This is a genomic window from Polaribacter sp. (genome assembly GCF_051251875.1).
Taxonomy (GTDB): Bacteria; Bacteroidota; Bacteroidia; order Flavobacteriales; family Flavobacteriaceae; genus Polaribacter.
Window position 1 is genome coordinate 1 of record NZ_JBPOGL010000001.1, and the last position, 115,343, is coordinate 115,343.

The 115,343-nt window shown below is 30.2% G+C and carries 95 protein-coding genes and 1 other RNA gene (1 of these 96 running past the window's edge); 31 read left to right on the forward strand and 65 right to left on the reverse strand.

Features of this window, described 5'->3' with window-relative positions; all coding sequences use genetic code 11:
* Positions 1-398 precede the first annotated feature (398 nt).
* The 6 genes from ACSHW5_RS00005 to ACSHW5_RS00030 form a co-directional block, all read right to left on the reverse strand.
* Entirely contained in the window at positions 399-866 is a 468-nt protein-coding gene (locus tag ACSHW5_RS00005) for a type II secretion system protein GspG (protein WP_435674043.1), read from the reverse strand.
* Positions 867-1,135: 269 nt separating this feature from the next.
* On the reverse strand, positions 1,136-1,702 hold the full coding sequence (locus ACSHW5_RS00010) for a phosphatase PAP2 family protein (protein WP_435674044.1): 567 nt from the start codon (positions 1,700-1,702) through the stop codon (positions 1,136-1,138).
* Between the two features lies 1 nt (position 1,703).
* Positions 1,704-2,861, reverse strand: coding sequence for a peptidylprolyl isomerase (locus tag ACSHW5_RS00015; RefSeq protein WP_435674045.1), 1,158 nt, complete (start codon positions 2,859-2,861; stop codon positions 1,704-1,706).
* Between the two features lie 9 nt (positions 2,862-2,870).
* Positions 2,871-3,575: an FKBP-type peptidyl-prolyl cis-trans isomerase gene (locus tag ACSHW5_RS00020; RefSeq protein WP_435674046.1), complete on the reverse strand. Its 705-nt coding sequence runs from the start codon at positions 3,573-3,575 to the stop codon at positions 2,871-2,873.
* A gap of 17 nt (positions 3,576-3,592) precedes the next feature.
* The gene (gldI, locus tag ACSHW5_RS00025) at positions 3,593-4,123 is read right to left on the reverse strand and encodes a gliding motility-associated peptidyl-prolyl isomerase GldI (RefSeq protein WP_435674047.1); all 531 of its coding nucleotides are present in this window, start codon (positions 4,121-4,123) and stop codon (positions 3,593-3,595) included.
* The gene (locus ACSHW5_RS00030) at positions 4,113-5,141 is read right to left on the reverse strand and encodes a DHH family phosphoesterase (RefSeq protein WP_435674048.1); all 1,029 of its coding nucleotides are present in this window, start codon (positions 5,139-5,141) and stop codon (positions 4,113-4,115) included. Before ACSHW5_RS00030 ends, gldI begins: the two co-directional genes overlap by 11 nt.
* Before the next feature lie 120 nt (positions 5,142-5,261).
* On the opposite strand from ACSHW5_RS00030, the gene ACSHW5_RS00035 reads away from it, so the two are divergent.
* The 5 genes from ACSHW5_RS00035 to ACSHW5_RS00055 all read left to right on the forward strand — a co-directional run bounded on the left by ACSHW5_RS00035 (position 5,262) and on the right by ACSHW5_RS00055 (position 8,745).
* Entirely contained in the window at positions 5,262-5,678 is a 417-nt protein-coding gene (locus ACSHW5_RS00035; protein WP_435674049.1) for a nucleoside-diphosphate kinase, read from the forward strand.
* Between the two features lie 87 nt (positions 5,679-5,765).
* A complete protein-coding gene (gene mnmE / locus ACSHW5_RS00040) occupies positions 5,766-7,160 on the forward strand; it encodes a tRNA uridine-5-carboxymethylaminomethyl(34) synthesis GTPase MnmE (protein WP_435674050.1) in 1,395 nt (464 codons plus the stop codon).
* 106 nt (positions 7,161-7,266) lie between these two features.
* Positions 7,267-7,509, forward strand: coding sequence for a helix-turn-helix transcriptional regulator (locus tag ACSHW5_RS00045; protein WP_435674051.1), 243 nt, complete (start codon positions 7,267-7,269; stop codon positions 7,507-7,509).
* Complete coding sequence (locus ACSHW5_RS00050) at positions 7,481-7,798, forward strand: HipA N-terminal domain-containing protein (RefSeq protein WP_435674052.1); 318 nt, start codon at positions 7,481-7,483, stop codon at positions 7,796-7,798. The genes ACSHW5_RS00045 and ACSHW5_RS00050 overlap by 29 nt, the downstream gene beginning before the upstream one ends.
* Entirely contained in the window at positions 7,795-8,745 is a 951-nt protein-coding gene (locus tag ACSHW5_RS00055; RefSeq protein ID WP_435674053.1) for a HipA domain-containing protein, read from the forward strand. The genes ACSHW5_RS00050 and ACSHW5_RS00055 overlap by 4 nt, the downstream gene beginning before the upstream one ends.
* 49 nt (positions 8,746-8,794) lie before the next feature.
* Here ACSHW5_RS00055 and ACSHW5_RS00060 read toward each other — a convergent pair whose 3' ends face one another.
* Positions 8,795-9,382, reverse strand: coding sequence for an HNH endonuclease (locus ACSHW5_RS00060; RefSeq protein ID WP_435674054.1), 588 nt, complete (start codon positions 9,380-9,382; stop codon positions 8,795-8,797).
* Positions 9,383-10,563: 1,181 nt separating this feature from the next.
* On the opposite strand from ACSHW5_RS00060, the gene ACSHW5_RS00065 reads away from it, so the two are divergent.
* Positions 10,564-15,222 (forward strand): LamG-like jellyroll fold domain-containing protein, encoded by a 4,659-nt coding sequence (locus ACSHW5_RS00065; protein WP_435674055.1) that lies wholly within the window; start codon positions 10,564-10,566, stop codon positions 15,220-15,222.
* Positions 15,223-15,438: 216 nt separating this feature from the next.
* Here the strand turns inward: ACSHW5_RS00065 and ACSHW5_RS00070 are convergent, their stop codons facing one another.
* The 5 genes from ACSHW5_RS00070 to ACSHW5_RS00090 form a co-directional block, all read right to left on the reverse strand.
* On the reverse strand, positions 15,439-16,860 hold the full coding sequence (locus ACSHW5_RS00070; RefSeq protein ID WP_435674056.1) for a 7TM diverse intracellular signaling domain-containing protein: 1,422 nt from the start codon (positions 16,858-16,860) through the stop codon (positions 15,439-15,441).
* Positions 16,861-16,994: 134 nt separating this feature from the next.
* A complete protein-coding gene (locus tag ACSHW5_RS00075) occupies positions 16,995-19,529 on the reverse strand; it encodes a DEAD/DEAH box helicase (protein ID WP_435674273.1) in 2,535 nt (844 codons plus the stop codon).
* A gap of 308 nt (positions 19,530-19,837) precedes the next feature.
* Positions 19,838-21,085 (reverse strand): aminotransferase class I/II-fold pyridoxal phosphate-dependent enzyme, encoded by a 1,248-nt coding sequence (locus ACSHW5_RS00080; protein ID WP_435674057.1) that lies wholly within the window; start codon positions 21,083-21,085, stop codon positions 19,838-19,840.
* Between the two features lie 74 nt (positions 21,086-21,159).
* Positions 21,160-22,158, reverse strand: a complete 999-nt coding sequence (locus ACSHW5_RS00085; protein ID WP_435674058.1) for a PLP-dependent cysteine synthase family protein — start codon at positions 22,156-22,158, stop codon at positions 21,160-21,162.
* A 169-nt stretch (positions 22,159-22,327) separates the two neighbouring features.
* Positions 22,328-24,424, reverse strand: a complete 2,097-nt coding sequence (locus ACSHW5_RS00090; protein WP_435674059.1) for a S9 family peptidase — start codon at positions 24,422-24,424, stop codon at positions 22,328-22,330.
* Between the two features lie 141 nt (positions 24,425-24,565).
* Between ACSHW5_RS00090 and ACSHW5_RS00095 the strand changes: the two genes are divergently transcribed.
* The 3 genes from ACSHW5_RS00095 (at position 24,566) to ACSHW5_RS00105 (ending at position 28,354) form a co-directional block, all read left to right on the forward strand.
* On the forward strand, positions 24,566-24,889 hold the full coding sequence (locus ACSHW5_RS00095; protein WP_435674060.1) for a YbaB/EbfC family nucleoid-associated protein: 324 nt from the start codon (positions 24,566-24,568) through the stop codon (positions 24,887-24,889).
* Positions 24,890-25,033: 144 nt separating this feature from the next.
* The gene (locus ACSHW5_RS00100) at positions 25,034-27,649 is read left to right on the forward strand and encodes an AsmA family protein (protein ID WP_435674061.1); all 2,616 of its coding nucleotides are present in this window, start codon (positions 25,034-25,036) and stop codon (positions 27,647-27,649) included.
* 102 nt (positions 27,650-27,751) lie between these two features.
* Positions 27,752-28,354, forward strand: a complete 603-nt coding sequence (locus tag ACSHW5_RS00105; protein ID WP_435674062.1) for a hypothetical protein — start codon at positions 27,752-27,754, stop codon at positions 28,352-28,354.
* 342 nt (positions 28,355-28,696) lie between these two features.
* Here the strand turns inward: ACSHW5_RS00105 and ACSHW5_RS00110 are convergent, their stop codons facing one another.
* From ACSHW5_RS00110 to ACSHW5_RS00125, 4 genes are all read right to left on the reverse strand, one after another.
* The gene (locus tag ACSHW5_RS00110; protein ID WP_435674063.1) at positions 28,697-28,849 is read right to left on the reverse strand and encodes a DUF4295 domain-containing protein; all 153 of its coding nucleotides are present in this window, start codon (positions 28,847-28,849) and stop codon (positions 28,697-28,699) included.
* A 51-nt stretch (positions 28,850-28,900) separates the two neighbouring features.
* A complete protein-coding gene (gene rpmG, locus ACSHW5_RS00115) occupies positions 28,901-29,083 on the reverse strand; it encodes a 50S ribosomal protein L33 (protein ID WP_026775116.1) in 183 nt (60 codons plus the stop codon).
* Between the two features lie 27 nt (positions 29,084-29,110).
* Positions 29,111-29,350, reverse strand: a complete 240-nt coding sequence (gene rpmB, locus ACSHW5_RS00120; protein ID WP_077809621.1) for a 50S ribosomal protein L28 — start codon at positions 29,348-29,350, stop codon at positions 29,111-29,113.
* Between the two features lie 88 nt (positions 29,351-29,438).
* Positions 29,439-30,680 (reverse strand): competence/damage-inducible protein A, encoded by a 1,242-nt coding sequence (locus ACSHW5_RS00125; RefSeq protein ID WP_435674064.1) that lies wholly within the window; start codon positions 30,678-30,680, stop codon positions 29,439-29,441.
* A gap of 238 nt (positions 30,681-30,918) precedes the next feature.
* Between ACSHW5_RS00125 and ACSHW5_RS00130 the strand changes: the two genes are divergently transcribed.
* Positions 30,919-31,686: a hypothetical protein gene (locus ACSHW5_RS00130; RefSeq protein WP_435674065.1), complete on the forward strand. Its 768-nt coding sequence runs from the start codon at positions 30,919-30,921 to the stop codon at positions 31,684-31,686.
* A gap of 22 nt (positions 31,687-31,708) precedes the next feature.
* Here the strand turns inward: ACSHW5_RS00130 and ACSHW5_RS00135 are convergent, their stop codons facing one another.
* The 3 genes from ACSHW5_RS00135 to ACSHW5_RS00145 all read right to left on the reverse strand — a co-directional run bounded on the left by ACSHW5_RS00135 (position 31,709) and on the right by ACSHW5_RS00145 (position 34,399).
* Positions 31,709-32,317 carry a fumarylacetoacetate hydrolase family protein gene (locus ACSHW5_RS00135; RefSeq protein ID WP_435674066.1) on the reverse strand — a complete coding sequence of 203 codons (609 nt, stop codon included), beginning with the start codon at positions 32,315-32,317 and terminating at the stop codon, positions 31,709-31,711.
* A 130-nt stretch (positions 32,318-32,447) separates the two neighbouring features.
* Entirely contained in the window at positions 32,448-33,317 is an 870-nt protein-coding gene (purU, locus tag ACSHW5_RS00140; RefSeq protein ID WP_435674067.1) for a formyltetrahydrofolate deformylase, read from the reverse strand.
* A gap of 242 nt (positions 33,318-33,559) precedes the next feature.
* Positions 33,560-34,399, reverse strand: a complete 840-nt coding sequence (locus ACSHW5_RS00145; protein WP_435674068.1) for a 1,4-dihydroxy-2-naphthoyl-CoA synthase — start codon at positions 34,397-34,399, stop codon at positions 33,560-33,562.
* Between the two features lie 70 nt (positions 34,400-34,469).
* Here ACSHW5_RS00145 and ACSHW5_RS00150 point away from each other — a divergent pair, with 70 nt between their 5' ends.
* Positions 34,470-35,627 (forward strand): alpha/beta hydrolase-fold protein, encoded by a 1,158-nt coding sequence (locus ACSHW5_RS00150; RefSeq protein WP_435674069.1) that lies wholly within the window; start codon positions 34,470-34,472, stop codon positions 35,625-35,627.
* A 192-nt stretch (positions 35,628-35,819) separates the two neighbouring features.
* On the opposite strand, the gene ACSHW5_RS00155 is transcribed toward ACSHW5_RS00150, so the two are convergent.
* From ACSHW5_RS00155 to ffs, 5 genes are all read right to left on the reverse strand, one after another.
* A complete protein-coding gene (locus tag ACSHW5_RS00155; protein ID WP_435674070.1) occupies positions 35,820-36,311 on the reverse strand; it encodes a DNA-binding protein in 492 nt (163 codons plus the stop codon).
* Positions 36,311-37,981, reverse strand: coding sequence for a 2-succinyl-5-enolpyruvyl-6-hydroxy-3-cyclohexene-1-carboxylic-acid synthase (gene menD / locus ACSHW5_RS00160; RefSeq protein WP_435674071.1), 1,671 nt, complete (start codon positions 37,979-37,981; stop codon positions 36,311-36,313). Before menD ends, ACSHW5_RS00155 begins: the two co-directional genes overlap by 1 nt.
* 123 nt (positions 37,982-38,104) lie before the next feature.
* The gene (gene fsa / locus ACSHW5_RS00165; protein WP_435674072.1) at positions 38,105-38,758 is read right to left on the reverse strand and encodes a fructose-6-phosphate aldolase; all 654 of its coding nucleotides are present in this window, start codon (positions 38,756-38,758) and stop codon (positions 38,105-38,107) included.
* Positions 38,759-39,213: 455 nt separating this feature from the next.
* Entirely contained in the window at positions 39,214-40,017 is an 804-nt protein-coding gene (locus ACSHW5_RS00170) for an SDR family oxidoreductase (RefSeq protein ID WP_435674073.1), read from the reverse strand.
* Between the two features lie 208 nt (positions 40,018-40,225).
* Positions 40,226-40,324, reverse strand: an RNA gene (gene ffs / locus ACSHW5_RS00175) — signal recognition particle sRNA small type.
* A gap of 176 nt (positions 40,325-40,500) precedes the next feature.
* Between ffs and ACSHW5_RS00180 the strand changes: the two genes are divergently transcribed.
* The 4 genes from ACSHW5_RS00180 to ACSHW5_RS00195 all read left to right on the forward strand — a co-directional run bounded on the left by ACSHW5_RS00180 (position 40,501) and on the right by ACSHW5_RS00195 (position 45,645).
* Complete coding sequence (locus ACSHW5_RS00180) at positions 40,501-41,022, forward strand: DUF4199 domain-containing protein (protein WP_435674074.1); 522 nt, start codon at positions 40,501-40,503, stop codon at positions 41,020-41,022.
* Between the two features lie 76 nt (positions 41,023-41,098).
* Positions 41,099-42,055: a glycosyltransferase family 2 protein gene (locus tag ACSHW5_RS00185; protein ID WP_435674075.1), complete on the forward strand. Its 957-nt coding sequence runs from the start codon at positions 41,099-41,101 to the stop codon at positions 42,053-42,055.
* A gap of 45 nt (positions 42,056-42,100) precedes the next feature.
* Positions 42,101-43,816, forward strand: a complete 1,716-nt coding sequence (locus ACSHW5_RS00190; protein WP_435674076.1) for a phospho-sugar mutase — start codon at positions 42,101-42,103, stop codon at positions 43,814-43,816.
* Positions 43,816-45,645, forward strand: a complete 1,830-nt coding sequence (locus ACSHW5_RS00195) for an ABC transporter ATP-binding protein (protein WP_435674077.1) — start codon at positions 43,816-43,818, stop codon at positions 45,643-45,645. Before ACSHW5_RS00190 ends, ACSHW5_RS00195 begins: the two co-directional genes overlap by 1 nt.
* A 93-nt stretch (positions 45,646-45,738) precedes the next feature.
* Here ACSHW5_RS00195 and ACSHW5_RS00200 read toward each other — a convergent pair whose 3' ends face one another.
* The 15 genes from ACSHW5_RS00200 to ACSHW5_RS00270 all read right to left on the reverse strand — a co-directional run bounded on the left by ACSHW5_RS00200 (position 45,739) and on the right by ACSHW5_RS00270 (position 61,032).
* Positions 45,739-47,151: a CCA tRNA nucleotidyltransferase gene (locus tag ACSHW5_RS00200; protein WP_435674078.1), complete on the reverse strand. Its 1,413-nt coding sequence runs from the start codon at positions 47,149-47,151 to the stop codon at positions 45,739-45,741.
* A gap of 163 nt (positions 47,152-47,314) precedes the next feature.
* Positions 47,315-48,169, reverse strand: coding sequence for a 23S rRNA (adenine(1618)-N(6))-methyltransferase RlmF (gene rlmF / locus ACSHW5_RS00205; protein ID WP_435674079.1), 855 nt, complete (start codon positions 48,167-48,169; stop codon positions 47,315-47,317).
* Between the two features lie 33 nt (positions 48,170-48,202).
* On the reverse strand, positions 48,203-49,795 hold the full coding sequence (gene bshC, locus ACSHW5_RS00210; RefSeq protein WP_435674080.1) for a bacillithiol biosynthesis cysteine-adding enzyme BshC: 1,593 nt from the start codon (positions 49,793-49,795) through the stop codon (positions 48,203-48,205).
* Between the two features lie 108 nt (positions 49,796-49,903).
* Complete coding sequence (locus ACSHW5_RS00215) at positions 49,904-50,866, reverse strand: glycosyltransferase (RefSeq protein ID WP_435674081.1); 963 nt, start codon at positions 50,864-50,866, stop codon at positions 49,904-49,906.
* Between the two features lie 3 nt (positions 50,867-50,869).
* On the reverse strand, positions 50,870-51,262 hold the full coding sequence (locus ACSHW5_RS00220; protein ID WP_435674082.1) for a hypothetical protein: 393 nt from the start codon (positions 51,260-51,262) through the stop codon (positions 50,870-50,872).
* A gap of 343 nt (positions 51,263-51,605) precedes the next feature.
* Positions 51,606-52,412 carry an enoyl-ACP reductase FabI gene (locus tag ACSHW5_RS00225; RefSeq protein ID WP_435674083.1) on the reverse strand — a complete coding sequence of 269 codons (807 nt, stop codon included), beginning with the start codon at positions 52,410-52,412 and terminating at the stop codon, positions 51,606-51,608.
* Between the two features lie 56 nt (positions 52,413-52,468).
* Entirely contained in the window at positions 52,469-54,121 is a 1,653-nt protein-coding gene (gene recN / locus ACSHW5_RS00230; protein WP_435674084.1) for a DNA repair protein RecN, read from the reverse strand.
* A 78-nt stretch (positions 54,122-54,199) separates the two neighbouring features.
* Positions 54,200-55,090: a DUF4835 family protein gene (locus ACSHW5_RS00235; protein WP_435674085.1), complete on the reverse strand. Its 891-nt coding sequence runs from the start codon at positions 55,088-55,090 to the stop codon at positions 54,200-54,202.
* A 136-nt stretch (positions 55,091-55,226) separates the two neighbouring features.
* Positions 55,227-56,438, reverse strand: coding sequence for a bifunctional phosphopantothenoylcysteine decarboxylase/phosphopantothenate--cysteine ligase CoaBC (gene coaBC / locus ACSHW5_RS00240; protein ID WP_435674086.1), 1,212 nt, complete (start codon positions 56,436-56,438; stop codon positions 55,227-55,229).
* Positions 56,438-56,758, reverse strand: a complete 321-nt coding sequence (locus ACSHW5_RS00245; protein ID WP_435674087.1) for a DNA-directed RNA polymerase subunit omega — start codon at positions 56,756-56,758, stop codon at positions 56,438-56,440. Before ACSHW5_RS00245 ends, coaBC begins: the two co-directional genes overlap by 1 nt.
* 6 nt (positions 56,759-56,764) lie before the next feature.
* Complete coding sequence (locus ACSHW5_RS00250) at positions 56,765-57,628, reverse strand: outer membrane protein assembly factor BamD (protein WP_435674088.1); 864 nt, start codon at positions 57,626-57,628, stop codon at positions 56,765-56,767.
* Positions 57,629-57,889: 261 nt separating this feature from the next.
* Positions 57,890-58,399, reverse strand: coding sequence for a ferritin (locus ACSHW5_RS00255; protein ID WP_435674089.1), 510 nt, complete (start codon positions 58,397-58,399; stop codon positions 57,890-57,892).
* A gap of 9 nt (positions 58,400-58,408) precedes the next feature.
* Positions 58,409-59,284: a 4-hydroxy-tetrahydrodipicolinate synthase gene (dapA, locus tag ACSHW5_RS00260; RefSeq protein ID WP_435674090.1), complete on the reverse strand. Its 876-nt coding sequence runs from the start codon at positions 59,282-59,284 to the stop codon at positions 58,409-58,411.
* A gap of 102 nt (positions 59,285-59,386) precedes the next feature.
* On the reverse strand, positions 59,387-59,905 hold the full coding sequence (locus ACSHW5_RS00265) for a DUF6913 domain-containing protein (RefSeq protein WP_435674091.1): 519 nt from the start codon (positions 59,903-59,905) through the stop codon (positions 59,387-59,389).
* A gap of 38 nt (positions 59,906-59,943) precedes the next feature.
* A complete protein-coding gene (locus ACSHW5_RS00270) occupies positions 59,944-61,032 on the reverse strand; it encodes an esterase-like activity of phytase family protein (RefSeq protein WP_435674092.1) in 1,089 nt (362 codons plus the stop codon).
* An 86-nt stretch (positions 61,033-61,118) separates the two neighbouring features.
* On the opposite strand from ACSHW5_RS00270, the gene ACSHW5_RS00275 reads away from it, so the two are divergent.
* On the forward strand, positions 61,119-61,508 hold the full coding sequence (locus ACSHW5_RS00275) for a DoxX family protein (protein ID WP_435674093.1): 390 nt from the start codon (positions 61,119-61,121) through the stop codon (positions 61,506-61,508).
* Here ACSHW5_RS00275 and ACSHW5_RS00280 read toward each other — a convergent pair.
* From ACSHW5_RS00280 to ACSHW5_RS00290, 3 genes are all read right to left on the reverse strand, one after another.
* Positions 61,486-62,148 (reverse strand): lysoplasmalogenase, encoded by a 663-nt coding sequence (locus tag ACSHW5_RS00280; RefSeq protein ID WP_435674094.1) that lies wholly within the window; start codon positions 62,146-62,148, stop codon positions 61,486-61,488. The two genes, ACSHW5_RS00275 and ACSHW5_RS00280, sit on opposite strands and share 23 nt — an antisense overlap.
* Before the next feature lie 48 nt (positions 62,149-62,196).
* Entirely contained in the window at positions 62,197-65,850 is a 3,654-nt protein-coding gene (locus tag ACSHW5_RS00285; protein WP_435674095.1) for an ABC transporter permease/M1 family aminopeptidase, read from the reverse strand.
* Positions 65,851-65,928: 78 nt separating this feature from the next.
* Positions 65,929-66,816 (reverse strand): ABC transporter ATP-binding protein, encoded by an 888-nt coding sequence (locus ACSHW5_RS00290; RefSeq protein WP_435674096.1) that lies wholly within the window; start codon positions 66,814-66,816, stop codon positions 65,929-65,931.
* 597 nt (positions 66,817-67,413) lie between these two features.
* Here ACSHW5_RS00290 and ACSHW5_RS00295 point away from each other — a divergent pair.
* The 4 genes from ACSHW5_RS00295 to ACSHW5_RS00310 all read left to right on the forward strand — a co-directional run bounded on the left by ACSHW5_RS00295 (position 67,414) and on the right by ACSHW5_RS00310 (position 73,269).
* Positions 67,414-70,464: a choice-of-anchor I domain-containing protein gene (locus ACSHW5_RS00295; protein ID WP_435674097.1), complete on the forward strand. Its 3,051-nt coding sequence runs from the start codon at positions 67,414-67,416 to the stop codon at positions 70,462-70,464.
* Positions 70,465-70,785: 321 nt separating this feature from the next.
* Positions 70,786-71,874 carry a M42 family metallopeptidase gene (locus ACSHW5_RS00300; RefSeq protein WP_435674098.1) on the forward strand — a complete coding sequence of 363 codons (1,089 nt, stop codon included), beginning with the start codon at positions 70,786-70,788 and terminating at the stop codon, positions 71,872-71,874.
* A 68-nt stretch (positions 71,875-71,942) separates the two neighbouring features.
* On the forward strand, positions 71,943-72,482 hold the full coding sequence (locus ACSHW5_RS00305; RefSeq protein ID WP_435674099.1) for an NUDIX hydrolase: 540 nt from the start codon (positions 71,943-71,945) through the stop codon (positions 72,480-72,482).
* A gap of 13 nt (positions 72,483-72,495) precedes the next feature.
* Positions 72,496-73,269 (forward strand): hypothetical protein, encoded by a 774-nt coding sequence (locus ACSHW5_RS00310; RefSeq protein ID WP_435674100.1) that lies wholly within the window; start codon positions 72,496-72,498, stop codon positions 73,267-73,269.
* Between the two features lie 157 nt (positions 73,270-73,426).
* Here ACSHW5_RS00310 and ACSHW5_RS00315 read toward each other — a convergent pair whose 3' ends face one another.
* The 3 genes from ACSHW5_RS00315 to ACSHW5_RS00325 form a co-directional block, all read right to left on the reverse strand.
* Positions 73,427-74,191 (reverse strand): DUF6503 family protein, encoded by a 765-nt coding sequence (locus ACSHW5_RS00315; protein ID WP_435674101.1) that lies wholly within the window; start codon positions 74,189-74,191, stop codon positions 73,427-73,429.
* Between the two features lie 44 nt (positions 74,192-74,235).
* Positions 74,236-75,003, reverse strand: coding sequence for a DUF6503 family protein (locus ACSHW5_RS00320; RefSeq protein ID WP_435674102.1), 768 nt, complete (start codon positions 75,001-75,003; stop codon positions 74,236-74,238).
* Positions 75,004-75,324: 321 nt separating this feature from the next.
* Positions 75,325-77,091, reverse strand: a complete 1,767-nt coding sequence (locus tag ACSHW5_RS00325) for an ABC transporter ATP-binding protein (protein WP_435674103.1) — start codon at positions 77,089-77,091, stop codon at positions 75,325-75,327.
* Positions 77,092-77,440: 349 nt separating this feature from the next.
* Between ACSHW5_RS00325 and ACSHW5_RS00330 the strand changes: the two genes are divergently transcribed.
* The 5 genes from ACSHW5_RS00330 to ACSHW5_RS00350 all read left to right on the forward strand — a co-directional run bounded on the left by ACSHW5_RS00330 (position 77,441) and on the right by ACSHW5_RS00350 (position 83,762).
* Positions 77,441-77,926, forward strand: a complete 486-nt coding sequence (locus ACSHW5_RS00330; RefSeq protein WP_435674104.1) for an acetyl-CoA carboxylase biotin carboxyl carrier protein subunit — start codon at positions 77,441-77,443, stop codon at positions 77,924-77,926.
* A gap of 90 nt (positions 77,927-78,016) precedes the next feature.
* Positions 78,017-79,471, forward strand: coding sequence for an acetyl-CoA carboxylase biotin carboxylase subunit (accC, locus tag ACSHW5_RS00335; RefSeq protein ID WP_435674105.1), 1,455 nt, complete (start codon positions 78,017-78,019; stop codon positions 79,469-79,471).
* Positions 79,472-79,599: 128 nt separating this feature from the next.
* Positions 79,600-81,141 (forward strand): acyl-CoA carboxylase subunit beta, encoded by a 1,542-nt coding sequence (locus tag ACSHW5_RS00340; protein ID WP_435674106.1) that lies wholly within the window; start codon positions 79,600-79,602, stop codon positions 81,139-81,141.
* A 67-nt stretch (positions 81,142-81,208) separates the two neighbouring features.
* Positions 81,209-83,095: a DUF294 nucleotidyltransferase-like domain-containing protein gene (locus tag ACSHW5_RS00345; RefSeq protein WP_435674107.1), complete on the forward strand. Its 1,887-nt coding sequence runs from the start codon at positions 81,209-81,211 to the stop codon at positions 83,093-83,095.
* A gap of 1 nt (position 83,096) precedes the next feature.
* Complete coding sequence (locus tag ACSHW5_RS00350) at positions 83,097-83,762, forward strand: 3'-5' exonuclease (protein WP_435674108.1); 666 nt, start codon at positions 83,097-83,099, stop codon at positions 83,760-83,762.
* 124 nt (positions 83,763-83,886) lie between these two features.
* Here ACSHW5_RS00350 and ACSHW5_RS00355 read toward each other — a convergent pair whose 3' ends face one another.
* The 12 genes from ACSHW5_RS00355 to ACSHW5_RS00410 form a co-directional block, all read right to left on the reverse strand.
* Positions 83,887-84,231, reverse strand: a complete 345-nt coding sequence (locus tag ACSHW5_RS00355; RefSeq protein WP_435674109.1) for a hypothetical protein — start codon at positions 84,229-84,231, stop codon at positions 83,887-83,889.
* 2 nt (positions 84,232-84,233) lie between these two features.
* Positions 84,234-86,141 carry an acetate--CoA ligase gene (acs, locus tag ACSHW5_RS00360; protein WP_435674110.1) on the reverse strand — a complete coding sequence of 636 codons (1,908 nt, stop codon included), beginning with the start codon at positions 86,139-86,141 and terminating at the stop codon, positions 84,234-84,236.
* 74 nt (positions 86,142-86,215) lie between these two features.
* Entirely contained in the window at positions 86,216-88,111 is a 1,896-nt protein-coding gene (locus ACSHW5_RS00365) for an acetate--CoA ligase (RefSeq protein ID WP_435674111.1), read from the reverse strand.
* Positions 88,108-88,332, reverse strand: coding sequence for a hypothetical protein (locus tag ACSHW5_RS00370; RefSeq protein WP_435674112.1), 225 nt, complete (start codon positions 88,330-88,332; stop codon positions 88,108-88,110). Before ACSHW5_RS00370 ends, ACSHW5_RS00365 begins: the two co-directional genes overlap by 4 nt.
* 72 nt (positions 88,333-88,404) lie before the next feature.
* A complete protein-coding gene (locus tag ACSHW5_RS00375) occupies positions 88,405-88,770 on the reverse strand; it encodes a response regulator transcription factor (RefSeq protein WP_435674113.1) in 366 nt (121 codons plus the stop codon).
* A 16-nt stretch (positions 88,771-88,786) separates the two neighbouring features.
* Positions 88,787-91,477 (reverse strand): sodium:solute symporter family transporter, encoded by a 2,691-nt coding sequence (locus ACSHW5_RS00380; RefSeq protein WP_435674114.1) that lies wholly within the window; start codon positions 91,475-91,477, stop codon positions 88,787-88,789.
* A gap of 306 nt (positions 91,478-91,783) precedes the next feature.
* A complete protein-coding gene (locus tag ACSHW5_RS00385; RefSeq protein WP_435674115.1) occupies positions 91,784-93,553 on the reverse strand; it encodes a sodium:solute symporter family protein in 1,770 nt (589 codons plus the stop codon).
* Positions 93,554-93,595: 42 nt separating this feature from the next.
* A complete protein-coding gene (locus tag ACSHW5_RS00390; RefSeq protein WP_435674116.1) occupies positions 93,596-93,856 on the reverse strand; it encodes a DUF4212 domain-containing protein in 261 nt (86 codons plus the stop codon).
* Between the two features lie 11 nt (positions 93,857-93,867).
* Positions 93,868-95,082, reverse strand: a complete 1,215-nt coding sequence (locus tag ACSHW5_RS00395; protein ID WP_435674117.1) for a hypothetical protein — start codon at positions 95,080-95,082, stop codon at positions 93,868-93,870.
* Between the two features lie 107 nt (positions 95,083-95,189).
* Complete coding sequence (locus tag ACSHW5_RS00400) at positions 95,190-95,609, reverse strand: transposase (protein ID WP_435674118.1); 420 nt, start codon at positions 95,607-95,609, stop codon at positions 95,190-95,192.
* Positions 95,610-95,765: 156 nt separating this feature from the next.
* A complete protein-coding gene (locus tag ACSHW5_RS00405; protein WP_435674119.1) occupies positions 95,766-96,119 on the reverse strand; it encodes a DUF779 domain-containing protein in 354 nt (117 codons plus the stop codon).
* Positions 96,120-96,184: 65 nt separating this feature from the next.
* Positions 96,185-97,684, reverse strand: a complete 1,500-nt coding sequence (locus tag ACSHW5_RS00410; protein ID WP_435674120.1) for an aldehyde dehydrogenase family protein — start codon at positions 97,682-97,684, stop codon at positions 96,185-96,187.
* Between the two features lie 209 nt (positions 97,685-97,893).
* Between ACSHW5_RS00410 and ACSHW5_RS00415 the strand changes: the two genes are divergently transcribed.
* The 3 genes from ACSHW5_RS00415 (at position 97,894) to ACSHW5_RS00425 (ending at position 100,556) form a co-directional block, all read left to right on the forward strand.
* Positions 97,894-98,811, forward strand: a complete 918-nt coding sequence (locus tag ACSHW5_RS00415; RefSeq protein ID WP_435674121.1) for an AraC family transcriptional regulator — start codon at positions 97,894-97,896, stop codon at positions 98,809-98,811.
* Positions 98,812-98,889: 78 nt separating this feature from the next.
* Positions 98,890-99,660 carry a sulfite exporter TauE/SafE family protein gene (locus tag ACSHW5_RS00420; RefSeq protein WP_435674122.1) on the forward strand — a complete coding sequence of 257 codons (771 nt, stop codon included), beginning with the start codon at positions 98,890-98,892 and terminating at the stop codon, positions 99,658-99,660.
* A gap of 101 nt (positions 99,661-99,761) precedes the next feature.
* The gene (locus ACSHW5_RS00425) at positions 99,762-100,556 is read left to right on the forward strand and encodes a TerC family protein (RefSeq protein ID WP_435674123.1); all 795 of its coding nucleotides are present in this window, start codon (positions 99,762-99,764) and stop codon (positions 100,554-100,556) included.
* A 237-nt stretch (positions 100,557-100,793) separates the two neighbouring features.
* Here ACSHW5_RS00425 and ACSHW5_RS00430 read toward each other — a convergent pair whose 3' ends face one another.
* From ACSHW5_RS00430 to ACSHW5_RS00455, 6 genes are all read right to left on the reverse strand, one after another.
* A complete protein-coding gene (locus ACSHW5_RS00430; protein ID WP_435674124.1) occupies positions 100,794-101,162 on the reverse strand; it encodes a glyoxalase in 369 nt (122 codons plus the stop codon).
* On the reverse strand, positions 101,155-101,634 hold the full coding sequence (locus tag ACSHW5_RS00435) for a hypothetical protein (RefSeq protein ID WP_435674125.1): 480 nt from the start codon (positions 101,632-101,634) through the stop codon (positions 101,155-101,157). The genes ACSHW5_RS00430 and ACSHW5_RS00435 overlap by 8 nt, the downstream gene beginning before the upstream one ends.
* A gap of 87 nt (positions 101,635-101,721) precedes the next feature.
* Positions 101,722-102,723 (reverse strand): type I glyceraldehyde-3-phosphate dehydrogenase, encoded by a 1,002-nt coding sequence (gene gap, locus ACSHW5_RS00440; RefSeq protein WP_435674126.1) that lies wholly within the window; start codon positions 102,721-102,723, stop codon positions 101,722-101,724.
* Between the two features lie 29 nt (positions 102,724-102,752).
* Positions 102,753-103,736 carry a 6-phosphofructokinase gene (gene pfkA, locus ACSHW5_RS00445; protein WP_435674127.1) on the reverse strand — a complete coding sequence of 328 codons (984 nt, stop codon included), beginning with the start codon at positions 103,734-103,736 and terminating at the stop codon, positions 102,753-102,755.
* 398 nt (positions 103,737-104,134) lie between these two features.
* A complete protein-coding gene (locus ACSHW5_RS00450; protein WP_435674128.1) occupies positions 104,135-104,815 on the reverse strand; it encodes a 2'-5' RNA ligase family protein in 681 nt (226 codons plus the stop codon).
* A 49-nt stretch (positions 104,816-104,864) separates the two neighbouring features.
* Complete coding sequence (locus ACSHW5_RS00455) at positions 104,865-109,265, reverse strand: translocation/assembly module TamB domain-containing protein (protein WP_435674129.1); 4,401 nt, start codon at positions 109,263-109,265, stop codon at positions 104,865-104,867.
* Positions 109,266-109,492: 227 nt separating this feature from the next.
* On the opposite strand from ACSHW5_RS00455, the gene tsaD reads away from it, so the two are divergent.
* Together tsaD and ACSHW5_RS00465 are read left to right on the forward strand one after the other, a co-directional pair.
* Complete coding sequence (gene tsaD / locus ACSHW5_RS00460) at positions 109,493-110,518, forward strand: tRNA (adenosine(37)-N6)-threonylcarbamoyltransferase complex transferase subunit TsaD (protein ID WP_435674130.1); 1,026 nt, start codon at positions 109,493-109,495, stop codon at positions 110,516-110,518.
* 115 nt (positions 110,519-110,633) lie between these two features.
* On the forward strand, positions 110,634-112,490 hold the full coding sequence (locus ACSHW5_RS00465) for an LTA synthase family protein (RefSeq protein ID WP_435674131.1): 1,857 nt from the start codon (positions 110,634-110,636) through the stop codon (positions 112,488-112,490).
* A gap of 139 nt (positions 112,491-112,629) precedes the next feature.
* Here the strand turns inward: ACSHW5_RS00465 and ACSHW5_RS00470 are convergent, their stop codons facing one another.
* Positions 112,630-113,802, reverse strand: coding sequence for a GlmU family protein (locus ACSHW5_RS00470; RefSeq protein WP_435674132.1), 1,173 nt, complete (start codon positions 113,800-113,802; stop codon positions 112,630-112,632).
* A gap of 69 nt (positions 113,803-113,871) precedes the next feature.
* Between ACSHW5_RS00470 and ACSHW5_RS00475 the strand changes: the two genes are divergently transcribed.
* Entirely contained in the window at positions 113,872-114,435 is a 564-nt protein-coding gene (locus ACSHW5_RS00475) for an acyl-CoA thioesterase (protein ID WP_435674133.1), read from the forward strand.
* A 142-nt stretch (positions 114,436-114,577) separates the two neighbouring features.
* On the opposite strand, the gene carB is transcribed toward ACSHW5_RS00475, so the two are convergent.
* Positions 114,578-115,343, reverse strand: the 3' portion of a protein-coding gene (gene carB, locus ACSHW5_RS00480; protein WP_435674134.1) for a carbamoyl-phosphate synthase large subunit. Its footprint extends 2,090 nt past the window's final position; only the last 766 of its 2,856 coding nucleotides appear in the window; the start codon falls outside the window, past its right edge; the stop codon is at positions 114,578-114,580.

The window sequence follows — 115,343 nt, forward strand, 5'->3', positions numbered from 1 at the left end:
GATTTATTTACAAATAACTCTTTGTTTTTCACGCGGATAACGCAGATTTACGCGGATGCTTTTGATATTAAAATATAATTGTTATTTTTATAAACTGATTCTTGTGGATTTCTTTACAAATAACTCTTTGTTTTTCACGCGGATAACGCAGATTTACGCGGATGCTTTTGATATTAAAATATAGGTGTTATTTTTATAAACTGATTCTTATTGAAAAAAATCTAAAAAGGTTTCATGTTAATCGGTTTTATATATGATTAGTTCCATGTTCATAAAAACCAATTTCGCCACATAATATTTGTGTATTGATATTTGTAATAAAGTACATCATTTCATACGTCAAGTAAACAGATAATGCTATTGAATTCGGCTTAAAACTACATTAATTTAGTTTTCTTTTAGTTAGATTTAATATCATCTTCAGTTCCAAATTTTCCATCAGATCCAGCGGAAGTGATTAAAAACACATTTCCATTTTCTATAATCTTAAATTCATATTCTCGATTCCAAGCGTCTTTTTTCCACGCTTGTCTTAAAGGACTATTTCCGATTAATTCATTTAGTTCCGTTGGATATTTTCCTGAATTTTTATTCCAAATTTCCATTCTGTCACTCATCTCCGATATTTCTATTTTCGTTTTTTTAGGAAATATAGATTTTCTTTGATACGTAAAAAACAGAATAGCACTTAAATTACCAATCACTAAAACAGCAATAAACATTAATGCACTTGGTTGTATAAAATATTTTTGAATCGGTCTTTTTTTTCCGTCTTCTTTTTCCTTTTTGGTTATTCGTTTTTGATGTTTATAATCTTCACGAATGAGTCCGAATTCTGCTAAAGTCGAAAGTATGAATTCTATCATTTGGTTTATTTCTATTTACAAATAACTCTTTGTTTTTCCCGCGGATAACGCAAATTTACGCGGATGCTTTTGATATTAAATTATAGGTGTTATTTTTATAAACTGATTCTTGTGGATTTATTTACAAATAACTCTTTGTTTTTCACGCGGATAACGCAAATTTACGCGGATGCTTTTGATATTAAAATATAGCATGATATTTATAAACTGATTCTTGTTGAAAAAAAATCTAAAAACAATGAATATTTAACTGAGTATTAGAAAAAAAATTAAGCAGTCTTAAAAACTTTCTTCTCTACTTTCTTAAAAAAGAAATAATAAATATTTGCCAACGTAACGCCAACAATCATTCCTACAATAATATCTATAGGAAAATGAACTCCTAAATACAATCTACTGTAAGCAAAAATTAATGGCCAAAACAATACAAAATAAATGTATTTGTATCTATCTTTTAAAAGTAACACAACAAAAACAGAAAAGAATGTGGATGTTGTTGCATGACCAGATGTAAAGCTAAAACTCTGCGGATTTATTAAAGTTCTTAGTAAATGTTTAATTTCTGGATCATTATTTGGCCGCAATCGTGCTACAGAATTTTTTATCAAATTTGTAAACTGATCTGAAAAAGCCACCAGTAAAATCATAGATAAAATCATAAAGCCACCTTGTTTCCATCCGAAGGCTTTAATTACCAAATAAAAAATAAAAATAAACAAAGGACTCCAATAAATTTGATTGGTAATTACCAACCATAAAGGATCCCATTGTTCGCTACCCAAACTGTTTAAAAAAACTAGGAGTTGCTTATCTTTTAAAAGAATAGTGTCTAACAAATTAATCTTCTATTTTTAAAATTTCTACTTCAAAAACTAAGTCTGCTTTTGCAGGAAAAGGTCCAAATTTAGCTTCTCCATAACCAATATAATATGGAATAAACAAACGAGCTCTTTCTCCTTCTTTCATGGTTAAAACCCCCTCTTTAAAACCAGCTATCATTGGTCTTTGTGCATTATTTAATTGAAAAGTAAAAGGTTTTGCTCCATTTTCAAATGTAGATTGAATTAGTTTTCCATTGGCTAGATACAACTTATAATTAGCCGTTATTGGCTTATGAGCTACCACTTTTTTACCCTTGGTATTTTTAATCCTTAAAATTCGCAAACCAGAAGCTGTTTTTTCTGCTTTCCCTTCATCCATTTTTAATAAAAATTCCTTTTTATCTTTTAAATAGGCTTCATATCTAGCTTTGTCTGCAGCTATACTTGCTGCTTCTCTTTCTTCTACAGTTTGATGAAATTTTGTAAATTCTGCATCAAAAGTAGCACCTGCCTTATAATTTTTAGCCTCGTTGCCAAATCTTAGAATTTTAACAGCAATAATCGTATCGTTTTTAACAATAGAATTGGCTACTACCATTCTTGTAGAATCTATAGATTTTAATAATTGTATAGAATCTTTATGTGTCTTTTTTAATTGTTCTAAGAGAATTGGACTTATAATAGTTTTTCCAAAAACAGAATGTTTTCCGTCTAAATGAGGAATGGGTTTATGGGCAATAAAAAACTGGCTTCCATTAGAATCTGGACCAGAATTTGCCATTGAAAAAACACCTGCATCATCATGTTTAAATAATAACTGTCCATCTTCATTTTTAGGAAACTCATCACCAAACTTATATCCAGGACCTCCTGTTCCGGTTTCTGTAAGATCTCCTCCCTGAATTATAAAATTAGGAACAACTCTATGAAAACGATTCCCATCAAAATACGGTTTTCCTTTTAAGGAATCTGTTACTTTGTTATTTGTTCCCTCGGCTAAAGAAACAAAGTTTGCCACTGTCATAGGAACAGCATCTACATATAATTCTAAAAGAATATTGCCTTTATTAGTTTGTATTTCTGCATACACCCCATCTTTTAAAACATTTTGTTTAGACGTTTTACATGCACTAATTGACAACAACAGAATAAATATATAGATGCTATTTCTCATTTAAAAAAATTATTTTTTTACTTCTAATAATTCAACTTCAAAAATTAAAGCCATGTTCCCTTTAATAACTCCTCCTGGTCTTGGGTTTGCACCATAAGCTAATTCTTGTGGAATAAAGAATTTATATTTTGCACCAGTTTTCATTAATTGTAAACCTTCTGTCCAACCTTTTATAACCTGCGATACTCCAAATTCTGCAGGAGTTCCTCTATCTACGGAGCTATCAAAAACGGTTCCGTCTATTAAAGTTCCGTGGTAATGTACTTTTACCTTATCTTCTGGTGTTGGCTTGTCTCCATTACCTTCTTCTAAAACAATATATTGCAAACCACTTTCTGTAGTTTTAACACCTTCTTTGCTTTTATTAGCTTCTAAAAAATCTACACCTTCTTTTAAATAAACTGCAGCTTTAGCCAAGTCTTCTTTTTGTTGAATTTCTTGCTTTTTCTTAAAATAATTTTGAATTATTGATTGAATATCTTTATCTTCAATTAAAACATTTGCAGAATCTAATCCGTTTCTAAAACCTTGTGCAAATAAATCTTTATTTACCTCGCCAAAACTTGGTTTCATTTGCTTAGACAAATTTAATCCAACAGCATAACTTACAGAATCTAATTCTGATGATAAAGATTTAACATCTCCCTTTTGATTTCCACAAGAAACCATTGTTGCTATAACGGCAACTGTACCCAAACTTTTTAAAATTCTCATTTTTGTTATTTATTTATTTATTTAATACTAATTAATGTTACTGTACTTATTATTGATTGATTTAGTCCTATTTTATTACCATCACCTGCAATACCAAAAGCATTATAAGAAGGAATTACAAAAGTAATTGTTTCTCCAATTTTCATCAACTTTATACCAACTTGCAGCGCAGGAATAAAATCTTCTTTATCAATTTTATACTTTTTAACACCCAAAGCTGCTTTTGAATACAGTATGGTCTCTTTTAAATTTTTAATATTATAGGTAATTTCTACTTCGTTTCCAGCAATAGGTGTTGCGTTATCTTCCTCTATTTTAGTATTGTATGTGTACCAAAATCCGTGAGGCGAAACGTTGTATGTATTTAAAGTATCCTTTTTAATAAACCTACTAATTTTTGCATCTTCAACTTTATTTAACGCCTTAGATTCTTCTACAATTTCTTTAAAAAGTGTGGTAGAAGGTTTTGGATTAATCGGTTTTCTTGGTTCATTTTTAGAGCAAGCAAAACAGCATAAAATCATAAAAAAATAAGCACTAATCTTCATACGATTCTTCTAATTCTTGTTTATATGTTGGCAATAACGTTGTAAATTTAGTTACTGTTTCTGCCATTGATAGTAAAGACTTTCCTCCTGCGGCATTGTCATGACCACCACCTTCAAAATGTTTTCTTGAAAACTGATTCACAGAAAATTTCCCTTTAGATCTAAATGATATTTTAATAAGGTTTTGTTCATTATCCTCTATAAAAATGGCAGCGAAAATAATACCTTTTAATGAAAGCGCATAATTTACAACGCCTTCTGTATCACCTTTTTTAAAATCGAATCGTTTTTTTTCTTCCGTAGTTAAGGTAATATATGCTGTTTTATAGCTTGGTAAAATCTGTAAATTACTCAAAGCTGTTCCTAATAATAATAGTCTATTATAAGAATTAGCATCATAAACATTGTTATGAATTTTATCGTTTTTAGCGCCTTTATCTATTAATTCTGCAATAATTCTATGCGTAGTACTTGTAGTAGAACGAAATCTAAAAGACCCAGTATCTGTCATAATACCTGTATACAAACAAGTTGCAATATCCGCATCAATTAAAACTAAATCCTTGTTCATTTCTATAAATTGATACACCATTTGACAGGTAGAACAAATAGTTACATCAGAATACATATAGGTTACATCATCTGGTTGTTGATGATGATCTATCAAGGCAAAATCATTCGGATATTTTTCTAAGGTATTTTGCATGTCATGCCCTACTCTATGCAAGGTATTAAAATCTAACAAAAAGATAATTTCTGATGCATTAATTGCTTTTTGCGATTGAGAATTCTGCCAATCGAAACGATAGGTTGTATCAGAACCTGGCAACCAATGTAAAAACTCTGGATACTCATTTGGCACCACCACAGTTGCGTTGTGTCCTTTTTTATCTAAATAATGTTTTAAAGCTAGCGTAGCACCCATAGCGTCTCCATCGGGATTTCTATGCCCAATAACTACAATATTTCTTGGTTTTTCAAGAAAGCTTTTTAATGCTGTAAATCCTTTTAAAATCATAATGGGCGAAGATACAATTTTAAAAAAAAAATTACGTAATTTTGCGCCGATTTTATAAAATGATTAACGCTATACGTATCGTTAATTATTTTGAACCTAAATATTAAAAAAACAAATACAATGGGTACTAGAACATTTACAATGATTAAACCAGATGGCGTTGAAAACGGACATACAGGTGCAATTTTAGAGAAAATTAACGCTGCAGGTTTTAGAATTGTTGCTTTAAAGAAAACTCAAATGACAAAAGCAGATGCTGAAACTTTTTATGCTGTGCATAATGAGCGTCCGTTTTTTGGAGAATTAGTAACTTTTATGACAAGAGGGCCAATAATTGCTGCCATCTTAGAAAAAGAAAATGCGGTTGATGATTTTAGAACCTTAATTGGCGCTACAAATCCTGCTGATGCTGCTGAAGGAACTATTAGAAAACTGTATGCAACTTCTTTGGGAGAAAATGCTGTACATGGTTCAGATTCTGATGAAAATGCAACTATTGAAGGAAATTTTCATTTTTCTGGAAGAGAGCAGTTTTAGTAACAAACAAATACTATAAACATTTACAAGGGACTTACTCCTAATTTTAAAGGAGCATAAGTCCCTTGTTTTCTTTATTTTTGTAGCATGATGCAACAAGATACAATTATCGCTTTAGCTACACCCTCTGGTGTTGGCGCAATTTCTGTTATTAGGCTTTCCGGAGAAAATGCCATTACTATTGTTGATGCTTTCTTTACATCTATTAAAAAAGGCAAAACACTAAAAAATCAGAAAACACATACCATTCATTTGGGGCATATTGTGCATCAAAACACTATTATTGATGAAGTATTAGTGTCGGTTTTTAAAAACCCCAATTCATACACAGGAGAAAATGTAGTAGAAATTTCTTGTCACGGTTCTAGCTTTATTCAGCAAGAAATTATTCAGTTATTTTTACAAAATGGTTGTAGAATGGCAGATAACGGAGAGTTTACCATGCGTGCTTTTCTAAACGGAAAAATGGATTTATCTCAGGCAGAAGCGGTTGCCGATGTTATTGCTTCTAATTCGGCTGCAAGTCATCAAATGGCAATACAGCAAATGCGCGGCGGAATTACAAATGAGCTAAAAGAACTACGTGCTCAATTATTAGATTTTGCTGCTTTAATTGAATTAGAATTAGATTTTTCTGGTGAAGATGTTGAGTTTGCCGATAGAACAAAATTTAAAGAATTGGTTGCAAAAATTACCTTTGTTCTAAAACGTTTAATTGATAGTTTTTCATTTGGAAATGCCATGAAAAACGGAATTCCGGTTGCTATTATTGGCGAACCAAATGTTGGAAAATCTACCTTACTAAATACACTTTTAAACGAAGAAAAAGCCATTGTTTCTGATATTGCTGGTACCACAAGAGATGCTATTGAAGACGAATTAATTATTGATGGTGTTGCTTTTAGATTTATTGATACAGCAGGAATTAGAGATACTAAAGATGTTGTAGAAAGTATCGGAATTAAAAAAACGTATGAAAAAGCAGAAAATGCCCAGTTGATTATTTTCTTGATAGATTCTAATAAATATGCCTATTCTAGAGAAGAATTTTTAGCTGAAATTGAAACCATAAAAACCCGTTTTCCTACCAAACGTTTGTTAGTGATTGCAAATAAAATTGATACTTTATCTTGTCATGATTCGGCTATTTTACAATCTGAAATTGAGAATTTAATTTTACTTTCTGCCAAAAATAAAACTGGTATTGAAGAACTAAAAAACGAATTGACTTCTTTAGTTAATATTGGTGCTTTAAGTAATAATGAAACCATTGTTACAAATTCCCGTCATTTTGAAGCTTTAAACAATGCTTTAATTGCTATTTCTTCTGTGCAAGAAGGTATCGACTTAGAAATTTCTACAGATTTATTTTCTATAGACATTCGAGAATGTTTGCGCCATCTTGGTAATATTACCGGCGAATACGATGTTGACAAAGACATACTTGGACATATTTTTGGGAATTTTTGTATCGGGAAGTAATAAAATTACACCTTAAAAGGTATAAAAAACACACAAAAACATAATATACACCCTTAAAGGTATAATATTAATATATTTTATTATATTGTACCCATAAAGGTATATTATGAATAACTGGGATAGAGAGAACCCTATTGCCCAATTTGTAAGGGATAGGCGTAAAAAAGCAAAACTAACACAGGTAGAGTTATCAGACTTTACGGGAGTTGGATTGCGTTTTGTACGTGAACTTGAACAAGGAAAACCAAATCTAATGTCAGATAAAGTAAATCAAGTACTTTTATTTTTCGGATATACATTAACTCCAACACCTATAAGCGATGAGACAAGGCGAAATATGGGTAAATAATAGACTAGCAGGTATTTTAACTGAAGGTGACAATGATTATAATTTTGAGTATGAAAAAACATACTTAGAAGACAAAAACGCTGTACCAATTAGCGTAACACTACCATTACAAAAAGAACTTTTTAAATCTGAACAATTATTTCCTTTCTTTGATGGTTTAATTCCTGAAGGTTGGTTATTAGACATTGCACACAAAAACTGGAAAATAAACCCAAGGGATAGGATGGGATTATTATTAACTACATGCAGAGATTGTATTGGTAATATTAACATTATAGAAAAAGTATGAAGTATTGCTTAGCCTGTCATAAAGAACTAAATAAAGGTGATAATAAATATCACCAAAATTGCCTTGCAGATTTTTGGCAAGAAGACACACCTGTATTAGAACTAGATTTTGAATTATCTCAAATAGAAGATTTAGCAAAAGAAAACGTAGCACAACGTATTATTGTTACAGGTGTACAACCCAAATTATCATTAGGATTTACAGAAGAAAACGCTCAAAATAGACTAACTATTGTAGGAGCATTAAACGGAAGATATATTTTAAAACCACCGTTTCAATTATATCCACAAATGCCAGAGATTGAGGCGTTGTCTATGCTACTCACACAATCTTGTGGTATAGCAACAGTACCTTTTTTATTAATTCCTTTAAAAGATGGATCATTAGCTTATTTAACCAAACGTATAGATCGTAATTCTAATGGCGAAAAATATCCAATGGAAGATGCCTGTCAATTTACAGAACGCCTAACAGAACATAAATATCGTGGTTCTTATGAGCAAACAGCAAAAGGAATTTTTAGATACACTCAAAACACTTTACTGGAAACCGTAAAGTTTTATCAGCAAGTGATTGTATCTTTCCTAATTGGAAATAATGATATGCATCTAAAGAACTTTTCAATAATAGCAAACGATCATAAAAATTATTCATTGGCTCCTGCTTATGATATGGTCGCAGTAAAATTATTGATTCCAGAAGATCAAGAAGAATTGGCTTTAAATCTTAATGGAAAAAAACGAAAACTAAATCGTGAAGATTTTAACGAAGCCATGTTAAAAGCTCACATACCAGAAAAAGCAATTGAAAACCTTTGGAAACGAATTGAAAAAGGAATGAAAAATTGGGGAGTGTTAATTGACAATAGTTTTTTAACAGAAGAAAATAAAAGTATGTTAAGTACATTAATAAAAAAAAGAGCTCAACAAATAGATCTTAATATTTAAAGGAACTTTATTATTCAATTAAATAAAAGGCAGGAAAACAAAATAAATTTTAAATTTTGTAAATTTCTTTATTATGCCATTCTAATGATTTTGGAGAAGGATACCAATTATAATTTTCTGGAAGAATAATTTGCTTTCCTTCAAATTGTGAAATTGAATATGTAGTATCATTTTCGATAACAATTGGAGAAACTCTTACGATATAATCTTGATTAATTGTAATAAGTCCCCTATCAAAAGCTCTGTGTAAATTTGGAGATAATGATAAACCATTTGGTATTGTATCATCATTTGAAACACTAAAAGGAATAATATGACAAGCGTCAACCATTTGTATATTAACAAATGTCTCTATTTTCATTTCAGAAATGCAACAAGAATAATTATATATTTTAGGAATAGTCCTTTTAAATAAACCACTTCTTATGAATATTTCCTCTTCATATTCATCATCATTAAGTTTTGATTTTAAGCCAATAATTAAATTTTGATAATCTTCTCTTTCTTCTTTTAAAATTTGATTTTCTATTTTATTCTCTCTACTATCATAAGTTTCATTATAAAAATTGGCTCTACTATTTTTAAAATACTCATCAAGTAGAATTTCGATAAATAACGATGAATTATTTTTATACATTAAAGTAGTATATAACTCTTTGTCTATCTCTGCAAAAGCTACTGTTTCATTAAGACTATTAAAGCTTTTAATACTTTTCGAACTTGTTAATTCAAGTGATTTTCCATTTTTTGAAACTAAAACCCAAAAGGGTTCGCTTCTCAAATGAAAAAAAGGAAGATAAAATTTTGGAAAATGATTTGTTTCGACCAGTTTATCCCAGTTATTTTTAAATGCTAAAACAAGTTCTGTTGTTATATAAATTCTATTAGATGTTATTCAACCTTTCTTAATGAGTTCAATAATTGATAACAATAATATAGGCTTGTGAGGAGCTTTGCCTAGACTTTTATTATATCCTCTTTTTAATTTTCTTAAATAATTAATGTATGTATTATTAGTTTTTTCAATCATAAAACATTTTTAATTAAGCAATTTTATTTCTGTAATTATGTAACTAAATTAAGCTTTTAATTATTTTGTCTTGTTCTATTTGAAGATTTTTATTAATTACAGTTTGTATTTCAAATCTACGAGTTTTCCTTAATTTAACAGAAAAAACATATTATAAATAAACACTTCAAAAATAATTGTACATTTATCTACTAAACAACAGCTAAAAGAAAAGAAATGTGTACAGCTTTAGCACACAAAAACTACTAAAATACCAATAGAATAAACAAATATTACATTTTGTATCGGGAAGTAACGAGGGCTAACAAAGGAAAACATAAGACTATAAAGAGCTAATAAACAGCGTTTTTATTAAAAGTAATTTCGTTTTCTTTCCTTTCAAAACACTTTATTGGTAGTTTTGGTACTTCTAAAGTACAGCTACATACTTTTATTTTTCACAGATCTACACCTAACTATTACACTATGTTTAATTCGAAAACTAACTCGATTAATTCTTACAAACCTATTGCAATAAAACACTTATCTAATTGTCCAGTATTTTATTACAAGTCCTTATAAAAAATTTTACCTAGTTTTAGACAGATTAATAGCCTAAAATTAATTTTATAGATACCTTATGTAAATACAATTATAGGTATAAAACGCTCTAAATTGATTGACGTTATAAGAAAACCTATACTAAAGTATAGTCGTTTTACTAAAAAAGCACAAAATCTTAAACTTAAGTTTAATGATGCTCTCTTAAAGGTTTCATAAAATTGCAATACAACAAAAAATCTATTTTTATGAAACTCAAAAAACAACTATTCTTTATTTATAGTTTTATGATATCGGTTTTGTCTTTTGGACAAAATACATTTAACTCTTTTAACAACCAAAGTGTATGCAGTGGCACCACATTAAACTACAATGTAAAAACTTCTGCCACAGCAATAATTCAATTTAACAAAGCAAACAAACATTATGTAGAATTAAACTCATTATCAGACGATTTAGCTGGTACCAACCGTTCTATTTTTATGTGGGTAAAATCACCAGTAAATGTAGCTAGTAGTTCTCAAATGCTATTTTCTATAAATTCGGCTAGTGGTGGTAATGTTTGTTTATTACAGATAGCTACTAACGAATATTTAGAAGTTTATGATGGAGCAAATGCAAAAGATTCTGGCATAGATATAGGAGATGATGCGTGGCATTATGTTGGGTACACATATAATGACACAACAAACGACACTAAAATATATGTAGATGGCGTATTGGTAAAAGAATTTACAAACGAACAAACTATGGCAGCGGATGCTCAAATTTCTTTAGGACAAGAGTTTGATGGTGGTAGTACAGGAAACTTCTTTGACGGACAAATGACAGAAATTTCTGTTTGGAATGAAGTTTTAGATGCAACTGACATAGCTACTGCAATGCAAAGTAAAATTATAGCAAGCCATAGTAAGTATGCCAATTTGGTTGGGTATTATAATGGTTTTGGAGCAACAGCACAAGACACAGCTATTCTAGAAGATAAATCTGGCAAAGGAAACAATGGTAATGCAATGGCATTTACATTAGATTATAGTGTAACTGCAGACATATCTAATTACAACGCTACAGATTGGTACACATCGCAAGAATGGTATAAAAACGGAACTTTACAAACCACAGCAACCACTTTTTCTACCCCAGCAGCTACAGATAATTTTGAGCTAAAAGTGTTGAGAGATAACATAACTGCTTCAGATACCTGGACAACAACAATTGTTGCTATTTCTGAAACAATAGACGATGTGTCTGATACCAATATTTGTTCTAACAATCAAATTACCTATAACGCCACTACACATAAAGTGGCGCCTTTTACTTTTTCTAAAGCAGACCAACGTTCTGTAAACTTAAAGGTGCTACAAGACGATTTATCAGCATCAGATCGTTCTGTATTTATGTGGATAAAATCAGCTACAGATGTAGTGAGTGAAGCACAAATGTTGTTCTCTATTAATTCTAACACTGGAGGTAATGTTTCAAATTTACAAATTGGTACAGATGAACATTTAGAATTGTTTGATGGTAGTTCAACACACGATTCTGGTATAGATTTAGGCGATAACGCTTGGCATTATGTGGGTTATACTTATGATGATTCTGAAAACGAAGCAAAAGTATATGTTGATGGTGCTTTGGTAAAAACCATAAGTAATAACCAAGATGCGGCAGATACAGATGTGTATTCTTTAGGACAAGAATTTGATGCAGGCTTAAACAAAGGGAACTTTTATAATGGATTAATGACAGAAGTTTCTATATGGAAATCTGTTTTAAGTGAAAGTGATATTGAGGCTGCTATGAAAGCTAAAATAGAAAATACACACGCACAATATGCTAATTTAGTAGCCTACTATAGTTTTCCAGATTGTGGTCAAGACACAGCAGTACTAAAAGACTGGTCTGGTAATGCTAACGATGGTACAGTAATAGGCACAGTTATTAACACTGCTATTTTTGATGAAATCACAGATTTTAATGCAGAAGCTTGGTATACCAAGTCGTGGCAAAAAAATGATGTAGAATTCAATACAGCTAGCAGTGTGAATATAACACCAAGTTTAGGAACAGATACTTATAAGGTAGTATTCTCAAGAGATTATATTACAAGTACAGACACTTGGGATATAACAAATAATGAAATTACTATAGTTACACAACCAATAGATGTAACAGTAGCTCCAAACACTAATGCAACCTTTACAAGTGATGGCGGAACAGGAGTAACTTACCAATGGTTTAATACAGAACTAGGTTCTGCTGTAAATAAAACCACAGCAGATGGTCTAGGGAGTAATAATTGTTATGGTGTTTTAGAATCTAATGGTATTATTTACGTTGCAAATGAAGGTGGTTTATCAATCTCAACAGATGGTGGTGTAACTTTTACAAACAGAACAACTGCAGATGGTTTAGGAAATAACTCTACGAGAAAGGTTTATGAATCTAACGGAACACTATATGTCGCAACCGCTAGTGGTTTATCAATCTCAACAGATAGTGGTACAACGTTTACAAACAAAACAAATGCAGATGGTTTAGGAACTAGCTCCACTTTAGATGTTTATGAATCTAATGGCACAATATATGTCGCAACTTTTGGTGGCTTATCTATTTCAACAAATGGTGGGATAAGTTTTATTAATAAAACAACTGCAGATGGTTTAGGAAATAATACTTGTAATAGTGTTTATGAATCTAATGGTACATTGTACGTTGGAACTAGTGGTGGATTATCTATATCAACAGATGGTGGTAATACATATACAAATAATAGTAGTCTAGGTAATTGTAAAGGTGTTTACACGTCTAATGGTACTTTATATGTAGCATCTTTAGGTGGTTTGTTTATTTCAACAAATGGAGGAAGTAGTTTTGAACACAAAACAGAAACCGATGGATTAAGTATAACTTATTGCAATGATGTTTACGAGTCTAGTGGTACTATTTATGTTGCAAATGATGCAGGAATAGATATCTCAACAGATGGAGGAACAAGTTTTACAAATATTATGACAGCTAATGGTTTTAGTGAAGACACCTATGGTGTTTTAGAATCTAATGGTACTGTTTATGGAGCATCAACACAATTAGGTTTATCTATAATAACCTCAAAATCTATTTTAAATGGTGAAACAAATGCAAACTTAACTTTAAACAACGTACAATTAAGCGATGATGGTAATGAGTATTTTGTAGAAATAAGCAATGCAAGTTGTACTACAGTAAGTGATATAGCAACTTTAACGGTAAGCACTGTAGTTTTAAAAAATTGGACAGGAACTACAGATACCAGTTGGGCAACTAACTCTAACTGGGATACTAATACAACACCTACAGCAACAGACAATGTTATCATACCAAATGTTATGAACAAGCCTGTAATTGGTGCTTCTACAACTGCTTTAAGCAAAAACTTAACTATAGAAACATCATCAACCTTAACATTAGCAGGTGGTGGTGCTTTAACTGTCAGTGGTAATTTCTCCACTGCAGATGCAAATGCTCTGGTTGCTAATTCTGGTAGCTCTGTAATAGTTACAGGTACAGCAACAGGAGACGTTTTATATAAAAGAAATTTACCTTCAACCAATTGGTACTTAATAGCATCTCCTGTAAACGGAGAAAGTGTAAAAGATTTCTTAACTGCTCATACTTTTGTGTATGGAGCAGGAACAACGCCTAGTAGAAATACAAGTTTTGCACAATATAAAAATGATGGTTCTGCTTGGAATTATTACCTAGATGGAAATTTTGATGGATTAAATGGAGATGACACCACAGATATGATGGCACAAGGACAAGGTTTTACAACCAAATTTGCAGCTTCTGGTGACGCCTCTTTTTCAGGAACTATAAATACAGCAAGTATTAATAACCGCACAATAACGCAGGCAACCAGTAATTTTAATGCTGTTGGAAATCCGTTTACGGCATATTTAAATTTAGGAGATTTCTTTACGGATAACCCAGTTCCAAGTATTTTATCAGAATCATCAGCTTGGTTTTGGGATGGTAGTGCTTACCAAACTAAAACAGCTAATATAGATGGTACTTTTGAAATTGCTCCAGCACAAGGGTTTTTTGTAAGTGCAGGTGCAGCATCTGTTAACACAACTTTTGATATTGCAGATATTTCACATAAAAGTACAGATGTGTTTTTAAGAAGTTCAGATACAAGACCACAGATAAAACTATTTATATCTGATGGTACAAACTCTAGATATTCACGATTGTTCTATATAGATAATACAACTACAGGTTTTGACAATGGTTATGATGGAACTTTGTTTGGAGGTACAACAGAGTCTTTTTCTCTTTACACCAATTTGGTTACTGATAGTCAAGGACAAAAATTAGCTGTACAAGTCTTGCCTCCAAACAATTACGAAAATATGATTATTCCTATTGGTGTAAACGCTGCTAGTGGTCTTGAAATTAAATTTACAACAGAATCTCTTAACTTACCAACAGGAATTAAAGTATTTATTGAAGACAAAAAAACCAATACGTTTATTCAAATTGATGAAGTAAACACAAACTATACAGTTCATTTATCAGAAGATCTAAATGATATTGGTAGATTCTATTTGCACACCACTTCTAGCACCCTAAATATTAATACTGATTTATTAGAAAATGTTAGCATCTACAAATCAGATAAATCAACTTTAAGAATCGTTGGTTTAACAGAAGGAAAGACGCAAATTAAAATATTCTCAGTTTTAGGAAAAGAAGTATTAAAAACAAACTTCCAATCTTCAGGAAATGTAAAAGACATTGCATTATCCAAAATAGCTCCTGGTATTTATATTGTTGATTTAAAAACAGCAACAGGTAAATTTGCACAAAAAATTATAATAGAAAAAGTGAGAATTTTTAAAAGAAACACAATGAAAAATAGATAAAAGAAAATCCTCGTAAAGATGCAATTAAGAAAATAGGAAACTATTGTAAATATGTAGCTTAAACTGCTTTAAGGCCTATCTAATTGTAAAACCACAAAAAATACAAGCAGCCTCACCAGAAGCACCTAGAGCAGACTTTTTCTAATTGGTAAAACAAAAATCAATTGTAAAAAGAGTTTCAACAAATTGTTGAAACTCTTTTTTATTAACCAATATTTAATTGTTGTAAGAAGCAAAAATAGCAGCCAATTGACTTCTATTTTTAACATTCGTTTTGTTGTATAATTTAGAACAATGGTACTTAATTGTGGCTTCTGTTAAATGAAGTCTAATAGCAATTTCTTTATTTCCTTTACCCTCTACAATATAATTTAGAACTTCTATTTCTCTTAATGTTAAATTAAATTCTCTACTAAAATTATCTGTTTTTTGCTGGATATTAATTTCTGTATCTTTATTCTTTTCTATAAGTTGCTCTTTATGAGATTCTAATTCTTGTTCTATATTTTCCTTTTCTACATATAGAGATTTATGTCTATAGGAAATTGCATAAAGAAAAATGAGCATTTCAATTACACTTCCTATTTTAAAAGCTGTAGGAGTAAATCCTATATCTTTCATTCCAAACTCTGATGGTAAAACATAAACTATATTAGAAGTAATAATCACAAAAAAACCTATAAATAAAAAACGAGCAAATACCATTTTTTTTAAAAAACGTATAGATACAAACCAATATGTTAATAAGCCAATTAGGTTAAATAATTCACCTAAAGAATACCAAGAAAGGCTATTGGTTAATAAATAAATTAAAAACGAAATTGTATTTAATAAAATTATAACAGCTCCAAACCATTTTAGTTTAGGTATATGTTTATTTAACTGTAAAGCTTCACTAGTAAAAAGCAAAAAACTAACTAGCAAAAAAGTATGTAAAAAGACATCAATAAATAAAATCCAAGTTGCATTACCGAACAAAAAATATATTAAACCATCTAATTCAAATAAAATTAGTGAGATACTGAAGGCTAATAATAAATAATATAAGAAAAAACGTTCTTTAGTCTGTATGTAAAAAAACAGGTTTATTAATATTACTAATAATGCAAAACCATAATAAAAACCATATATAACTAAATTGGATTTATTAAAGTTGTTAAGGCTTTGTGTATTTTCTATTGTAATTGGAAAATAAATACTCTTTCCAAAAGATACCTCAAATAAAAAACTACTATTCTCTATAACATTAAAAGGAATTTCTATATCTTTTTTTCCATTTTTTTGAAACTCATACAGTTTATTATATCCAGAATTACTATCCTGGTAGACAACAATTTTATTAATAGAAACTGTATTTATTAAAAAGAAATAATCTTCTAGGTCTTTTTCTGATTCTATAAGCTTTAGTTTAAACCAAAATTTTTCTTCTTGCTCTCCTGGAAAAATTTTATTCCCGTAAAAAGAAAATTCTTTTTTTTGAACTGTTTCTAGAGTTTCGTTTTTGGATGTATCTTGATAATATTCTAAATAAGATGTAACTTTTTTTATTTTTAATAGTGAGTCAAGCTCAAGTTGATTTTGAGAAAATAAAACAAGATTACAAAAAAGGAAAAAGATTATTATTATTTTTATACGCATACTTATTTGAGAACAAAGGTTGGATACAAATATATATCAAAAAAAAAAACTTTATTAAATTGCTATTTAAATGAATTAGTATTAAAAATCAATAAATAAGAAAACTATTTAAAGATGCTTAAAGCAACATAGAACTAACTAATATTTGACCAAATTTTAGAATTTTTAGACAGTGTTACATACGTTTTTTTAATATTTTTATTTTCTTCATCAGACAAATTAGAATCCTCTTGTAACACAGCAATTGCCGTATTTCTTGCGGCCACCAAAATTTTGGTATCTTTTACAACATCAGCAATTCGTAAATTTAAAACACCACTTTGCTGCGTTCCCATTAAGTTTCCTGGACCACGCAATTTTAAATCTACTTCAGCAATTTTAAAACCGTCGGTAGTTTCTACCATGGTTTTTAAGCGTGTTTTTGCCTCGGCAGAAAGTTTAAAACTAGACAATAAAATACAATAACTTTGGTCTGCACCTCTCCCAACTCTACCTCTTAATTGGTGTAATTGAGAAAGTCCGAAACGTTCAGAACTCTCTATAATCATCACACTTGCATTGGGTACATTTACCCCAACTTCAATCACTGTTGTGGCCACCATAATTTGCGTTTCTTGATTTACAAAACGCTGCATTTCATACTCTTTATCGGCAGGTTTCATTTTACCATGTACAATACTAATTTGATATTTTGGCGTAGGAAATTCTCTTGAAATACTTTCAAAACCATCCATTAAATCTTTATAATCCATGGTTTCAGATTCCTGAATTAACGGATACACAACATATACTTGTCTACCTTTGGCTATTTCATCTTTCATAAATTTAAAAACCGACAAACGGTTGCTATCAAATCTATGCACCGTTTTTACTTCTTTTCTTCCCGGAGGTAATTCATCAATTACAGAAATATCTAAATCACCATAGACAGACATGGCCAAGGTTCTTGGTATTGGGGTTGCCGTCATTACCAAAATATGTGGCGGCAAAGCTGTTTCTTCAACATTTTCAGAAGGCAGTATTTCTAATTCCTGTAAAATGGTTGTTGTTACTTGTATTTTATTTCTTAAAACCGCTTCATTTGTAAAGCGGAGTACTTTAAACCCTAATTCTTCAAGAATTTTAGTCCTTAATGCACTCGCTTCTATCTGTTCTGCATTCTTCTCATCATCTACATCTATTTCAACAATTAAACGTTTGGCAATACAAATAAAATCTACTGTAAAAGCATCTACAATATGCAGTTTTCTAAATTTATTAGAACCGCTCTTACTTCTCAAAAACTCCCAAATAACTTGTTCCGCTTGAATTGTTTGTAGCCTTCTTTCTTTTTGAAACCTCTTCATCAATTTAAAAACATCTACATTTTCGGTTTCATACCGTTTACGAATTTCTGCTCCTTTCCCTTTTGGTAAATTTAATGAAGGACTATTTTTTGCCCATAATTTTGCTCTTTGCGCCACTCCAAATCGATGTTGCTCATCTATAATTGCAATGCCTAGTTTTTTAAATTTTACCTTATCTTCTATTAAAGCATGCGTACCTATAAGAATATGTAATGTTCCGTTTTCTAAATTTTTATGAATCTCTCTACGCTTTTTTGTTCTTACAGAACCTGTTAAAAGATCAACATTAATGTCCATATCTTTTAAAAGATCTGAAACAGCAATATAATGTTGATTGGCCAAAATTTCTGTGGGCGCCATAATAGTAGCTTGAAATCCATTATCAATAGCCAAGAGCATAGATAATAACCCCACAATTGTTTTTCCAGAACCAACATCACCTTGTAATAAACGGTTCATGTGTGCTCCAGAGGCTACATCTTTTCTTATTTCTCTGAGTACTCTTTTTTGAGCATTTGTTAAATTGAAAGGTAAATAATCTGTATAAAAAGTATTAAAATTCTCGCCAACGTTTTCAAAATCAAAACCTTTTATTTTAGTTTTGTTGATGAGTTTCTTACGCAATAATTGCAGTTGAATAAAAAATAATTCTTCAAATTTTAATCGGTATTCTGCCTTGGCTAAATTTTCTTGACTTTTTGGAAAATGAACATTTAATAAAGCGGTTCTTTTTGGCATCAATTTAAAATCACCTATAATTTTTTCTGACAAACTTTCTTCAATTCCATCAAACACTTGTTCTAAAACAAACTGTACATAAGAACCCATTATTTTATTAGTAACCCCTGCATTGGTAAGCTTTTCTGTAGATGGATACACAGGTTGCATAGTAGATTGTAACTTCTTTTTGTATGCTGTAACCAACTCCATCTCTGGATGTGGAATGCTAAAATTTCCATTATAATGGTTTAATTTACCGTAAACCACATAAGGCTCATTAATTTTAATGGCATCTTTTATCCATTTTTGACCTTTAAACCAAACCAGTTCCATAATGCCTGTAGCATCTTGAAAAGTAGCTACTAACCTACTTCCTCTTTTTTGTGCTACAGATTTTAACCGTGTAATTTTCCCTACTATTTGAACTTCCGAAGAATTAGGCTGCAACTCTCTTATGGTATAAAAAGCGGTTTTATCTATATATCTAAAAGGAAAAAAATGAAGGATATCATTACACGTTTTAATCCCCAATTCTTGGGATAAAAGCATGGCTCTTTGGGAAGTTACCCCTTTAATATATGTTACTGGATTATTTAAATTCACTTTTAACGTATCTACAGAACGAAAATACGTTTTTTCAATCAAAAATAAATGGTTTTTGAAATCTACTATTTTGTAAAAAGAGTACTAGAAACATTTTACTTGTTATCTATATTCTTATACCTCTAAAACTAAAAATACCACTTGAAATTTAGGAATTCACAAACAGTAAACGAGGTTATAAAAGAATCTAAAATAACTGTTCTGAAAATAATTTTTAATCATAAAATTTCAATTATAAAAAAACCTATTGTGTACAAAAAAACCAAGCAAATGCCTGGTTTTTATATTTTAAAATTAGCTAAGAAAAATTACACCATTGCTGCTGCAATTTTTTTATAAGTACCATTTTCTAGCAATTCTCTTATCGCAGAAAAAGCCGTAATAGTTTCGTCAATATCATCTTGATTATGAGTAGCTGTAGGAATTAAACGTAAAATTATTAATCCTTTAGGAATTACCGGATATACTACAATAGAACAAAAAATTTGATGATTTTCTCTTAAATCATTTACCATAGCCATAGCTTCTGGAATTTCACCTTTAAGATACACCGGTGTTATACAGGTTTGTGTAGTTCCTAAATCGAAACCAGCATTGCGCAAACCAGACTGTAAGTTTCTGGTATTTTCCCATAACTTCTCTTTTAATTCTGGCATTGTACGTATCATATCTAAACGTTTTAATGCTCCTTTTACCATAGCCATTGGCAATGATTTTGCAAACATTTGAGAACGCATATTGTATTGTAAATACTGAATAATATCTTTATTTGCTGCAAAAAAGGCACCAATTCCTGCCATAGATTTTGCAAAAGTAGCAAAATAAACATCTATTTCATCTTGTACACCTTGCTCAAAACCTGTTCCTTTCCCATGTTCTCCAAGAGTTCCAAAACCGTGAGCATCATCTACTAACAATCTAAAATTATATTCTTTTTTAAAGGAAACAATTTCTTTTAAACGCCCTTGTTCTCCACGCATACCAAAAACTCCTTCAGAAATTACTAAAATTCCTCCGCCAGTTTTTTCTGCCATTCTTTTGGCACGTTTAATGTTTTTCTCAAAACTTTCCATGTCATTGTGTTTATACACAAAACGTTTTCCGGCATGCAAACGTACTCCATCTATAATACAAGCATGTGTATCCATATCATACACAATAATGTCATTTTTAGTTACCAAAGCATCAATAGCAGAAACCATACCTTGATACCCAAAATTAACCAAATATGCTGCTTCTTTATCTACAAACTCTGCACATTCACGTTCTAATTGTTCATGGTAAGGCGTGTGTCCAGACATCATTCTAGCGCCCATTGGGTAAGCCATTCCATGTTCTGTGGCAGCTGCTCCATCGGCTTTTAAAACTTCTGGGTGATTTGCCAATCCTAAGTAATCATTTATACTCCAAGTAACTACTTTTTTACCATTAAAGGACATTCTATTAGAGATTGGACCTTCTAACTTAGGAAAAACATAATACCCTTCTGCTTGTTCTGCCCATTTTCCTAAAGGACCCTTGTCCTTAATAATTCTATCAAATAAATCTGTCGTCATTTTGTTTTTGTTTATGCAAGGCTGCAAAGTTAACTAAATATAATAGGTATTCAAAGATTGTATAAAATTGAATGTTACTCAAAGAATCCCTGGGATTTCATCCATTTATCATTATAAATTTTATTCATATAACGAGATCCATGGTCAGGAAAAATAAGCACCACTACACTTTCATCAGAAAACATATCTAATGCGGCATATTGTCTTGTTGCTTGTAGTACTGCGCCACTTGTATACCCTGGAAAAATACCTTCGGTTTTTACTATTTCTCTAGCCGCAAAAGCAGCATCTTTATCTGTTACTTTCTCATAAATATCTATTACATCAAAATCTGTGGCTGTAGGAATTAAATTTTTTCCCAAACCTTCAATTTTATATGGTTTTATTTCATTCTGATCTAATTCACCTGTTTCGTGGTATCTTTTTAAAACAGAACCAACAGCATCAACTCCTAAAATTTTAATATTCGGATTTTGTTCTTTTAAATACTTCCCTGTTCCAGAAATTGTACCTCCTGTACCACTTGCCACTACTAAATGTGTAATTTTACCATCTGTTTGTTTCCATATTTCTGGTCCAGTTGTTTTATAATGTGCTTCTATATTAAGCTCATTAAAATACTGGTTAATATAAACAGAATTTTTGGTTTTTCTGTGAATTGTTTTTGCTACTTCATAATAAGATCTAGGATCATCTGGAGCAACGTTGGCAGGGCAAATATGTACTTCTGCTCCCATAGATTTTAGCAAATCTATTTTATCTTGTGATGATTTATCACTCACCGCCAAAATACATTTATACCCTTTTACAATACTAATCATTGCCAAACTAAAACCGGTATTACCAGAAGTAGTTTCTACAATTGTAGCACCTTTTTTTAGGATTCCTTTTTTTTCAGCATCATTAACAATGTGCAACGCAATTCTGTCTTTTGCTGAATGGCCAGGATTAAAAGCTTCTATTTTTGCAAAATAAGAGCCTTTTAAGCTTTTTGTAACTTTATGAAGTCGAATTAGTGGAGTTTCTCCCACTAAATCCAATATTGAATTCGTAATTCCTTGATTTCTAGTCATTCTATCTACTTTAAAAAGAAAACCTCTTTACATTGAAGGACGCAATATTCTTTTTATTTATCGTTAGATTGCCTCATTACTTAAAATGATGCTCACTTTTTTTCAAACTTTGGCTAAAGTACATCTAGTTCTTGAGATATAAAAATTGATTGTTATACATAATAGCTAATTAGACTAATTTCTGCTCTAATGCTAATAAAAATGTATAATCTTTAGCTGTTTCTTTTAATGCATTAAATCTACCAGAAGCACCACCATGACCTGCTTCCATATTGGTATTTAACAATAATATATTTGAATCTGTTTTTAAATCTCGCAATTTTGCAACCCATTTTGCGGGTTCCCAATATTGTACTTGAGAATCATGAAAACCTGTTGTAACTAACATGTTAGGATATGCCCTTTCTGTTACTTGATCATAAGGCGAATAGGTTTTAATATATTCATAATTTTCTAATTCATTAGGGTTTCCCCATTCATCATATTCTCCTGTAGTTAACGGAATACTATCATCTAACATGGTAGAAATAACATCTACAAACGGCACTGCTGCAATAACTCCGTTGTACAATTCTGGGTTCATATTTATAATTGCCCCCATTAACAAACCTCCTGCAGAACCACCCATTGCATACAGATGTTTTGCTGATGTATATTTGTTATCTATTAAATATTTTGAACAATCTATAAAATCTGTAAACGTATTTTTTTTGCGTAACATTTTTCCATCTTCATACCAATCTCTACCCAAATATTGACCGCCTCTAATATGCGTTAATGCAAATACAAAGCCTCTGTCTAACAAACTTAATCTTGTAGATGAAAAACCGTCTGAAACCGTATGTCCGTAAGAACCATACGCATATTGTAATAAAGGTGTGTTTTTATTGAGTTCAGTATTTTTATGATGCACCAAAGAAATAGCTACTTTTTTACCATCGTTGGCTGTTGCCCAAACTCGTTTACTTATGTAATTATCTTTATTAAATTTACCGCCTAAAACTTCTTGCTCTTTTTTAACTTCTTTGGTTTTATTGCGCATGTTAAAATCGATAACAGATGCTGGAGTAGTCATAGAATTATATGAATACCGAATGATTTCTGTATCAAATTCTGGGTTTCCAAAAACTCCTGCAGAATATGTTTCTTCTTGAAACGGTAAAAAATAATCATCCGTATTATCCCAACGTTTTATGCGAATTTTATTCAAACCATTGGTACGTTCTTCTAATACTAAATAGTCTTTAAAAATAGAAAAATCTTCTAATAAAGTATCTTTTCTGTGAGGTATAACATCAACCCAATGTTCTTTAGTTGCGTTATTCACCTCAGTTTTCATCAACTTAAAATTAGAAGCATTGTCCTTATTTGTTAAAATATAAAAATCATTTTCATAATGCGAAATAGAATATTCTAAATCTCTTTCTCTTGGTTGAATCATTTTAAATTCTCCCGTAGGATTATTTGCATCTAAAAATTGCGACTCTGTAGAAACACTATTGTAAGAACCTATAATAATATATTTGTCAGATTTTGTTTTAGATACATAAGTACCAAAAGTTTCATCTTTTTCATGATACACCACTACGTCTTCTGAAGTGGGTGTTCCTAAAACATGTCTATAAATAGTAACACTACGCAATGTTACAGGGTCTTTTTTAGTGTAAAAAATGGTTTTATTATCATTTGCCCAAACGGAACCACCTGTTGTATTTTCTATAATATCCTTATAAATTTGACCTGTTTCTAAGTTTTTTATTCTTAAAAAATACTGTCTTCTACTTACGGTATCTGTTGCAAAAACAGCCAATTTATTATCAGGAGAAATATTTAATCCTCCTAATTGAAAATAATCGAAATCTTTTGCCTCGTCATTTACATTAAATAAAATTTCTTCTTTAGCGTCTAAAGTTTCTTTTTTTCTACTATAAATAGGATATTGATTTCCGGTTTCATAACGAGTTATATAAAAATAACCATTGTCTTTATAAGGCACAGAAGCATCATCTTCTTTAATTCTACCTTTCATTTCTTGAAACAATTCTTCTTCAAAAACTTTGGTATACCCTGTTACTTCTTCATAATAATTGTTCTCTGCATTCAAATAATCAACTACTTTAGAAGTATGCTCGTCTTTTATTTCAGATAATTTTTGCTCATCAGACAAACGCATCCAAAAATAATTATCAATTCTTACATCATTATGTTTTTCTAACTTTGTAGGTATCTTCTCTGCAATTGGTGCTTTTTTATCTGTAGGTATCATTACTATAACTTATTTTGAAAACGTTTGCAAAAATAAGACATAAATATCTGTAAGCTTGTACTATTATTGTCCTTTTTTGTTTCCTTTTTATCGCCATTTAATTATTAAATTTGTGCTTTTATAATTTTAAATTAAAAACACATGTTTGGAGACGTATCTGGAATGATGAATAAATTAAAAGAAGCACAAAAAAAAGTAGAAGAAACTAAAAACAGATTAGATTCGGTTTTGGTTGATGAAACTGCTGCCAATGAAAAAATTAAAATTACCATTACTGCCAACAGAAAAATTAAAAACATTTCTATAGATGAATCTCTACTTACAAATGGAGAAGAATTAGAAGATTACCTAATTATAACATTAAACAAAGCCATAGAAAAAGCGACTAAGATTAATGAGCATGAAATGGCCATTGCAGCTAAAAGCGGCATGCCAAATATTCCTGGAATGGATATGTTTAAATAAAAAAACAAATCCTTTTTTTATTTAAAATATACTTGTAATTAGGGTCTAGACTTTATACTTTTTATCATTCATTTAACGTTCTGTAAACAGCATTAATTTTAATATAATGTACTTTTGCAGCAATAGGTTTAATCTATATTTTATATGAATAATAAGAAGAAAAATTCTCCACTAAAAAAAATCTTAAAATGGTTTTTTATACTTGTTTTAGTAGTCTTAATTGCCTTAGTTTCTATTCCTTTTTTGTTTAAAGACAAAATTAAAGAAATAGTAGCCAGAACCATTAATGAAAACGTAAATGCAACCGTAACTTTTAAAGACATAGATTTAAGTCTTTTAAAAAGTTTTCCGCTTGCAAATTTAACTATAGAAGATATTAGCATTGCTAATAAAGCACCTTTTTTAGGAGACACCTTGTACGTTTCTAAGGAGTTAAGCGTAAACATGAATATTAAAGAGCTTTTTAAAACGGCTGATGAAACCATCAATTTAAAAAGTATTTCTACCAGAAATGGAAAAATAAATATTATTGTAAACGATAAAAATATTGGCAATTATGATATTGCAATTCCTAATGAAAAAGTAGTAAATGACACCTCAACTAACGATCCTTTTTCTTTTAACATCTCTAATTATGAAGTAGAAAACATAGACTTTTTATATGTTGATGAAATTTCGAAAATGAAGGTAGGTTTATCAAAAATAAATCATTCAGGAAATGGAAATTTTGCCAATGATATTTTAGATTTAGACACCAATTCTGAAACCTTTCTTTCTTTTGAAATGGACGGTGTAAATTATATGAATAATCTTAAAATTACTTTAGATGCTATTATAGGAATTGATTTAAAAAACAGCAAATACACCTTTAAAGAAAATACTGGTTATATAAATCAATTGCCTTTAGAATTTAATGGTTTTATTCAATTATTTGAAGAAAGTCAATTGTACGATATCAATTTTAAAACACCTACTTCTACTTTTAAAAATGCCCTAGCACTAATTCCAGAACAGTATTCTGGAAACTTAAACTCAATTAAAACTGAAGGTAATTTTGATTTAAATGGTGTTGTAAAAGGAACATTATCAGAAAAAACAATACCAACATTTAACATATCATTGCTATCTAAAAATGCCATGTTTAAATATGCCGATTTACCAAAATCTGTTGAAAATATTAATATTGATACTAAAGTTATAAACACAACAGGAGCCGTAAAAGATACCTATGTAAATCTAAATAATTTAACGTTTACCATTGATGAAGATGAGTTTACAGCCAAAGGAAATGTAGCAAATATTACTACAAATCCGAAAATAAATATGGCGGCAAAAGGTGTTGTGAACCTAGCAAATATTGGAAAAGTATATCCTTTAGCTTTAACAAATGAGTTAGCAGGAATCTTAAAAGCAGATATTACAACCAATTTTGACATGAATTCTGTTGAAAAAGGAACATATCAAAATATAAAAAATGAAGGAAATATAGCTGTCACTAACTTTAAATATGAAGGTGAAGATGTTGCAAAACCTTTTATTATTGATAAAACGTCTATCACTTTTAACACAAACACCATTAAATTAAATGAGTTTAAAGCAAAAACAGGTACTTCTGATCTTTCTATAAACGGAAGTCTAGATAATTTTTACGGATTTATTTTTAAAAATCAAATTTTAAAAGGAAATTTTAACTTAAATTCTACCAACTTAAATGTTTCAGATTTCATTTCTAAAACAAGTACCGAAACAACAAAAAAAGAGGAAACAACGGCTTCGACTGTAAAAATACCTGCTTTTATTGATGCTACTTTTAATGCAAATGCAAAAAACGTAGTTTATGACAACATTATTCTAAAAAATGTTTCAGGAAATCTTTACATAAAGGATGAAAACATCAATCTAAAAAATGTGAAATCAGACGTTTTTGGAGGAAATATAGCTTTTAATGGTAATGTTTCTACCAAAGAGAATATTTCTAATTTTAATATGGATTTAAATTTTAATGAGTTAAATATTGCTGATTCTTTTAGCACTGTAGAAATGTTAAAATCTATTGCTCCTATTGCTAAAACAATAGAAGGAAAAATTAATTCTACCATCAATGTTTCGGGAAATTTAAATGATGACATGACGCCTAATTTAAAAACTATTTCAGGGAATTTATTAGGACAATTGTTAAACACAAAACTAAAAGCTAGCAATTCTAAAGTGTTAAGTGCCTTAGGAAACAAAGTAGCATTTTTAGATGTAAGTAAGTTAAATTTAGATAAAATTCAAACCTATATCGCTTTCAAAGACGGCGCTGCAAGCATTAAACCTTTTCAATTAAATTATAAAGATATTGGCATTACAATTGGTGGTAAACATGGTTTTGACCAATCTATAAATTATGATCTTACATTTGATGTTCCTGTAAAATATTTAGGTACAGAAGTTACTAACTTAATAACTAAATTAGCGCCTAAAGACGCAGAAACTGTAAAAAGTATTCCTGTAAAAGGATCACTTTCTGGTAGTTTTTCTAGTCCTAGTTTTACCACAAACCTTAAAGACGCTACTACTAGTTTAGTAAATGATTTGATAGAAAAACAAAAACAGAGCCTTATTAATAAAGGAAAAGATGCTCTTACGGATTTAATAAACAAAAATAAAACCACTACAGATAAAGATTCTACCAAGACAAAAACCAAAACAGAAGAAAAAGTAAGAGGACTTTTAAATGGTTTATTTAAAAAGAAAACAGATACTACAAACAAGTAGTTTTTTTTTCAGTAATATTCTAGAATAAACATTGTAAGATTTTGTTTCAACTTTTGAATACTCTGAGATTAAATTTGTCTCTTTGCTTTTTAATATTTATGTATGATTTCTAATAAAAAATTATTTTTTACGGCAATTTTAAAAGCGATTATAAAACTTATTATTGCAGGTATTCTTATTGGATACTTAAAAGAATATGATGGCATTATTGCCCTTATTTTAATACTTAAAATTATACACAATATTTACAAAGAAATTTTAAAACCTAAAACCAATAAAAACTATATTCTCTTAATAGGAATGATTTTAACGGGGTTTGGAGGTATTGTTGGCGAAACTTGGGGCGTGCATAATGGCTATTGGGAATACCATAAGGTAACAAGAGAATTACCGCTTTGGCTGCCATTTGCTTGGATGTTGGCATTCCATTATTTGTATAAATTAGAGAGAGCTTTAATTCCGTTAATCACCAATCAATCACAAAAAAATAAAATTATACTTGCTATTATTTTAGCATTAATTCTACCAGCTTTTGGAGAAGTAATTACTATTTATTTGGGTGTTTGGACCTATTATTGGCCATATCAAATTTTAGGAGTTCCCTTGTACGCCTTTATTTGCTTGGTTTTTGTACACATGTTGGTATATACAATTTTACACGTTGTTTGTAAAAAGTATAAAATTAATGATGTCGTTTTTAATTGATCATTATTTTTTAATCTTACACAAACTACTCCTGGTAACTTTGTATTTGTACTGTACAAAACTACTTTGTACGAAACAACTTTACCATTTCAACCTTAGAAGAAATCTCATAAAATAATATACAAATAAGTTGATACTAAGTTTTATTTTTTTTTAGTAATCGGAAATAAAAAGAAGATAAAAACAGCTTTAATCTTAGTTTTTTGAAGTTTATTTAGAATTCTAAAAACACTCCTATTAAAACCATTTCAAGAATATTATTAAAAACAAAAAACGAAACTGTATTCCATAAAAAAAACTACTCTCTGTTAAGAAAGTAGTTTTTTAAATAGCGATATGTAATTATTTTTTCGCTAAAAAAGCATCAACTTTAGAGGGATCTAATATTGATTCTACAAATGTATAAGCTCCTGTTTTTGGAGATTTCACCATTTTAATCGCTTTACTTAATCTTTTTGAAGATGTTTGTAACGATGCTACTGTTTTTTTTGCCATTGCTTAATGTTTTACATCTATGTGCTCTATTCTGAGTTCTAGATAGTTAAATTATTTAATTTCTTTGTGAACAGTCATTTTCTTTAAGATAGGATTGAATTTTTTAATTTCCATTCTATCTGGAGTGTTCTTTTTGTTTTTTGTTGTAATGTATCTAGATGTACCTCTTTCTCCTGAAGCTTTATGCTCTGTACATTCTAAAATTACCTGAACTCTGTTTCCTTTTTTTGCCATCTGTATAAAATTTTAAATCGCTTGAGCTTATTTAGTTAAAAATCCGTTAGCTCTCGCTTCTTTTATAACTGCAGAAATTCCTTTCTTGTTAATATTCTTTAAAGCAGACGCAGATACTTTTAAAGTAATCCATTTATCTTCTTCTGGAATGTAAAAACGCTTGGTCATTAGATTAGCGTCAAACTTTCTCTTTGTTCTATTTAAGGCGTGAGAAACATTGTTCCCAACCATTGCTTTTTTTCCTGTTAATTCACAAACTCTAGACATCTTTTCGACAGTATTTATAGTGTTATCTCTAAACGAGGTGCAAATATACAAATAAACACAATTATGAGCAAAACTATTTTGCAATTTTTTATAGAATTTGTTTCTGTAAAATTTCTAACGCTTTACTTACTGTTCTATTGATTACTTTTTCTCTTGGTTGCCCAAAATCAAACTCACCTACAAAAACCTCATTATCAGCTACTAACGCAATATAAACAATTCCTACACTTTTATCCGTATCATCCGTTGTTGGACCTGCATTTCCAGTAACCGCAATAGCATAATTGGTTTTAAGTCTTTCTTTTGCTCCTTTTGCCATTTCTATAGCAACTTCTTTGCTAACAACGGTATGTTTTTTTATGGTTTCTGGGCAAACTCCTAACAAATTAATTTTTGTTTCTGCTGAATAGGCTACAAAACCTCCTTTATAATAAGATGACGAACCTGCAACAGAAACTAACGTTGCAGCAATTTTACCTCCCGTTACACTTTCCGCTGTACAGATAGTTTTACTGTTTTTTTTCAGCAACTCTCCTACTCTTTTTTCTAAAGAACTATCATCGTCTAAACCCGTAATAATTTCTGGAAGTAATTCATAAACTTCGCTAACTTTATCGTTTAATGCTTTTTCTAGGACTTCTTTATTTTCGCCTTTGGCGGATAAACGCAATCTAACTTTACCAAATGATGGCAAATACGCTAATTTTATATGAGAAGGCAAATTATTTTCGAAATCTTCAATTCTTTCTGCAATGGTACTTTCTCCCGCACCATAAGTCATAATTGTTTTATGGATAATAAAAGGCAACTTAAATTGTTGTTGAATTTTAGGTAAAACTTGACTGGTTATCAACCCTTTCATTTCATACGGAACTCCCGGTAGCGAGACAAAAACGGTATTGTTTTCATAAAACCACATGCCAGGTGCTGTTCCAAAATCATTTTGTAATAATGTAGCTTTTGATGGCAATTGTGCTTGATATCTTTGAATCTCTTTAAATGGATGATTTATTTTTTGAAACAATCCTTTAATATGTTCAATAACTTCTGGGTATTCTATTAATTTATCATCATTAAAAAACTCAGCAATTGTTTTTTTAGTAATATCATCTTTTGTTGGTCCTAAACCTCCTGTAATAATTACAATATCTACCCTTTCTTGCGCTTCTTTTAAAGCGTTTAAAATATGTTGTTTATCATCTTGAATCGAAGTTATTTGATATACCGAAACCCCAATTTTATTTAATTGTTGACCAATAAATTGCGAATTAGTATCTACAATCTGACCGATTAAAATTTCATCTCCAATTGTTATAATCTCTGCGTTCATAAATTTTATTATAAAGAACAAAAATACATCGATTAATGAAAGAAAATGATAAACTATTCAACATTTTAAAATAGTGTATATCGTATTTTATTTCAACAAAAAAAACACAAAACCACCTCAAACTACTAACATATAGCACATTAAAAGATGAATAAAGATTTAAAAAACGTTTTTTTAATAAAATTTTTACTAAATTTAGCTAGTTTATATTTTTTCTACTAACAAAACCCGCACTGCTATGGATTCACTTGACGAAATTATAAATGCCATTTATAATAATGACGCTGACCTTTTAAAGAATTTAAAAAGTGCACATGTTTCTGAATCTTCTATTAAAAAAATTCTAGCCATTACCAATCAACAAGATATAGATTCTTTAAAAAATAAGGAATTACTAGAGAGACATAAATCTGGTGTAGAAACTTTTATTGTTATTAAAGAATTAAAAAAAACACTTATTAACACTTTAAAGGAAAGTAAAAGTTCTCAATTTATCATCAAGTTAATGTACGTTTCAACTTTTCTCTTAGGACTAATTTTGATAGGTATTGCTGTGTATTTTGGTGTAAAAGGACAAGAAATTTTATCTATAGCTTTTGGTAGTTTTGGTATGTTAAGTATTATTACGTTTTTAATAAAAGATCCTCCTATTAAAATTCAAGACAGTCGTTCTAACTACACGCAATTAACCACCGGCGTTCTTGCTTGGTTTTCAGATTTAGTGGATAAAAGTGGTATGGAAGGTATAAATAATGAATTTCATAAATATATTTTAAGCGATAAAAATCTTACTGCAAATGACAGATTAATAATTCATCAGCAAACTATAGACAACTATTTAAAACTTTCTAACACACAAATTAACAACACCATAAAACTATTAAAAATAATTGATGAAGTTGCTGAACCAGGAAATATTAAAAATAAAAAGAATAAAAAAGGATCAGAAGGATTAAAAAATGGAGAAAAAAACACGCAAGAAATAAACAATGAAAATCTTCAGTAATTCCGCTTAATTCCTCATTTTCTTACTTTACTCGAATATTAAAAGCTTCTTTTCCTTGAATAACACCTTTTAAAACATCATTCTCTAATACTTTACCAACACCAGCAGGCGTTCCTGTAAAAATAATGTCTCCTTTTTTCAAGGTGAAATATTGAGAAACATAAGAAATCAATTCATCCGTTTTCCACAACATAGCGTTTGTGTTGCCATCTTGTACAATTTCATCATTTTTATACAATTGAAATTGTAAATTTTCTAAATCGAATTCTTCTTTAGCATAAAATTCACCTACAACAGCACTTCCGTCAAATGCTTTTGCTTTTTCCCAAGGCAAGCCCTTTTCTTTGCATTTTGCTTGTACATCACGGGCTGTAAAATCGATTCCAAGTCCTATTTCATCATAATATTTATGCGCAAATTTGGCATCAATATGTTTACCTACTTTATTAATTTTTACCAAAACTTCTACTTCATAATGAACATCATTAGAAAAAGGTGGAATAAAAAATGGGTTTTTTCTTGGTAAAATAGCAGAATCTGGCTTTAAAAAAACAACAGGATTTTCTGGTCTTTCATTTGCTAACTCTTCAATATGCTTTGCGTAATTGCGCCCAATACAAATTATTTTCATAAAAAAGCCCATCTTAATCTTCCCGAAAGGAAGAAACACTCTTGTGTTAATTTTATACTCTTAAAATTAATTAACTTAAAATCATATTATATGTTATCGGATTACTGTTAACTGAAAACTGCCAACTGATTTATTCTCCCGCTTCTGGAAAAACAACCGCTCTATTTCCCGAAACAATTATTTGATGATTCAAGTGATTTTTAACAGCTCTGGCCAATACTAGTTTTTCTATATCTGCACCAATTCTTTTTAAAGTTGTTGGCGTACTTTCATGCGTTACAGGTTTTACATCTTGCTCTATAATTGGTCCTTCATCTAAATCTACAGTTGCATAATGTGCGGTTGCACCAATTAATTTTACGCCTCTTTCGTATGCTTTCTTATACGGATTAGCACCTTGAAAAGCAGGTAAAAAAGAATGATGAATATTGATGATTTTCTCTGGATAATGATTGATAAAATCCGAAGATAAAATTTGCATATACCTTGCCATTACTACCAAATCTATTTCATGAACATCTAAAAGCTGAATAACTTGAGCCTCTTGGTCTAATTTAGTTTCTTTTGTTACTGGTAAATGATAAAAAGGAATTGCAAACATATCTGCAATGTGTCTTAATTTATTATGATTACTAATAATCATTTTCACATCACAATCTAAACGCCCTTCTTTAGAACGCTCTAACAAATCATATAAATTATGACTTGTATGAGAAACCATAATGGCAACATTTGCTTTTTTATCGCCATAATTTACAGACCAATTAAAATGCAATGGAGCTGCTAATTTTGAAAAACTTTGCTCTAATTCTTCCTTAGAAATATTGGTTCCATCTGCATTTAATCGAACTCTCATAAAATATTTGTCTTCAATAGAATTTACATATTGCTGACAACTTAAAATATTGAATCCTTTTTCATAAAAGAAACTGGTAATTTTTGCCACCAATCCTTTTTGATCTGGACATTTTATTAAAAAAGTAACTACTTGTGATTTCATATTTTTTATTAAAAAATTGAAAGATTAAAAAATTGAAAAATTCGGTTTCAACTACAATCAAAGATATTGTTGTTTACTGATAACTACCAACTGATAACTAATAATTGATAACTAATAATTGATAATTGATAACTGATAATTGATCACTACCAACTGATAACTGATAATTGATCACTGATAATTGATAATTGATCACTGCCAACTGATAACTGATAATTGATAACTGATAATTGATAACTGATTTATGGTATCCATTTTTTAGGAAAGTTAGGTTTTCTCTTTTCAAGAAAAGCATCTCTTCCTTCTTTTGCTTCCTCTGTCATGTACGCCAAACGTGTTGCTTCACCTGCAAAAACTTGTTGTCCTACCATGCCATCATCTGTTAAATTCATAGCGAACTTTAACATTTTTATAGATGTTGGAGATTTTGCTAAAATTTCTTGCGCCCATTCATATGCAGTAGACTCTAATTCATCATGCGGAATAACAGCATTTACCATTCCCATTTCATACGCTTCTTGTGCAGAATAATTTCTTCCTAAGAAAAAGATTTCTCTTGCTCTTTTTTGTCCCACCATTTTTGCCAAATACGCAGAACCATAACCACCATCAAAAGAAGTTACATCTGCATCTGTTTGTTTAAAAATAGCATGTTCTTTAGAAGCCAAAGTTAAATCGCACACCACGTGTAAACTATGTCCGCCACCAACGGCCCAACCAGGAACCACGGCAATTACAGCTTTTGGCATAAACCTTATTAAACGCTGAACTTCTAAAATATTTAACCTATGATATCCATCTTCACCCACATAACCTTGATGCCCACGTGCTTTTTGATCTCCTCCTGAACAGAAAGAATACACGCCGTCTTTTGTACTTGGACCTTCAGCAGAAAGCAAAACAACGCCAATATTTACATCTTCGCCAGCATCATAGAAAGCATCATACAATTCTTTTGTTGTTTTTGGTCTAAACGCATTTCTTACGTTGGGTCTGTTAAATGCTATTCTTGCAACGCCATTACATTTTTTATAGGTAATATCTTCATATTCTTTAACAGTTTTCCATTCCGGTTGTATCATAAATTTGTATTTTGGACGTTCTTAACTTAAAGAACAAAATATTTCCGTGCAAAAATAAACATTCTATATGATGATTAAGAAATCGATAACAATAATATGTATACTTTTTTCTTTTTGTGGATTTTCTCAAGAATTTCTTACAAAAGAAATTAAATCAGATTTTCTAGAAACCACAAGAAATATAAAAATTTATTTACCGAAAGGATACGAAAAAGATAGCCTTACAAATTATCCGTTGGCGGTAGTTTTTGATGCCGAATATTTATTTGATGCTTATGTGGGCAATGCTGCTCTTTTTGCTGCAAAAGACAAAGCACCAAAGCAAATTGTTGTAGGTATTTCTATGGAAAAAACAAGAGTAGAAGACACTTATTTTGATTTAAATACAGGAAACTTTACAAAAAGCAATGTTGCTTTTTACGATTTTGTAAAAGATGAAGTTATTTTTTACATGGAAACAAATTACAGAACTTCTCCTTTTATTTCTTTAATAGGCGAAGGAACTTCAGCAAACTTAGTTTCACATTATTTAAAAGAAAACAAGCCTTTTATCAATTCATATATTTGTATAAACCCTGTTTTTTCTGATTATATTGGAAATCAATTTCAATCTTATAATCTTCTTAAGTTTACAAAAGAAGACAACACTTTTTACTTTTACTCTAACAATTCTACCTCTTTTTCAAATAACAAACAAATTAAAATTAGCGAGTTTCAAAAAGGACTTTCTACTTTTAAGCCTAAAAATTTTCATGTTATAAATGATACAATTGTTACTGCTAGCAGTATTTCTGCTATGAGCGAAGCAATTCCTAGAGCACTTACAAAAATGTTTGAAATTTACGCTCCTATTACAAAAGAAGAATTTGAAAAAAACATTAAAAACTTATCACCTACAGATGCTATTGCTTATTTAGAGAATAAATATGTAGAAATTGAATTTCTTTTTGGAAGCAATACAGGTCTAAGGGAGCAAGATATTTATGCTATAGAAAAAATTGTCATTGAAAAAGAAAACGGAGATCAATTAAAAGAATTTGGAAAAATGATTTTGAAATTATATCCTTCCTCTCCGATTGGTGATTATTATATGGGAAGATATTATGAAGCAGGAAAACAGCATAAAAAAGCCTTAAAATATTATAAAGTGGGTTACGGTAAAATGGATCCTTCAGACCCAAATGCCGATAAATTTTATGAAAATATTTTAAGAATTGGTGGTATGTAAAATAGTTAGGAGTTAGCAGTAAGCAGTTAGGAGTTAGGAGTTAGGAGTTAGGAAAAATGAAAAACTCCTAGTCTGATCTAAAAATAGAACAAATAATCTTAACTAAAAAGCAATATTACTACCTATTGTTAACTGATACTGATAACTGATAACTGATAACTGATAACTGATAACTGATAACCGATAACCATGCTACACCAACTCTATTCTATCTTCTTTAATTACAATTAGTTTTTGTTTGTACAAATTACCAACTGCTTTTTTAAATGCTTTTTTACTCATTTTCATATGAAATCGAATAGAATCTGGAGAGCTTTTATCTGTTAACAATAAAAAACCTTCTTTGCTATTTTTTAATTTTTCCAATACTTTTTCAACATCAGAATCTATAACATTTCTAAACCCTTGTGGTCTTAAAGAAACATCTATTTTTCCATCTTCACGAATTTGTTTGATATACCCAACAACCTCCATGTTTTCTTCTAATTCCTGAAAAACTTCGCTTCTAAAAAGTAAACCGTCAAACTCTTCATTAATTAAAACGGTATAACCCAAACCTGTTTCAGTTTCAATTACCAAGTTTACTTTATCTCCTTCTTTCAAGTACATTTCTTGCTCTTCAGAATTATTTTCGTTGTCTTGTAAGTTCTCTTCTTCTTCGTAAAAATCTTCTTGTGAATCCATTATTGTATATATTTAAAATATGCTTTTAAAATTAAATCATTTTCTTCACTTGGCGTGAAAATTTCTAATATTTTTGGTTTTTCAGATAAATCATAAAAACCTTCTAGTTGTTCATTTACTTTTTCTGTAGTAACTGCTTTTAAATAATCAAAACCATACATTTTACACAAATGTTCTGCGGTTAAGGTATGCGGAGTTTCAAAATACTTAGTGGCATTGGTAGTTTTTGGTCCTGGAATAATTTTAAAAATTCCGCCACCTGAATTATTAATTAAAATAATTCTAAAATCCTTCGGAATATTTGCATTCCACAACGCATTACTATCATAAAAAAAACTAATATCTCCGGTAATAAAAACCGTTTGATTTTTAGTTGCAAAAGCAGCACCAATTGCCGTTGAAGTACTACCGTCAATACCGCTTGTTCCCCTATTACAAAACACATTATTTGTTATATCTAAAGAAAACAATTGTGCGTATCTAATAATAGAACTGTTGCTAATTTGTAAGTGACTTTTTGCAGGAATACTTTCTATAATTTGCTCAAAAACTTTAAAATCTGAATGTGGAGCTTTCGATAAATATTGCTGATGCTTTACACGTTTTTCATCACGTAATTGCAACCATTTTTGCTGATAATTACTTGCTGTGTTTTCAATTAATTTACCAAATTCTGTAAAAAAAACAACAGGTTTTGTTTTAATAAATTCTGACAAACAAAAAAACGTATCCATTTTTTTAAACTCATCAACATTCCAATGCTGTTTTGGTGGATATTTTCTTAAAAACTGCTTAATTTTCTTAGAAACTATCATTCCTCCAAAAGTGATTAATACTTCTGGCTGCAATTCTTGAAACTGATTTTCATCCAAAGAAAAAATGAGCTGATCTATAGAGTTTATTCCTTTATCTAGATGTAAATTAGATGTAGTTTCTGTTAAAATTAAAACAGATGCATCATTTGCAAACTCATTCATTAATACCTGTACATCAGCATCAGGATAATTTACACCAACAAGAATCATTTTTTTTGTTGATGAATTCCAGATTTGAGACAGGTTGTTATAACGAACAGCTTGCTTCGTTTCACTCGTAATAACAGCATCAGCTTTCAACTTTAAAAATTTAAAAGTGTCTAACTCATTTACTGTTTCATACAGCGGTTCATCAAACGGAACATTTATATGCACAGGCCCTTTTTGCGTCTCTGAAATTTGAAAAACTTTACTTAATAGTTTTATATTCTCATTTTTAAACTCAGCATCATCTATTAAATTTGCAGAAAATAAAATATGATTTTCAAACACATTTTCTTGACGAATGGTTTGTCCGTCTCCAATATCTATTAAATGTTTTGGTCTGTCTGCAGAAATTACCACCAACGGAATATTGCTATAAAAAGCCTCTGCAATTGCCGGATAATAGTTTAACAATGCAGAACCAGAAGTACAAACAATGGCAACCGGTTTTTGCTTTTGTTGTGCAATTCCCAATGCAAAAAAAGCGGCACAACGTTCGTCTACCACACTTATTGCTTCTATTGTTGGGTGATTAGAAAAACCAACTGTTAAAGGTGCATTTCTAGATCCTGGAGAAATAACAACGGTATCAATATTAAATTGACTACAAGCTGAAATAACAATTTGTGCGAGTTCTTTTTTGGGATACATTACTATAAGTTACAAAGTGGCAAAGTTACAAAGTCAAAAAGTTATTGAAGACAAAAAAGTCAGAAAGTAAAAAAGAACTCTTCTACTTTCTGACCAATTTTATACAAAAACCAACTGCGTTGGTTAGTTTCCTTTTTGGTAATCTGCTAAAAACTGAGCCAAACCACTATCTGTTAAAGGGTGTTTTAACAAACCTTCAATAGCGCTTAAAGGTCCAGTCATAACGTCAGATCCTAATTTTGCACAATTAACAACATGCATGGTATTACGCACAGAAGCTGCTAAAATTTGAGTTTTAAAATTGTAATTATCAAAAACAAGTCTTATTTCAGAAATTAAATTCATTCCGTCTGTAGAAATATCATCTAAACGACCCAAAAACGGAGACACATACGTTGCACCTGCTTTTGCCGCCAATAAAGCTTGACCTACTGAAAACACTAAGGTTACGTTTGTTTTAATTCCTTTAGAAGAAAAATATTTACACGCTTTTACCCCATCTTTAATCATTGGTAATTTTACAACAATTTGCGGATTTAAAGCAGCCAAAGCTTCACCTTCTCTTACCATTCCGTCAAAATCTGTAGAAATTACTTCTGCAGAAACATCACCATCTACCAACTCACAAATTTCTTTGTAATGGTTAATAATATTCGCTTCACCCGTAATTCCTTCTTTAGCCATTAAAGATGGGTTTGTAGTAACTCCATCTAAAATCCCTAAAGCTTGTGCTTCTTTAATTTGCTCTAAATTTGCTGTGTCAATAAAAAATTTCATTTGTATATATTTAGTTGTAATTGATTTGTTTTTGGGCGTTCGAGCGGGCTTTTCGCACTCGCTTTTTTTGTTGAAAAAACAAAAAAGAGCTCAAACAATTGCTTCAATCCCTAACGCAAAGATAGTTACTTGATTGCAAGTTTAAGAAGTTAAATAAAAATATTTTCAGAACACTTCTTTTTTTAAAAAAATTACTATTCAGAATACTTTTTTAAATACTAATTGTTTTTATTAACCCCTCTAAAGTTTGGCTAAAGCCATTATACCACTCATTACATTAACACAGGCTAAAGCCAGTAACAATTAAAAATCATAACAAACTCTATATTATTCAATTTTTAAATTACCTATAGATTTATCCATAGGTAATTAAAATATTTCAACATAAGAGCTTTAGCAAAATCGCATTATTTGTTTTTTAAACACATATTTTTAAAAACAATAGAGCATAATTGCTACAATTTATAATGATTCATTAACATTTTCTCATACATTCTATCTGGTAAAATTCTTTTTAAAACAATAGAGAATTTCTCTAAAAAGCCACCAACTTTATAATGAATTTTAGGGTTTTTAGATTCTATAATTTTATGCACACCTTTTGCCATTTCTATCGGATCCATACCACCACTTACATGTGCATCCATCAAATTTAAATTCATTTGATAATTATCTTTGTATGCAGAGTTTTCAAAAACAGGTGTATGATATCTTCCTGCAGCAATATTGGTAGCAAAATCTCCAGGCGCAACACAGGCAACTTTAATTCCGAAAGGTTTTACTTCCATACTAATGGCTTCTGTAATGGTTTCTAAAGCGCCTTTTGTAGCAGAATATAATCCCCTGAAAGGCAAGCCCATATAACCGGCAATAGAAGTTACATTGATAATAGTACCAGATTTCTGTGTACGCATTTGTGGTAAAACAGCTTTCATTACATCTACAGCCCCAAAAAGATTGGTGTTAAAAACAGCACGCATTTCATCAGTGGGTGTATCTTCAATAGGTCCTGTAATTCCCATTCCTGCATTATTTACCAAAATATCTAATCTTCCTTCTTTTTTAATAATAAAGTCAATTGCTGTATTTATAGTTGCTACTTTTAAAACATCTAAGGCAATTAATTCAAAAGAAAAATTATTGGTGTTTTTAGGGTTTCTACTTGTTCCGTATACTTTGTATCCTTTTTCGGTTAAAAAGGTTGCAATAGATTTTCCTATTCCAGAAGAAGCTCCTGTAATTAATACAACTTTAGCCATTTATTATTAAAAGATTTAAGAATTAAAAGATTCAACATTAAACTTTTAATCATTTAATTTTTGAATTCTTTAATAAGTAAGCAAATATCTAAAAAGTAAATTAAAGGAAGTTAAATAATGAAAGAAAAAATTGAAAGAATATTATTTTTCGAAGTACTTTCCTTAGGAAAGAATTTAATGAGATACCGAAACAACTTTAGCGCATAAAAAAAGGCAAGCTACCTACATCACACCGCTACAACCTAATACCTTTGCTGCGTTCCCGCCCTGGAGGATTCAAAGGGAGCTAGTTGTGTAGGACTTGCCGGTTGCAAATTTACAAGCTTTTTTTGTTCTGACAATTAAAAAAAGTAATATTTTTTTGTAACAATTTCAACCTCCTGAATACTAATGAATTGTTATGATAGCATACAAACTTTTATAAAAAATTAAAAACTATCATCAATGAAAACAATATATTTGTATAACTAAACTTTAAAAAAAATGGAAAATCAAACAAATAGTAAAAATTTTATAGTAAAAAATGGCGTAATGCTGGGAGTTGCTAGCATTATATTATCTCTTGTAATGTTTGCAACAGGTACTCATTTAGATCCTCATTGGTCTAATTCTTTAATTTCTGCGGCTTTGTTTATTGGATTAATATTTCTTGGTACAAAACAATTTAAAGAAGCTAATAATGGTTTTATGTCTTGGGGAGAAGGTGTGAAAGTTGGAGTAGGAATTGCTATTGTTGCAGGCTTAATTGTGGTTGTTTACAACTATATTTTTATGAATTTCATATCGCCAGATTTTATGTCTCAAATGATGGAAATTCAAAATCAAAAATTACTTGAAAGCGGAATGACAGAAGAACAAATTGAAGCTACTAATGAAATGGGGAAAAAGTTTCAATCTCCAGCAATTATGGCAGCTATGGGAATAATTGGTTATGCTATTGGTGGTTTTATTATAGCTGCAATAACTTCTGCAATTATGAAAAAATCTGAAGAAGAAACATACTAAAAATTTAGAATTCAAGATGCAAAGTTTAATAAAACACAACTTTGAATTTTAAATCTTAAACTTTGAACTTAAATTTATGGATATTTCGGTAGTAATACCACTTCTTAACGAAGATGAATCTTTACAAGAATTATATGATTGGATTGCAAACGTTATGCAATCCAATCATTATTTATATGAAGTTATTTTTATTGATGACGGTAGCACAGACAACTCTTGGAGTGTTATTGAACAATTATCTACCGAAAATAATACCGTAAAAGGAATACGATTTCAAAAAAACTATGGTAAATCTCAAGCCTTAGACGCAGGTTTTGAACTAGCTAAAGGAAACGTAGTTATTACCATGGACGCCGATTTACAAGACAATCCAGAAGAAATTCCTGAATTGTACAATTTAATTATTAAGGAAAATTTCGATTTAATTTCTGGTTGGAAAAAGAAACGATATGACAATGTAATCACCAAAAATATTCCTTCAAAATTATTTAATGCTGCCGCTAGAAGAACTTCTGGTTTAAAATTACACGACTTTAATTGCGGTCTAAAAGCTTACAAAAATGAAGTGATAAAAGCGGTAAAAGTTAGCGGAGAAATGCACAGATACATTCCTGTTTTAGCTAAAAACGAAGGTTTTACTAAAATTGGTGAAAAAGTAGTACAACATCAGGCCAGAAAATACGGGGAAACTAAATTTGGTATGGACAGATTTGTTAATGGTTTTTTAGATTTAATTACCATTTCATTTTTATCAAAATTTGGTAAAAGACCCATGCATATTTTTGGACTTTGGGGTACATTTATGTTTTTATTCGGAACAACTTCTGCTTTCTATATTGGCGCTTACAAACTTTACAAGGTTTTTAACGGCATTAAAACAATCTTAATAACAGACAATCCGTGGTTCTTTATTGCATTAACTTCTATGATATTAGGAACTTTATTATTTTTAGCCGGATTTATTGGCGAACTTATTATAAAAACGAAAAACAACGAAAAACACTATAAAATTAGAGAAAAACTCAATTTCTAAACTGTATATTTGTATTTTTAGCAACAATTAAAACAACAACAAAAAATGAGCGAAATTTTAGACAAAGCAAAAAAGTGGTTAACTGCTACTTTTGATGAAGAAACTCAAAGCGAAATTAAAAATTTAATTTCCAATAACCCCGATGATTTGGCAGACAGATTCTATAAAGACATGGAATTTGGTACAGGTGGAATGCGTGGAGTTATGGGTGCTGGAACAAATAGAATTAACAAATATACCTTAGGTAGAGCCACTCAAGGTTTGTCTAATTACTTAATAGAAAACATAAAGAAAAAGCAACCTAGTGTTGTAATTGCTTATGATTGTAGACATAATAGTAAAAAGTTTGCTAAAGTTGTAGCAGATGTTTTATCTGCAAATAATATAAAAGTATTTCTTTTTGAAGATTTACGTGCAACTCCAGAATTGTCTTTTGCAGTACGCCATTTAGGCTGTGATTCAGGTATCGTTTTAACGGCTTCTCACAATCCGCCAGAATATAACGGTTATAAAGTATATTGGGCAGATGGCGGACAAATTGTGCCTCCGCATGATGGTGGAATTATTGGAAAAGTAAATGCTCTAGATTTTTCTGAAATCAACTTTAATGCAAACGAAAGTTTAATTGAAGTTATTGGTAAAGATGTAGATGATGCTTTTATTGAAGCGTCTGTAAATAATGGTTGTTTGTCTGATAAAGTTGATAGAAAAAACTTAAAAATTGTATTTACTTCATTACACGGTACTTCTATTGTTTCTGTTCCTGATGCTTTAGCAAAAGCAGGGTATACAGATGTTCATATTGTTGAAGAACAGAGAGAACCTAATGGAGATTTCCCAACAGTAAAATCTCCAAACCCAGAAGAACCAGAAGCTCTAAAAATAGCAACTGATTTAGCCAATAAAATTGGTGCTGATATTGTTATTGGTACAGATCCTGATTGTGATAGATTAGGTGTTGCTGTTAGAGATTTAGAGGGGAATATGAAGTTGATGAATGGAAACCAAACCATGGTTGTAATGACTGAATTCTTACTTAAAAAATGGAAAGAAGAAGGTAAAATAAATGGCAAACAATTTGTTGGATCTACAATTGTTTCTACAGAATTAGTAAATGATGTTGCTGCAACTTATGGCGTTGAAACCAATGTTGCTTTAACTGGTTTTAAATGGATTGCTAAAATGATTCGCGATAATCCTAATAAAGACTTTATTGGCGGTGGAGAAGAAAGTTTTGGATATATGGTTGGCGATTTTGTTAGAGATAAAGATGCGGTTACAGCTACTTTATTAGCTTGTGAAGTTGCTGCTTTAGCAAAACAAAACGGAAGCTCTTTTTATGAAGAATTATTAGCTGTTTATGTTAGAAATAGTTTCTATAAAGAACATTTAATTTCTATTACTAAAAAAGGAATGGATGGTGCTGCAGAAATTCAACAAATGTTGAGTGATATGCGTAATAATCCTATTACGGAAATAGATGGAGAGCAAATAGAATCGCTTTCAGATTATGAAGCTTCTACTAAAAAGAACTTAATTACCGGAGAAGTAACTACAATTGATTTACCAAAATCAAACGTGTTAATTTATCAAACCGCAAGCGGAACAAGAATTGCGGCAAGACCAAGTGGTACAGAACCAAAAATAAAATTCTACTTTAGTGTTAATACGGCTTTAGATACTGCACTAAATTCAGATGCAACAGAAGCGAAATTGAATGCTAAAATTCAACGAATTATTAAAGAAATGAAATTGAATTAATGGGGTATTTTAAGGACATTTTAAAATATGAGAAAAAGTATCGAAAATTTACTATTCTAAACATACTATTTAATATACTTTACGCAGTTTTTAATGTGCTTTCCGTATTGGCTTTTATTCCTGTTTTAGGAATCTTATTTGGTACAGATAAAAAAGTTACCGTGAAACCTACTTATGATGGAATTACCAGTATTGGTAACTATTTAAAGGAAAGTTTTTATCATTTCATTTCTAATAAAATAGAGACAGAAGGCAATATAAAAACACTTGTTTTTATTTGCCTTTTGGCTATTTCATTATTTTTTCTAAAAAACTTATTTAGATATTTAGCTTCTTATGTAATTACCTTTTTAAGAACAGGAATTGTAAAAGATTTAAGAGATAAGTTATATCATAAAATTGTAGAACTACCTATTGCCTACTTTTCAGAAAAAAGAAAAGGAGACATTATTGCGCGTATGACTTCTGATGTGCAAGAAGTAGAAAACTCAATTTTAACCTCTATAGAAACTATTGTTAGAGAACCTTTAACGGTAATTATAGCAATTTCTATTATGCTCTTTATGAGCTTAAAATTAACACTTTTTGTGTTTGTTTTATTGCCTGTATCTGGATTTATCATTTCATCTATCAGTAAAAAATTAAAAGCAAACTCTGTTAAAGCTCAAAAAGAAACTGGAAACTTTTTATCTTTTATTGAAGAAACCTTAACTGGTTTAAGAATTATTAAAGGTTTTAATGCTGAACATGTAATTGCTAATAAATTTAACAATTCTACACTTAATTTTAAACAATTAATGACCAGTGTAATTCACAGACAAACATTGGCTTCACCAATGAGTGAATTTTTAGGTTCTGCAACAATTATTGCTATTCTTTGGTATGGAGGAACTGAAGTTTTATCAAATACTAGTTCGCTTGACCCTGATGAATTTTTAGGGTATATTGTATTGTTTTATACGGTTTTAAATCCTATTAAATTAATTACAACAACATTTTATAATATTCAGAAAGGAGAAGCTTCCGCAGAACGAATTATGACCGTTCTAAATACTGAAAACAGCATTAAAGACAAACCAAACGCACTTATAAAGGAAGACTTCAACCGTAAAATTGAGTTTAAAAACATCTCTTTTAAATATAAAAAAGACTTTGTATTAAAAGACTTTTCATTAACCATCAATAAGGGTGAAACAGTTGCTTTGGTTGGTCAATCTGGAAGTGGAAAATCTACATTGGCAAACCTTATTACTCGTTTCTATGATGTTAATAAAGGTGAAGTATTTATTGATGACAACAATATTAAGGACATTACTAAAAAATCTTTACGGGATTTAATGGGAATTGTATCTCAAGATTCTATTTTATTTAATGATACCATTTCTAACAACATAAAATTAGGAACTCAAAATGCAACAGATACAGCTATTTTAGAAGCAGCAAAAATTGCAAATGCTGATGAATTTATTCAAAATTTACCAGAAAAATACAATACAAATATTGGCGATAGCGGAAACACGCTTTCTGGCGGACAAAAACAACGTTTGTCTATTGCGAGAGCAGTTTTAAAAAATCCGCCAATTATGATTTTAGACGAAGCTACTTCTGCACTAGATACAGAATCTGAACAATTGGTACAGCTTGCATTAGAAAAGATGATGCAAAACAGAACTTCTTTAGTAATTGCTCATCGATTATCTACCATTCAAAAAGCAGATAAAATTGTAGTATTACAAAAAGGAAAAATTGTAGAGCAAGGAAAACACGACGAATTATTGGCTAAAAAAGGCGAATATTTTAAGTTGGTTACAATGCAAAGTTTGAGTTAAAAGCATTTTAGCTCTATTATATACAACATAAAAAAGACCATTACTTGCTTAGTAATGGTCTTTTAATATTATAAAACTTACAGGTATGTATTTCTAATTCTGAATTAAACCAAGTTGTAAACCTTTTTCTATCATAAAGTCATAAGAAGCTTTGTGTTCATTAGGAATTTCACCTTCTAAAATAGCTTCTTTAATAGCCTCTTTTATTTGGCCTATTTCTCTACAAGGCTTTAAATTAAAAGCTTCCATAATCTCTTCACCCGTAACTGGCGGCTGAAAATTACGTACTTTATCTCGTTCTTCTACTTCCTTTATTTTAATTCGTACCAACTCAAAATTTTGATGATAACGTTTAAATTTCTTAGGATTTTTAGTAGTAATATCCGCCTCACACAAGGTCATTAAGGAATTAATATCATCACCAGCATCAAAAACCAAACGCCTTACTGCAGAATCTGTTACTTCTGTAGCCAACACAATAGGTCTAGAACTTAATAGTACCATTTTTTGTACAAACTTCATTTTGTTATTCAATGGCAATTTCAAACGTTTAAATAGTCTGTACACCATTTTAGAACCTACAAATTCATGTGCATGAAATGTCCAACCCACTTTTTTACTAAACTTTTTAGTTGGTGCTTTTCCAATATCATGCAATAAAGCTGCCCAACGCAACCAAACATCTTCTGTATTTTCCGAAATATTATCTACCACTTCTAAAGTGTGATAAAAATTATCTTTATGTTTTTGCCCTTCTACTTCCTCTACTCCTTTTAACGCAATTAATTCTGGCAGAATTTGCTTTAACAAACCTGTTTTTTCTAACAACAGAAAACCGACAGAAGGTTTTGGAGATGATAAAATTTTATTCAACTCATCAACAATTCTTTCTTTGGTAATAATTTTTAATCGATACGCATTTCTAGTAATTGCCGCTAGCGATTCAGCATCAATATTAAAATTTAATTGTGTTGTAAAACGAATGGCACGCATCATTCTAAGAGGATCATCTGAATAGGTGATATCCGGATTTAACGGTGTTTTAATTACTTTATTTTCCAAATCTTCAATTCCGTTGAATGGATCTAATAAAGCACCAAAATTGTCTTCATTTAAACTTAATGCCAATGCATTAATGGTTAAATCTCTTCTATTTTGATCGTCTTGTAAGGTTCCTTCAGTAACTTCAGGATTTCTACTATTTTCAGAATAGGATTCTTTTCTTGCACCTACAAACTCAATATCAACATCTTTAAAACACAACATTGCTGTACCGTAGGTTTTAAAAACTTGTACTTTAGGTTTGCCAGGCAAAAGGCTTGCAACTTTTTCTGCAAGTGCAATACCACTACCAACAGCCACCACATCAATATCTTTTGCATTTCCCCTTTTCAATAAAAAATCACGCACAAAACCACCAATTACATAACTTTTTACGTTTAATTCTTTGGATGCTTTTGTAATGACACTAAATATTTCTGATGAAATGGCTTCTTTATAATTCATGAGGTGTACTGCACTAAAATGATGCTAATTTAATTGTAATAGAAACAACGAAAATAGCAAGAATATCTAAAAACTATAATAAAAAAGTACAGATTTTTTCAGAAATCTGTACTCAATATTTAAAAGTAAAACTCTTTTAAACTAAATTAAGACTTCAAAATGATTAAAATCTCCAAGCAACAATTCTTGTAACTTTGTTTCCTTGACTCATTGGTATTACTTTAAACTCTTTAGCTCCTAATTTTTTTGATGACTTTTCTAAGCTTACTACATTTTCTTTTTTAGAAACTAAACTCGTAAACCACTTACTAGCCGTTTTATACACAGAACTTTCATACAAATAATTGTGTAAAAATGCTTTTTCTCCTCCAATATACCAAAGTTCATTATTATTTCCGGCAAAATTACGAACGGCATTATTTCCTAAATTTCTAGATTTTCTGCTATTTGCACCTTGTGCTTCTTCTGCAGATTTGTAAAATGGCGGATTGCACATTGTTGCAGAAAAAGAATCTCCATCTTCTAAAATTCCTTTTAATATCTGACTTTCATCACGTTGTTGACGTAACTTAATTTTAGCTTCTAAATGATTATCATCTATGATATCTTGGGCAGAATCTAAAGAATCTATATCAATATCTGTGGCTACAAAATTCCAATTATAGGCAGCAACACCCAATAAAGGGTAAATACATGTTGCACCAGTACCAATGTCTAAAATTTTTACATTTTCTGTGGATGGAAGCAAATCTGCCAAATAATGTATATAATCTAAACGCCCAGGAATTGGAGGACATAAATTAGTATCTGGAAAATTCCAAACCTTAATGCTATCAAAAGTAGAAATCAACGCTTTATTTAGCTCTTTTACTCCTTTCGGATTTGAAAAATCAATAGTAATAATTCCGAATTCGTTTTTGAAAACAAATTCTTTTAACAAAGGATTTTTTAAGGTTAATTCATCAAAATTATAACCTTTATTAAATTTATTTTTAGGATGTAAATTCTTTTCTTTCAAGTTGTTGTGTGTTTATACTGTTATGTACGTTATTTACAATTCTAACACTGTAAATTCTAACGCCAAAGGTTGCAATACTTCTTTTAAAGTATCTATAAAGGAAATTCCATATTCTAAGTAATATTCAGAAAAATTGCGTTGTCTTTCTTCTAAACTTTGATTAGGGAAAATTTCATTTTGTAATAAAGTAATTCTATCTACTACATCTTTTTGCCTTCTTTTTTCGGCTTTTATCAATCGTTTCTTTAAATTTATTAAACCTTTAATTTGTTTTTTTTCTTGTGCATTTACGGCATTTACAAAAGAAACATCCGTTTTCTTTGCTACTACTTTTAATTCTGAAAACTGTTTTTGTAAAAAGGCTATTTTATCATTAAAATCAATTTCAATGGCAGAATTTTCTATCACTTTTTTAGTCAATAGCACCTCTTGCGACAAGAAAATTTCTTCTAAAGTTATCTCTAATTTATTTAATTTTTTTTGTTGTTTTTCCGAAATTACTTGTACAGAATTCCGCAATAATAATATAGGAAAAGGAATGTTTACACTGTTAAAATACTGCTTTAATTCTAACCAATACGCCAATTCTCCTCCGCCGCCAACATAACAAAGATTGGGCAAAATTACTTCTTGATATAAAGGACGCATGATAACATTGGGAGAAAAAGCCTTTGGATTATTATCTACTTCTTGTAAAATTTCTTCTAAAGAAAACTGTATTTCTGTATTGTTTACTTTGTAAATTCCTTTTTCTAAAACAATACGTTCTCTTAGCTCATTTTGTATATAAAACAAGTTAATTTCTCTAGGATTTACTTGAATTTTATAATTTTTTTCTAATTCAGAAATTGTTTTTGAAACTGCGGTAAAAGAAGTTTCATTTTGTAGTTCGTCTTTAATAATTGGTGCAAAAAGTTGTTTTAAACCTGCATCATCTCCATCAACAATTACCAAACCATATTTGGCAAACAAACTATCTGCTAAAAAACGTGTTGCCTCTGCTAAATTATCATGTTTTAAATAGGCTTCTTCGAATAATTCTTTTATAAATGTTGCATTTTTAGAGTTTCCTAAATGCTCAGAAAAAACCTCATAAACATCTTGTAAACCTTCGGTTGAAAATCTACCAACAGGACCGCCGTCTTCTCTATTCCACTGTACTTTTTTACCTTGAAAATTAAAATAATTTATTTCATCAAAATCATGATCTTCTGTTGCCATCCAATAAATAGGCACAAAATTTTTATTGGAAAACTTTTCTGACAACTCTTCACATAAATTAATAACAGAAATTATTTTATATAAAAAATATAAAGGTCCGGTAAACAGATTTAATTGATGTCCGGTGGTAATTGTAAACGTATTTTTCTCTTGTAATAACGCAATATTATTCCTTGTTTTTTCTGAAATCGTAAAAGATTTGTATTGCTCATTTAAAGCGTTTACTAACGTTTTTCTAGTTTCTAAAGAAAAGCTTTCTTGTTTTGTTTCAATCTGATTTTGAAATCCTTCTATGGATGGAAACTGGTTATAAAAAGGTTGTATATCTTTATTTTGATCTAAATAATGAGACATTATTTTAGAGAAAAAACCCGTATTCTGAAATGGAATTTGTGTTACGTTCATAAAATTACAACACTTTTTGGCAACAATTTAAAAGTTGAAATTGAGTTATTTAATTTTTGATAAAAATACAACTATTTTAAAGGACGAAACTGTTAAAAATAGCAAGAATTAAAGTTCTTTTTTGGGATAAAATTGTGATTCTAAAAATCCTAATCCGTATCCTAAAAATTGTGTGAGCGATGTAAAAATACTTAAGAAAGCTACATACATGTTTTTATTCTGAAACAACGCATCTAAAAAGATACATAGAAAATAAAATGCATAGAAATATACAAACTGATTGTAACCAAAAATAGCCAAAATAATACTGATATCTAAGCCAATAATAAACAGGCTTGGAAACCAATAAGTAATTTTTGTTGTAGACGGAAAACGTTCATTTAGTTTGGGTCTTGCGCTACCAAAAGCAAACGTCTGCTTAAAAAATTGTTGCAAAGTACTTCTTCTTTTATGATAAACAAATGCAGTTGCAATCAATTGGGTTTTTAAATTATTTTCCCAAAGTCTAAAGGTTAAATCAATGTCTTCACCAACTTTTAAATTTGCAAAACCGTTTGTTTTTTCAAAGGCTTTTTTTGACAAACCCAAATTAAAACTTCTAGGTTGAAATTTACCAACCGCTTGCTTTTTACCTCTAATTCCGCCTGTTGTTAACACAGAGGTCATAGAATAATTAACAGCTTTTTGTAATAAAGTAAAACTTTTATGTGCTGCATCCGGACCTCCAAAAGCATCGGTAAAGTTGCTTTCTAATGTTTTTTTTACTTCCGATAAATATTGATTTGGCACAAGAACATCTGAATCTAAAATGATAAAATAATTACCCGTTGCATGTTGCATTCCAAAATTACGGCTTGCTCCTGCTCCACTGTTTTCTTTAAAAAAGTATTTTACATTCAGTTGTTGAGTATAATTCTCTACAATAGTTTCGCTTTTTTGGGTTGAACCATCTTCTATGATTAATACTTCAAAATCATCAGAAAAATCTTGTTTTGTAAGACTTTCTAACAATTCTGCTATTTCATTAGGACGATTGTAAACGGGTACAATAATGGAGAATGATAACTTCAATAGTTAAGATATTAAATGAGAAAAAATAATTTCTTTTCCGTTTATTTCAAAACTAACTTTATCATATATGTTTTCTTTAAAACTTTCCGCTTCTTCACTAGTAATGTTGTAATCTATTTTAGTAATCGACTTTTTTGCTGCATTTGAAAAATCTGATTCAATTATATTTTCATCAGAGGTTAGTTTTAAGAGTTCATTTTGCTGACCAAAAGTAAGTATACTTCCTTTTTTACTTTTTAGATTGGTAGCACTTACTATAATTGTTTCTAAAATTAAAAAGCCTCCTAATTCATTAATACCTAAGTACAAATCGCCATAATCAGATTCGGCAAACTTGTGTAAACCTACATTATTAATAGTATCTTCAATTTGAATATCAACCTCGGTTCTTTTCATCAAATTAAAATTTTCTGATGATTTAAATACTTTGTCAATCTTCTTAAAAAAACTCATGTGTAAAAATTAAATGTGCTAGTAAAAATAGTATAAAAAAAACAAACGTTTGAATTTTCCATTTTATAAAATTTATGCTTCATTTTAAAAAATTTACAAAAATGGATAAAAAAAATAAATACAAACCTTTTCGGATTTGCATTTAATCTATGTAAATAATTGAGTACTTTTTAGCCACTCTATAAGTTGGCAAACATGTCTAGCCCTGATTGAGCGGTTTGTTTGAGCTCTTTTTGAGGAACGAAAAAAAGCGAGTAGCGAAAGCAGGAAATGGCTTCAAATTATACTACTCAAACTTTTCCATAACCGCGTCACTTACTCCCATATTTGAGAATCCGCCATCATGAAATAGGTTTTGCAAGGTTACTTTTTTAGTTAAATCTGAAAACATAGAAATGGTATAATCTGCACATTCTAAAGCTGTTGCATTACCTAACGGACTCATTTTTTCTGCGTACGCAATAAAACCATCGAAACCTTTTACGCCATTTCCGGCAGTTGTTGGCGTTGGCGATTGCGAAATTGTGTTTACACGCACCTTATGATCTCTACCAAAAAAGTAGCCAAAACTACGCGCAATAGACTCTAAATATGCTTTATTATCTGCCATATCATTGTAATCTGGAAAGACTCTTTGCGCCGCCATATATGTTAGTGCAACAATGCTTCCCCACTCATTCATGGCATTTTTGTTGTATAAAATATTCATTGTTTTATGAAAAGAAACAGCGGAAACATCCCAACCTTTTGTGGTAAAATCGTATTTTGGATCTGTATAATGTTTGCCTTTACGTACGTTTACAGACATGCCAATAGAGTGTAAAACAAAGTCTATTTTTCCTCCCAAAATCTCCATAGATTTTTCTACCAAGTTTTCTAAATCTTCTATAGAAGTTGCATCTGCAGGAATAATTTGCGAACCCGTTTTTGCTGCCAAAGCATCTAACTCTCCCATTCTCATTGCAATTGGCGCATTTGTTAATACAAATTCTGCTCCTTCTTCATGTGCTCTTTCTGCAACTTTCCAAGCAATTGAATGCTCATTTAATGCTCCAAAAATGATTCCTTTTTTCCCTTTTAATAAGTTATACATGTTGTAAAGTGTTTATGGTTGATGGGTTGTGGTTGGTTCTTACTCGTAACCCTAAGCTAATTTAATAATTCTTTTGCGTGTGTAAGAGCAGATTCTGAGATATCTTTACCGCTTAACATTTCTGCAATTTCTTTAACCCTTTCTTCTGCAGATAATTGTTTTAAATTGGTAGTGGTAACACCTTTTACTTCTTCTTTATATACTTTATAATGACTGCTTCCTTTTGCTGCAATTTGCGGTAAATGTGTAATGGCAATTACTTGCATATTGTTACTCATTTGTTGCATTATGGCTGCAATTTTATTAGAAACTTCACCAGAAACTCCGGTATCTATTTCATCAAAAATAATAGTTGGCAATTGTGTATTTTCTGATAATACTTTTTTAACCGAAAGCATAATTCTAGACAATTCTCCACCAGAAGCTACTTTTTTAAGTTCACCAAAATTACCTCCTTTATTTGCTGAAAACAGGAATTCTAACTCGTCCTTTCCGTTGGTAAAATAGTTTTTTGTAGCTTTAATTTTGATAGAAAATCGTGCGTTTTGCATTCCTAAATCTGTTAATAAAACTTGTAATTCTTTTGTTAACTTAGGAATAGCAGCTGTTCTTGCATTTGAAATTAAACCTGCTACTTTATCTAGCTTTTCTGAAACAGAAGCTATTTCTTGTTGTTTTTGATTGATTACTTCGTCTGCAGATTCTACTTGAGCTACTTTGTTAGATAAATCTTCGAAAACCGCCAGCAATTCTTCATTTGAACTTACTGCATGTTTTTTTTGTAGATTGTACAATAGTTGCAGTCTATCATTAATTTCTTCGGCTTCATTTGGGTTAAAATCTACATGCTCATTGGCATCTTCTAACTCTGAAACAACATCATCAATTTCTATTTTTACAGATGTAATTCTTTCTGCAAGTTCTTGATATTCTTTAGAAAATGATGCAATTTTGGTCAACCTATTTTCTAAGGTGTTTAGCAAATTCTGAATGCCTATTTCTTCATTTACAGTTATTTCTAAAGCTTCTGATAAATTGCCCTTAATCTCTTCTATATTATTTAGTTTCTCTAGATTCTCTTCTAGTATTAGTTGCTCATCAACTTTAATACTTGCCTCTTCTATCTCCTTAAACAAGTGCAAGTTATAATCATATTGCTGATTTGCTTCACGCTGTTGCGACTCTAATTTAACAAGTTCTTTTTTTAATTGGTTTAATTGAATAAAACCACGTTTGTAAGAAGCAATTCTTGCTTGATTTTTTGCTAAAGCATCTAAAATAGAAAACTGAAAATTAGTATCTGATAATTGCATTGTTTGATGCTGAGAATGCACATCAATCAATTTTACTCTTAATTTGTTTAAAACCGTTAAAGTTACGGGCGTGTCATTTACAAAAGCTCTCGATTTTCCTGAAGGTAAAATTTCTCTTCTAATAATAGTTTCAGATTCATAATCTAAATCTACTTCTTTAAAAAAATCTTCTAAATTATAGTTTGTAATGGCAACTCTAGCTTCAACAATACATTTGTTTGAAGTGTCTTTTAGTGAAGACAAATCTGCTCTGTTTCCTAAAACTAATCCTAATGCACCTAAAAGTATAGACTTACCTGCACCAGTTTCACCTGTAATAATAGATAAACCTGAAGAAAAATCAATGGTTAACTTATTGATTAACGCGTAGTTATTAATAGAAAGTTGTGTTAGCAAATTGTTTAAATTTTGAAGAATAAAAATAGCTATTTTAATTCAGAAACTATGCAAAAATTACATGTAGAAATTTAAATTCTACTCAATATTTTTCCATTTGCTATTATTGTTCGGAGAAATTTTTCTTAAAACTTGATTCATTCTTGTAGCATTTCTAGTTTTAGGATTGTCTGAATACACATTTACAATTTCATCTGCTTTTGCATCAAAAAATAACCGTATTAAATAATTACTAACCGTTTGATTGTAAACACCTTCTAAAGAAAGCACTGTATTTTCTAAACTTTGCTTTGCTGTATTTAAGTTGGTAGAAAAATTATCTAATGCTCCTCTGTGGTAATCATACAAAACAGTTCTAAATTTTTGTAATTTCGGAGACAATAAATTATCTATTAACAAATATCTATTCTGTTTACCAACCACATTTTGCCAAGCTCCTAAACCACTTTGTTGAGCTTGTAACATAACGTTTTGCGCTTCTTTTAGTGACGCTTCTCCACCAAACTTTTTAAATGTATCTCCATCTAAACCTAAAATAACATGCACATAAAATACCACTGTAGAAATTAAGTTACTATCAAAAGCATTTTTGTTATAAATTAAAGGGTCAAACTCATTATATTTAAAAGTAAAATCGTTGTCTTTTAAATTTAAAACAGGTGTTGCGTAGCTAGAACCAAAAACAGGTCTTGTAGATTGTACTTGTAGTGTTGCCGTAAACGTATTTGCATCTCTTGATGTAACAATTATGGTCATTGCACAATCTATCCTTTCTTCCGTTTTTACAATTCTATTTGTCCATTTTGTTTGGTTTACATACTCATTTAAAGATTGCTCTAATGTAGAAAACACTTGTTTATTAGAACCATTAATTTGTTCTGAATTTACTGTTATTAAACAATTTAATTCTTGCGCTTTTAATGTAGAAATAGTGCAAAGCAATATAAAAAGTAGAAGAATTTTACGCATAATTTTGTTTGATAAATTTAGTTAGGTCGAGCGCAGTCGAGACCTAATTATAACCTCTCGAGAACTGCGTTCAATACTTCCAATCAAAAAATATTTTGATTTTGTAATGCTCGAGAAAACATTTTATTTATAAATCTTATTTATTCATTCTTTCAACAATCTCCCTCATAATATCTTTAGCAACAGCAACTTTAGATTTTAATTCAAATTCCGTTTCATTCAAATTTTTATCAATAATAGTAATTTTATTTGTGTCCGTTGCAAAACCAGCCCCTTTATCTTGTAACGAATTTAATACAATTGCATCTAAATTCTTACGTTTTAGTTTATTTTTAGCATTTTCTAGCTCATTATTTGTTTCTAAAGCAAAGCCAACCAAAAATTGATTTTTCTTAATTTCTCCTAAAGAAGCTAAAATATCTTTAGTAGGTGTTAACTCTATTTGTAACGCTGCATCTGTCTTTTTTATTTTCTGATGAACAACATTTTTTGGTTTATAATCTGCCACAGCTGCAGAAAGAATTGCAATGTCTACAGAATTAAAATAAGTATGTGCTGCGTTGTACATTTCTTCCGCAGAAATCACATTAATTCTCTGCACAAAAGAATGATTAATTTGTTGGTTACTTGGTCCTGAAATTAAATAAACTTGAGCTCCTAAATTTGCAGCAGCTTTTGCAATGGCAAATCCCATTTTACCTGAAGAATGATTTCCAATAAAACGTACAGGATCTATAGCTTCATAGGTTGGGCCTGCTGTAATGAGTACTTTTTTTCCTTTTAAGGGTAATTTTGATAAAATATCATTTTCAATAAAAGAAACAATATCTTGTGGCTCTGCCATTCTGCCTTCGCCCACTAAACCACTAGCCAATTCACCAGAAGTTGCAGGTATAATGGTATTACCAAAACTATGTAATTTTTCTAAACTTTCTTTGGTTGAAGGATGGATGTACATATCTAAATCCATGGCTGGAGCAAAATAAACCGGACATTTGGAAGATAAATAGGTTGCCAACAACAAATTATCACAGGTACCATTTGCCATTTTAGACATGGTATTTGCTGTTGCAGGTGCAATTAGCATATAATCTGCCCAAAGACCTAAATCTACATGATTGTTCCACATTTCATTTTCCTCTTCTTTGTCATAAAAAGTAGAATGAACCGGATTTTTAGAAAGTGTAGATAATGTAAGAGGTGTTATAAAATCTTTAGACGCAGGAGTCATAACAACCTTGACTTCTGCGTCTAATTTTATAAATAAACGAACTAAACTTGCCGTTTTGTAAGCAGCAATTCCGGCAGTTACGCCCAGTAAAATTTTTTTACCGCTTAAAACAGACATTATTCCTTTTCTGGAGTTCTAAAATATACTTTGCCTTTTAACCATTCATCTACAGCAATAGCTGTTGGTTTTGGCAATCTTTCATAAAATTTAGAAACTTCAATTTGTTCTTTATTTTCAAAAACTTCTTCTAAACTATCGTTATAAGTAGCAAACTCTTCTAATTTATCAACCAATTCTTTCTTTAAATCTTCATTGATTTGAGTAGCTCTTTTAGCTATAATTGAAATTGCTTCATAGATATTTTCTGTAGGAGCTTGAATTTCATTCTTGTCATAAGTAATTGTACTTAATGCTGCTGTGGTATCTTTATAGTCCATAATTTATTATGATTTATTTTTTGAAGCTAATAGCTCTTTTTGTTTTTCTATTAATTCTTGTATTCTTAATTCCTCTTGTTTTAAAGTTGCCAACATTTTATCTGAATCTTCCATAAATTGAGATTCTGGAAAGTTTCTTTTTAGCTTTTCATAAGCTTCAATAGCATCTTTAATACGTTCTTCTTTTCTTCTGTCAAAACTTTTTAAAACAAAATCATGAGCAGCTTTTAATCTATAATATAAAGCTTCTTCTTTAAATTCAGATCCTAAATAGTCTGACAATAAATTATCAAAAGCCTGAATAGCCGCTTTATAATTTCTTAAATCATAGCCCGCTGTTCTATAATATGTTTTTGCAATTTCAAAATATTTCTTTTGCAATTTGTAACGTAACTCTTTATAATGCTGATTTGCTTCAACAATTTTATCCGAATCTGGATAGGTATTTATAAAATCTTGAAAAGAAGCCAACGCCTTATTTGTGTCTGTTGGATCTTTACTAAATACAGGTGAAGCTAATTTATAACTATAGGCTGATAAATAAGCTGCTTCTTCTTTTTTAGAACTTTTAGGATAATTCTTAGCAAAACGATCAAAATAATAACCAGAAAGACTATAGTTTTTTTCGTTAAAATTAGATTGAGCAATCATAAAAGAAATACGTTCCATTTGAGGTTTCCCTCTATAAGAAGGAGTAATTTTTTCAAATAAACGCAAGGCTTTACTGTACTTTTTTGTTTCGTACATTTTTACTGCCATTTTGTATTGGTCTTCAACAGCACCTTTATTTAATACTTTTTGATATTCTCCACACGAAAATAACAATAGGCTACATACCAATAAATACGCTAAATTTTTAATTTTTTGCATCGGGCAAAATTAGTGATTAATAATGGATAATAAAAGAATTTATTTTTTCTAAAATAATTCTTACTTTTTAGCTCCCGAAATTCTGAAAACGAGTTCAGTACAAACATGTTCGGGGTAACAATTTTAAAGAATATTTTACTATTTTTCAATACATAAAACGTTCTTACATCTAAACATTTTTTTACACCTTAAATGATCTTGTGTAATTATTTACAAAAGACGCAAAAAAACTGATTGATTGTTACTAAAAGTATGTTAATATTATTGCTGCGGATCTACAGGAGTAATTAATTGTTTAATATCATTATCAAAAAGATAAAAACCACTTTTATCATCGCCTATTAAACTAATTTTATCTAAAATATTTCTTGCCAAGGCTTCTTCTTCTATTTGTTCTGAAACATACCATTGTAAGAAATTATGTGTTGCATAATCTTTTTCTTTCAACGAAATATCTACCAAATCATTTATAGATTCAGATACGGCTACTTCATGATTAAATAATTCTTGAAACATTTCTTTAAAAGATCCAAAAGAAACCGGCGGCGCGGATAATGGAGAAATTATTGCATGTCCTCCTCTTTCATTTATAAATTTCACTAATTTTAGCATGTGCATTCTTTCTTCATCTGAATGAGCATACATAAATTGAGAAACTCCTTCAAAACCTTGTGTTTCTGCCCAAGAAGCCATTGCTAAATATACTTGAGAAGATTCTGCTTCTATAACTACTTGTTTATTTAATGCTTCTTGAATTTTTGCTGATAACATACGTTGGATTTAAAAATTTTTTACAAATTTAGCAATTTTAGATTGAAGTTCTGCACTTGCATTCACTAAAGGTAAACGAACTGCATTGCCACAAATACCCAATTCTTGTAAAACTGATTTTATTCCTGCCGGATTATTTTCTTCAAAAATATAATCTACAACATCCATCATTCTATAATGTATCACATACCCTTCATTATTATTTCCGTGTAAACCATGGTTTATCATGGTAGAAAATTGTTTTGGAAAAGCCTGTCCTATTACAGAAATTACACCAGAACCACCTGCTAAAGTAACACCTAATGCCAAATCATCATCACCAGAAATTACTAAAAACCCTGCTGGTTTGTCTCTTAATAAAGTATAATATTGTTGTTGGTTGTTTCCTGCTTCTTTAACAGCTACTACATTCTCAAAATCATTTGCTAAACGAATAGTTGTTGCAGGTTCCATATTTTTAGCGGTTCTACCGGGTACATTGTACAATATAATTGGTAAATCAGTAGCCTCTGCAATGGCTTTAAAATGCTGATAAAATCCTTCTTGAGTAGGTTTGCTATAATAAGGTGCAACAGACAAAATTCCGTCTAATCCTGTAAAATCTCTGGTTTTTAATTCTTCAACAACCAACGCAGTATTATTACCACCCACACCTAAAACCAAAGGCAAACGCTTGTTATTTGTTTTTATAATAACGTTAATTATTTCTAGCTTTTCTTCTTTGGTAATTGTAGCGCTTTCCGCAGTTGTACCATTAATTACTAAATAATCTGTTCCGTTTTCTATATTGTAGTTCACCAATTTAATTAGTGCATCAAAATCTACACTTAAATCTTCTTTAAAAGGTGTTATTAACGCAACTCCCGTTCCAATAAATTTCTGCATTTTATCTGTTGTTTTTAGATGGTGTAAAATTACACTATTCAAACTTATTTAAAAGAGAAAAATTGATTTCTTAAAAAGAAAACACAATTTTACACAAAAAGTTTAATTTTTCAACTTTTTAAGGATCTGAAGATATTTTTTCACTTCTTGAGAAAATTGAGGTAGATTTTCTATACGTTCTGCTATTTCTAACTCATATAATGCCATGTTAACATCAGAAAATCCTACTTTAAACGTAGCTTTAGACTGCAAAATGGCTGTTTCTAAATATAAATTATTTGTATTAAAATAACCAATTAACAAATCATAAGGATGTTGTAAAAAGTGTTTCAAATTTTCCTGCTTAATTTCACCTTTCCAATTAATGTCTTTTTTAGAAAAATGATTCATAGTAGTTTCATTCATTGTATTAAATTCTCCAAAACAAAACACTTTTACATTCGCAACCTTAAGCGTAGTTTCTAGTACTTTTTGAATGTTTACTTGTGAAAAAATTTCTACTGTTGTGATTACACCAACAGTTTTAATTTTTTTTTGAGAAATTACCCTGTTTTCTTCTTGTTGAAGTAACAATTTATCGAACCTTTTTTTTAAGAGAGAATATTTTAAATTTTGTAACATTATAGATTGAGATCACTTTTACAATGTAAAAATACTGATTATTTCTGAGCAATTTCTAGGATTATAAATTGATTTAGTTGTGGTCCGTACATTTGAAAATTATCATCAGAAACCAGCAGCAAAGATTGATTTCCATTTGGCAGTTTTGGTCCAAAAGTAATGCCCTCTATATTATCTACAATTTCTTCCGTGAGATGGCCTTTTATAGCTTCAAAATTAAGCAACAACCTTTTTTTAAGCGGAACAAATGGAGTTTCTTTTAACGATTTTACGTCTAAAGTATTGGTGGTGTTGGTATCTGCAAAGGCTTCAAAAATTCTAACAATATTTCCCTTAGAACCATAGTTACTTTGATACGTTCTCTCTACAATAAAAAAATGATTTTCTTTGTATTCTAAAATTGCGGTAACGCCGTTTAGGTTGATGTTTCCCTTTGCCGGTTTTGTAATATGCTCTAGTTGATACGCAAATTGTTTTGTGGCTTTTTTTGTAGTTTTATCAAAATACGTAATTCTTACTGGCGATGATTTTTTAGTAAAAGTAGGTTCTTCTCCGTCTATTTTTAAAGGCGCTTCCATTGCCACCCAAAAACCTTTAGAATTTATACTTTTAGATGAACCTTCAAAAGTTCCATTCTCTTTTGGTTTTGAGATGGAATTTGCTTTAAAATAAGAAGGAATTTCAAAATTATAAAGGTCATTATTTAAAACATCCATAGAAAACACCAACGGATTTTTACCTTTATTGATAGCACCTTCACTTACAAAATAAACCTCTTTAGTTTCTTCATCAACAAAAATAGATTCTAAATCAAAAGCATTTTCTGTGTAAAAAGATTTTGTAGCATCTTTTAATAAAAAAACATTCTTAAAATCTATATGTTCAATTTTATTATTATTGATGTTTATTTCCGCAGTTAAAAAACGAGGATTTTTAAGATCATCTACCGCAAAATAATAGGTTCCGTTTACATAATCTACTCCAGAAAGTCCGCCAATAATAGTATTTTTAAAGGAAATGGAATCTGCCAAAACATATTCATCTAAAAAGTGTAAAGTTGTTCTCTTTTCATTTTTACACGAAAAAAAAAGACAAGCAATTAGAAAATAAAAACAATAATTTTTCATCAAAAAGTTTTTCGCAAAGTTATTGTATTATTTCTGATGTAAGTTAAAAATAAAGTGAACGTCTAAAAACAAAAAAAATAACGAATATGAAAAAGTACTATATCCTAGTGTTAAAAATTATTATTGCCTTTATTTTAATACAAACACTCTTTTTTAAGTTTACTGGCGCACAAGAAAGCATCGATTTATTTACTAAATTAGTAGGAAAAAACGAAGCTTACTTAAGAATTGGTACAGGAATTTTAGAGCTCATAACTTCAATTTTATTATTTATTCCGAATAAAACTTGGCTAGGCGCATTGCTAACCGTTGGTTTAATGGGCGGCGCAATTATGTCTCATTTAACAATATTAGGCATTGTGCATAACTATGATTCTGGTGCGCTTTTTACGGGTGCTATAATTTCTTTGATATCGGGTAGCATAATTCTTTTCTCTCATAAAAAAGACATTCCTATTCTTGGTAAAAACTTTTAACAATCATTGCTTTACAAATTAAATATTGCGCAACAATATAGGTAAGCATAATAGAAATTCCGTACATTTCTTTTGGTTCATAAAACCTATTGATGGCTATTAAACTATCAGAAAAAACAAATAAAATGGCACCTAAAAACATCCATAGGTTTTCTGTGTTTTTTGCTTGACGATATTTTAACAAAGTAAGTGTACCAAAAGTGCAAATAACCAATCCGTAAATTAGGATTGGTAGTAGCATTTCTCCTAAACCATCAATGATAAAAAAAACAATGCTTGTAAAAAAAAGTACAAAAGGCATTGCTGCTAAAACTACTTTAATGAGACTTGTTTTTTCTAAACAGCCCAATAAAATTTTAATGTATAAGATATGAGCTATTAAAAAAGAAACTAAGCCAAACAAGAAAAATTCTTCTTTAAAAAGTAAAAATACATCGCCCCAAAAAGAGAAAAACAAGGCAGAAACTAGCCAAAAATTAGCTTTCTTTACAGAAGTTAAATACACAACCACTAAAGAAATCATGATAAATGGTTTTGTAAAAAACGCCAAGGTATCATCAAATAAAAGTCCTAAAATATGCAAGACAACAATACTTAAAAATAAGCTTGAGGCTGTAAGTATTTTTGTTTTATTTCTCATTTTACAAGTTTAACGCCTTTAATAAAGCTGTACTAATTGTATAGATTTCTACAATTTCCTTCTGTTGTCTTCAGACTGTGTGTCTATTAATTTATTGTACGGATCTACACCTACTTCAACAGGTTTTTTATCAACAATTATGGTAATTTTATTATTGATTTCTGTAATCTTATATTTTTGTAAATACAATTCTTTTTCGTTCTTTTCTCCATCAATTTCTTCTTCTGCAAAAACACCAATATCTATATAATCTGCTAACGGAACCGATAAAATTGGCTTTTTCATTTCAGGAGTTTTATAGGTCAAAGTATCTCCTACTTTTTCTCCGTAATAACGTTTTCCTTTTTCATCGTTTCTATATTTAGAAACTTCAAACTCTATTTCTACTTCGTATTTACCGTTCTCTAACTCGGTATATTTTGCGTCTAAAATTCTGTTTCTATATAAAGTAATGGTTTCAAACATATCTTTAATTACATATTGCAAAGAATCTGGAGTGGCTTCTTTAATATAATTCACCATTTCTACAGAAGTTGTATACGGCGATTCTTGAAATTTGACTTTTTCTACATACTTTTTTAAAGCGCCATTTAAGTTTTCTTCTCCAATATAATCACTCAAAGCATAAAACACTAATGAGCCTTTTTGATACCGAATATACCCTTGTCCGTCATTATACATCAATGCATTTTCACGTTTTCTTTCCATGGTTCTTTGCATTAAATAATCATCTAGAGCCTTCTTTAAAAAGGTACGCATTTTCTCTTTTCCTTGTTGATGTTCTAAGACTTTTAAAGCCACGTATTCAGACAAACTTTCAGACAACATAGTTGCTCCTAAAACATCAGCTCCAATTACCTGATGTGCCCACCATTGATGCGCAACTTCATGCACCGTAATGGCAAACGGATAATCTACACCATCTTCATTTTTATCGTCTACATCTGCAATAAAACCAACGCCTTCTGAAAACGGAATGGTATTCGGAAAAGATTGTGCAAAGCTACCGTCTGTTCTTGGAAACTCTACAATTCTTAATTGTTTATGTTGATAAGGACTAAAGTTTTTAGCATTATAATCTAAAGAAGCTTTCATCCCTTTTAACATTCTATCTAAATTAAAATTATGTGGTTTGTGATAATAAATTTCTAAAGAAATGCCTTTCCACATTTCTTTTTTCACGGTATATCTTGCAGAATTAAAAGCATAGAAATTCAATATTTTACTATCCATTTTATAATGGAAGTATTTTCTGTTATTTTCTGTCCATTCTTTTTGCAAATATCCGGGTGCAATGGCAATTTGATCTTTTGATGTAGAAACGGTTGCTTCAAAATCTATCCAATCAGAATCTTTAGAAATATACGTATCTCCTAAAGCGGTAGAATCTGTTGGATTTGGACGTAAATCATTTTCTGGTAAATTGTATTTTTTACGTGTTTTGTTGTCTGTTAATTCTCCTTGAGAAGAGTATCCTAAAGAAGGAAATATTGAAAAATTATTGATAAATGTTCCGTTTTCTTTTACGCTAGAATTATTTCTATAACTAGTATTTTGTTTACTTTTTACAGTAAGAGCAAGTTGTAAAGTATCTCCCGGTAAAATTTTATTTTTAAATTGATACATATCAAAATGCTGAATGGTATCTTCTAAAACCAAGGTATTTTCTCTATTAAATTCAAACGTACTTTCTAAAGAATTATGGTTTAAAAACAAAGTATCAATAGCTTTGTTTGTCTTATTTACCATGATAAAAGTGGCAGAAGCATCAAACAATCTTTCTTTCGGAAAAATATTAACATTGGTTTTTACAGATACAATTCTTGGTTGGGCGTATTTTTCATATTTTTTATACGTTTTTTCCCAAGAAACTCTTTGCAATTCTGCTTCTTTAGAAGATGTTCTTTTCGTTTTGGTTCCTGTTTCTTGATAAATTGAATACCCTAAGCCAAAAAAAGCTATGAATAAAACACCAAAACTTACTGCAGCAAAACCTTTAAAACGAGTTTTTGCAATTATAATTCTCTCTGAAAATGAATTCGGGATTCCACGTACCCAGAATAAAAAAGAAACCACTAAGAGTAGTAATCCGCATAAAATCCAATAAATTTTGTAAGACAAATACGGTAATAAAGTAGCTCCATAACCATTCATATCAGAATAATTAAATCCTGGTCCTTGGTTGTATTTAAAGATAGATTGTTCTATTCCTGCTAAGGATAAAAAAGGCATTCCAATAGAAATTACCAACAACACAAACAGTCCTAAATACGGATTACCAATTAATGTTTGAACAAAAATTGACAACAAAGCCCAAATAAGAAGACTGATAAAACTTAAAAAATACAATTCGAAAAAGTAATGTCCTATTTCAAAATTATAATATCCTTTATACATTTGAAAAACCATTCCTGAAACAACAATTACAGCTAATAAAACCAATTGCATTTTTATAAGTGCAATTAGTTTTGAGAATAAAAGTGTCCAATTAGGAATTGGAGTTGCATCTACCAAATGATTTATTTTGGCAATTTTTGCTCTATGAACCAACATTCCTGCATATAAAAATGTACAAATATTTATAGAAGCAAAGAAAACACCACTAAGGTTAATCATTTTCCAAGTTACTGGTAATGTAGGTGTTCCAAAAATATTACCAACTTCAGATAAGGTAACCACAATTAACACCAAACCAACTAAAACAATAGCGATAAATGCCCAACTTTTAAAAATATATTTAAAATCGATGTTTGATAATTTCCAAGTTGTTTTTAAATTTTGAGAAAAAGAATAATTGTAATTTACTTGAGGTAAACTAATTTTTGTGATTCCGCTAAAATTAGTTTTTGTTACTCTTTCACCTTTTGTTTTTCTAAAGGAAATAGAAATGGCATTCTGACTAAATGTAAAGAATTTATAAACCAATCCAAAAATTAAGGTTGCAATTGCCAACCACAATAAACGGTTGTATACAATCATTTCTTTTAAAGGTATTGCCAATTCATTTTGTTCAGAAGGTGTCCAATATTTTGTATAATATTCTATAGCTGCAGATCCAAAAGGATCTAAAATAGCTGCTAATGTTCTGTATTCTGGCTCAGAAAGTAAACTTTCTAAAACTCCCTGACCAAACATTAAAATAATAACCGTAATAAACCCTGCAGCAATATTTCTTGTAAATGCAACCACAGCAAAAACAATAGCGCCAAACAACAATACATTTGGTAAAATAAACACAAAATAGGTTTGCAAATAGGTAGTTACATTAAATGGCCCAACAATTTCTGAGTTTGTACCCGGAAAACGAAAACCAATCATCATACCCAAAGCAATTGAAAACACAATAATAGATACAATTACTATTGCGCTAAAAAACTTTGCAAACAAATAATTTGCTTTGGTAAAAGGATAGGAATACAGAATTGTATGCATTTCACTTTTAAAATCTCTGTACACAGAAACCCCAACAATAGAAGGAAATAAGAAGAAAATAAAAATAGTTAATGCATTAAATAAACCAGAAACTCCTATGGGCGAATTTACAATTCTAGAAGAACCTGTTGTGGCTGTTACAGAATCGAAAAAACCAGCCGACGCTGCCGATAAAAAGAATGCTAGTAGTAAGAAAATACTTATGTAAATATAAAATGCAGGTCTGTTAAACCAATATTTTAATTCTTGTTTGAAAATAGTTGAAAACATATAAAATGTGTAAAAGTGTAATTGTTGAATTGTGTAATTGTAAGTCCACTCAAAACTATGAACTTTAAACCTGAAACCTTAAACCAACTGCGGTTCATCTTGTTTTAAAGCGATAAAATACACATCATCTAATTGCGGAGTTGCCGCTACAAAATCATCCGAAGGTTTTTCTGCGGCATGCACTCTAATATTTAAGGTATTGTCTTGGTTGTAGTTTGATGATAAAATATTGAAGTTTTTCTCGTTTTCTTCCAATTCTTCTCTCTCTATAATTTTTGTCCAAATAGTGTTACCAATTTCTTTAGTTGCTTCTAATGGCGTTGTATGTTTTAGAATTTTTCCTCCATTTAAAATAGCCATTTCATTGCATAATTCTTTAACATCTTCTACAATATGTGTAGAAAAAATAACGGTTGTATTGGTACCAACTTCACGCAAAACATTTAAAAAACGATGTCTTTCTGCAGGATCTAAACCAGCAGTTGGCTCATCTACAATTATAAGTTTTGGATTGTTTAAAAGTAACTGAGCAATACCAAAACGCTGTTTCATTCCACCAGAATAACCAGCAACGTGCTTATACCTTACATCGTATAAATTGGTAATTTCTAACACCTCTTTTACAATGGCTTTTCTTTCTGATTTGTTTGAAATTCCTTTTAAAGTAGCAAAATAATCTAACAAATCTTCTGCCGACATTTTAGGATATACACCAAAAGATTGCGGCAAATACCCCAATATTTTACGTAAAGACATCGTATCTTCTAAAACATTAATATCACCAAATTTAATTGAGCCAGAATCCGGACTTTGTAATGTAGCAATGGTTCTCATTAAAGATGATTTTCCTGCTCCATTAGGACCTAATAAACCAAACATTCCTGTACCAATTTCTATGCTTAAATTGTCAATAGCTTTTACTCCGTTTTTGTATGTTTTGGTTAAATTCTCAATTACTAATTTCATATAAGGTTTTTTACTTGTTTTTGAAATATACTTTTTTTATTTCTTCTCTAAATTTAACATTTACAAAACATTAATTAGCTATGTTAAATAAATGTTTTTCATTTCAATTATAACAACCACCTGTTATTTGATTAACATTTTTTCAGAGATATTACACAAATTAACAATTTTAAAACTAAAGTTTAAACACATATTAAAAATTTCGCTTTTTTAATACTAGAAGTTTCAATTCGCTTCTATTTTTTGACTATCCTCAAAAGTAAGTATCAGTATTAAAAACCTAATATTAATAGGTTTTTTACATTAAAAAAAACTCTTAACAACGTGACTTTTTTTTTGCACAAAAAAGAATAAAAACAAAAATGTTGTTTATCATAAAACATAAAAAAAAGCTACAATTTTAATCTTCTCATCGGTTTAATGTATCAACTTAAAAAACGATCAATTGAAGAAACAATATCCATCTAAAAAATAAAAATTGTGATTTAGAAAACACTTTTTCATCACACCAAGTTAACATTATAATAAACAATACCTCATCTAAAATTTAGTTTCAATTCTTTTCTTTACAATCTTAACTAACCCATAAAAAACAAAATGAAAAAAATTACTTTTTTTGCTAGTTTACTAGTATTCTCATTTACTACTGTTAAAGCTCAAAACGAGTTAACACACTTAGCTAGTTACCAAACGAACATGGTAGATGCTGCTGAAACCGTTGCCTATGATGCAACTAACCAACAAGCTTTTTTTACCAATTCTGATGCAAATAGTTTTACTATAGTAGATATTAGTAACCCTGCAAACCCAACATTAATTAAAAACGTAAGTTTAACAACTTATGGAGGAGGACCAAATTCAATTGCAATTAAAGGAGGTATTGTTGCAATAGCCATTGAAGCTAATGTAAAACAAGATGCTGGAAAAGTTGTGTTTTTTGATTTAGACGGTACTTATATTTCTCAAATTACAGTTGGTGCTTTACCAGACATGCTAACTTTTACTCCAGATGGTACTAAAATCATCGTTGCAAACGAAGGTGAACCTTCAGATGATTATACGAATGATCCAGAAGGTACAATTTCTATAATAGATATAGCTAGTGGTGCTGCTTCTGCATCAATAACGTCTTCTATTAACTTTAACAACTATGATGATAAAAAAACATCACTTCAAAATAAAGGAGTTCGTATTTTTGGAAACAATGGTACTGCTACAGTATCACAAGATATGGAACCTGAGTTTATAACAGTTATAGAAGATGGAACTAAAGCTTATGTAAGTTGTCAAGAGAATAATGCACTTGTAGTTATTGACTTAATAAATAATACAATTTTAGATATTCTACCTTTAGGTTATAAAAATCATAATTTAGGAACGCCAACTGTTTCAAGTTATATTTTAAATGAATTAGAAGCTAACTGGCCAGAATTAGGAACGCCAGTTTATGATGGTGGTCAACCAACAGTAGCTTTAGGAGGTTTTTCTGGATTGTTTTATGATGCTGCAAATTCTACAGCTACAGATTATGTGTTTTATGCAGTTCCAGATAGAGGCCCTAATGATGCTCCTGTTGCCAAAGCTGATGTTGCTACGTCACAAAATTTAAGACCTTTTAAGTTACCAAATTATCAAGGTAGAATTGCAAAATTCACTTTAAACAAAACAACAGGTGCTATAACTTTAGATGATCAAATTCTTTTAACTAGAAAAGATGGTACAACACCTATAACAGGAAAAGGAAATATCCCTGGGGTTGATGAAGTGCCTGTAACGTATACAGATGCTGCCACAACTTATACAAATGCAGATTTTGTTGATAATACAACTTCTGAAGAATATCACCAATTACCATATGATGCTTATGGAGGAGATTTTGAAGGTATTTTAAGAGATAAAGACGGTAATTTTTGGATGTGTGATGAGTATAGGCCAGCCATATATAAGTTTGAAGCAAATGGTCAATTGACTGAGCGTTATGTAGCAGCAGGAACTTCTTTATTAGGAACAACGCAGCAAGCAGTAGGGTTTTATGGCGCTGAAACTTTGCCAGAAGTATATTCTAAAAGATGGGCAAACAGAGGTTTTGAAGCTATTGCATATGATGAAACAAATCATATTATTTATGCTTTTATACAATCTCCTTTATACAATCCATCAAGTATAACTAAAAACAATTCCGATGTAATTAGAATTTTAGGAATCGATGCAGATACAGGTGCACCAGTTAGCGAATATGTCTATTTATTAGAAAGAAATAAAGACGCTGGTTATGCATCTTCTAGAGTAGATAAAATTGGTGATGCTGTTTATACCGGTAATGGTAAGTTTTTGGTAATTGAAAGAGATTCTGAGGGCCCAACTGTTAGTTATGGTAAAAAATATATTTTTGAAATAGATATTAATTATGCTACAAATATTCTTGGCACTGCTTTAACAGGTACTAAAGAATTAGAAGAATTAACTGCTGATGAAATAGCAGCACAAAACATTCTTACAGTTCATAAAAATAAAGTAGTTAATTTACCAAGTGTAGGATACCAAGGTTCTGATAAAGCAGAAGGTATTGCTTTATTACCAAACAATGAAATAGCAGTAATTAATGATAATGATTTTGGTATAGCTGGTGCAGGAATTACAGATAATAGTGTTTTAGGTATTATTTCTTTTGATAACGATTATGGTTTTGATGCATCAAATAAAGATGACGCTATTAATATTACACAGCACCCAACCTTAGGAATGTTTATGCCAGATGGTATTGCTTCTTACAGTGCAAATGGTATTAATTATATAGTAACTGCAAATGAGGGTGACTCTAGAGATTACGGAGGTTATTCTGAAGAAGATCGTGTAAAAGATTTAACTTTAAATACTGCTTATTATCCAAATGCAACAACGCTTCAAGAGGATGAAAATTTAGGTCGTTTAAAAACCACATATGCTGATGGTGATTATAACAAAGACGGAGAATATGAACAAATTTATTCTTATGGAGCAAGATCATTTTCAATTTTTGATGAATACGGAAACATTGTGTTTGACAGTGCAGATGATTTTGGACAAAAAATAGCAACCGAAGAAGCTGACTTATTTAATGAAGATGAAGCAGAGAAAGATGGCAGATCTGATGATAAAGGAGGTGAACCAGAAGCTGTAGCAATTGGAACAATTGATGGAAAAACCTACGCTTTTATTGGTTTAGAAAGACAAAGTGCTATTTTAATGTATGACATTACAGACCCTAAAGATGTTGAATTTATTACGTATTATAAAGGAAATAGAACATCTGGAGATACGGCACCTGAAATTATAAAATTTGTTGCTGCTGCTGATAGTCCAAATTCTAAAAACATCCTTTTAGTTGGTTATGAAGTAAGTGGTACTTTAGGTATTATACAAATTGATGAAGCTGCATTAAGTATAAGCGAGGTGGTTGCTAAAAATGATTTTAAAATATATCCTAACCCAGTAACACAAGGAACTTTAAAGTTTAATAAAACAATCTCTGGAACCATTTATAACCTAAGTGGACAAGAAATAAAAACTTTTGAAGACGAAACTTCTTTAAATGTATCACAATTAATTTCTGGAGTTTACATTATAAAAACAAAAAAATACGGTGTAAAACGTTTTCTTAAGTTCTAAGAATTCATAAATAATTTGTTGTTTAAAAATCCCAATCTAATGATTGGGATTTTTTTTTATTTGAAAACTTAATTTCCAGGAGCTACTAAAAGTTTAAAATTTCGCTCTTTTAAGTGCTATAAATTTTAATACTACTACTATTTTTGTTACTTATTTTGCAACTATTTTTATTGAATTGATAAAAAATCGTTTTATTTTTACAATTGGAAGTATAAAATGTTATCAATACTTTTTCTTTTAGTTTTTACGCTAAAAAGAAAACAAGCAAACTAACATTTAACTTTCTAACTTTTTCAAACTAAAACTTTATAAACTTTTATAATGGCAAAAAAATCAATTTTAAATAAAGCATCGCTTACATTTTTAGAAAAATACTTAAATAATGCTGCTCCAACGGGTTACGAATGGGAAGGTCAGAAGATTTGGATGGATTACTTAAAACCTTATGTAGACACTTTTATTACAGACACTTATGGTTCTGCAGTTGGAGTTATCAATCCAGAGGCAAAATACAAGGTAGTTATTGAAGGTCATGCAGATGAAATTTCTTGGTATGTAAATTATATTTCAGACAACGGTTTAATTTACGTGATAAGAAACGGTGGTTCAGATCATCAAATTGCACCAAGTAAAATTGTAAACATTCATACTAAAAACGGAATTGTAAAAGGTGTTTTTGGTTGGCCTGCAATTCATACAAGAGATAAATCTAAAGAAGAAGCGCCAAAACCAGATAATATTTTTATTGATACAGGTTGTGCTACAAAAGAAGAAGTAGAAAAATTAGGCGTTCATGTTGGTTGTGTAATTACTTATCCAGATGAATTTCATATCTTAAATGGTGATAAATTTGTTTGTAGAGCACTAGACAACCGAATGGGTGGTTTTATGATTGCTGAAGTTGCTCGCTTATTAAAAGAAAACAAAAAAGAATTGCCTTTTGGTTTGTACATTACAAATTCTGTACAAGAAGAAATTGGTTTACGTGGCGCAGAAATGATCACACAAACCATAAAACCAAATGTGGCTATTGTTACAGACGTAACGCATGACACCACTACACCAATGATAGACAAAAAATCTGCTGGTCATTTAGAATTAGGAAAAGGACCTGTGGTGGCTTACGCGCCAGCTGTGCAACAAAAATTACGCGATTTAATTACAGAAACTGCCGAAGCTAAAAAGATTCCTTTTCAGCGTTCTGCGCTTTCTAGAGCAACCGGTACAGACACAGATGCCTTTGCATATAGCAATGGTGGCGTTGCTTCTGCTTTAATTTCTTTACCTTTAAGATATATGCACACAACTGTAGAAATGGTACATAGAGATGATGTAGAAAATGTAATTAAAATGATTTATGAAACATTATTAAATATTAAAGACGGAGAAACCTTTTCTTATTTTGAATAATCAATTACGAATTAGAAATTATGAATTACGAGATTCATTTCGTAATTCATAATTCGTAATTTATAACTATGGATGAATTAATCGATATCTTAACGCCTGAAGGAAAATCAACAGGAAAAACAGCTTTAAAATCTGAAGCACATAAAAACGGTTGGTTTCATGCTACTGTGCATATTTGGTTATTTACTTTGGATAAAAAAATACTGCTTCAAAAAAGAGCATTGACAAAAAAAGTATTTCCTGGTTTGTGGGATATTTCTGTGGCAGGACATATTGCTGCAGGAGAAGACATTATTTCAGCTGCAAAAAGAGAAGTATTTGAAGAAATTGGTTTAAAATTAAAAGAAAATGACCTCATTAAAATAGGCACAAGAATTCATCAAGTTACTCACCCAAACGGAATTCAAGACAACGAACATCATCATGTTTTTATAGCGGAATTAAAAGTTCCTTTATCAACATTAACCATTCAAAAAGAAGAAGTTGATGACATCAAATTATTTGATGTATCCACTTTAAAAAACACAAAAAATCTAGATAATATTTTACTTTCTAGATTTCATGACTATTATTGTTCGGTTTATAATCAAATAGTAAAAAATATTTAAAATTCAAATCAACATGAAAAAAAATAAGGTTGTAAATTTATTTGGAGACAACAATAATCTTCAAAATACAGAAGTAAATTACTCTACATTATTAGAAAAATTTGTGCATCACTTTGATGATGAATTTAAAGATTATGAATATCACGAAGACGTTTATGGATTCGCGCAAAATACTTGGAACTTAGGAAATATGCGATCTATTTTAGATACATCTGAATTTAAAAACATTATTAAGTTAGCAAAAGAAGATGGCGAAGATTATCGATTATTAGAAAAAATGACCACCTATAAAGTCAAACATTTTAAAGAATTTACAGAATTTATAGTCGATTTTCATTTCTTTGAAAACAATGGTGCCCATAAATTAAATGTAACAACACAAACTGAAGACGACTACCTTTCTGAGATGTTACAAATGGATTTTCCTTATGAAGAGATCAATGATTTTGAAGAAAACTTTATTAATAGATCTGCAATTTCTATAAAACCGCTGCAACCCTTTGTAGATTGGCATAACACTATTTATCCAGATTCTAAGATTGATATAGCTACTTTTAATGACGTTAATATTTATCTCATTAACAATAGTAGTTTTGAGGATATTGAAGCGCATTTAAAAAAGAAGTTTGATAAATATTTTATGATGGAACTAGATGCTTGGCACACAAATAAAAAAGAATGGCCACAAAGACGTAATTACAAAATGTTTAAAACTTGGTTTCAGGTAAATATTTCTACAGCTGTTTACGATTTAGAAAAAACTCCGGTTAGCAAAAGTGAGGAATAAAAATAAAAAAACTAGAAAGTATTTTTACTTCCTAGTTTTTTTTAATTCTTATAACTTTTTTTATTTTAAAACTAGCATTATTATTTTTCCGTACAGGAACATAGAAATTATAATCTGTTTAGATAAGACTTAAAATCTAGACTGTTACTCTACCAATTTATTTCACTGGTTTTTCAAAAAATGAGTCACCTAATTTCTCTTTGCTTATTAAAGGTAATGTGAAGTCTACAATTTTTGTTGTGGGTGCATATTTACCTTCCTTATCTTTTGCATACCAAGTAATTTGTTTTGGCAAAACAAAACCATTTACATTTTCCCAAGAATTGTATCTAATCATTTTATAATTATCAACTGGAGCTTTAGATTTAAAAGTTACCGTATAAGCAAGCCATTCCATTTTATAGCTTTTAGAATTGTAATACACAATATAATTATCGTCTGGAGAAGTACCTATATTTGCCTTATATGATATTTTATAACCCGGATAATGTGTTCCTTCAAAGACCAAATCATCTACTTTTTCATACATAATTCCGTTATCTGCCAACACAAAAGGCATTGCATAAAAATAAAAATATAAGTTATAATAAAAAGACGGATCTCTTTTTAAACCTCCTTTTACTTCTTCTAAAGACCAAATTTCTTTGCCGTCAAAACCCATTGAGAATTTTGGAGAATTCACAACAATTTTACGAGAATTTAAATCTGAAGTATGTACTTCATCCCCTTTATTAAAAGAAAGCGTTTCTGCATTTCTCCACGCTTCTATTCCTCCGTGAGCTTCAAAAACTTTACCTAATTCTGCAGGAAAAACTTCTTTTTTAACCTCTACGGTTTTAGTTGGCGCATTCACCTTTTCTTTAGGTTCATTTTTACAAGCAACTGCCATGGCAATAATGAATAATAAAAATACTTTTTTCATAATTTTCTTGAACGATTTTTAAACTTTTTTAAGTTCAAATATACTTACTTAATTGGCTTTGAAAAAAATGAATCTGTTAAATTATTTTTATTTATGATTGCTTCTGTAAATACAGTTGCAGGTCTTGCAGGTTCTGTTGGCACACCATTTTCATCTTTTTTATACCAAGTAATTGCTGTTGGTAAAACTAATCCGTTTACATTGTTCCATTGACCATATTTAATAATATTAAAATTATCACTTGGCTTTTTAGACATAAACGTTGCAGTATACGCCAACCATTCCATTTGATAGGTTGTAGGATTGTAGTACAACTTGTAATTATCATCAGGAGAACTACCAATATTTGATTTAAAAGACATTTTATAACCCGGATAACTTACGCCTCCTACAGTTAAAGGTGCAATTTTTTCATAAGTAATTCCTTTATCTGCTAACACAAAAGGCATGGCATAAAAATAAAAGAATAGGTTGTGATAAAAAGCAGGATTTCCTTTAAAAGTTCCTTTTTCAACTTCGTCTAACCAAACATTTTCACCATCAAAACCCACCGAATAATTGGGCGCATTTATTACATTAATTCGAGATTGTAAATTTACAGTATGCACTTCATCCCCTTTTTTAAAGGATAAAATTTCTGCATTTCTCCAAGTATCAATTCCTCCGTGAGCTTCAAAAACTTTTCCTAATTCTTCCGGAAAAGATTCCTTTTTAACCACTTCTTTTTTAATAGACTCTTTTACCTCTTTTTTAGGTTCATTCTTACAAGAAATTGTAATGACTACAATTAACAATAAAAGTACTTTCTTCATTTTTTTTTGAGATTATTTTTGATTGAAGTCGGTTTTTTATTGAAACTTTACAAAATTAGCAAAAAATTGTTTGCATTCCCTTTTCCACTGGAATGACAGTTTTAATGGAAATTCTTATTTGTATTGAGTAAGCGCGTTAGGGATTGAAACGGCATCCTTTTTTTACTTTTTTAATAAGCCCATTACGAATGAGGAACGAATGAAGTAATCTTTCTATAAATAAGAGATTGCTTGCTAAACTAGCCATGACTTTTGATAAGGAACGAAAAAAAGATATAGTGGAAAGCCCGCTCGAACGCCCAAAAAAACAACATTCTTTAACTATATTTTAGATTGATAGGTGTACAAATCATAATACCTACCTTTTGCAGCAATCAACTCATCATGTGTACCTCTTTCTGCAATATTACCAGCTTCAATTACCAAAATTTGATCTGCTTGTTTAATAGTACTTAATCTGTGTGCAATTACAATTGTAGTTCTGTCTTTTACCAATTCTGACAAACTTTTCTGAATTAAAGACTCACTTTCGGTATCTAAACTAGAGGTTGCTTCATCTAAAATAATAATTTTAGGGTCTGCTAAAATAGCTCTTGCAATGGCTAATCTTTGACGCTGACCTCCAGAAAGTTTTACGCCTCTTTCTCCTATTAAGGTATCTAAACCATCATCAAAACGGTCTGTAAACTCATTTACATACGCAGCATTTACCGCATTTTGTAATTCTTCTTCCGTAGCATTTGGTCTTGGAAATAAAATATTTGCTCTAATAGTTCCTTCAAATAAAAACTCGTCTTGCAAAACAACGCCTAAATATTTACGATAACTAGACAATTTTACCTTAGACATGTCTTTATCATCAATGGTAATTGTACCCGATTTAGGATTTAAAAACGTAGCAGACAAACCTGCAATTGTAGATTTTCCAGAACCAGAACTGCCCACCAAGGCAGTAACAGAGCCAGAAGGAACTTTAAAATTAATATTATTCAACACTTGTTTTCCTTCTTCGTAAGAAAAAGAAACATCATCAAAAATAATCTCTCCTTTTACATCCTCTAAAACAATATCTCTATGTACATTATCTTCTTCAGCCGTCATATTCATCAACTCTTCCGTTCTGTCTAACCCTGCCAAAGCTTCTGTTAACTGACTACCAATATTACTCATTTGCACAATTGGCGCCACCATAAATGCCAATAAAAAAGTAAACTGAATAAAATCTCCAAAAGTCATGGTACCTTGCATCATATAATAACCGCCAATTCCCATAACACCTGTTGTTGCAACACCTATTAAGAAAGTAGAAGAACTTGTCATTAAAGCACTTGCTGTCATACTTTTTTTAACATTCTGAAAAATATTATCTACACCTTCCTCAAAAATTTTGCTTTCTTGTTCTTCGGCATTAAAGGCTTTTATTACTCTAATTCCGCCTAAAGTTTCTGTTAATCTTCCTTTAACTTCAGCATTAATTTTACCTCTTGCTCTAAAAATAGGACGAATATATTTAAACGATTTTAAAGCAATTATACCAAAAATAGTTAAAGGCACAAAGGTAAAAACGGTCATCCAAACATTCATTCTTAACAAAATAACTAAGGTAAGAATAGCAGTAAATGAACCTCCAATTAATTGCACCAAACCTGTACCAATTAAATTTCTTACACCTTCTACATCGCTCATAATTCTAGAAACCAAGGCGCCAGATTTTGTGTTATCAAAAAAACTAATGGGCAAAGACAGAACTTTTCTTTGTACCTGCGCTCTTAATTCTGAAATTAAATATTGCGCTTGAATACTTAATACCTTTGTCAATAAAAAAGAAGTTATGGCTTGCACTAAAATTGCTCCAATTACAATAAATATTAAGTTGTATAATTGACTGTAATCCTTATTAGGAATTACCTCATCCATTAAAACTTTACTTTGCATTGGCAACACAAAACCAGACAAACTTCTAATAATTATTAAAATTAACCCTAATAATACTAGCTTCCTTCTTGGCCAAATAATGGTTTTAAATGCTTTTTTTAAGGTTACTTTAGGTTTCGATTTGTCTTTTTTTGATTCTTTATAGTGTTGCATAATTGGTTTTAATAATATAGAAATAATCAACGGTCAATTAATGTGCCATTAAAAGGAAATCTGACATATTTACAAAATTACAGCACACAATAAGAAACTCATTTCTCAAGGTCTCAAATTATTTTCTGTATTATATAATTTTCTTTAGGGCGTTCCCAAAAGGGTCGGGCTATTCGCTAAATCTTTTTTACAAAAAAGTAAAAAAGGATACCGCTACTATCCCTAACGCAAAATAAATGCAATTTATATTTATTTGGAAGTAACTATATCAAATTAGCAACATTTACTTAACCACCTTAAAAAGAAACCTTTAAAAAACATATATTTACAATCATTAAATTCTGAAGAAGTGAAAAATTCCTACCAAGTAAAAGTTAACGATACTTTCGATTTTAAAATTGACGAACAAGCTGTAAAAAATCTAGATGCTTTACAAGTTTCAGATTCCGAATTTCACGTGCTACATCAAAATGTTTCGTATAAAACTGAAATTGTTAAAGCCAATTTTAATGAGAAATCTTATGCCGTAAAAGTGAATAATACCATTTATAATATCAATATACATAATGAACTAGATTCCCTAATTAAAGAAATGGGATTCCAAATTGGTAAAACAAAGGAAGTTAACGAAATTAAAGCGCCCATGCCTGGTTTAATTTTAGAAATTAATGTTCTAGTTGGTGCAGAAGTAAAAGAAAATGACACACTCTTAATTTTAGAAGCCATGAAAATGGAAAACGCTTTAACGTCTCCAAGAGCCGGAATTATAAAATCGATTTCTGTTACCAAAGGAGACACGGTAGACAAAAATCAACTTTTAATAGCATTTGAATAAACAGAAAAAATTCTAGTAAAGTTTTTAAAGTATTCTAAGTTTTTACAAATCCGATAACCAACTTCCGAAATAAAAAAATATAAATTTTATATGAAAAAAATTTTAATAGCAAACAGAGGAGAAATCGCCATTCGTGTTATGCAAACTGCAAAAAAAATGGGCATAAAAACAGTTGCCGTATATTCTACTGCAGATAGAAATGCACCTCATGTTCGGTTTGCAGACCAGGCTGTTTTAATTGGCGAAGCACCTTCAAATCAATCGTATTTATTGGGTAATAAAATTATTGAAGTTGCCAAAAATTTAAACGTAGATGCCATTCATCCTGGATATGGCTTTTTATCTGAAAATGCAGATTTTGCAGAATCCTGCGAAAAAAACAACCTCATTTTTATTGGCCCAAAATCGAAGGCTATTAAAATAATGGGAAGTAAATTGGCGGCAAAAGAAGCTGTAAAAAAATATAATATTCCGATGGTTCCTGGTACAGAAGAAGCCATTACGGATATTCCACAAGCAAAAGAAATAGCAAAAGAAATCGGGTTTCCTATTCTTATAAAAGCATCTGCTGGTGGCGGAGGAAAAGGAATGCGAGTAGTAGAAAATGAAGCCGAATTCGAATCTCAAATGCAAAGAGCCATCAGTGAAGCGCAAAATGCTTTTGGTGATGGAGCTGTTTTTATAGAAAAATATGTAACCTCACCAAGACATATAGAAATTCAAATTATGGCGGATACTCACGGAAATGTGGTTCATCTTTTTGAACGCGAATGCAGCATACAACGCCGTCATCAAAAAGTAATTGAAGAAGCACCTTCTGCTGTTTTAACTCCAGAATTACGTTCAAAGATGGGAGAAGCAGCTATTAAAGTCGCAAAATCTTGTGATTATGTTGGTGCTGGAACCGTTGAGTTTTTGTTAGATGACCATCATAATTTCTATTTTTTAGAAATGAATACACGTTTGCAAGTAGAGCATCCGGTAACGGAATTGATTACACATACAGATTTGGTAGAATTACAAATTTGTGTTGCGCGTGGCGAAGTATTACCTATCAATCAAGAAAATTTAAAAATAAATGGGCATGCTTTAGAATTACGTGTGTATGCAGAAGATCCTTTAAATGACTTTTTACCAAGTGTTGGAAATTTAGAAGTGTACAAATTACCAGAGGGCAAAAATATTCGTGTAGACAATGGTTTTGAACAAGGCATGGACATTCCTATTTATTATGACCCAATGTTATCGAAACTCATCACCTACGGAAAAACAAGAGAAGAAGCAATTGAATTAATGCTTACCGCTATTGATAATTATCAAATAGCAGGCATTGAAACTACCTTACCTTTCGGAACTTTTGTATGTGAACATGATGCTTTTCGTTCTGGAAATTTTAATACTCATTTTGTAAAAAAATATTATTCGCCCGAAGCTTTAATTAACAAGCAAAAAGAAGAAGCAAAAATTGCAGCACTTATTGCTGTAAAAAAGTATTTAGAAGACAAGAAAACACTTAGAATACCTGTTAATAGTGAGCAGAATTAAGTAATTAGTATTAAGTAATTAGTATTAAGTAATTAGTATTAAGTAATTAGTATTAAGTATTAAGTATTAAGTATTAAGTATTAAGTATTAAGAAATAAAATACATTTTTCATACAAAGAAGAAGATAAATGGAATCAAAAATAAAAATCCTTAACGAAAAACTGGCTCAAGCTTATTTAGGCGGCGGTCAAGACAAAATAGATAAGCAACATCAAAAGAAAAAATTAACTGCAAGAGAGCGTGTTTTATATTTATTAGATGTCGGTTCTTTTGAAGAAATTGGTGCATTGGTTACTCACAGAACAAAAGACTTTGGCATGGAATATCAGGTGTATTATGGTGATGGTGTTGTAACTGGTTACGGAACTATAAATGGAAGATTGACCTATGTTTTTGCGCAGGATTTTACTGTTTTTGGAGGGTCTTTATCAGAAACTCATGCAGAAAAAATCTGTAAAATTATGGATTTGGCACTTAAAGTTGGTGCTCCTTTAATTGGTTTAAATGATTCTGGTGGTGCTAGGATTCAAGAAGGGGTGCGTTCTTTGGGCGGTTATGCAGATATTTTTTACAAAAATGTACAATCATCTGGTATCATTCCGCAGTTATCTGCTATTATGGGACCTTGTGCTGGTGGCGCAGTATATTCACCTGCCATGACAGATTTTACCATTATGGTAGAAGACACAAGTTATATGTTTGTTACCGGACCAAATGTAGTTAAAACAGTTACAAATGAAGAAGTAACAAGCGAAGAACTGGGCGGAGCAAGTACACATGCTACAAAATCTGGTGTAGCACACAAAACATCTTCTAATGATGTAGCTTGTTTAGAAGATATTAAAAAACTTTTAAGTTATTTCCCACAAAATAATAAAGAAACTCCCACCTTACTTCCTTATAAATTAGAGGATGAAATTAGAGAAGAACTTTCTAACATTGTTCCGTTAGATTCCAACAAACCGTATGATATGCATAAAGTTATATCCGGAATTATAGATGCAGATTCTTTTTATGAAATCCATAAAGAGTATGCAGAAAATATTATTGTTGGTTTTGCAAGATTAGGCGGAAGAAGTATTGGTATTGTAGCCAATCAACCGCAGTTTTTAGCAGGTGTATTAGATGTAAATAGCTCTAAAAAAGGGGCTCGTTTTGTACGTTTTTGCGATGCTTTTAACATTCCGCTTTTAGTCTTAGAAGATGTGCCCGGTTTTTTACCAGGAACCGACCAAGAATGGAATGGTATTATTGTACACGGTGCAAAATTACTATACGCTTTTAGCGAAGCCACAGTACCAAGAGTTACCGTAATTACTAGAAAAGCGTATGGAGGTGCGTATGATGTTATGAACTCTAAACACATTGGTGCAGACATGAATTTTGCATGGCCAAGTGCAGAAATAGCAGTGATGGGAGCAAAAGGAGCTGTTGAGATTATTTTTAAACGAGAAATTAAATCCGCAGAAAAACCAGAAGAAAAATTAAAGGAAAAAGAAGCGGAATATGCAGCACTTTTTACCAATCCGTACAGCGCTGCACAACGTGGTTTTATAGACGAAGTTATTTTACCAAAAGATAGCCGACGTAAATTAATAAAAGCTTTTGCAATGCTAGAAAATAAAGAAATTGTAAAACCAGATCGTAAGCACGGAAACATTCCATTATAACCATAGTTATTGGCTTAAAATAGCTGATAACTGATTAAACAAATATCATTTTTTGTAAATTAGAACCATGAACACTATTGCAAAACGTATTTCTGATTTTTTAAAGGACTTCCCTCCTTTTAACATGTTGCCTAATGATGAATTATTGGCAATCTGTAAAGCTGTGGACATCCTCTATTTAGAAAAAAACTCCGATTTATTTGTTACAGGAACTCCTATAAAAAATCAATTTTATGTAGTAAAAGATGGCGCAATAGGTTTGTTTGAAGAAAAAACAAATCTTTTAGTTGATGAGTGTGATGAAGGTGATATTTTTGGGTTGCGCGCACTCATGCGCAAAGACAATTATAAACTAACAGCCAAAGCTCTTGAGGAAAGTATTGTATATAGTTTGTCTGCAGAATTATTTGAAAAATATATTACCACAAATCCTGAAGCAAGTAGTTTTTTAATGACAAGCTTTGTTTCTAACACACATTATTTAGAACCGAATCCTCAAAATCAATCTTCAGAAAAAATTCAAGATTTATTTGAAGAACAATCTATAGATTTTTCTAAAAATCCGATTCACTGTTCTCCAGAAACAAGCATAAAAGCCGCGGCAATTATTATGACGCACAAACGTGTTGGTTCTATTATAATTACAGAGAATAACAAACCTTTAGGTATTATTACTGATAAAGATTTACGTATTAAAATTGCTACAGGAATAGTTTCTATAGAAGAACCGGTTACTAAAATAATGTCGTCTCCGGTAATTACGTATCCAGAAAATATTACGGTTGCAGAAGCACAAATTGCCATGTTAAAATATAAGATTACGCATTTGTGTATTACCAAAGATGGCACACCAAATTCTAACTTAACAGGAATTTTATCTGAACATGATATTATTGTGGTAAGAGAAAATAACGCATCTGCATTGGTAAAAGAAGTAAAACGAACCTCAACACCAACACAATTACAACAGATTAGAAAACGCGCAGAACAACTTTTAAAACGGTATATAAAGCAGCAAATTCCCATTACGTTTGCGAGCAAAATACTTGCTGCTATTAACGAAAGTATTACGCAAAAAATTATTGATCAAGCTATAAAAGAAATGCCAACGCCACCACCCACTACTTTTGCGTGGTTAGCTATTGGGAGTCAAGGTAGAGAAGAACAATTATTACTTACAGACCAAGACAATGCCCTTGTTTTTAATAATGTTGATGAAAATAACTATGAGAAAACACAACAATACTTTTTATCACTTTCAAAAAAAATCAATCAAAAATTAGAAATTGTTGGTTTTGAATTGTGTCCTGCAAATATGATGGCAAGCAATCCTGCATGGTGTTTATCCGTTTCTCAATGGAAACATCAATTTAAAAAATGGATTACAACACCACATGAAGATAACTTAATGTTATGTACTATTTTCTTTGATTTTGAATTTGTGTATGGTGATAAAAGCTTGGTAACCTCTTTAGCTGAGAGTATATTTGAGTCGATTGCATCTCATGATATTTTTCTAAATTACTTAGGTTTAAACGCATTGAAGAATCCGCCACCATTAAGTTTTTTTAGACAATTTTTAGTAGAAAGAGACGGAGAACATAAAGACCAGTTTGATATTAAAGCGCGTGCAATGATGCCTTTAGTAGATGCTGCGCGTTTATTAATTCTATCAAAAAACATAAAAACACACAACAATACCATTGTTAGATATGAAAAAATGGTAGCATTAGAACCTCAAAATAAAGAGGTGTATTTGGCCTGTTTAGATGCATTTAAAAATTTACTTTATTTTAGAACACAACAAGGTTTACTGCACAACGATTCTGGTAGGTTTATAGATCTACAAACGTTAAGTAAAGCCAATCGTTTGGCACTTAAGAGTTGTTTTAAAGCAGTAAAAGATGTGCAAGATTTAATTCAGACGAGATTTAAACTCTCACAATTTTTATAGTATGTTTTGGTTCAAAAAAAAGAAGTATCCTCTATTTTGGAAATCCTATAAAGATTGTTTTAAAGAGAAACAAAGCGCTGAATTTGAAAACATTCGTTTTGTAATTTTTGACACAGAAACAACCGGTTTAGACATTAAGAAAGATAGAATATTATCTATTGGAACCATTGCTGTTATTGATAAAACAATAAAAGTGTCTGACAGTTTAGAATCTTATCTTACACAAGATTTATTCAATGTAGAAACGGTGAAAATTCATGGAATTTTAAAAAAAGGAAGCATACATAAAGTAACTGAAAAAGTGGCTATCATTCAATTTTTAGCACATGTTAAAAATGCCGTTTTGGTAGCACATCATGCCGCTTTTGATATTGCCATGATAAACCAAGCTTTAAAACGTTTGAATTTACCAAAACTAAAAAATAAGGTTTTAGATACTGGACATTTATTTGTAAAAACTAAATTAAACACAACTAAAAAGCATTTTAGTTTAGACCAATTATCACACCAATTTAACATACCTCAACACGATAGACATACGGCTTCTGGAGATGCTTTTATTACCGCTTTATTGTTTGTTAAACTTCTATGTATATTAAAGAAAAAAAACACTGTTATTTCTTTAGCTTATTTACAAAGAAGTAATGAACGCATTGGACTTTTGTAGAGAAAAACAACCTTTAGATGTAGTAAAAGTTACAATAACTATATTTCTTTTTTATACTAAAAAAAGCAGCTCCAAATCTAATCTGGAGCCACCTGCAAAAAAAAGTTACTTAACAATTGGTAAATTAGGTTCTATTATTTTTAAAGTTTTTATAACTGTTATAATGTTCTAAATATAAATTTCTGTTTTTTTTATGCTTTTTGTAAAAAAATAAATCACATTCTAAATCAATACATTCTGTAGGGTTATTTAAAACATTTTTATATTCTAAAAGAATGTTTTGTATTAACTTATTATTCTCCAAAATGTTAGATAACTCACTCATTAAATTCTTTTCTTTAAGGTTTTCTATTTCAATATCGTTACATTCTCTAGAAATTTCATTTAAATCTAACATCCAACTTTTTACTTCATTTAAACTTCTTTTTTGAATTATTTGACTTTCAGATTGCTCATTATTTACCTGCATAATTATTTTCTATTATCAATAATACTTTGTACAATTTCAGGATTTAATAAAGTACTTGTATCTCCTAAATTATCCATTTCATTACAAGCAATTTTTCGTAAAATACGTCTCATTATTTTTCCAGAACGTGTTTTTGGCAATCCTGCTGTAAATTGAATTTTATCTAATTTTGCAATTGGCCCAATTCTGTCTGTAATTAATTGATTAATTTCTTTTTCTAAATTATTATGATCTCTGTATTCTCCTGCATCTTTTAGGGTTATATATCCATATAAAGCACTTCCTTTTATATCATGAGGAAAACCAACAATGGCAGATTCTGCAATTGCAGGATGCTCATTAATCGCATCTTCAATTGGTGCAGTTCCTAAATTATGTCCAGAAACAATAATTACATCATCTACTCTACCGGTAATTCTGTAATAGCCAACTTCATCTCTTAAAGCGCCATCTCCTGTAAAATACATGTTTTTGTAAGCAGAAAAATAAGTCTCTTTATATCGTTGATGATCTCCCCAAATAGTTCGTGCAATACTTGGCCACGGATATTTTATACACAGTCTTCCTTCTACTTGATTTCCTTTTAATTCTCCTCCGTTTTCATCCATTACTGCAGGCTGAATTCCAATAAAAGGTAAGGTTGCATAGGTAGGTTTTGTTGGTGTTACATACGGAATTGGAGTAATCATAATTCCACCTGTTTCTGTTTGCCACCAAGAATCTATAATCGGACTTTTTCCTTTACCAACATTGTCATTATACCAGTGCCAAGCTTCTTCATTAATTGGTTCTCCTACAGAACCTAAAACTTTTAAAGATGATAAATCATATTTATCTAATAATTCTGTTCCGTGTTTTGCCAAAGCTCTAATAGCAGTTGGTGCTGTATAAAATTGATTGATTTTGTGTTTTTCTATAATATTCCAAAAACGCCCAAAATCTGGATAACTTGGTACCCCTTCAAACAAAACGGTAGTTGCTCCGTTTGCCAATGGACCATACACAATATAAGAATGCCCAGTAATCCAACCAATATCTGCAGTACACCAATAAACTTCATTTTCTCTATATTGAAATGCATTTTTAAAAGTATATGCTGTATACACCATATAACCAGCGGTAGTATGTACCATTCCTTTTGGTTTACCTGTAGAACCAGATGTATATAAAATAAATAACGGATCTTCTGCGTCCATTATTTCTGGCTTACATTCTATAGAAGCTTTGTCTAATAATGGTTGTAACCATTTATCTCTTCCTTCTTTCATATTAATATCTGCATGGGTTCTTTTTGCAACCAAAACATTATTAACTCCCGGGCAATTTTCTAAAGCCTCATCTACAATTCCTTTTAAATCTATTGATTTTTTTCCTCTAAAAGATCCATCTGCAGTAATTACCATTTTACAATCAGAATCGTTAATTCTTGTTGCCAAAGCTGTTGATGAAAAACCTGCGAAAACAACAGAGTGTATAGCGCCAATTCTTGCACAAGCCAATAAGGAAATTGCCAATTCTGGAATCATTGGAACATAAATACAAACTCTATCTCCTTTTTTAATTCCGTGTTCTAATAAAACATTTGCAAATTGATTAACTCTTTCAGCTAATTGTTTATAGGTAATATGCTCTGCGGGTTCATTAGGGTTATTAGGTTCAAACAATATAGCCGTTTTGTCTGCTTTTGTGGCTAAATGTCTATCTATACAATTTTCTGTGATATTTAATTTTGCCCCTTCAAACCATCTAATTTCTGGTTTTGAAAAATCCCAATCTAACACATTGTCCCATTTTTTTCTCCATAAAAAATGCTCTTCCGCTATTTCTTCCCAAAAAACTTCTGGTTCTCTTATAGATTTTCTATAGACTTTAAAGTATTCTTCTAAGTGTTTTATGTGGTAATTACTCATAATATTTTTATTTAATTTTTATAAGACATTTTTACAATAAATGTCAAGTGTAACAAGTTCGCTTTATATTTTTTTTATTTATGAATTCCAATATGGTTTTTCTGATAAACGCTTTTTATTTCGTTAATAATTGAAATATCATCTATTGTGGATGGTATATTATATTGAAGATCGTCTGCAATATTGCGTAACAATTTACGAAGAATTTTTCCACTTCGTGTTTTTGGCAATCTATTTATAATTAACACATCTCTAAAAGATGCTACTGCACCAATTTCATGACGTACATCTTGTATAATTTCTTTTTGTATTTCTGTTTCTTTAGAATTAACGCCAGATTTTAAAACAACTAACCCTAATGGTTTTTGTCCTTTAATATCACAATGTACACCAAAAACGGCACATTCTGCAACCGCTTTATGCGAAGCTACAACCTCTTCCATTTCTGCAGTAGACAATCTATGTCCGGCAACATTTATAATATCATCTACTCTACCTGTAATAAAAACATATCCATCTTCATCTTTGTAGCCGCCATCACCAGAAAAATAATATCCAGGAAAACGATTTAAATATCCCATTCTAAAACGTTCTGGATTGCCCCAAAGATTCATTAAAGTTCCTGGTGGTAAAGGCAATTTTATAGCAACAAATCCCTCTACACTAGACGCTACTTCTTCTCCATCTTCATTTAAAATTTGAATATCATAACCACAAACAGGAAAACTTGCAGATCCTGGTTTTACTTCTTGTAAAGCTACCCCAACCATATTTGCTACCATTGGCCAACCACTTTCTGTTTGCCACCAATGGTCTATAACTGGTACTTTTAAGTGTTCTTTTGTCCAAGTTAAAGTAGCTACATCACAACGCTCTCCTGCCAAAAACTGATACTTTAAACTAGATAAATCGTATTTTCGAATCATTCTTCCGTTAGGATCTTCTTTTTTTATTGCTCTAATAGCAGTTGGTGCCGTAAACATCACTTTAACTTTGTATTCACTAATTACTCGCCAAAAAGTAGACGCATCTGGTGTTTTAATTGGTTTTCCTTCAAAAAGTACGGTTGTATTTCTATTTAATAAAGGAGCGTACACAATATAACTGTGCCCAACAACCCAACCAACATCACTAGCTGCCCAAAAAACATCTCCTTTATCTACTCCGTAAATATATTTCATAGAAAATTTTAACGCGGTTGCATAACCACCTGTATCTCTAATAATTCCTTTTGGAGTTCCTGTAGTTCCGGAGGTATATAAAATATAAGAAGGATGTGTAGATGCTACAGAAACGGGTTCTATAGAAGGCGAATTTTCAACCAAATCCTTATAATCTACATCGTAACTTTTCTTTGGTACTTCTACTCCTAGTTCTCTATCGAAAACAACAACTTTTTCTGGTTTATTAACAGCTTTTTCTATAGCCTCATCTACATACGGTTTATACGGAATAATACGCTTTATTTCTACACCACTAGAAGCTGTAATGATTGCTTTTGGTTTACAATCATCTATTCTAATAGCCAACTCATGCGGTGCAAAACCACCAAATACAACAGAATGAATAACACCTATTCTAACACAAGCCAACATTGCATACAATGCCTGCGGAATCATAGGCATATAAATAATACAAGTATCTCCTTTCTTTAACCCTAATTCTTGTAAACCACCAGCAAGTTTAGATACTTGGTAATGTAATTGATGAAAAGTAATATGTTGTTTTGTATTGGTTACTGGCGAGTCATAAATAATAGCATTTTGATTTGCAAAGCCATCTTTAATATGTTTGTCTATACACAAGTAACTTAAATTAAGTTCTCCATCTTCAAACCATTGAAAATAGTTGTGATTGTCTTTTGATAAAATTGTTGTTGGTGTTTTATACCAATCTAATTTATTTGCTTGTTTACTCCAAAAACCTTGTGGATCTAGAATACTTTTTTGATAAAATTTTTGGTATTTCATGATTTTGCTTTTTTAGAATTAAACAAACCAAACCAATTAGGATTTAAGATTTTAAGTTTAATAAGTGCCCAAATAATGGACACAAAAGAAAGTCCTAAAACTACTGAAAGTATAGGGTCTATGTTTCCATTATTTTCAAACTTAAACCTAAAATACAGTGTACTGATTACATAAATACATATAAGTACATCTGATGTAAGCGCATTAAGTTGATATTTCATGTCTTTAAATTTTAATTAAACATTGTTTGTTTGCACACAAAATCAATATTTAATAGAGATAAAGACTATCTTTTACATAATAAGTTCCAATATTTCTGAAACTATTTTTTTTACTGAAAAAGGTTTTGTTAAATACTTATCAGCCCCAAGTTTTAAACCTTTTTCAATATCTGAAGCTTTATTTTTTGCCGTTAAAAAGACCACTTTGGTTTCTTTTAAACTTGCTGTATTTTTTAACTTTTGTAAGGTTTCATAACCATCTACATTTGGCATCATAATATCTAACAATACAACGTTAGGTATTTGATGTTTTAATATCTCTAAAGCTTCACTACCATCTCTTGCAATATACACTTCAAAATCTTTTTTTTTAAACGCGTATTCTAATGTCATTACAATATTTGGCTCGTCATCAACAATTAAAATTTTCTTCTTCATACTTTACGCAAACAATTTACTTAAAAGGGATGGTAAAAACAAATGTTGCACCATTTTTAACACCTTTTTTTGCCCAAATTTTTCCATTATGCTTTTCTACAATTTGCTTAGTAATTGCTAACCCCAATCCGCTACCTTGTGGTTTTCTGGTATTTTGATGTTTAGATTGATAAAATTTATCAAAAATAAACTCAAAATCTTCTTCCGGAATTCCTTTACCATTATCACTTACAGATATTTCTACCAAAGCATTTCCTAATCTATAATCTATTTCTATTTTACCTGTTTCTGGTTTACAGAACTTAATGGAATTAGAGATTAAATTGGTTAAAACTTGTAAAATTCTATCTTCATCATATTTTACTTTTATAGCATATAAATTTTTTACAACTATTTTAACTCCTTTTTTTGCCGCAATTTGGGCAGTACTACCAATTGCTTTAGAAATAGTTTTCTGAATGTCTAAATATTCTAAATCTAGATGCAATCTTCCTGTTTCTAACTTTTCGAAATCTAAAATATTATGAATTAAGCGTCCTAATCTTTCTGAATCTTGTAAAATATTTTTTAAAAATTGTGCCTTTATTTCTTTAGGCATATCATCTTCTTCATCCATTAATAATTCTGTAGCGGCACGAATCCCGGTAATTGGTGTTTTAAGCTCGTGCGCAACGGTATCTAAAAACTCGTCTTTTTGTTTGTCTTTACTAATCAATTCTTCATTGGCATCTTTTAACTTTGAAGATAATTGAGACAATTCATTTGATTTATCTAGCAAAACTTTATTATTAACGATATTCTCTTTAGATTCTTCTAAAATTTTTAATACCTCTACCAAACTAATTTGTTCTTCTTTTACAACACTTGCAATCAATATTTTGGCAGATGCAGAACCAATACTTCCTGTTAATAATTTTTCTGAAAAATTAATTAATCTTGCATCTCCTAATTGCGTGTCTGAAGGTAATTTATACTTGGTAAAAAATATTTTAAGAGCACGAGTAGCACGTTCATCACCTAAAAAACGAACTAAAACATTTTTAATATCCGAAACATAAGCTTCTCCTTTCCAAACAAATGCACTTTCTTGAAGTGAGGTAAAACTCTTGCTATTTACAAACATTTCTGCATAATTACGTTCTCTATAATTTCCTTTAGAAACTAATGAAAACACCAAATAACTCATTAAATTAAAAGTTAAACTCCAGAAAAATGCATGCGCTGGTGGACTTAAAAAATCGATACCAAATAAGGCATAAGGTTTAAAAACTGAGATACCAAACAATCCGTATTGTGTAAAATTATCTGTTCCGGTATATGCTTGTAAGGTAAACGGTAAAACCAAAGTATAAATAGCAACAAAAAATCCAATAATTACTCCGATTATAGCTGCTCTAGAAGTACCACGATTCCAAAATAGCCCAATAAAAAACGAAGGTGCTAATTGAGCAATGATTACAAAAGATATTAATCCTATTGAAAATAGCGATAGTTCTTTTGAAAACGATACATAAAAGAAATAAGCAAAAATAATAATGGTAAAAATAGAAATTCGACGAATATTTTTAATGTATTTAGAATTTCGTTCTGGTTGGTTTTTTATAAACTTATCTAAAAAACCATAAGGAATAATTAAGTTATTACTCACCATTGTAGATAATGCCAACGTAGAAACTACAACCATAGAAATAACTGCAGAAAAACCTCCTAAAAAAACAAGAGTAGCTAAAAATGATTTTCCATCTTCTAACGGAAGTAATAAAGGATAGTATTCTGCATTTTTAAGAGTGCCAAAAGTTATTTTACCTGCCCAAGCTATAAAAATTACGAAAACATTAAACAGCAATAAATACAATGGAAACAACCAAATAGCTTTTTTTAAATGTTTTTCTCTGTTATTTTCTAAAACCGAAACTTGAAACTGACGTGGTAATAAAAATATAGACATAAAAGATAAAGCAATCATAAAAAACCAATTAAAACCATCTTCTAATCCACTTATAGTAGTAAGTTCTTTAAAATTTTCTGTTTTTGAAATTTTGGTATAAATATCTGTAGTACCATCGAAAAGGTAGAATGTAATGTACACTCCAATAATAAAGAAAAACACCAATTTTAATACAGATTCAAAAGCTACTGTGGCAACAATTCCTTTATGTTTTTCTGATGCATCTGTGCTTTGAGTACCAAAAAAAGCAGCAAAAATAGCTAACAATAATGCTACGTAAAAAGTAGAGTCGTCTATAATTAAAGTAGAATTATAACTGGTTTCATCAGACATAATTTCAAATGTTTCAGAAACTGCTTTTAATTGTAGAGAGATATAAGGCAATGTTCCAAAAAGACAAACAATGGTTACTAAAGCACCTAAAAACCTGTTGTTTCCGTAGCGTAAAGAAATAAAATCTGCAATAGAAGAAATTTTATGTTGTTTAGAAATTCTAATAATTTTTCGAAGTACAATAATCCAAAGAGGTGCAGCAATAACAGGACCTAAATAAATAGGTAAAAAACTAATACCAGAAGTAGCAGCAATACCAACACTGCCATAATATGTCCAAGCAGAACAATATACTGCCAAAGACAACGTATAAACGTAAGGGTTATTTACCCATTTGCTTTGTCGTTTTTTTTCTGCAAAAAAAGCAATGTAAAACAACACTGCTAAATAAATAATTATAATAGCTGTTAACGTTAAACTATTCATAATGACGATTTAAAACGATATATGAAATTACAATTGATAATAGCCAAATAGAAAATATTGAAAAATAAAAAAAAGGAATCCCACAAATGGCCCCTTCAAAATTAAAAACAAGGACAAATGGGATATTAAAAATTAAAAACAACGCAATTGATAATACAATTAACTTCTGCTCATGTCTTTTTTTCATTGATTTAGTTTAATCCTTAAAAATAATAAAAAAATCAGCACTACAAATTGTAATACTGATTTCTAACTAACTTATTTATCTTAATTTATTTTATTTTAAAAAGAAGCTTTTAATTAACCTTAGTGACTAGAAGCTTCCCCTGCTCCAGAAGGAATTCTAATACTTTCTACCATTTCTTGTACATCTGCTGGTGGTGCTTGAGTTAATCTAGAAACAACTACAGAAATTACAACATTTACCAACATGGCAATTGTACCAAAACCCTCTGGAGAAGTACCAAACCACCAATCTTCTTGTGTACCACCACCAAACATGTCTAGTTTAAATTTCATCATATAGAAAAGCATCAATACAATACCTACTACCATTCCTGAAATTGCGCCTTCTTTGTTCATTTTTTTATCAAAAATCCCTAAAACAATTGCAGGAAAAAATGAAGCTGCTGCCAAACCAAAAGCCAATGCAACTACGGCAGCTACAAATCCTGGGGGATTAACACCAAAATAGCCGGCAATTAAAATTGCTACAAAAATAGATATTCTTGCGGCTGTTAATTCACCTTTATCAGAAATATCTGGTTTTAATTGTTTTTTAATTAAATCATGAGAAACAGAGGTTGAAATTACTAATAACAATCCTGCAGCTGTAGATAATGCTGCTGCTAATCCACCTGCAGCAACTAGCCCTATTACCCAGTTTGGTAATTGTGCTATTTCCGGATTTGCCAATACCATAATATCTCTATCTACATACAATTCGTTTTTAGCATCTAAATTTGCGTTTGAAATTAACCTTTCTCCAAACGTACCTCTATTTTCTGTGTACACTGGTTTTTTACCATCTAATGCGTTTCCTGCAACATATTGAATTTTACCATCTCCATTTTTATCCGTCCATGAAATTAATCCAGTATCTTCCCAATTTTTAAACCAAACAGGAATATCTGAATATTCTTTTTCGCTTACTGTTTCAATTAAATTAGTTCTAGAAAAGACTGCAATTGCTGGTGCTGTAGTATATAAAATAGCAATTAAAAGCAATGCATAACCAGCAGATTTACGTGCATCTTTTACCTTAGGTACTGTAAAAAAACGAACTATAACATGCGGTAAACCAGCTGTACCGGCCATTAAAGCCAAAGTAATTGCAAAAACATCCCAAGTAGATTTAGAGCCAGAAGTATATTCTTTAAAACCAAGTTGTGTATGCAAAGTATCTAATTTATCTAAAAGAAAAGTTCCATCTTCCACGGTTCCTCCCATTCCTATTTGAGGAATGATATTTCCTGTCATTTGAAGTGAGATAAAAAATGCTGGTACCATAAAAGCGAAAATTAATACACAATATTGCGCCACCTGTGTATAGGTAATACCTTTCATTCCTCCTAAAAGAGCAAAAACCAATACTACCGTCATACCTATTAAAACTCCAAACACAATATCTACTTGTAAAAATTGTGAAAAAACAATTCCTACACCTCTCATTTGTCCTGCTACATAGGTAAAAGACACAATTAAAGCACATATAACCGCTACTGTTCTTGCTGTGTTAGAGTAATATCTATCTCCAATAAAATCGGGTACCGTAAATTTACCAAACTTACGTAAATACGGAGCTAATAATAATGCCAACAGTACGTATCCGCCAGTCCATCCCATCAAATAAACAGAACCGTCATAACCTGCAAAAGAAATAATACCTGCCATACTAATAAAAGAAGCAGCACTCATCCAATCTGCAGCAGTTGCCATACCATTTGCCAAAGGCGAAACGCCTCCTCCAGCAACATAAAATTCTTTTGTAGAACCAGCTCTAGCCCAAATTGCTATTCCGAAATAAAGGGCAAAAGTAATCCCTACTAGTAACCAAGTCCAAGTTTGTACACTCATAATATTTTTTTTTAGTTTTTAGTTTTTAGTTTTAGTTAAGAATTACTCGTCGAAACCGTATTTTTTATCTAATTTATTCATTAATCTTATGTAGACGAAAATTAGGATTACGAACACATAAATAGATCCTTGTTGGGCAAACCAGAAACCTAGTTTAAATCCTCCAAGCCTTATTGTATCTAAGGCTTCTCGGAATAAAATTCCGCATCCGAAGGATACAACAAACCAAATTATAAGTAGTATTGTTAAATACTTAATATTCTCTTTCCAATACGCCGAAGCGTTTTTTTGTTTATCACTCATTTTGTTCGTTTTTATAAATAAATCATTGCTTGTAAGGTTACAGCACTTGTTGAAGTTCCGTAATCTTGATTTTTATACTCTAATGTTAATTTGGAATTATGCCCACTCATAAAAGCATTAATACCAACTCCTAAAATATTTCTATTGTTTGTACTGGCATCATAACTATTACTAGCATAAGAAAGATATGGTTGAAATCTTGTTTTTGTTTTATCTCCTGCAAACACATAACCTACATGAGAATACACCATATTTCCGGTTCCGTAAGCACTGTATAGATAATTTTCTCCGTAATTATTAGATTGATAGGTTGCATACGCGGTAAGTGCACTTCCATCATCTCCTAAAGGTGTATCATAAAAAACATCTATGGCAAAAATGGAAACATCTTCTCCTACCGGATTGCCACTTTCTAATTTTACAGCACCATTAGGATGTAAGAAAAAACCAGCTCCTATATTAAAAACTTTCTTTCCTCCAAGGTATGTACCCACTTTAAAAGGTAAAAAATTAGATTCTTCATCTAATAAATGATATTCAAAATATCCTGCAAAAGTTTTTCCAGCATCTTTAGTACCCAATAAATTTACGCCTCCATATACGGCTTGTTCGCTTACCGCAGTTCTAGCATCTAAACCGTTTGTAATGGCATCATTTATAGCGACTCTATATTGTAATTTACCAAATTTACCTTTCATAAAAAGACCAATATGCCTTGCAAATTGATCTGACAACCCAATAGTAGCCCAAGACTGACGATTATTATCGAGCGTCATCATGTTTAAAGTACTTTGGTTATTTAATCTAGAAATACCATTAAAATAATGCAAACCCGCACCAATTGTATGCGATTCATTTAAGCTATACTGCACCCAAGCATCGTGTAAAAAAAGCTGAGAACCATCTCCTTTACCTGTAGGTGAAATTGAACCTGCGTTTAAACTATTGAGACCAAAATGAGTTAAGATTAAAAATTTATCCGAAATTTGAGAGAATAGCATTACACGTGCTCTTCTTAAATTAAAACTTGTTTTACTTGATGTTGCAGAAGCATCGTTGTTATAAGATGCTTGTACTTGTGCCCAAGAAATTATACGAAGGTACTTTTTACCGTTTTCATTAAATTTCACCTTTAGACCTCCATTATAATCTGGAGAGCCTTGCGCAGTAAGAAACTGAAATGAAATAAGTAAAAATCCTAGTAATAGAAATTTTTGTTTTTTCATAAATTTAGTTGTTTAGCTAGTAAATAATTGATTTTGTGTGCACTGCTAAACTCGTAAAAACAATTAATTAACAAAAACATACTATATTTATTTGGTAATTAGATATACTAATCTTTAAAACGCTCCCATTTGATAAGCATAAACTTATCTCCTAACTCAGTAACTACAACGCCAGCACCCTTTATATTTTCTGAATTACTAAAATAAACACCTAGTTCTTTAGCATTTAAAATTTTATAAGTAGAATGGTATTTAGAATTATAAGGTCTTTTTATGTTGTATTTTTTTACCCAATTCATAATACTTACATGAGAGACTCCTAAAATACGCTCTATCTCTCTGTAGGTTAACCCTTCTAAATATAGCTGTAAAGATTTGTTTACATAATAATCATCTATCTTCTTACCAATCTTATTAACTGTAAAAAAGTAATTGCATTTTTTACATTTATAGCGCTGCCTATTATTAACAATACCACTTTTAATGTAAGTATCTGAACTGCAATTTGGACATAAATCTATAGTCATATATATTAATTTAGCATAAATATACTAATTTAGCAATAAATATTTAGTTAATTTGTTAAAAAATAAATAATTACCAATAAAAAAAGCTTTAAAAAAGTGAATAACACTAATATTTAAAGCTTAAATTATTAAAATAAAAATTATGGGCAAATTACACTAATCACCAAAAAAAATTGTTTCCTCTTTAGTAAACAACCTAGAATGAATAAAGAACCGAAGACCTAAAGGAATTTCTAGTGAGAAACTTGCACCTCTTCCTTCAGTAATATCTACAGTTAAATGAGTGTGTTTCCAATACTCAAATTGATCCTGATTCATATAGAAATTTACTTCGTTTAAGGTTCCTAAAAGAATGTCGCTTTCATCTAAATACATGTCTTCTTTTTCTAAAATCATAGGAGCAGAACCATCACAACAACCTCCACTTTGATGAAAAATTAATTCGCCATATTTTTCTTTTAATTGCTCTAAAATTTTAGATGCCTTTTCTGTAATTGCTACTCTTTCCATAATTTTTGGTATTAAAAAGACTGAATCAACTTAATAATTCAGTCTTTAAAGTTAATATCTGACTACTAAAAGAACCCTAATTTATTTTTATCATAAGAGATTAGCATATTTTTGGTTTGACGATAATAGTTTAACATCATCACATGGTTTTCTCTACCAAAACCAGACTTTTTATATCCACCGAAAGGTGCATGTGCAGGATAGGCATGATAACAATTTACCCAAACTCTCCCCGCTTTTATTGCACGCGGAATTTGATACAATTGATGTGCATCTCGCGTCCAAACACCAGCTCCAAGTCCATAAAGAGTATCATTTGCAATTTCTAAAGCTTCTGCTTCATCTTTAAACTTTGTAACACAAGCTACGGGTCCAAAAATTTCTTCTTGAAAGACTCGCATTTTATTATGTCCTTCTAATATTGTTGGTTGAATATAGAATCCATTCGCTAAATCTCCTTCTAATTTATTAACACCACCACCTGTTAAAACTTTTGCACCTTCGTCTGTGCCAATTTTAAAATACGATTGTATTTTTTGATATTGATCATTAGAAGCCTGTGCGCCAACCATGGTATTTACATCGTAAGGATTGTCTTGAATAATAGCATTTGTTCTCTCAACAACACGCTCCATAAATGCATCATAAATATCTTCTTGCACTAAAATTCTGGAAGGACACGTACAAACTTCTCCTTGATTAAATGCAAATAAAACGGCACCTTCAATAGCTTTATCTAAATAAGCATCATCTGCATCCATAACAGAATTAAAGAAAATATTTGGCGATTTACCACCCAATTCCATTGTAACAGGATTTAAGTTTTTAGAAGCATATTGCATAATTAACTGCCCTGTTGTGGTTTCTCCCGTAAAAGCAACTTTATCTACTTTTGCACTTGAAGCTAAAGGTTTTCCTGCTTCCGGACCAAAACCGTGCACAATATTTACAACTCCTGGAGGAAAAACATCTGCAATTTTTTCCATTAATAAAGTTGCCGAAGATGGTGTTTGTTCTGCAGGTTTTAAAACCACACAATTACCGGTTACCAAAGCCGGTGGCAATTTCCAAGACAACATTAACAACGGAAAGTTCCAAGGTATAATTTGACCTACAACCCCTAATGGTTCTTTAATATTCATAGATAAAGTATGCTGATCTAACTCTGTTGCACTTCCTTCTTCCGAACGAATACAAGCTGCAAAATAACGCCAATGATCTACAGCTAACGGAATGTCTGCATTTAACGTTTCTCTTATTGGTTTTCCATTATCACAGGTTTCTACCAAAGCAAATTCTTCTAAATTGGCTTCAATTATATCCGCTACTTTATTTAATAGGGTGGCTCTTTCTGTGGCAGAAGTATTTCCCCAAGCTTCTTTTGCTGCATTGGCTGCATCTAAAGCCAATTCTATATCTTCTTTTTGAGAACGTGGATATTTTGCTATAAAACTGTTATCTATTGGTGATGTATTATCAAAATACTGTCCTCCTATTGGAGCTACAAATTTTCCGTTGATAAAATTGGCATATTTTTCTTTAAACTTTGGCTTAGAATAACTCATAAATTAGTTGTTTTTGTATTGATTAAAACTATTAAATAAAATTATATAATTAAGATATCTTTAACATTTGACATGTTATAATATCTTATTATCATTTTTTGTAAAGTTATTTTATTATATTCACTATAAATTGAACATATTTATTATATTGTTGAACAATTCTATTATTCCTTTACAACTCTTACTTTATTTTTTTTATCGCTATAATTATGAGTCATTTATTAAATCAACATAAAAAACATAGAAAACTAACAACTTTAGTAGAAAATAGAACTACCTATAATGCAGATTATGCTGAATTGAATATCTATGAAACGCATCAATACGCAGAAAAGGTATCTTTAAAATTCGATTTTCCTATTATTGCAAGTATGCTTACGGGTAAAAAAATTATGTACATAGAAGGAATGCCTTCTTTTGATTTTTTTCCTGGAGAATCTGTAGTAATGCCAAGAAATAAAGAAATGATTATTGATTTTCCTTTGGCAAAAAAAAACAACCCAACACAATGTTTAGCCTTGGGTATAGATGGAACAAAAATTACTGAAGTTGTAGATAAATTCAACCATCATGTAGCCATTGAAAATAAAAACAACACTTGGACCTTAGATAAAAACTCTAACCATTTAACAAATAATAGCGATGTTAATCAACTTATAAAGCGTTTAACATACACGTTTACCAACAACAATACTTCTAAAGATGTTTTGTTAGATTTAATGATTCAAGAACTTATTGTAAGATTATTGCAAACCAAAGCAAAATTTATTTTATTAAATGACACCAATAAAATTTTTAGTGATACAAGAATAGGAATGGTTATTAAGTACATTAAAGAAAACTTAACAAACAAAGATATTAATGTAGATCTTTTGGCTAAAAAAGCACACATGAGTGCGTCTCATTTTCATAAAAAATTTAAAAACACTTTAGGCATTTCTCCTATTGATTTTTTAAATTCTGAAAAAATAAAATTTTCTAAGAAATTAATAAAAGAGTCTACAGATTTTAGAATGTCTGAAATTGCTTTTAAATCTGGTTTTAATAATACCAGTTACTTTAACAGACAATTTAAAAAAATGGAATTAATGACTCCTCAACAATTTAAGAAGTCTATAAATTCTTAATTTGTCATTAATATTTATGCTACCTTTATTTAATTTTATCGTAGTTAAAAAATGCTACCAAAATATTAAATTTACAACTTGCTCATAGATTCTTTTTTTACGTATTGGCACATTATAGTACTATTCTTTACAGTAGCAATTTTATATTCTTCTGTTGGTTTTGGTGGTGGCTCTAGCTATTTAGCTATTTTAGCTTTAACAGGTATCGTGTTTACACAAATAAGAGCAACTGCTTTATTGTGTAATATTGTTGTGGTATCCGGAAACGTGTTTTTGTTTTATCATCAAAAAAAAATTGATTGGAAAAAAGTAATTCCACTTATTTTATTTAGTATTCCGTTTGCTTTTTTAGGTGGAAAATTAAAAATAAGTCAGCATTTATTTTTTATTCTATTAGGGCTTACCTTATTATTTGCTGCAGTAACCATGTGGATTTCTAAAAAAATTATTGCTTCGGATGAAAAAAATAGTAATTCTAAACCTCTTAAAAATGCTAGTTTTGGTGGTATTATAGGCTTTATATCTGGAATGGTAGGCATTGGTGGTGGCATCTTTTTAGCGCCACTTCTGCATCTTACAAATTGGGACACGCCTAAAAAAATTGCAGCAACGGCTAGCTTTTTTATTCTGGTAAATTCTTTTGCTGGTTTATTAGGACAATATTCAAATCCTGATTTTATAATTGATTGGAATTTAACTTCTATTTTATTGGTTACCGTTTTTATTGGTGGGCAAATTGGTAGTAGAATGAGCAATACTTACTTTACGCCTATACAACTTAAAAAAGCAACAGCTGTTTTAATTGCCGTAGTTAGTATTCGAATTTTATGGAAATATCTTTTTATATAGCAATTCAATAAGCATAAAAAAACCTAAAACTTTGATAAATAATATTGTGTATTAGACTCAATCGAAATATCTTTGAAACAATCAATTAAAAAAAATAAAAAATGTTAGGAATTCTTTTTACCTTATTAATGTTAGTATTATTGCAAGCCGTTCTAGGTTTCGACAACTTATTATATATTTCTTTAGAATCAAAAAAAGCACCAGAAACTGCTCAAAAAAGAGTAAGAAAAGTAGGAATCTTAATTGCCATTGTATTAAGAATTATTTTACTTTTTGTTCTTGTTTCTATTATCGATTTTTTTCAAGAACCTTTTTCTTTTTTATCCGGAGGAATAAAAGATGTAATTCATTTTGCTTTTAACGGTCATAGTATTATTGTATTGTTAGGTGGTGGATTTATTATTTATACCGCTATTAAAGAAATCTGGCACATGATTTCTACTAAAGGTCTTGAGGTTTCTGAAATGGCTACAGATAAAAGCACAAAATCTGCCAATGCCGTTATTACGAGTATTGTAATAATGAATTTGGTTTTCTCTTTTGATTCTATTTTAGCTGCAATTGGGCTTACAAGTGAAATAGAAAGTGCAACCACAGCGTTTATAGTGATGGCAATTGCAATTGTAATAAGTGGTATATTAATGCTTTTTATGGCTGATAAAATTTCAACTTTCTTATCAAAAAACAGAATGTATGAAGTGCTTGGTTTATTTATACTTTTTATTGTTGGAATTATGCTAGTGACAGAAGGCGGACATTTAGCACATTTAAAACTTTTTGGTGAAGAAATTGTACCAATGAGTAAAACAACCTTCTATTTTGTACTTGCAATTTTAATAATTGTTGATGTTGTACAAGGAAGATATCAAAAGAAATTGCTTTCTATAAAAAAATAATTTCACTAAAATATATAGTAATAAAAATAGCTTCATTTTACAGTAAAGCTATTTTTTTCAAATCTATAAATTTGTTTAATTATGGTTATCACTTATTAAACAAAATAAGTATATTTGCAATAATAGTTTCGGGGGAAACTATACCAGTGATTAAAAATCAGATATTGATACCATTTGATACACCAAGAAGGTATTTTGGTTGCTAAAAAAACCGTTGCTCTGTAGAGTAACGGTTTTTTATATTTCAGAAATACTATCTTTAATTCTTTGCGATGTAATTTGTAAAATTCTTCTATTAATTTCTGATGATTTATCACCATAAAAAGCAAATTCATCCATAGAAAACTGCCCAATGATAACACCCAAAATAAAATTTTTATAATTATTATCTGTTTTATAAACAGACGAAATTTTACTTCTCTTTTTCTTATCTGGCAACACAGAAAAATCAATTTTTCTTTTCTGAAGATAATTTTTAAACGAAGTAATTACCAATTGATGTTGCATTTTTATAACAGGCCGAAGCACTTCATTCTGAAATTTCTCCGTTTCTGAAGTTCCGGTATTTACTAAGTTTGATAAAACTGGTCTTTCTTTTTTAATCACCTAATAATTGATTTAATTCTAATTGATAATCGTATTGTAAATCTTCATGCAACGTTGCAATTGCTTTTTTTATTAAAAGAACTTGTCTATTAAAAGTTGCTAATAACCTAGGACTTTTATTTATGGAAGGTGTAAACTCTTTTAAACAAAAACAAAAATGTAATAATAAAGCCACTTCTGTTTCTTTCTTTTTAGAATAACGAATAAATTTTTTAGTTAGCGTTAAAATCTTGCGAACACTTTTTCTGATGTAAAAATAACTTTTTGTATTAATTTCTGAAAATAATATCTCGTTTTGATCTTTTACACTTTGTATATATTGTTCTTCATCATGAGATTCAAACATCAAATACGTTAATAATTCTTTGTTCTCTTTCTTAAATTTAGACAAGTGCAAACACAACTCTTGTAATTCATTTGCAGATTTATGAGAGAGTTCATCTTTTAATTGTTTTAAGGAAACGGCTTTCATTAACTTTATTTTTTTTTTACAAGGTAAAAAAACCTGATAGAAAATTAATTCTATCAGGTCTATTATTTATGTATAAACTACTTTATATTATAAAGAAGCAGCGTATTCTATTAAGTCTACAATCTTAGTTGAATAACCCATTTCGTTATCATACCAAGAAACAACTTTTACAAAGTTATCATTTAAAGCAATACCAGCTTTAGCATCAAAGATAGAAGTACGAGTATCTCCAACAAAGTCTTGAGAAACTACCATATCTTCAGTATATCCTAAAACACCTTTCATTGATCCACTTTCTGAAGCAGCTTTCATTGCAGCACAAATTTCATCATAAGTTGCTGGTTTTTCTAATTTAACAGTTAAATCTACAACAGAAACATCCATAGTAGGAATTCTAAATGCCATACCAGTTAATTTTCCGTTTAAAGCAGGAATTACTTTTCCTACTGCTTTTGCAGCACCTGTAGAAGAAGGAATTACGTTACCAATAGCAGAACGTCCACCTCTCCAGTCTTTCATAGAAGGACCATCAACAGTTTTTTGAGTTGCTGTTGCAGCGTGTACAGTTGTCATTAAACCTTCTGAAATACCCCAGTTATCATTTAATACTTTTGCAATAGGAGATAAACAGTTAGTAGTACAAGATGCATTAGAAAAAATCTTTTGATCTGCTTTTAATTCTGTATTGTTAACACCCATTACAAACATTGGTGTATGATCTTTAGAAGGTGCAGATAATACTACTTTTTTAGCTCCTGCTTCTAAGTGTTTTCCTGCAGTTTCTTCTGTTAAGAAAAATCCTGTAGATTCAATTACATATTCAGCACCAATTTCATCCCATTTTAAATCTGCTGGGTTTCTTTCTGCTGTAATTCTAATTTCGTTTCCGTTTACAATTAATTTACCGTCTTTTACATCAACAGTACCATCAAATGCTCCGTGCACTGAATCATATTTTAACATGTAAGCTAAATAATCTACATCTAATAAATCATTTATTCCAACTACTTGTACGTCTTTTCTATTTACTGTAGATCTGAATGCTAATCTTCCAATTCTTCCAAATCCGTTAATTCCTATTTTAATCATTTTTACTAATTTTTAATTAATTAATTAATTTATGTTGTTATAATATCAGAAATTCTTAAAAGCTCATGGTTTATAGTATGACCACCCGCTATTGCCTCTGCAATACTTGTACTAATTACTTCGTTATTTTTTAGACCTACCATTAAATTGGTTTTACCATCTAATAATAATTCTACTGATTTTACTCCTAATCTACTAGCCAAAACTCTATCGAAACAAGATGGAGAACCACCTCTTTGCATGTGCCCTAATATACAAACTCTTACGTCGTATTCTGGCAAGTTAGACTCTACATATTCTGCTAATTCGTAAACGTTTTTACCAGATTTATCACCTTCTGCTACTACAACAATACTAGAAGATTTACCTGCTCTTCTACTTTTCTGTAGAGACTCTAGTAATCTATCTAATCCTAAATCTTCTTCAGGAATTAAAATTTCTTCAGCACCTGCTCCTACTCCTGCGTTTAAAGCAATAAAACCTGCATCACGCCCCATTACTTCCACAAAAAATAATCTATTGTGAGAAGAAGCTGTGTCTCTAATTTTATCTATTGCTTCAACGGCTGTGTTTAAAGCTGTATCATAGCCCAAAGTATGCGTAGTTCCAAAAATATCATTATCTATGGTTCCTGGTATTCCAATTACAGGAAAACCAAATTCTTCATTAAAAGTAACAGCTCCTGTAAAAGAACCGTCTCCACCAATAACAACCATGGCATCTACTCCATGTTCTATTAAATTTTCATACGCTTTTTTTCTACCTTCTTTTGTTCTAAATTCTTTAGAACGAGCAGATTTTAAAATTGTTCCTCCTTTGTTAATAATATTATGAACACTTCTTGCATTTAATTCTACAAGATCGTTTTCAATTAAACCTTCATACCCTCTATAAATTCCTAAACAACCTACCCTGTAATAAGCACACGCTCTTACTACAGCTCTAATTGCCGCGTTCATTCCTGGTGCATCGCCCCCAGAAGTCATTACCGCTATTTTATTAATTTTCTTCATATAATTATGATGTAAATTTACTGTTTTTCTAGCATTCTAAACAAAAAAACTACGAAATCGTTTTAGGCTAATTTGTCCTTTCTAAGCTCGAAAAATAGTTTGTTTTTGGTACAAAATATGGTAAATTTTATTATTGTTTTGTTAATTTTTTCGATGACAAAATTAACACTTTAATAATATGTATAAAATGATATAAATCATTACTCGAAAAATGATTGGTATTGGTTTTAGTCTGTAGGTTTATAGTTGTTAAAATCTGAACCCCAGACATATCTTATACTTATTTTATGTTTTTCTTTATCTACTTGTAAATAAGTATCATAATAAAAAGATACAGCACTTTGTGCAAACTAAAAAAAAAACCTCATTAAATTTGTGTAATGGTAGGCAACATCATTTTACAGACCAAATTCATGAATTTTATTCACACATTTCTCTCTTTGGTACCAATCGTTGTAAACAAGTTCAAATTTATTTACTTTAAAATGTCCAAAATTGTAATCAATGGTTTTATCTAAAGCTTGTAAAAAATTTTCTTTTTGAGTTAATGCAGTTTTAAACCTTATAATTGTTGAGTGAGCTGTTTGTATGGCATATCTCTTATCTAAACTTTGTTTTAAATTAGAGTTTTTAAATTCTTTTCTCAATACATCTCGAATACTATTCAACTCGTTATTTTTTACAAACCCTTGAACCATAATTCCAGAAGTTGAGGCTGTAATTCCTCTCAAAGTAATATTTATATCTTTTTTAGCTACAAGACATTTTTCTATTAATTCAATATACTTTGCTAAATCAATTGTATTTATATCAAATCCGTCATAACAAGAAATGATAGACATCACCGTAATATGAATATCTGAATTTGGGTAATAATATTGATTTGGTTCAATTTTCTTAATTTCTTGAATATATTTCTGTATTCTTTCTTTTATTTCAATAGGAGGTCTTACCAAAAGTGTTATTCCAAATCTGTTATCGTTCTCAGACTCTATTAGGTTGTCAATTTCATAATTATCGGAAGAAATTTTACGCACCGATTCTTTGTAAAGGTTTTTATAATGATTTTCAAGATTCATTCATTGTAAATTTTACAATCTATTATGTTTACTTCTTAATGTAGCCTTTCTAATTTCCTTCAAAATTTATGAGACCTCTGGTTTCATTTACAACGCTATCTTTTTTTACAGGTTTTTTGTTCTTTATAGATTTCTTCTCTAACTTCTTTTTTAATCCTATTTTTCTAAATAAGCCAGAAAGGTTATTAAAATTTACTTGATAAGATAACCCAACACCTTGTGTATATCCTTCTTCTTCTGTTGAGTACTGAATTTCATTCTGACGATTAAAAATAACTCCTCTAAAATTGCCTTCTTTATTTAATAAAACTTCTACTTTTACTTCGCCAACTACACTAGATTGTGTTTTTGTGCCTACAGGAACTCCTACTTTACCATTAATTAAAACCCGATCGCTAAGTTGTGTGCTTACAGAAACATCAAATTGATTGTCTGTATTAAGGTAATCTACATTGTAATCATTTCCTTGTTGATATCCTAAACCTAATTTAAACTTACTATCCGGACTATTTAATAAGTTAGAGAAAGCGGCAGAAATTGCACTTGATGCCGTATTTGTTAACGTTGCATTTGCATCAAAATCTACTTTATCTGGATTGGTAAACGTGCCCAACGCCAATAAAGAAATAAACTGTGTTGTTTTTTGATTTACATTGTTATCATTTAACAAAAACTCTAGCTCACTTGCAATGGTAGGGTCTACATTTGATAATTGAATATCTAAATCTTGTTTAGAAGTAAATAAACCACCGGTAATTCTTGTTACTAAATCTACATCTATATTTCTATTAGAACTAAAATTATCTAATAATATACCAGGATTAGCTCTTGCCTTATAAACAGCAGTTACATCTAAATTGGCTTCAAACGGACTACCATTCCAGGAAACTGTTCCTCCATTTTGAATAAGAAAAGGTTTGTTTACAAAACCACCATATTTAAAATCATACACGCCATTATTAATCGTGTAATCTCCAAACATATTAAATTTACCACGCGTATTTATTTCTATTCTAAGGTTTCCTGAACCATTTCCTTTTAATTGACTTCCGCTAACTTCATCAATTACCACTTGCGCTGTCGCATCTTTTGTAACTTCTAAATCTATATTTAAAGACAATCCTTTTAAAGCATCTTCTGCAACTTTAATTTGCCTGTCTTTTATGGCACCTTCTTCAGATTTAAAATGAATTAACCTATAAGAATCTACTGTTTCTATATCTTTTAAAGGCACAACAAAAATTGTTCCTGGTTGTGTTTTTGCATTTGCATAAATGGTTAATCTGTCTGTAAGACCAGAAATATCTATAGAACCATCTACAAATGCTGTACCAAAATACAGAGATTCTTCTGTGTTTTTAGTATCTAAAACTAGTAGGTTTTTACTTTCTATTTCAATATTTAAAAACCATTGCTTAAAATTGGCATGGGTAATATCTCCTTGTAATTTACCTCTTGTAAAGTGTTTTGTGTCTTTTATTTTAAAATCATCAAATATAAAAGATTGTTGATCTAATGTTACACTAGATTCACCTTCAAAATCATAATCTACATTTAAATACGGAAATTTTAATCCGGCATCTTTAAGACGCAAAGTACCTTCCATATCAGGATTTCCTAGAAAACCTCTTAAGGTAAAATCTCCAGATGCGCTACCTCTAATAGATGACAAAACATCTTTACCTAAAGGACTAAAAGCGTTTAACCTAAAATCTTCTAAAAATACATCTAAATCTATAATGGGACTTTTAGAGGCAAAATCTATAGTACCCGTTGCAGCTATACTCTTTACTTTTTCATTATCGATAGATAAATCTACCTTATATTTTTCATAAGAATTATCTCCTTTTACACTTAAAGATAAATCTCCTTGTTTAAACTTATTTACTTCAAAATTTTTAATTTCTAAAATAGCTTCCGGACTATAAACTCCTCTTTTTTGAACAAATTCTACATTTCCAGAAAGCAATCCTTTTAAAGCCAAACTATCTATATTGGGCAAAAAACTTTGTAGTTTTACTTTGGTAAAATCTGCAAACAATGCCTTTTCATCCGTTCCTATTACAGTACCATTAAATTCAATTTTTTGTTCTTTAGAAACCAATTTAAACTGGCTAAAATTAAAATCATTGGTTTTTAAATCGAAGGTAATTTTGTCTGGGTTCTTTTTATCTGGATCAATATTCCAAATGTTTTCTTTAAATTGAAATGATGATTTTTCGAAACCTACAACAGACTTTCCTTCTGGGTTAAATGTATAAAAGAAATCGAGGTTAAATTCTTCATTTTTTTTAATACCTCCAGTAAAAACAGATTTAAAAAACAGTGTATCATTTTGGGTTCTGTTTAATAAATTTAATTTAGAGACTTGATAATACTTTGTGTTTACTTCTGAAGCTGTTAAATGCGAGTTATACAACGGATTCTGATTGTCTGTCCGCAATAAAACATCCTTTATTTCATTACTATTTATCTCTATTTTAGGCGATGAAATAGTAACTTTAAACAAATCTTTATCAGCATTTATTTTCCCTTTTATTTTCGTGTTGTCATCTATAGAAATATCAGGAAAAAATACGGTTACAATTTGATTGTAAATAGTAAAATTAAAGTCTAGAAATTGGTTAGGAGCAACTTTATACGGATTATAATTGGTATAAATACTACCTAGCGCATTTTGGGCAACTGGTAATAATTCTGAAAATGAAAATTTCCCTGTAAGAGAACCGCTTGCAATGTCTTTAGAAGTAACATCTATTGTTTTAATACTATCTTTAATAGAAGACGCTACATTAAATTCTTTAAAAACATACTCTTCTTTTTGATTGGTATATAAAACATTTTTAAAGGTTGCTTTACCGGTAATATCATCAAAGGTATTTCCTTGAATATCTAAAGCTATATTTCCTTTTAAAACAGCAATACTATCTCTAGTAAATAGATTTGTTTCTTTTAAATTTAAATAACTAATATCAGATTTAAAATCGAATTCATGCACAGCGGAAGATAAATCTGCCAAACCATTAAATTTCATTTTAAAATTAGGATCATCTATTGTTAGTTCTCCATCAAATTTGTTATTTTGATATTGCCCATTTGCCGCAATATTTTTATATGGATATTGTTTAAAATTTAGCTCAAAAACGTTTCCTATAAAAGAAGTACTAATATTATCTAATCGAAATCCGCTTCCGTTTACATCTCCTTTTAAAGATATTTTTCCAAACAAAGGATCGTTAAAAAATAAACCAATATCAAAATCTGTTAATTCTATTTGCCCATTATATTTAGCAAAATCAATATTGTTTATATTGGTTATTTGAAGATCAGAAACTGTAGACCCAATTTCTGAATGAACATTTACCATAGCACTCATTTGTTGAGGCGTAACTTTTACATGCCCTAACAACACAAATTTACCTAGTTTATCAAACTCAGATGGTAGTGTTTTTCCTAAAACGTTTGGCAACACATTTTTTAACTCCTTATAAGTAGCTGTTAAATTATTTAAATCTCCTTCAAAAATAAAACCTCTTTCGGAGTTTACGGCATTTACAAAATACAAATCGCCATTTACTTTAAGTCCTTTTTTAGAAGATAATTGAAAATTTTGCAAACCAAAATTATTCAATTTTCCTTTTAATTTACCAGAAAACCGAATCTTATCATCACCACTTAATTCATTATAATATCTTTTTAAATCTATAATTGATAAAGAACTTTTAACAAAATCTCCATTTATGGTAACTTTGTTATTAAAATCTGCCAAATCCTTTCTTGCATAAGAAAAATCTATGTCCGCAAAAATGTCTGAATTCTGAGTTTTTAATCTTGCATTTTTAAAAAACATTGCGGTTTTTGTGTATGTAAAATCTGTAGTAAGGTTTGTAACTTCTAAACCTCTATTATCTACAAAATACAGGCCTCTAATTTTTGTAGAAAAATCTGGCCCAACAATAGATAAATCTTGTAAATTACCACCCGTATTACTTGCAGAAAACTGAAGCGAATCTTTTTTATTGAGGTTGATTAATTTATAATTTAAATTATTTACATACACATTAGAACTTTGTAAAATAAAAGGATTTGCTAAAGAATCTTTTTCTTTATTATTAAAGCTTTCAATAAAAACAGCCAAATTATCATCTTCTTCATCTTTATACTTTTTCATAAAAAAATGAACGCCATCAAGAGAAATACTACCTAAATTTACCTGATTTTCAAGTACTTTTTTTGCATTTAAAAGTGAAGTACTTAGTGTTTTTGCAAAAATTAAAGTGTCTTTATGATGATCTCTAATTTCTATATCTTTTAAATTTACCTTTCCTAAAAGAGATAAATCTACTTTTTTAACAGTAATATTTACCTTATAATCTTCATTAATTTTTTCCGTAAGAAAACTTCCTAATTGGGTTTGTACATAAGGCAGCGAAAGCAAAATACTTATCAACAAGAAAAAGAGCAATAAATACCCGAGCCATTTTCCTATTATTTTACCTATCTTTTTGATGATTTTCTATTTTTTAAAGTAGTATACAATTACTTAATAGCAATCAAAAATATTGCCAATTAGTACAAAGAACGGTCAATTTTAAGAAAGATTTTAATTTCTATTCTTAAAAAAAGACTGCTACTATAAAAATATACTTAATTTTGCTTTTTATTAACAAAATCTTCATGGAAAAACCTACTTATATATTAGCAATAGAATCTTCTTGTGATGATACAAGTGCTGCTGTAATTTGCAACGCTAAAGTATTAAGCAATGTGGTAGCCAACCAAGATGTCCACTCTAAATATGGTGGCGTTGTTCCTGAATTGGCATCAAGAGCGCATCAACAAAACATTGTACCAGTTGTGCAACAAGCAATAGCACAAGCTAATATTACAAAAGAAAACCTATCTGCCATTGCGTTTACCCGAGGTCCGGGTTTAATGGGTTCTTTATTGGTAGGAACTTCATTTGCCAAATCTTTGGCTTTGGGATTACAAATTCCGTTGATTGATGTTAACCATATGCAAGCACATATTTTAGCGCATTTTATTGAAGAAGAAGGAAGTAAAATTCCAAGTTTTCCTTTTATTTGTTTAACCATTAGTGGTGGTCATACACAAATTGTTAAAGTTAGCAATCATTTTAAAATGGAAATTTTGGGCGAAACTATTGATGATGCCGTTGGAGAAGCTTTTGATAAATCGGCAAAAATTCTGGGTTTACCATATCCTGGCGGACCTTTAATTGATAAATATGCAAAATTAGGCAACCCAAAAGCGTATCCGTTTACCAAACCTAAAGTGGGCGATTTAGATTTTAGTTTTAGTGGATTAAAAACGGGTATTTTATATTTTATTCAAAAACAACAACGAATTAATCCTAATTTTATTGAAGAAAATTTACATGATATTTGTGCTTCTATACAATATACAATTGTAGAAATTTTGATGGAAAAACTGAAAAACGCTGTAAAAACAACAGGCATAAAACAGATTGCTATAGCTGGTGGCGTTTCTGCTAATTCTGAAATTAGAAAAAGATTACAATTGGCAGAAAAGCATTTTGGATGGACCACTTACATTCCAAAATTTGAATACACAACAGACAATGCAGCGATGATTGCCATCACAGGATATTTAAAATATTTAAATAACGAGTATGCAAACACATCTATCACCGCAAAAGCACGATTAAAAGTAACAGAATAAGTACAGAACTACCACTAATTAACGAATATAAAAATCTATTCTTTTTCCTAAATTTGCGATAAAAAAATTTGTTTTTTGTTATTTTAATTAATGAAAATCAACAATAATATTATTAATGAAATCACTTAAAAACAGACTTTTACTAAACATTTCTTATTTTCTATTATGGATTGGTTATTTTATTTTTGCTAGAACATTCTTTCTCCTTTTTTATGTTGATAAAACAAAAGAACTGAAATTCACAACCATTTTAAAATCCTTTTTATATGGATTGCGACTAGATATTTCTTTTGCTGCTTATTTGTCTTTCATTCCTTTTTTAATCATTATTTTTTCAGTTTTTATTCAACCAAAAAAAATAAGTTTTCTTATAAAATGGTATTCGATTATACTTTTAATTTTCCTTAATTTATTACTAATTATTGATGCCGGTTTGTACCAAGCTTGGGGCGTTCGTTTAGATACAACATTACTTACCTATTTAAATACGCCAGAAGTTATGATTGCTTCTGTTTCTACTTTTCAGTTAATTAGTGGTGGGCTTTTTTGGATTTTTATCACCTATGTTTTCATTCAATTATTTAAGAGAACCATCAACAAATACAGCAACAAAGTTGTTAAAGGAAATTGGTGGCAAGCTCCTGTTTTTTTACTGATTACCGCAGCTTTAATTATTCCTGTTAGAGGTGGCTTACAAACCATTCCCATCAACCAAAGTAATGTGTATTTTTCTGATAAAATGTTTGCAAACCACGCGGCCAATAATTTTATTTGGAACTTTTTTAATGTTTTAAATCACAGATCGAATGGTAAAAATCCGTATCAAAATTTTAATAATGAAACCGCTAAAAGTATTATTAATAAAAGAAGAAATCAACTTTTAACATCTAATACAGATAGCATTTTAAACACTCAAAAACCCAATGTAATTTTAATTATTTGGGAAAGTTTATCAGGAAAAGCTGTTGGAGCTCTAGGTGGTGAACCAACGGTTACAGAAAACCTAAACAGACTTTCTAAAGAAGGAATATTATTTACCAATTTTTATGCAAATGGCGATAGAACCGACAAAGGAATTCCTGCTATTTTAAGTGGTTATTATCCGCAACCTACGGTAAGCATTATGAAAATGCCTAACAAAACAAGAAGCTTGCCCATGTTGCCAAAAAAAATGGAAGAATTGGGCTACAAAACTTCTTTTCATTATGGTGGTGATTTAAATTTTGGAAATATGAATACCTATTTAAGAAATGCAGGTATCAAGCATTTTGTAGATGGTAATGATTTTGATAAAAAAGATTGGAACTCTAAATGGGGCGCACATGATCATATTTTTATGGATCGATTTGCAAAAGATATTAACGAAGAAAAACACCAACCCTTTTTTAAAATAGCCTTAACGCTTACTAGCCATGAACCTTATGAAATTTTAGGTGACTACAAATTTGGTAAAGATACTGAAGAAAACAAATTTAGAAGTGCGCATGCCTATACAGATAAAGTTCTTGGTGATTTTATAGAAAATGCAAAGAAACAATCTTGGTATAAAAACACCTTAATTGTTATTATGTCAGATCATGGGCATCGTTTTCCAGAACATAAAGGAGTCTTTAATTCTCCAAAGAAATTTAAAATACCAATGCTTTGGTTAGGTGGTGCTTTGCATAAAACAGGTATTAAAATTGACAATATAGGAAGTCAAGTAGATTTTTCTTACACGCTATTAAATCTTTTAAAAGGAGATACTTCTGAGTTTGTTTTCAGCAAAAACATGTTCAATAATTCTGATGAACAATATGCGCATTACATTTTTAACAAAGGTTTTGGTATCCTTTCTAAAAACGGTGTTTTTGTATTTGATTTTATGAACAACAAACCTATCTTAGAAACAGGAACAGCATCTATAAAATTAGATTCTTTAGGAAAAGCAATTACTCAAAATGCATTTCAAGATTTTCTAGATAGAAAATAAAAATTTTCGAAACACAGGTCAAAATCTGATAAAAATTTAATTTGAAAACAACAAAGCATCTTCAATTATAAATGCATCAGACCTATCTGATTTAAGACAAATAGGTCTGATGTTTATAAATTTATCACTACAATTAGTATTAATTTCTGTACTCTTTAGTGAGCTCAAAAACATGAGTTAAAATATTTTTATCTTTCTCATCTAACTCTAATTTTTTTCGTTTCATTACAACAGTGGCTACTTCAAATACTTTGGGTAAATTATAAGTTGTAAACCCAGAAGCGCCACCCCAACTAAATGAAGGAATAAAATTTCTAGGAAATCCGCTACCATAAATGTTTGCACTTACACCAACAACTGTACCTGTATTAAACATGGTATTAATACCACATTTAGAATGATCTCCCATCATTAAACCACAAAATTGGAGTCCTGTTTTTGCAAACCTTCCAGATTCATAATCCCATAATTTTACTTCTGCATAATTATTTTTTAGATTAGAATTATTAGTATCAGCGCCTAAATTACACCATTCTCCTAAGACTGAATTCCCCAAATAACCATCGTGACCTTTACTAGTATAGCCCATTAAAACGGAGTTATTTATTTCTCCTCCTACTTTACAATATGGACCTAAAGTTGTACCTCCAGAAATTTTTGAGCCCATTTTTACTACGGCATGATTGCACATTCCAAAAGGACCTCTAATTGCAGAGTTTTCCATAATTTCTGCATCTTTACCAATATAAATTGGTCCTGTAGACGCATTTAAAGTTGCAAAAGTAATGGCCGCTCCTTCTTCTATAAAGATATTTTCTTTATTTTTAAACCTTGTTCCTTCAGGTATTGGTTGCGAAGTTCTTCCTTCTGTTATTAAATCGAAATCTTCTTGAATAGCTTTCTCATTAAGTGAAAAAATATCCCAGGTATTTTTTATTTGAATAATATCTTCATCAAACTCAATTGCTGTATAGTCATCAAAATTTACGGCTTCTTGAGAATCTGTGGTAAAAAAAGCGATAACATCTTCTCCTTTAAAAATAGCTTCGTTTTTAGCTAATTTTTTCACTTTCTCTACCAAACTCTTTGTCGGACAAAAAGAAGCATTGATTAAAATGTTCTCTTCCAATTCTACCATTGGATACTTTTCTTCTAAATATTCTTCAGTAATTGTAGTAGTTGTTAGCCCTAAATATTTTTCCCATTTCTCTCTAATGGTTAAAATTCCAATTCTTATATCTGCAACTGGTTTTGTGTAGGTAAAGGGAAATAGCGACTTTCTTACATCACCATCAAATAAAATATAGTTCATAATTTTTTTTTACGCTTCAAATTTACTTCAAAAACGCCATATAAAAAATTATATTTGTATTTTTGAGCCATGGATAAAACAGATAAGAATTACAAACATAGTGCCGAATCTCAAGTTACAATTACCCAACTTATGTTACCATCGCACTCAAATTTCAGTGGAAAAATTCATGGAGGTCATATTTTAAACCTTATGGATCAAATTGCATTTGCTTGTGCCTCTAAACATTCTGGTAATTATTGTGTTACCGCTTCCGTAAATAAGGTAGATTTTTTAAGCCCAATTGAGGTAGGAGAATTAGTTACCTTAAAAGCCTCTGTAAATTTTACAGGTAGAACCTCTATGGTAGTTGGTTTGCGTGTAGATTCTGAAAATATTAGAACTGGCAAAACCAAACATTGCAACTCTTCTTATTTTACCATGGTTGCCAAAGATGAAAACGGAAAAAGCGCTCCGATACCTGGTCTTATCTTAACTTCTAAAGATGAAATAAGACGTTATGCTAGAAGTATAACTAGACAGAGTGAAGGTAAACATAGAACGTCTCGCTTTAATAGTAAAGTATTTAAAGTAGACGATTTTATTCATTTACTAGAAGAAAGTAATTCTAAAATTAACTTAACTGATAAATAAAGTTGTTTTTCCTATTTCCTATTTGACTAATAACATCACTTTTACGTATATAAAAAACTTAATTATTTAATTCAATTTCATAAAAAAGCATCCAATTCATTTATAGAATTGGATGCTTTTTTAATATTTAAAAAGAAACTTTTTATTTATTCAAATACATTTTACGTCTAGAATATAAATCGTAAAACTCATCGTCTTTTAAACTATCAATAAATAAAATACTTTCTCCAGTAGATTTCATTTCTGGTCCTAGTTTCTTATCTACATTAGGAAATTTATTAAAAGAAAATACAGGTTGTTTAATGGCAAAACCATCTAACTTAGGATTAAAATTAAAATCTGTTACTTTATTATGACCCAACATTACTTTGGTTGCATAATTTACATACGGTTCTTTGTACGCTTTTGCTATAAAAGGCACAGTTCTAGAGGCTCTTGGGTTTGCTTCAATAATATAAACAATATCATCTTTAATTGCAAACTGAATATTTATCAAACCAACAGTTTTTAGTTCTGTTGCAATGGTATGTGTGTGATCTTTAATCTGTTGCAATACAAATTCACCTAAATTAAAAGCTGGTAACGTTGCGTTAGAATCTCCAGAATGAATTCCACAAGGCTCAATATGCTCCATAATACCAATAATGTAAACATTACCATCAGCATCACAAATTGCATCTGCTTCTGCTTCAATAGCACCATCTAAGTAATGATCTAACAACAATTTATTACCAGGCATTCTACCTAATAAATCAACTACATGTTTTACCAATTCTTCTTTATTGATAACAATTTTCATTCCTTGTCCTCCTAGTACATAAGAAGGTCTTACCAAGATAGGAAAATCTAATTTGTCTGCTAAAGTTAAAGCTTCATCCGCAGTTTCTGCGATACCATATTCTGGAAAA

Bases quoted from the DNA above. Each gene is read 5' to 3' on its own strand.
- ACSHW5_RS00200 (WP_435674078.1), bottom strand. From the start codon at position 47,151: ATGAATTATAAAGAAGCCATTTCATCAGAAATATTTAGTGTCATTACA.
- ACSHW5_RS00425 (WP_435674123.1), top strand. From the start codon at position 99,762: ATGTTAGGAATTCTTTTTACCTTATTAATGTTAGTATTATTGCAAGCC.
- ACSHW5_RS00365 (WP_435674111.1), bottom strand. From the start codon at position 88,111: ATGAAATACCAAAAATTTTATCAAAAAAGTATTCTAGATCCACAAGGT.
- ACSHW5_RS00270 (WP_435674092.1), bottom strand. From the start codon at position 61,032: ATGAAAAATTATTGTTTTTATTTTCTAATTGCTTGTCTTTTTTTTTCG.
- ACSHW5_RS00450 (WP_435674128.1), bottom strand. From the start codon at position 104,815: ATGAATCTTGAAAATCATTATAAAAACCTTTACAAAGAATCGGTGCGT.
- ACSHW5_RS00135 (WP_435674066.1), bottom strand. From the start codon at position 32,317: ATGAAAATAATTTGTATTGGGCGCAATTACGCAAAGCATATTGAAGAG.
- ACSHW5_RS00045 (WP_435674051.1), top strand. From the start codon at position 7,267: ATGAATAACTGGGATAGAGAGAACCCTATTGCCCAATTTGTAAGGGAT.
- ACSHW5_RS00185 (WP_435674075.1), top strand. From the start codon at position 41,099: ATGGATATTTCGGTAGTAATACCACTTCTTAACGAAGATGAATCTTTA.
- ACSHW5_RS00375 (WP_435674113.1), bottom strand. From the start codon at position 88,770: ATGAAGAAGAAAATTTTAATTGTTGATGACGAGCCAAATATTGTAATG.
- ACSHW5_RS00325 (WP_435674103.1), bottom strand. From the start codon at position 77,091: ATGCAACACTATAAAGAATCAAAAAAAGACAAATCGAAACCTAAAGTA.
- ACSHW5_RS00100 (WP_435674061.1), top strand. From the start codon at position 25,034: ATGAATAATAAGAAGAAAAATTCTCCACTAAAAAAAATCTTAAAATGG.
- ACSHW5_RS00155 (WP_435674070.1), bottom strand. From the start codon at position 36,311: ATGGATTCACAAGAAGATTTTTACGAAGAAGAAGAGAACTTACAAGAC.
- ACSHW5_RS00050 (WP_435674052.1), top strand. From the start codon at position 7,481: ATGAGACAAGGCGAAATATGGGTAAATAATAGACTAGCAGGTATTTTA.
- ACSHW5_RS00290 (WP_435674096.1), bottom strand. From the start codon at position 66,816: ATGAAATTAGTAATTGAGAATTTAACCAAAACATACAAAAACGGAGTA.
- ACSHW5_RS00400 (WP_435674118.1), bottom strand. From the start codon at position 95,609: ATGACTATAGATTTATGTCCAAATTGCAGTTCAGATACTTACATTAAA.
- ACSHW5_RS00150 (WP_435674069.1), top strand. From the start codon at position 34,470: ATGATTAAGAAATCGATAACAATAATATGTATACTTTTTTCTTTTTGT.
- ACSHW5_RS00380 (WP_435674114.1), bottom strand. From the start codon at position 91,477: ATGAATAGTTTAACGTTAACAGCTATTATAATTATTTATTTAGCAGTG.
- ACSHW5_RS00410 (WP_435674120.1), bottom strand. From the start codon at position 97,684: ATGAGTTATTCTAAGCCAAAGTTTAAAGAAAAATATGCCAATTTTATC.
- gldI (WP_435674047.1), bottom strand. From the start codon at position 4,123: ATGAAGATTAGTGCTTATTTTTTTATGATTTTATGCTGTTTTGCTTGC.
- ACSHW5_RS00125 (WP_435674064.1), bottom strand. From the start codon at position 30,680: ATGAACGCAGAGATTATAACAATTGGAGATGAAATTTTAATCGGTCAG.
- menD (WP_435674071.1), bottom strand. From the start codon at position 37,981: ATGTATCCCAAAAAAGAACTCGCACAAATTGTTATTTCAGCTTGTAGT.
- bshC (WP_435674080.1), bottom strand. From the start codon at position 49,795: ATGAACGTAACACAAATTCCATTTCAGAATACGGGTTTTTTCTCTAAA.
- ACSHW5_RS00435 (WP_435674125.1), bottom strand. From the start codon at position 101,634: ATGAAAGCCGTTTCCTTAAAACAATTAAAAGATGAACTCTCTCATAAA.
- mnmE (WP_435674050.1), top strand. From the start codon at position 5,766: ATGATGCAACAAGATACAATTATCGCTTTAGCTACACCCTCTGGTGTT.
- ACSHW5_RS00465 (WP_435674131.1), top strand. From the start codon at position 110,634: ATGAAATCACTTAAAAACAGACTTTTACTAAACATTTCTTATTTTCTA.
- acs (WP_435674110.1), bottom strand. From the start codon at position 86,141: ATGAGTAATTACCACATAAAACACTTAGAAGAATACTTTAAAGTCTAT.
- ACSHW5_RS00035 (WP_435674049.1), top strand. From the start codon at position 5,262: ATGGGTACTAGAACATTTACAATGATTAAACCAGATGGCGTTGAAAAC.
- ACSHW5_RS00130 (WP_435674065.1), top strand. From the start codon at position 30,919: ATGGATTCACTTGACGAAATTATAAATGCCATTTATAATAATGACGCT.
- ACSHW5_RS00195 (WP_435674077.1), top strand. From the start codon at position 43,816: ATGGGGTATTTTAAGGACATTTTAAAATATGAGAAAAAGTATCGAAAA.
- ACSHW5_RS00355 (WP_435674109.1), bottom strand. From the start codon at position 84,231: ATGCAGGTAAATAATGAGCAATCTGAAAGTCAAATAATTCAAAAAAGA.
- ACSHW5_RS00055 (WP_435674053.1), top strand. From the start codon at position 7,795: ATGAAGTATTGCTTAGCCTGTCATAAAGAACTAAATAAAGGTGATAAT.
- accC (WP_435674105.1), top strand. From the start codon at position 78,017: ATGAAAAAAATTTTAATAGCAAACAGAGGAGAAATCGCCATTCGTGTT.
- ACSHW5_RS00020 (WP_435674046.1), bottom strand. From the start codon at position 3,575: ATGAGAATTTTAAAAAGTTTGGGTACAGTTGCCGTTATAGCAACAATG.
- ACSHW5_RS00320 (WP_435674102.1), bottom strand. From the start codon at position 75,003: ATGAAGAAAGTACTTTTATTGTTAATTGTAGTCATTACAATTTCTTGT.
- ACSHW5_RS00265 (WP_435674091.1), bottom strand. From the start codon at position 59,905: ATGTTACAAAATTTAAAATATTCTCTCTTAAAAAAAAGGTTCGATAAA.
- ACSHW5_RS00225 (WP_435674083.1), bottom strand. From the start codon at position 52,412: ATGTATAACTTATTAAAAGGGAAAAAAGGAATCATTTTTGGAGCATTA.
- ACSHW5_RS00385 (WP_435674115.1), bottom strand. From the start codon at position 93,553: ATGAGTGTACAAACTTGGACTTGGTTACTAGTAGGGATTACTTTTGCC.
- ACSHW5_RS00405 (WP_435674119.1), bottom strand. From the start codon at position 96,119: ATGGAAAGAGTAGCAATTACAGAAAAGGCATCTAAAATTTTAGAGCAA.
- ACSHW5_RS00060 (WP_435674054.1), bottom strand. From the start codon at position 9,382: ATGTATAAAAATAATTCATCGTTATTTATCGAAATTCTACTTGATGAG.
- ACSHW5_RS00370 (WP_435674112.1), bottom strand. From the start codon at position 88,332: ATGAAATATCAACTTAATGCGCTTACATCAGATGTACTTATATGTATT.
- purU (WP_435674067.1), bottom strand. From the start codon at position 33,317: ATGAAATCACAAGTAGTTACTTTTTTAATAAAATGTCCAGATCAAAAA.
- ACSHW5_RS00110 (WP_435674063.1), bottom strand. From the start codon at position 28,849: ATGGCAAAAAAAACAGTAGCATCGTTACAAACATCTTCAAAAAGATTA.
- ACSHW5_RS00030 (WP_435674048.1), bottom strand. From the start codon at position 5,141: ATGATTTTAAAAGGATTTACAGCATTAAAAAGCTTTCTTGAAAAACCA.
- rpmB (WP_077809621.1), bottom strand. From the start codon at position 29,350: ATGTCTAGAGTTTGTGAATTAACAGGAAAAAAAGCAATGGTTGGGAAC.
- coaBC (WP_435674086.1), bottom strand. From the start codon at position 56,438: ATGTCTGTTTTAAGCGGTAAAAAAATTTTACTGGGCGTAACTGCCGGA.
- ACSHW5_RS00145 (WP_435674068.1), bottom strand. From the start codon at position 34,399: ATGATACAACCGGAATGGAAAACTGTTAAAGAATATGAAGATATTACC.
- ACSHW5_RS00300 (WP_435674098.1), top strand. From the start codon at position 70,786: ATGGCAAAAAAATCAATTTTAAATAAAGCATCGCTTACATTTTTAGAA.
- ACSHW5_RS00315 (WP_435674101.1), bottom strand. From the start codon at position 74,191: ATGAAAAAAGTATTTTTATTATTCATTATTGCCATGGCAGTTGCTTGT.
- ACSHW5_RS00310 (WP_435674100.1), top strand. From the start codon at position 72,496: ATGAAAAAAAATAAGGTTGTAAATTTATTTGGAGACAACAATAATCTT.
- ACSHW5_RS00015 (WP_435674045.1), bottom strand. From the start codon at position 2,861: ATGAGAAATAGCATCTATATATTTATTCTGTTGTTGTCAATTAGTGCA.
- ACSHW5_RS00170 (WP_435674073.1), bottom strand. From the start codon at position 40,017: ATGGCTAAAGTTGTATTAATTACAGGAGCTTCTTCTGGAATAGGAAAA.
- ACSHW5_RS00295 (WP_435674097.1), top strand. From the start codon at position 67,414: ATGAAAAAAATTACTTTTTTTGCTAGTTTACTAGTATTCTCATTTACT.
- ACSHW5_RS00190 (WP_435674076.1), top strand. From the start codon at position 42,101: ATGAGCGAAATTTTAGACAAAGCAAAAAAGTGGTTAACTGCTACTTTT.
- ACSHW5_RS00390 (WP_435674116.1), bottom strand. From the start codon at position 93,856: ATGAGTGATAAACAAAAAAACGCTTCGGCGTATTGGAAAGAGAATATT.
- ACSHW5_RS00275 (WP_435674093.1), top strand. From the start codon at position 61,119: ATGAAAAAGTACTATATCCTAGTGTTAAAAATTATTATTGCCTTTATT.
- tsaD (WP_435674130.1), top strand. From the start codon at position 109,493: ATGGAAAAACCTACTTATATATTAGCAATAGAATCTTCTTGTGATGAT.
- ACSHW5_RS00070 (WP_435674056.1), bottom strand. From the start codon at position 16,860: ATGCGTATAAAAATAATAATAATCTTTTTCCTTTTTTGTAATCTTGTT.
- ACSHW5_RS00180 (WP_435674074.1), top strand. From the start codon at position 40,501: ATGGAAAATCAAACAAATAGTAAAAATTTTATAGTAAAAAATGGCGTA.
- ACSHW5_RS00220 (WP_435674082.1), bottom strand. From the start codon at position 51,262: ATGAAAAGAACCGAGGTTGATATTCAAATTGAAGATACTATTAATAAT.
- ACSHW5_RS00250 (WP_435674088.1), bottom strand. From the start codon at position 57,628: ATGCAAAAAATTAAAAATTTAGCGTATTTATTGGTATGTAGCCTATTG.
- ACSHW5_RS00245 (WP_435674087.1), bottom strand. From the start codon at position 56,758: ATGGACTATAAAGATACCACAGCAGCATTAAGTACAATTACTTATGAC.
- rpmG (WP_026775116.1), bottom strand. From the start codon at position 29,083: ATGGCAAAAAAAGGAAACAGAGTTCAGGTAATTTTAGAATGTACAGAG.
- pfkA (WP_435674127.1), bottom strand. From the start codon at position 103,736: ATGAAGAAAATTAATAAAATAGCGGTAATGACTTCTGGGGGCGATGCA.
- ACSHW5_RS00095 (WP_435674060.1), top strand. From the start codon at position 24,566: ATGTTTGGAGACGTATCTGGAATGATGAATAAATTAAAAGAAGCACAA.
- ACSHW5_RS00475 (WP_435674133.1), top strand. From the start codon at position 113,872: ATGGATAAAACAGATAAGAATTACAAACATAGTGCCGAATCTCAAGTT.
- ACSHW5_RS00065 (WP_435674055.1), top strand. From the start codon at position 10,564: ATGAAACTCAAAAAACAACTATTCTTTATTTATAGTTTTATGATATCG.
- ACSHW5_RS00085 (WP_435674058.1), bottom strand. From the start codon at position 22,158: ATGACTAGAAATCAAGGAATTACGAATTCAATATTGGATTTAGTGGGA.
- gap (WP_435674126.1), bottom strand. From the start codon at position 102,723: ATGATTAAAATAGGAATTAACGGATTTGGAAGAATTGGAAGATTAGCA.
- ACSHW5_RS00415 (WP_435674121.1), top strand. From the start codon at position 97,894: ATGAGTCATTTATTAAATCAACATAAAAAACATAGAAAACTAACAACT.
- ACSHW5_RS00105 (WP_435674062.1), top strand. From the start codon at position 27,752: ATGATTTCTAATAAAAAATTATTTTTTACGGCAATTTTAAAAGCGATT.
- ACSHW5_RS00395 (WP_435674117.1), bottom strand. From the start codon at position 95,082: ATGAAAAAACAAAAATTTCTATTACTAGGATTTTTACTTATTTCATTT.
- ACSHW5_RS00340 (WP_435674106.1), top strand. From the start codon at position 79,600: ATGGAATCAAAAATAAAAATCCTTAACGAAAAACTGGCTCAAGCTTAT.
- ACSHW5_RS00350 (WP_435674108.1), top strand. From the start codon at position 83,097: ATGTTTTGGTTCAAAAAAAAGAAGTATCCTCTATTTTGGAAATCCTAT.
- fsa (WP_435674072.1), bottom strand. From the start codon at position 38,758: ATGAAATTTTTTATTGACACAGCAAATTTAGAGCAAATTAAAGAAGCA.
- ACSHW5_RS00235 (WP_435674085.1), bottom strand. From the start codon at position 55,090: ATGCGTAAAATTCTTCTACTTTTTATATTGCTTTGCACTATTTCTACA.
- ACSHW5_RS00005 (WP_435674043.1), bottom strand. From the start codon at position 866: ATGATAGAATTCATACTTTCGACTTTAGCAGAATTCGGACTCATTCGT.
- ACSHW5_RS00280 (WP_435674094.1), bottom strand. From the start codon at position 62,148: ATGAGAAATAAAACAAAAATACTTACAGCCTCAAGCTTATTTTTAAGT.
- ACSHW5_RS00345 (WP_435674107.1), top strand. From the start codon at position 81,209: ATGAACACTATTGCAAAACGTATTTCTGATTTTTTAAAGGACTTCCCT.
- ACSHW5_RS00090 (WP_435674059.1), bottom strand. From the start codon at position 24,424: ATGATACCTACAGATAAAAAAGCACCAATTGCAGAGAAGATACCTACA.
- ACSHW5_RS00285 (WP_435674095.1), bottom strand. From the start codon at position 65,850: ATGTTTTCAACTATTTTCAAACAAGAATTAAAATATTGGTTTAACAGA.
- ACSHW5_RS00470 (WP_435674132.1), bottom strand. From the start codon at position 113,802: ATGAACTATATTTTATTTGATGGTGATGTAAGAAAGTCGCTATTTCCC.
- ACSHW5_RS00080 (WP_435674057.1), bottom strand. From the start codon at position 21,085: ATGACGACAGATTTATTTGATAGAATTATTAAGGACAAGGGTCCTTTA.
- ACSHW5_RS00255 (WP_435674089.1), bottom strand. From the start codon at position 58,399: ATGTTATCAGCAAAAATTCAAGAAGCATTAAATAAACAAGTAGTTATA.
- dapA (WP_435674090.1), bottom strand. From the start codon at position 59,284: ATGCAGAAATTTATTGGAACGGGAGTTGCGTTAATAACACCTTTTAAA.
- ACSHW5_RS00305 (WP_435674099.1), top strand. From the start codon at position 71,943: ATGGATGAATTAATCGATATCTTAACGCCTGAAGGAAAATCAACAGGA.